This window comes from Staphylococcus sp. GDY8P47P (assembly GCF_016892225.1).
Taxonomy (GTDB): domain Bacteria; phylum Bacillota; class Bacilli; order Staphylococcales; family Staphylococcaceae; genus Staphylococcus; species Staphylococcus borealis.
On record NZ_JAFENV010000016.1, the window covers coordinates 55568 to 170910 of the forward strand.

At 35.2% G+C, this 115343-nt stretch carries 103 protein-coding genes, 1 tRNA gene and 5 pseudogenes (1 of these 109 cut by a window edge); 71 read left to right on the forward strand and 38 right to left on the reverse strand.

Translation table 11 applies throughout. The annotated features are described in order from the left end of the window. Nucleotides 1-139: 139 nt before the first annotated feature. The 3 genes from JVV30_RS06435 to JVV30_RS06445 all read left to right on the forward strand — a co-directional run bounded on the left by JVV30_RS06435 (nt 140) and on the right by JVV30_RS06445 (nt 2476). Entirely contained in the window at nt 140-667 is a 528-nt protein-coding gene (locus tag JVV30_RS06435) for a dihydrofolate reductase family protein (RefSeq protein ID WP_239469329.1), read from the forward strand. Between the two features lie 84 nt (nt 668-751). Then, nucleotides 752-1801 (forward strand): ABC transporter permease, encoded by a 1050-nt coding sequence (locus JVV30_RS06440; protein WP_107629358.1) that lies wholly within the window; start codon nt 752-754, stop codon nt 1799-1801. A 12-nt stretch (nt 1802-1813) separates the two neighbouring features. Further along, entirely contained in the window at nt 1814-2476 is a 663-nt protein-coding gene (locus JVV30_RS06445) for an ABC transporter ATP-binding protein (RefSeq protein WP_075109084.1), read from the forward strand. Between the two features lie 85 nt (nt 2477-2561). Here the strand turns inward: JVV30_RS06445 and JVV30_RS06450 are convergent, their stop codons facing one another. Next, a complete protein-coding gene (locus tag JVV30_RS06450; protein WP_204193742.1) occupies nt 2562-3971 on the reverse strand; it encodes an amino acid permease in 1410 nt (469 codons plus the stop codon). A gap of 363 nt (nt 3972-4334) precedes the next feature. On the opposite strand from JVV30_RS06450, the gene JVV30_RS06455 reads away from it, so the two are divergent. From JVV30_RS06455 to JVV30_RS06470, 4 genes and pseudogenes are all read left to right on the forward strand, one after another. Then, the gene (locus tag JVV30_RS06455) at nt 4335-4958 is read left to right on the forward strand and encodes a nitroreductase family protein (RefSeq protein ID WP_070855389.1); all 624 of its coding nucleotides are present in this window, start codon (nt 4335-4337) and stop codon (nt 4956-4958) included. Nucleotides 4959-5183: 225 nt separating this feature from the next. Further along, nucleotides 5184-5849: an MBL fold metallo-hydrolase gene (locus tag JVV30_RS06460; RefSeq protein WP_204193744.1), complete on the forward strand. Its 666-nt coding sequence runs from the start codon at nt 5184-5186 to the stop codon at nt 5847-5849. Nucleotides 5850-6148: 299 nt separating this feature from the next. Then, nucleotides 6149-6592: pseudogene (locus JVV30_RS06465) on the forward strand (VOC family protein); the annotation flags it as partial. Between the two features lie 262 nt (nt 6593-6854). Beyond that, nucleotides 6855-7145, forward strand: a complete 291-nt coding sequence (locus JVV30_RS06470) for a hypothetical protein (RefSeq protein ID WP_053030156.1) — start codon at nt 6855-6857, stop codon at nt 7143-7145. Between the two features lie 240 nt (nt 7146-7385). Here JVV30_RS06470 and lip read toward each other — a convergent pair whose 3' ends face one another. Next, complete coding sequence (gene lip / locus JVV30_RS06475) at nt 7386-9602, reverse strand: YSIRK-targeted triacylglycerol lipase (protein ID WP_204193746.1); 2217 nt, start codon at nt 9600-9602, stop codon at nt 7386-7388. Between the two features lie 372 nt (nt 9603-9974). Then, a tRNA-Ile gene (locus JVV30_RS06480) sits at nt 9975-10064 on the reverse strand. Between the two features lie 235 nt (nt 10065-10299). Between JVV30_RS06480 and JVV30_RS06485 the strand changes: the two genes are divergently transcribed. Continuing rightward, nucleotides 10300-11163 (forward strand): trypsin-like serine peptidase, encoded by an 864-nt coding sequence (locus tag JVV30_RS06485; RefSeq protein WP_107629353.1) that lies wholly within the window; start codon nt 10300-10302, stop codon nt 11161-11163. A 526-nt stretch (nt 11164-11689) separates the two neighbouring features. Continuing rightward, nucleotides 11690-12565 (forward strand): hypothetical protein, encoded by an 876-nt coding sequence (locus JVV30_RS13550; protein ID WP_481906317.1) that lies wholly within the window; start codon nt 11690-11692, stop codon nt 12563-12565. A gap of 259 nt (nt 12566-12824) precedes the next feature. Here the strand turns inward: JVV30_RS13550 and JVV30_RS06495 are convergent, their stop codons facing one another. Beyond that, nucleotides 12825-13688 carry a helix-turn-helix transcriptional regulator gene (locus tag JVV30_RS06495; RefSeq protein ID WP_204193752.1) on the reverse strand — a complete coding sequence of 288 codons (864 nt, stop codon included), beginning with the start codon at nt 13686-13688 and terminating at the stop codon, nt 12825-12827. Nucleotides 13689-13931: 243 nt separating this feature from the next. Between JVV30_RS06495 and JVV30_RS06500 the strand changes: the two genes are divergently transcribed. From JVV30_RS06500 to JVV30_RS06525, 6 genes are read left to right on the forward strand one after another with little or no spacing between them, the layout of a single operon-like run. Further along, the gene (locus tag JVV30_RS06500) at nt 13932-14903 is read left to right on the forward strand and encodes a substrate-binding domain-containing protein (RefSeq protein ID WP_204193753.1); all 972 of its coding nucleotides are present in this window, start codon (nt 13932-13934) and stop codon (nt 14901-14903) included. Continuing rightward, nucleotides 14900-15781: a ribokinase gene (rbsK, locus tag JVV30_RS06505; protein ID WP_204193754.1), complete on the forward strand. Its 882-nt coding sequence runs from the start codon at nt 14900-14902 to the stop codon at nt 15779-15781. The genes JVV30_RS06500 and rbsK overlap by 4 nt, the downstream gene beginning before the upstream one ends. After that, complete coding sequence (rbsD, locus tag JVV30_RS06510) at nt 15774-16163, forward strand: D-ribose pyranase (protein ID WP_204193755.1); 390 nt, start codon at nt 15774-15776, stop codon at nt 16161-16163. The genes rbsK and rbsD overlap by 8 nt, the downstream gene beginning before the upstream one ends. 12 nt (nt 16164-16175) lie before the next feature. After that, complete coding sequence (locus JVV30_RS06515) at nt 16176-17672, forward strand: sugar ABC transporter ATP-binding protein (RefSeq protein WP_204193757.1); 1497 nt, start codon at nt 16176-16178, stop codon at nt 17670-17672. Beyond that, nucleotides 17653-18591, forward strand: coding sequence for an ABC transporter permease subunit (locus JVV30_RS06520; RefSeq protein ID WP_107629346.1), 939 nt, complete (start codon nt 17653-17655; stop codon nt 18589-18591). Before JVV30_RS06515 ends, JVV30_RS06520 begins: the two co-directional genes overlap by 20 nt. 19 nt (nt 18592-18610) lie before the next feature. Beyond that, complete coding sequence (locus tag JVV30_RS06525) at nt 18611-19528, forward strand: D-ribose ABC transporter substrate-binding protein (RefSeq protein WP_204193759.1); 918 nt, start codon at nt 18611-18613, stop codon at nt 19526-19528. A gap of 326 nt (nt 19529-19854) precedes the next feature. On the opposite strand, the gene JVV30_RS06530 is transcribed toward JVV30_RS06525, so the two are convergent. Further along, on the reverse strand, nt 19855-20703 hold the full coding sequence (locus tag JVV30_RS06530) for an oxidoreductase (RefSeq protein ID WP_204193762.1): 849 nt from the start codon (nt 20701-20703) through the stop codon (nt 19855-19857). Between the two features lie 81 nt (nt 20704-20784). Here JVV30_RS06530 and panB point away from each other — a divergent pair, with 81 nt between their 5' ends. From panB to JVV30_RS06550, 4 genes are all read left to right on the forward strand, one after another. Beyond that, nucleotides 20785-21603, forward strand: coding sequence for a 3-methyl-2-oxobutanoate hydroxymethyltransferase (panB, locus tag JVV30_RS06535; protein WP_053030143.1), 819 nt, complete (start codon nt 20785-20787; stop codon nt 21601-21603). Beyond that, complete coding sequence (gene panC / locus JVV30_RS06540) at nt 21596-22450, forward strand: pantoate--beta-alanine ligase (protein ID WP_119636059.1); 855 nt, start codon at nt 21596-21598, stop codon at nt 22448-22450. The genes panB and panC overlap by 8 nt, the downstream gene beginning before the upstream one ends. Nucleotides 22451-22453: 3 nt before the next feature. Next, nucleotides 22454-22837 carry an aspartate 1-decarboxylase gene (gene panD, locus JVV30_RS06545; protein ID WP_011274512.1) on the forward strand — a complete coding sequence of 128 codons (384 nt, stop codon included), beginning with the start codon at nt 22454-22456 and terminating at the stop codon, nt 22835-22837. 300 nt (nt 22838-23137) lie between these two features. Beyond that, entirely contained in the window at nt 23138-24040 is a 903-nt protein-coding gene (locus JVV30_RS06550) for a hypothetical protein (RefSeq protein ID WP_239469330.1), read from the forward strand. Nucleotides 24041-24067: 27 nt separating this feature from the next. Here the strand turns inward: JVV30_RS06550 and JVV30_RS06555 are convergent. Then, nucleotides 24068-24743: pseudogene (locus JVV30_RS06555) on the reverse strand (M15 family metallopeptidase). A gap of 187 nt (nt 24744-24930) precedes the next feature. On the opposite strand from JVV30_RS06555, the gene JVV30_RS06560 reads away from it, so the two are divergent. The 9 genes from JVV30_RS06560 (at nt 24931) to JVV30_RS06600 (ending at nt 31854) form a co-directional block, all read left to right on the forward strand. Then, entirely contained in the window at nt 24931-25782 is an 852-nt protein-coding gene (locus JVV30_RS06560; protein ID WP_204193765.1) for a MurR/RpiR family transcriptional regulator, read from the forward strand. 13 nt (nt 25783-25795) lie between these two features. Further along, complete coding sequence (locus JVV30_RS06565) at nt 25796-26098, forward strand: PTS sugar transporter subunit IIB (RefSeq protein ID WP_053030139.1); 303 nt, start codon at nt 25796-25798, stop codon at nt 26096-26098. Nucleotides 26099-26122: 24 nt separating this feature from the next. Beyond that, nucleotides 26123-27418, forward strand: a complete 1296-nt coding sequence (locus tag JVV30_RS06570) for a PTS sugar transporter subunit IIC (RefSeq protein ID WP_204193767.1) — start codon at nt 26123-26125, stop codon at nt 27416-27418. 14 nt (nt 27419-27432) lie between these two features. Continuing rightward, nucleotides 27433-27750 (forward strand): PTS lactose/cellobiose transporter subunit IIA, encoded by a 318-nt coding sequence (locus tag JVV30_RS06575; protein ID WP_053030137.1) that lies wholly within the window; start codon nt 27433-27435, stop codon nt 27748-27750. Nucleotides 27751-27867: 117 nt separating this feature from the next. Continuing rightward, nucleotides 27868-28044 (forward strand): hypothetical protein, encoded by a 177-nt coding sequence (locus JVV30_RS13245; protein ID WP_228480647.1) that lies wholly within the window; start codon nt 27868-27870, stop codon nt 28042-28044. Next, complete coding sequence (locus JVV30_RS06585; RefSeq protein WP_204193773.1) at nt 28045-29133, forward strand: DUF871 domain-containing protein; 1089 nt, start codon at nt 28045-28047, stop codon at nt 29131-29133. Between the two features lie 13 nt (nt 29134-29146). Continuing rightward, on the forward strand, nt 29147-30151 hold the full coding sequence (locus JVV30_RS06590) for an N-acetylglucosamine kinase (protein WP_204193775.1): 1005 nt from the start codon (nt 29147-29149) through the stop codon (nt 30149-30151). 144 nt (nt 30152-30295) lie between these two features. Beyond that, complete coding sequence (locus JVV30_RS06595) at nt 30296-31162, forward strand: hypothetical protein (RefSeq protein ID WP_107629340.1); 867 nt, start codon at nt 30296-30298, stop codon at nt 31160-31162. Nucleotides 31163-31302: 140 nt separating this feature from the next. Then, a complete protein-coding gene (locus JVV30_RS06600; RefSeq protein WP_107629339.1) occupies nt 31303-31854 on the forward strand; it encodes a DUF805 domain-containing protein in 552 nt (183 codons plus the stop codon). Nucleotides 31855-31945: 91 nt separating this feature from the next. Here the strand turns inward: JVV30_RS06600 and JVV30_RS06605 are convergent, their stop codons facing one another. Beyond that, on the reverse strand, nt 31946-33127 hold the full coding sequence (locus tag JVV30_RS06605; RefSeq protein WP_204193777.1) for a DUF418 domain-containing protein: 1182 nt from the start codon (nt 33125-33127) through the stop codon (nt 31946-31948). A gap of 165 nt (nt 33128-33292) precedes the next feature. After that, a complete protein-coding gene (locus JVV30_RS06610; RefSeq protein ID WP_204193779.1) occupies nt 33293-34900 on the reverse strand; it encodes a MutS-related protein in 1608 nt (535 codons plus the stop codon). Nucleotides 34901-35166: 266 nt separating this feature from the next. Here JVV30_RS06610 and arsB point away from each other — a divergent pair, with 266 nt between their 5' ends. The 3 genes from arsB (at nt 35167) to JVV30_RS06625 (ending at nt 39257) form a co-directional block, all read left to right on the forward strand. Continuing rightward, nucleotides 35167-36456 (forward strand): arsenite efflux transporter membrane subunit ArsB, encoded by a 1290-nt coding sequence (gene arsB, locus JVV30_RS06615; RefSeq protein ID WP_204193884.1) that lies wholly within the window; start codon nt 35167-35169, stop codon nt 36454-36456. A gap of 470 nt (nt 36457-36926) precedes the next feature. Then, nucleotides 36927-37628: an NAD(P)H-dependent oxidoreductase gene (locus tag JVV30_RS06620; protein ID WP_107629336.1), complete on the forward strand. Its 702-nt coding sequence runs from the start codon at nt 36927-36929 to the stop codon at nt 37626-37628. Nucleotides 37629-37862: 234 nt separating this feature from the next. Further along, on the forward strand, nt 37863-39257 hold the full coding sequence (locus tag JVV30_RS06625; protein ID WP_204193782.1) for a YfcC family protein: 1395 nt from the start codon (nt 37863-37865) through the stop codon (nt 39255-39257). Between the two features lie 159 nt (nt 39258-39416). On the opposite strand, the gene JVV30_RS06630 is transcribed toward JVV30_RS06625, so the two are convergent. After that, a complete protein-coding gene (locus JVV30_RS06630; protein ID WP_204193784.1) occupies nt 39417-40613 on the reverse strand; it encodes an MFS transporter in 1197 nt (398 codons plus the stop codon). Nucleotides 40614-40755: 142 nt separating this feature from the next. Between JVV30_RS06630 and JVV30_RS06635 the strand changes: the two genes are divergently transcribed. The 8 genes from JVV30_RS06635 to JVV30_RS06670 all read left to right on the forward strand — a co-directional run bounded on the left by JVV30_RS06635 (nt 40756) and on the right by JVV30_RS06670 (nt 49642). After that, nucleotides 40756-41658: a LysR family transcriptional regulator gene (locus JVV30_RS06635; RefSeq protein ID WP_204193786.1), complete on the forward strand. Its 903-nt coding sequence runs from the start codon at nt 40756-40758 to the stop codon at nt 41656-41658. Between the two features lie 104 nt (nt 41659-41762). Then, on the forward strand, nt 41763-42002 hold the full coding sequence (locus tag JVV30_RS06640; protein ID WP_107629332.1) for a hypothetical protein: 240 nt from the start codon (nt 41763-41765) through the stop codon (nt 42000-42002). A 151-nt stretch (nt 42003-42153) separates the two neighbouring features. Next, nucleotides 42154-42681, forward strand: coding sequence for a YfiT family bacillithiol transferase (locus JVV30_RS06645; RefSeq protein ID WP_204193788.1), 528 nt, complete (start codon nt 42154-42156; stop codon nt 42679-42681). Nucleotides 42682-42821: 140 nt separating this feature from the next. Next, the gene (locus tag JVV30_RS06650; protein ID WP_107629330.1) at nt 42822-43856 is read left to right on the forward strand and encodes an SDR family NAD(P)-dependent oxidoreductase; all 1035 of its coding nucleotides are present in this window, start codon (nt 42822-42824) and stop codon (nt 43854-43856) included. Between the two features lie 180 nt (nt 43857-44036). After that, on the forward strand, nt 44037-45647 hold the full coding sequence (locus JVV30_RS06655; protein WP_204193790.1) for a xylulokinase: 1611 nt from the start codon (nt 44037-44039) through the stop codon (nt 45645-45647). A 34-nt stretch (nt 45648-45681) separates the two neighbouring features. Next, the gene (locus tag JVV30_RS06660; protein WP_343283851.1) at nt 45682-46962 is read left to right on the forward strand and encodes an MFS transporter; all 1281 of its coding nucleotides are present in this window, start codon (nt 45682-45684) and stop codon (nt 46960-46962) included. 14 nt (nt 46963-46976) lie between these two features. After that, nucleotides 46977-47759, forward strand: coding sequence for a glucose 1-dehydrogenase (locus JVV30_RS06665; protein WP_204193792.1), 783 nt, complete (start codon nt 46977-46979; stop codon nt 47757-47759). Nucleotides 47760-47938: 179 nt separating this feature from the next. Further along, complete coding sequence (locus JVV30_RS06670) at nt 47939-49642, forward strand: ABC-ATPase domain-containing protein (protein ID WP_204193888.1); 1704 nt, start codon at nt 47939-47941, stop codon at nt 49640-49642. 52 nt (nt 49643-49694) lie between these two features. Here JVV30_RS06670 and JVV30_RS06675 read toward each other — a convergent pair whose 3' ends face one another. After that, nucleotides 49695-50093 (reverse strand): hypothetical protein, encoded by a 399-nt coding sequence (locus JVV30_RS06675; RefSeq protein WP_107629326.1) that lies wholly within the window; start codon nt 50091-50093, stop codon nt 49695-49697. A gap of 149 nt (nt 50094-50242) precedes the next feature. After that, entirely contained in the window at nt 50243-51901 is a 1659-nt protein-coding gene (locus JVV30_RS06680) for an FAD-binding dehydrogenase (RefSeq protein ID WP_204193794.1), read from the reverse strand. A gap of 276 nt (nt 51902-52177) precedes the next feature. Between JVV30_RS06680 and JVV30_RS06685 the strand changes: the two genes are divergently transcribed. From JVV30_RS06685 to JVV30_RS06700, 4 genes are all read left to right on the forward strand, one after another. After that, nucleotides 52178-52480 (forward strand): hypothetical protein, encoded by a 303-nt coding sequence (locus JVV30_RS06685; RefSeq protein ID WP_204193796.1) that lies wholly within the window; start codon nt 52178-52180, stop codon nt 52478-52480. A gap of 64 nt (nt 52481-52544) precedes the next feature. After that, the gene (locus JVV30_RS06690; RefSeq protein ID WP_204193798.1) at nt 52545-53927 is read left to right on the forward strand and encodes an NAD-dependent succinate-semialdehyde dehydrogenase; all 1383 of its coding nucleotides are present in this window, start codon (nt 52545-52547) and stop codon (nt 53925-53927) included. A gap of 171 nt (nt 53928-54098) precedes the next feature. Beyond that, a complete protein-coding gene (locus tag JVV30_RS06695; protein ID WP_204193800.1) occupies nt 54099-55172 on the forward strand; it encodes an NAD(P)-dependent alcohol dehydrogenase in 1074 nt (357 codons plus the stop codon). Nucleotides 55173-55233: 61 nt separating this feature from the next. Further along, the gene (locus JVV30_RS06700) at nt 55234-55434 is read left to right on the forward strand and encodes a hypothetical protein (protein ID WP_343283852.1); all 201 of its coding nucleotides are present in this window, start codon (nt 55234-55236) and stop codon (nt 55432-55434) included. Nucleotides 55435-55540: 106 nt separating this feature from the next. Here the strand turns inward: JVV30_RS06700 and JVV30_RS06705 are convergent, their stop codons facing one another. Next, a complete protein-coding gene (locus JVV30_RS06705; RefSeq protein WP_204193802.1) occupies nt 55541-56227 on the reverse strand; it encodes a type 1 glutamine amidotransferase domain-containing protein in 687 nt (228 codons plus the stop codon). Between the two features lie 185 nt (nt 56228-56412). On the opposite strand from JVV30_RS06705, the gene JVV30_RS06710 reads away from it, so the two are divergent. The 8 genes from JVV30_RS06710 (at nt 56413) to JVV30_RS06745 (ending at nt 63689) form a co-directional block, all read left to right on the forward strand. Further along, nucleotides 56413-56925 (forward strand): DUF308 domain-containing protein, encoded by a 513-nt coding sequence (locus JVV30_RS06710; RefSeq protein WP_204193804.1) that lies wholly within the window; start codon nt 56413-56415, stop codon nt 56923-56925. A gap of 388 nt (nt 56926-57313) precedes the next feature. Continuing rightward, the gene (locus JVV30_RS06715; RefSeq protein ID WP_204193806.1) at nt 57314-58510 is read left to right on the forward strand and encodes a MalY/PatB family protein; all 1197 of its coding nucleotides are present in this window, start codon (nt 57314-57316) and stop codon (nt 58508-58510) included. 13 nt (nt 58511-58523) lie between these two features. Further along, nucleotides 58524-58931, forward strand: coding sequence for a carboxymuconolactone decarboxylase family protein (locus JVV30_RS06720; RefSeq protein WP_204193808.1), 408 nt, complete (start codon nt 58524-58526; stop codon nt 58929-58931). 167 nt (nt 58932-59098) lie between these two features. Continuing rightward, complete coding sequence (fmdA, locus tag JVV30_RS06725; RefSeq protein ID WP_204193810.1) at nt 59099-60292, forward strand: formamidase; 1194 nt, start codon at nt 59099-59101, stop codon at nt 60290-60292. Next, nucleotides 60292-60558, forward strand: a complete 267-nt coding sequence (locus JVV30_RS06730; RefSeq protein WP_204193813.1) for an FmdB family zinc ribbon protein — start codon at nt 60292-60294, stop codon at nt 60556-60558. Before fmdA ends, JVV30_RS06730 begins: the two co-directional genes overlap by 1 nt. Nucleotides 60559-60809: 251 nt before the next feature. Beyond that, nucleotides 60810-62171 carry a dihydrolipoyl dehydrogenase gene (gene lpdA / locus JVV30_RS06735; RefSeq protein ID WP_204193815.1) on the forward strand — a complete coding sequence of 454 codons (1362 nt, stop codon included), beginning with the start codon at nt 60810-60812 and terminating at the stop codon, nt 62169-62171. Between the two features lie 410 nt (nt 62172-62581). Beyond that, nucleotides 62582-62920: a PadR family transcriptional regulator gene (locus JVV30_RS06740; protein WP_204193818.1), complete on the forward strand. Its 339-nt coding sequence runs from the start codon at nt 62582-62584 to the stop codon at nt 62918-62920. Next, nucleotides 62910-63689: a hypothetical protein gene (locus tag JVV30_RS06745; RefSeq protein WP_204193819.1), complete on the forward strand. Its 780-nt coding sequence runs from the start codon at nt 62910-62912 to the stop codon at nt 63687-63689. Before JVV30_RS06740 ends, JVV30_RS06745 begins: the two co-directional genes overlap by 11 nt. Before the next feature lie 86 nt (nt 63690-63775). On the opposite strand, the gene JVV30_RS06750 is transcribed toward JVV30_RS06745, so the two are convergent. The 5 genes from JVV30_RS06750 to JVV30_RS06770 all read right to left on the reverse strand — a co-directional run bounded on the left by JVV30_RS06750 (nt 63776) and on the right by JVV30_RS06770 (nt 70223). After that, the gene (locus JVV30_RS06750) at nt 63776-64534 is read right to left on the reverse strand and encodes an SDR family NAD(P)-dependent oxidoreductase (RefSeq protein WP_204193821.1); all 759 of its coding nucleotides are present in this window, start codon (nt 64532-64534) and stop codon (nt 63776-63778) included. 470 nt (nt 64535-65004) lie between these two features. Next, nucleotides 65005-66108, reverse strand: a complete 1104-nt coding sequence (locus JVV30_RS06755; RefSeq protein ID WP_204193823.1) for a mannitol-1-phosphate 5-dehydrogenase — start codon at nt 66106-66108, stop codon at nt 65005-65007. Continuing rightward, nucleotides 66108-66542 carry a PTS mannitol transporter subunit IIA gene (locus JVV30_RS06760; protein WP_033079814.1) on the reverse strand — a complete coding sequence of 145 codons (435 nt, stop codon included), beginning with the start codon at nt 66540-66542 and terminating at the stop codon, nt 66108-66110. The genes JVV30_RS06755 and JVV30_RS06760 overlap by 1 nt, the downstream gene beginning before the upstream one ends. Nucleotides 66543-66553: 11 nt before the next feature. Next, complete coding sequence (locus JVV30_RS06765) at nt 66554-68590, reverse strand: BglG family transcription antiterminator (protein WP_204193825.1); 2037 nt, start codon at nt 68588-68590, stop codon at nt 66554-66556. A gap of 73 nt (nt 68591-68663) precedes the next feature. Next, complete coding sequence (locus JVV30_RS06770; protein ID WP_204193827.1) at nt 68664-70223, reverse strand: PTS mannitol transporter subunit IIBC; 1560 nt, start codon at nt 70221-70223, stop codon at nt 68664-68666. 352 nt (nt 70224-70575) lie between these two features. Between JVV30_RS06770 and JVV30_RS06775 the strand changes: the two genes are divergently transcribed. Further along, nucleotides 70576-70791 carry a zinc ribbon domain-containing protein gene (locus tag JVV30_RS06775; protein WP_204193830.1) on the forward strand — a complete coding sequence of 72 codons (216 nt, stop codon included), beginning with the start codon at nt 70576-70578 and terminating at the stop codon, nt 70789-70791. A gap of 115 nt (nt 70792-70906) precedes the next feature. Here JVV30_RS06775 and JVV30_RS06780 read toward each other — a convergent pair whose 3' ends face one another. Further along, nucleotides 70907-71569 (reverse strand): hypothetical protein, encoded by a 663-nt coding sequence (locus JVV30_RS06780; protein WP_107629311.1) that lies wholly within the window; start codon nt 71567-71569, stop codon nt 70907-70909. 149 nt (nt 71570-71718) lie between these two features. Here JVV30_RS06780 and rarD point away from each other — a divergent pair, with 149 nt between their 5' ends. From rarD to JVV30_RS06795, 3 genes are all read left to right on the forward strand, one after another. After that, nucleotides 71719-72624 (forward strand): EamA family transporter RarD, encoded by a 906-nt coding sequence (gene rarD / locus JVV30_RS06785; RefSeq protein WP_204193832.1) that lies wholly within the window; start codon nt 71719-71721, stop codon nt 72622-72624. 312 nt (nt 72625-72936) lie between these two features. Next, nucleotides 72937-73512, forward strand: a complete 576-nt coding sequence (locus JVV30_RS06790; protein WP_204193835.1) for a TetR/AcrR family transcriptional regulator — start codon at nt 72937-72939, stop codon at nt 73510-73512. Between the two features lie 168 nt (nt 73513-73680). After that, entirely contained in the window at nt 73681-74676 is a 996-nt protein-coding gene (locus JVV30_RS06795) for an NmrA family NAD(P)-binding protein (protein ID WP_204193837.1), read from the forward strand. A 338-nt stretch (nt 74677-75014) separates the two neighbouring features. Here the strand turns inward: JVV30_RS06795 and JVV30_RS13555 are convergent. Further along, nucleotides 75015-75788, reverse strand: a pseudogene (locus JVV30_RS13555) (transposase); the annotation flags it as partial. Nucleotides 75789-75927: 139 nt separating this feature from the next. Here JVV30_RS13555 and JVV30_RS13425 point away from each other — a divergent pair. The 5 genes from JVV30_RS13425 (at nt 75928) to JVV30_RS06820 (ending at nt 80896) form a co-directional block, all read left to right on the forward strand. Then, nucleotides 75928-77352, forward strand: a complete 1425-nt coding sequence (locus JVV30_RS13425; protein ID WP_275430016.1) for a CDP-glycerol glycerophosphotransferase family protein — start codon at nt 75928-75930, stop codon at nt 77350-77352. Further along, nucleotides 77298-77576 (forward strand): CDP-glycerol glycerophosphotransferase family protein, encoded by a 279-nt coding sequence (locus JVV30_RS13430; RefSeq protein ID WP_275430017.1) that lies wholly within the window; start codon nt 77298-77300, stop codon nt 77574-77576. The genes JVV30_RS13425 and JVV30_RS13430 overlap by 55 nt, the downstream gene beginning before the upstream one ends. Nucleotides 77577-77864: 288 nt before the next feature. After that, nucleotides 77865-78470: a stage II sporulation protein M gene (locus JVV30_RS06810; protein ID WP_204193840.1), complete on the forward strand. Its 606-nt coding sequence runs from the start codon at nt 77865-77867 to the stop codon at nt 78468-78470. 72 nt (nt 78471-78542) lie between these two features. Continuing rightward, nucleotides 78543-78797 carry an FtsX-like permease family protein gene (locus tag JVV30_RS06815; protein ID WP_204193842.1) on the forward strand — a complete coding sequence of 85 codons (255 nt, stop codon included), beginning with the start codon at nt 78543-78545 and terminating at the stop codon, nt 78795-78797. 203 nt (nt 78798-79000) lie between these two features. Next, on the forward strand, nt 79001-80896 hold the full coding sequence (locus JVV30_RS06820; protein WP_210126305.1) for a P-loop NTPase fold protein: 1896 nt from the start codon (nt 79001-79003) through the stop codon (nt 80894-80896). A gap of 116 nt (nt 80897-81012) precedes the next feature. Here JVV30_RS06820 and JVV30_RS06825 read toward each other — a convergent pair whose 3' ends face one another. The 3 genes from JVV30_RS06825 to JVV30_RS06835 form a co-directional block, all read right to left on the reverse strand. Next, entirely contained in the window at nt 81013-82164 is a 1152-nt protein-coding gene (locus JVV30_RS06825) for a restriction endonuclease subunit S (protein ID WP_204193845.1), read from the reverse strand. After that, complete coding sequence (locus JVV30_RS06830) at nt 82157-83713, reverse strand: type I restriction-modification system subunit M (RefSeq protein ID WP_204193847.1); 1557 nt, start codon at nt 83711-83713, stop codon at nt 82157-82159. The genes JVV30_RS06825 and JVV30_RS06830 overlap by 8 nt, the downstream gene beginning before the upstream one ends. 120 nt (nt 83714-83833) lie before the next feature. Next, nucleotides 83834-86620 carry a type I restriction endonuclease subunit R gene (locus JVV30_RS06835; protein WP_204193849.1) on the reverse strand — a complete coding sequence of 929 codons (2787 nt, stop codon included), beginning with the start codon at nt 86618-86620 and terminating at the stop codon, nt 83834-83836. A gap of 460 nt (nt 86621-87080) precedes the next feature. Between JVV30_RS06835 and JVV30_RS06840 the strand changes: the two genes are divergently transcribed. After that, nucleotides 87081-89228 carry a hypothetical protein gene (locus JVV30_RS06840; protein ID WP_204193851.1) on the forward strand — a complete coding sequence of 716 codons (2148 nt, stop codon included), beginning with the start codon at nt 87081-87083 and terminating at the stop codon, nt 89226-89228. A gap of 105 nt (nt 89229-89333) precedes the next feature. Then, complete coding sequence (locus JVV30_RS06845; protein WP_204193852.1) at nt 89334-92450, forward strand: choice-of-anchor I family protein; 3117 nt, start codon at nt 89334-89336, stop codon at nt 92448-92450. Nucleotides 92451-92796: 346 nt separating this feature from the next. On the opposite strand, the pseudogene JVV30_RS06850 reads toward JVV30_RS06845, so the two are convergent. Then, a pseudogene (locus JVV30_RS06850) lies at nt 92797-92928 on the reverse strand (IS110 family transposase); the annotation flags it as partial. Between the two features lie 631 nt (nt 92929-93559). On the opposite strand from JVV30_RS06850, the gene JVV30_RS06855 reads away from it, so the two are divergent. The 3 genes from JVV30_RS06855 to arcC all read left to right on the forward strand — a co-directional run bounded on the left by JVV30_RS06855 (nt 93560) and on the right by arcC (nt 96864). Continuing rightward, entirely contained in the window at nt 93560-94591 is a 1032-nt protein-coding gene (locus JVV30_RS06855) for a PTS sugar transporter subunit IIC (protein WP_053030083.1), read from the forward strand. Nucleotides 94592-94917: 326 nt separating this feature from the next. Continuing rightward, nucleotides 94918-95916, forward strand: coding sequence for an ornithine carbamoyltransferase (argF, locus tag JVV30_RS06860; protein WP_204193853.1), 999 nt, complete (start codon nt 94918-94920; stop codon nt 95914-95916). 18 nt (nt 95917-95934) lie between these two features. Next, entirely contained in the window at nt 95935-96864 is a 930-nt protein-coding gene (gene arcC / locus JVV30_RS06865) for a carbamate kinase (RefSeq protein ID WP_053030081.1), read from the forward strand. Between the two features lie 496 nt (nt 96865-97360). Here the strand turns inward: arcC and JVV30_RS06870 are convergent, their stop codons facing one another. The 7 genes from JVV30_RS06870 to JVV30_RS06900 form a co-directional block, all read right to left on the reverse strand. Beyond that, the gene (locus tag JVV30_RS06870) at nt 97361-97549 is read right to left on the reverse strand and encodes a helix-turn-helix transcriptional regulator (protein ID WP_204193854.1); all 189 of its coding nucleotides are present in this window, start codon (nt 97547-97549) and stop codon (nt 97361-97363) included. Nucleotides 97550-97620: 71 nt separating this feature from the next. After that, nucleotides 97621-97911, reverse strand: a complete 291-nt coding sequence (locus tag JVV30_RS06875; protein WP_239469332.1) for a hypothetical protein — start codon at nt 97909-97911, stop codon at nt 97621-97623. 166 nt (nt 97912-98077) lie between these two features. Further along, complete coding sequence (lplA, locus tag JVV30_RS06880; protein ID WP_053030080.1) at nt 98078-99100, reverse strand: lipoate--protein ligase; 1023 nt, start codon at nt 99098-99100, stop codon at nt 98078-98080. Nucleotides 99101-99111: 11 nt separating this feature from the next. After that, the gene (locus JVV30_RS06885; RefSeq protein WP_239469333.1) at nt 99112-100026 is read right to left on the reverse strand and encodes an SIR2 family NAD-dependent protein deacylase; all 915 of its coding nucleotides are present in this window, start codon (nt 100024-100026) and stop codon (nt 99112-99114) included. Beyond that, a complete protein-coding gene (locus tag JVV30_RS06890; protein WP_204193892.1) occupies nt 100010-100762 on the reverse strand; it encodes a protein-ADP-ribose hydrolase in 753 nt (250 codons plus the stop codon). The genes JVV30_RS06885 and JVV30_RS06890 overlap by 17 nt, the downstream gene beginning before the upstream one ends. 44 nt (nt 100763-100806) lie before the next feature. Further along, entirely contained in the window at nt 100807-101148 is a 342-nt protein-coding gene (locus JVV30_RS06895) for a glycine cleavage system H family protein (protein WP_053030078.1), read from the reverse strand. A gap of 21 nt (nt 101149-101169) precedes the next feature. Beyond that, a complete protein-coding gene (locus JVV30_RS06900; protein ID WP_204193855.1) occupies nt 101170-102171 on the reverse strand; it encodes an MsnO8 family LLM class oxidoreductase in 1002 nt (333 codons plus the stop codon). A 239-nt stretch (nt 102172-102410) separates the two neighbouring features. Between JVV30_RS06900 and JVV30_RS06905 the strand changes: the two genes are divergently transcribed. The 3 genes from JVV30_RS06905 to JVV30_RS06915 all read left to right on the forward strand — a co-directional run bounded on the left by JVV30_RS06905 (nt 102411) and on the right by JVV30_RS06915 (nt 105068). After that, nucleotides 102411-103604, forward strand: a complete 1194-nt coding sequence (locus JVV30_RS06905) for an NADH-dependent flavin oxidoreductase (RefSeq protein WP_204193856.1) — start codon at nt 102411-102413, stop codon at nt 103602-103604. 233 nt (nt 103605-103837) lie between these two features. After that, a complete protein-coding gene (bioB, locus tag JVV30_RS06910; protein ID WP_204193857.1) occupies nt 103838-104803 on the forward strand; it encodes a biotin synthase BioB in 966 nt (321 codons plus the stop codon). A gap of 64 nt (nt 104804-104867) precedes the next feature. Then, nucleotides 104868-105068 carry a hypothetical protein gene (locus JVV30_RS06915; RefSeq protein ID WP_204193859.1) on the forward strand — a complete coding sequence of 67 codons (201 nt, stop codon included), beginning with the start codon at nt 104868-104870 and terminating at the stop codon, nt 105066-105068. A gap of 74 nt (nt 105069-105142) precedes the next feature. Here JVV30_RS06915 and JVV30_RS06920 read toward each other — a convergent pair whose 3' ends face one another. From JVV30_RS06920 to JVV30_RS06935, 4 genes are all read right to left on the reverse strand, one after another. Beyond that, complete coding sequence (locus tag JVV30_RS06920; protein WP_204193861.1) at nt 105143-105673, reverse strand: tubby C-terminal domain-like protein; 531 nt, start codon at nt 105671-105673, stop codon at nt 105143-105145. A 135-nt stretch (nt 105674-105808) separates the two neighbouring features. Beyond that, nucleotides 105809-106333, reverse strand: coding sequence for a hypothetical protein (locus JVV30_RS13270; protein WP_239469334.1), 525 nt, complete (start codon nt 106331-106333; stop codon nt 105809-105811). 25 nt (nt 106334-106358) lie between these two features. Continuing rightward, a complete protein-coding gene (locus JVV30_RS06930; RefSeq protein ID WP_174841330.1) occupies nt 106359-106526 on the reverse strand; it encodes a hypothetical protein in 168 nt (55 codons plus the stop codon). 194 nt (nt 106527-106720) lie between these two features. Continuing rightward, nucleotides 106721-108139 carry an anion permease gene (locus JVV30_RS06935; RefSeq protein WP_204193898.1) on the reverse strand — a complete coding sequence of 473 codons (1419 nt, stop codon included), beginning with the start codon at nt 108137-108139 and terminating at the stop codon, nt 106721-106723. Between the two features lie 191 nt (nt 108140-108330). On the opposite strand from JVV30_RS06935, the pseudogene JVV30_RS06940 reads away from it, so the two are divergent. Then, nucleotides 108331-109530 (forward strand): annotated as a pseudogene (locus JVV30_RS06940) (DUF819 family protein). 58 nt (nt 109531-109588) lie between these two features. Here the strand turns inward: JVV30_RS06940 and JVV30_RS06945 are convergent. Beyond that, nucleotides 109589-110374 carry a putative hydro-lyase gene (locus JVV30_RS06945; RefSeq protein ID WP_204193863.1) on the reverse strand — a complete coding sequence of 262 codons (786 nt, stop codon included), beginning with the start codon at nt 110372-110374 and terminating at the stop codon, nt 109589-109591. Between the two features lie 273 nt (nt 110375-110647). After that, nucleotides 110648-112270, reverse strand: coding sequence for a BCCT family transporter (locus JVV30_RS06950; RefSeq protein ID WP_204193865.1), 1623 nt, complete (start codon nt 112268-112270; stop codon nt 110648-110650). 218 nt (nt 112271-112488) lie between these two features. Between JVV30_RS06950 and nagA the strand changes: the two genes are divergently transcribed. Together nagA and JVV30_RS06960 are read left to right on the forward strand one after the other, a co-directional pair. Next, nucleotides 112489-113646 (forward strand): N-acetylglucosamine-6-phosphate deacetylase, encoded by a 1158-nt coding sequence (gene nagA / locus JVV30_RS06955; RefSeq protein WP_053030068.1) that lies wholly within the window; start codon nt 112489-112491, stop codon nt 113644-113646. Between the two features lie 116 nt (nt 113647-113762). After that, on the forward strand, nt 113763-114011 hold the full coding sequence (locus tag JVV30_RS06960) for a hypothetical protein (protein WP_053030067.1): 249 nt from the start codon (nt 113763-113765) through the stop codon (nt 114009-114011). A 70-nt stretch (nt 114012-114081) separates the two neighbouring features. Here the strand turns inward: JVV30_RS06960 and nagB are convergent, their stop codons facing one another. Further along, complete coding sequence (gene nagB / locus JVV30_RS06965) at nt 114082-114810, reverse strand: glucosamine-6-phosphate deaminase (protein WP_053030066.1); 729 nt, start codon at nt 114808-114810, stop codon at nt 114082-114084. Nucleotides 114811-114834: 24 nt separating this feature from the next. Next, nucleotides 114835-115343, reverse strand: the 3' portion of a protein-coding gene (locus tag JVV30_RS06970) for an N-acetylmannosamine-6-phosphate 2-epimerase (protein ID WP_204193867.1). Its footprint extends 163 nt past the window's final position; 509 of the gene's 672 nt are visible here — the last part of the coding sequence; the start codon falls outside the window, past its right edge; it ends in the stop codon at nt 114835-114837.

Sequence of the window (115343 nt, forward strand, 5' to 3'; positions counted from 1 at the left end):
ATTTTACAAGCTAAGCAAGCTGGGGTTACTACGAATTCAAAAGAATTCTGTCCCACTCCTTTCGCCTTTGTCTTTATATTATAAGTCATTATCGGTATAGTTAGGTTCAAACTATATTATAGAGAAAAGTGAGTGGATAATGATGTCAGCAAATATTTGTGCCTATTTAGGCGTATCTGTCGATGGTTATATAGCGGATCAATATGAAAGTGTTCAATTTCTAGAAGAGGTCGAAGGCGAAGGGGATAATGGTTATGCTCAATTTTATGACAGTGTCGATGTTGTGATCATGGGTGGGAATACATTTAGATGGTTACTCAATAATGGCGTTAAGACAAATCCATATGAAGGTAAACGCGTCATCGTAATGAGTACGCAACACGTTACGATAGACTGGGATATTGAATTTTATAGTGGAGACCTAAAGCAATTGTTTACGCAATTTAATAATGACGCACTGGTTTGGATTGTAGGTGGCGGTGCCTTAATTTCTGAGTTAGTGAATTTAAATATGCTAACATCAATGCGCTTAACGCTGGCACCTAACTTATTAGGTCAAGGTATCAGTTTGTTCAATGATATTAAGGATAACGTTCATTTAACGTTGCGAGATGTGACGCAATATAACCAATTTGTAGAACTTAATTATGACATTAATTACAAATAATAAAAAAATTTAAATCAATTTATTGTAATTCTTAATATAAGTATTGCTATACTTGTTAATAATATGCATAAAGGAGGGAAAGACATGTTTCTTGCATGGAACGAAATTAAGCGTAATAAGCTGAAATTTGGATTAATTATAGGCATTCTTGTATTAATTAGTTACTTACTCTTTTTATTATCCGGCCTAGCGAGTGGTTTAATTAATATGAATACAGAAGGCATCAAGAAGTGGAAGGCAGATGCGATTGTCTTAAATAAAGATGCTAACCAAACTGTGCAACAATCAGTCATAAAAACATCAGACGTTGAAGGCAAATTTAAAGAAGAGGCGCCTTTGAAACAAATGGGCGTTATAGCATCAAATGGAGATAGTGAAGAGAATGCGCTACTCTTTGGTGTAACGTCAAATTCATTTTTGATTCCAAAGATTGAGGAAGGTAAAACATTTGATAAAGATAATGATGTCGTCATTGATCAATCATTGAAAGATAAGGGATTCAATATTGGTGATACGATCAAGTTATCTCAATCTGATGAGAAATTACATATCGTAGGGGTATCAGAAAGTGCTAAATATAACGCTTCTCCAGTTATTTTTGCGAATAATAAAACGATGGAAAAAATCAATCCAGCATTATCATCAGATAAAACCAATGCCGTAGTCGTTAAAGATAGTAATTGGAAAGATAAAAAGGTTGATAGTGATTTAGAGGTTATAGGTATCGATGACTTTGTAGAAAACCTACCAGGCTATAAACCACAAAACTTAACAATGAACTTCATGATTACATTCTTATTTGTTATTTCTGCTACAGTCATCGGCGTATTCTTATACGTGATTACATTACAGAAAAAGAATTTATTCGGTGTGTTAAAGGCACAAGGATTTACAAATGGCTTCTTAATGAAGATGGTATTAGCACAAACCTTTATATTAGCCTTAATCGGAACATTAATTGGTTTAATACTCACCTTACTGACAAGTTTAGTCTTGCCTGAAGCGGTACCTGTCCAATTTAATATTGGTACACTCATTATCTTTGGTATCGTCTTAATATTAACGTCACTTGTTGGTAGTTTATTCTCAGTACTATCTATTCGCAAAATCGATCCACTCAAGGCAATCGGATAAGGAGGTGCCACTATGTTAAAATTTGATGAAGTAACAAAAGAATTCCAAGATGGGAATCATATCATTGAAGCAGTTAAACCAACATCGTTATCGTTTGAAAAAGGTGAACTGATAGCCATTGTCGGCCCTTCCGGTTCCGGTAAGAGTACGTTTTTAACAATGGCTGGTGCGTTACAAACACCAACATCTGGTGAAATTTATATCAATGATAAGAAAATTTCGCAAATGAGTCAGAAACAATTAGCTAAAATGAGAATGAAGGAAATTGGTTTTATTCTACAAGCGACCAACTTAGTCCCATTCTTAACAATCAAGCAACAATTCCATTTATTGAAAAGTTATAAAAAAGATGTCTTAAGTACAGAAGAATACGATAAGTTGTTGAATGATTTAGGATTAAAAGAAATTGAAAATAAATTACCTTCTGAGGTGTCAGGAGGACAAAAACAACGTGTCGCCATAGCTAAGGCGATTTATACGCAACCATCAATTATTTTAGCCGATGAGCCAACTGCATCACTTGATACAGAAAATGCAATGGCAGTTATGGAAATCTTAAAAGAACAATCTAAACAACGTCATAAAACGTGTATCATCGTTACTCATGACGAACGTTTAACTAAATTCTGTGATAAAGTCTTTCATATGGAAGACGGACGTCTAAAAGAAAAATAAACAAATGAAAACACCCTCCAAGTAGGCTTTAAGTGGTCCTACTTGGAGGGTGTTTATAATAGGTTGAGATAACTTTAATCAACATCTATTTATCTTGTAATTCTCTCTCTAAATCAGTTTCATCTTCCATCGCGATGGTCGCTTTTTCAGATTCTTTTTTATATTTTTGATACATAATTACCAGTACAATTCCCCAAACTGGTGCAAAGAGTACAGCATAACGTGTACTACTATTGATCAGTAAAACAATAAAGATAAATGCGAAGAAGACTAGAATCGCATACGCCATATATTTGCCACCTGGCATTTTAAATGAACTCTCATTGTGTAATTCTGGGTTTCTTTTCACGAAGCCTAGATAAGCAATCATAATACATGTCCAAATCATAATATTAAGTACTGTTGAGAACGTTGTGATTTGAACGAATACTTTCGTAGCGTCTTTAAATATAGCGTTTAAGATAATCGCAATACTTAATAAACCACATGTTAATAAGATAGCGTAATATGGGACACCATGTTTATTCGTCTTATGTAAGAATGGCGGTCCTTGCTTTCTGCCGGCTAAACCGAATAACGTACGGCTATTAGCGAAAATACCACTATTACATGATGAAGCGGCAGCTGTTAATACAACAAAGTTAATAATTCCCGCTGCAAATGGAATACCAACTAAACCAAATAGTTTTACATATGGACTTTCCGCAGGATCTAATTGATTCCAAGGTACAACTGACATAATTACTGCTAATGAACCGATATAGAATATTAATATACGGAAAGGTACGTTGTTAATTGCTTGTGGGATTGTTTTATATGGGTTCTTAGTTTCCCCTGCAGTGATACCGATTAACTCAATACCAATAAATGAGAAGATTGCCATTTGGAAGGCCATTAAGAAACCAGAGATGCCGTTAGGGAAGAATCCACCATAACGCCAAATATTCGATACACTTGCTGTACCGTAGTCAGTCTTCATTGCGAAGACAACCATCACAATACCTACAACAATTAACGCAATAATTGTTATTACTTTAATTAGTGATAACCAGAATTCTAGTTCACCAAATAGTTTGGCGCTGAATAAGTTCATGCCAACAAGTACAAGAATTGTAAATGCGACAGTTAACCAGTTCGGTATTGCTGGATACCAAAACTCAACATATTTCGCGACAGCTGTTACTTCAGCCATGCCTGAAATAATCCATGTGAGCCAATATGTCCAACCAACCATGAACCCTGCCATTGGACCGATGTGATGATGCGCGATATCCCCAAATGATTTAAATCCTAAATTAGATAATAAGATTTCTCCCATTGCACGCATAAACATAAATAATACGAAACCAACGATAATGTATGTAAGTAAAATCGATGGACCTGCTAAATGAATGGATGCACCGGCACCTAAGAATAAACCAGTACCAATCGCACCACCAATTGCAATCAGTTGTATATGCCTATTGCTTAACTCCCTTTGTAATTTATCTGCCATAATGTTCGTCCTTTCATGAGTATATACATGACTTAAGGTTATGACTGACTATAAATACCCTTAATAATTAGTTAAATAATTGTATTAAATTATGTAATTAATTTTTTTGTTAAGATTAATGATACCCTATTTATTAATTTTTAATCAATTGATAATTAAATGCCGGGCTATTTTAACAAGCACAGGTACATGGATTGAAATCATTGTGATACATCAAATCAGTGGTTTCATTGGCGCTTTCGTTACTAAGGAAGACTGACGTTAGTCTAAAGTGTGATAACATCGGGAAACAAATCATTGTACATAGATGCTATTTGCATTTAAATTATAACTAGAGAAAATGAATAGAAAGTAGGCTAAATCATGCTTAATGACTTTAATGAAATATTAGAAGGTCGTAGATCAGTTAAAGGTTTCGACCCAGACTATAAAATTCCGCATGAGGAAATGAATGAGATGATTGCAAAAGCAACCAAAGCACCTTCATCAGTAAACATGCAACCTTGGCGTTTTGTTGTGGTTGAAAGTGACGAAGCGAAAGCGAAATTGCGTCCATTGATTCAATTCAATACGAATCAAAATGACACATCATCAGCAATGATTATTATCTTCGGCGATTTACATTGCTATGAAGAAGGCGAATATATTTATGAACAAGCGGTGCTTAATGGGCACATGCCACAAGAAGTTAAAGAACAAATGTTGCCAATCGTGTTAGAGAATTATAAAAATCGCACACGCCAATCAATGAATGACATTGTGAAAGTAGATAGTAGTTTAGCCGCTATGCAATTGATGTTAGTAGCAAAACAACACGGTTACGATACAAATCCAATTGGTGGCTTTGAACATGAAGAAATCGGAAAAGCATTTGGCTATGATTTAGAACGTTATGTACCTGTCATGATTGTCGCTATCGGTAAGAAAGCTAAAGAGGCACATACATCATTCAGAATGCCAGTTGATCGTGTCATCGACTATAAATAATACGTTAAACATATCATGCAAGACACAGTAGCGAACGCCATTGACAACTGTCGATAACAAGTTTTGGCTACAGTCATCCACATGGTGGGGCGGAACAGTAAATTCATGATGAATGCTGTTTCGCCCTTTTTAATTAAAATAAAGACCATGAACATGAACGGTCATATTCAATATATAGAAAAAGGGTATAGCTAAAGACGCAGAAATTCACAAAGGGTGATTCACATGGAAAATAAACAATTCGAGACATTAACACACATAGAAAAGGGATTATATGAAACTACAAAGGCAGTCTTACCATTTGATAAACGTTACCGTATCAAATCATTTGTATTAGAGCGACCATCAGGCAATATCATCATATATCATTCTCCAGGGTTAAATGAGGCAGATTCAGATATTCAATTATTAGGTGGTGCGACGCGCGTTTTAATGAATCATGAGCATGAATCTCTAGGTGGACACCCTCGGATTGATGTACCGTTTTGGATTCATCGAGATGATGTAGCCGCTATACGTCATACAGTGGCCATTGATGGGCAGTTCGAACAACGGGAGGCAATTGCAAATGATTTGGAAGTCATTCCTACACCCGGACATACGCCTGGTACAACCATGTTTCTATGGAATAATGGTGAGTATCGCTTCCTGTTTACTGGTGATTTTTTATGTGTAGAAGGTGGCGAATGGCGTACTGTGATATTGAGTTCAAGTGATCGAGACGCATCGATTAGAAGCTTGGAGATGATTCGTGATTTAGCGTTTGATGCGATTGTACCTTGGGTTGCGATTGAGGGTGAAGACGCAATTTATTATGTTGAGAATGAAGAGGATAAACAAAATAGAGTGCAAAAGATAATTGACCGTGTTCGTCGTGGTGAAAATACGTAAACATAATATGAATAGTTTATTAAACGGGGGGATAGCATATGAATATCAATAGAGGCATTAATCATATTGGACTGACTGTACCTGATATCGAAGCGGGAGTGGGACAGAATTATTTTTAAATTCGTCGTCCCTCTCCCAACTCGCTTTGCTTGTAGAATTTCTTAGTGAAATTCTTTTTGTTGGGGCCCCGCCCGCAAGGATGACTAGAACTGAAAAAGCTTGATTTAAGCGCATTTCAGTTCAGTCAGCTACTGCGAATTTGCAAAATAGCACCATCATATTATTTATGTCCCAGGCTCCTTAATGGCAAGATTGCCTATGATAGTCAACGAAAGAACGACGTGCCACGTGGTGGAGAAACGGTTGAACGCATACTTGGCTTAGAAAAAGGGGCCGCCATTATTCATAAACGTATGATGGTCTTTGGCAATGGACCGAATATCGAAATGTTTGAATTTAAAGATGCGTATCAAGGTCAAGTGCAATCATTACAGGATATTGGTTTTACACATATTTCATTTTATATCGAGGCAGAACATTTTGATGAAGCTGTTAAACAGTTAACGCGTGCTGGTGGACAGCCGATATCTGAGCCTCATGCGAATACAAAATATGAAGATACGGAAGGTAACCGTACCGTTTATGTGAAAAGTCCGTGGGGAAGCTTAATCGAATTACAAACCGTACCGAATGGATTTTACTATCCAGATGATAGCGAAGCAGCCGTTTTTGTGCCGAAATAGTTAGACGATTGATTAGTGAAAAATATATCAATATTCATTAATATGACACATTTGTCATATTTAAAAATTTAAGTATTTTCTCCTTTTGAATTAAGGTATAATGCCTTTATCAAGCCTTTCAAGGGGCTTAATGAGCTAGATGTTATAGGGGAATTCGGGCTGTTTGATAGATACTATTTTGAATATCTATGCTTAAAAAGGGTATAAATTTAAAGACATAATTTTTTTGATATGTCAACAAAATTTTAAGGGAGTAATAGTCATGATTGATATTCAAATTCAAAAATCAGAATTAATCGAAGCAATTGAAAGTATTGTAAAAGAAAAAGTATATGTTGAAAGTGACGATGCATGTGAAGTATTAGCGACTGAGATTGTCAATGGCTTGGAAGAGTTGAATAGCGATGAAACGCAAGCGAATAATTTGCTAGGTCTAAATAGTGAATTGCAGCACAAGGTTGATCAATCAAATGGCGCAATCGATAAAGTAACCGTCTCCACTGCAGGTAATGCCTCCAGTAACGTACAATCTATGAATGCGCGTGCGAAATAGTCAGTCGTGGTTAACATAATCATGATGAACAAGAGACCTTTCAAGTACAATGGCAATCAACGACAAATGATAAGCACCACCTATGTTAAGAAGCAAATGCTTTTTAAGATAAGTGGTGCTTATTTGATTTGTCATTTATTTATGAAAATAAGACTTTCAAAATATTAAATAAAGAACCTATTAATTGAAGCACAGTACCAGACATGAGAGGACCTCCCTTCGGTTAGATTGAAATATGTGTTAAGCCTCACGTGTTAGCGACTCACTTTGAACTAAATCATCGGCTAAACTATGCCAAAATTGTTGTAGTTCGTCTCTAGTACGCTTCGTATCAGAACTATCTTGACCTACAAAATCGATATGGTCCCAATCATGTTTCGTTGGAGTGACTTGCCAAATGCCTTTTTGATTCGTATCTGTAGCTTGAGTAAAGGCTTGATTAAATGGATGTTGTGACGAAATAACAGACACTAAGCCATCATTTTCTCGCCATTCTTTTTCAGCTACCTTACCGATCACATTAGCAGTAAGGGTGAACGGGAAATATAAATTTAAATCTGATTTTTGACGTCCGAATAATGATGCATGTGTTGATTCACCAGTGTATGTTTTATATAAAATATTTGGATTTAAAGATGTTTGGCGATTAAGATTTGTCGCGCCTTCACGTGTTAAATCATAAAAGCCATTGTCTTTTGTTTGCCATAATTTAGAATCTTTAACACGTTTGGCGTAGTCGATATAAGATTCATTCGGTTGTTGTTTTAGACCCCATTGAGACAGACCGAAGTCTACACGTGAATCTTTATTGCCAAGTACTTTTCCTGCGTCAAAGACAATTTGACGAATAAGCGCCTCGTTACCTAATAAATCTGATGCATGTGTGCCGTTATGTGGCGTACCAAGCGTTGTTATGGAAGAAATCATATTGTCGTGTTGACCTTGATATAATGGTGAAATTTCGCCACCATGAACACGTTGGTATTCCTGTTCTTCTGGATTACCATTTCTTAATAGTGCCTCTAATTGACGAATGGTCTGACCACCCATACTATGTCCAACTAGATGGACTTTTTGACCTGGTTGCCAATCTTTATAGACACCTTCGTATGTTTTGCCGTAACGCTGATGACCATATTTGGCAGCGTGTGCAGCCCCATAATCAACCGTTCCACCTTTAATATAGTAATAAAGTTCAACGGCACGATCGTAGTTACTACCAAATGCACTAATACTTGCTTCATAAGATTCATAACCGTTTTCTTCTAAATCTTGGCGAATGTTTAATTTATCGCCACCCCAATAATGTGCTAATACAGATGGGCTTATATCATCAGTAAAACCACTAAAGCCGTGAACTAAAATAATAGGATCTTGGTTTTTATACTGAGCTTGTTTCGCAACTTTATTGGTTTGATCTTTTGTGCCACTTGTCGCTTGAGATTTAGATTGCGTATTGGTTGTTGCGACTGCATTATTTTTAAGTGTATTTAACCCTGATTGTGCATCTTTATCTTCCTTAGAAGGGTTGTCGTTATTGAAAGGGTTAGTTTGCGCATCAATAGAAATGTTAACATGATCGCCCTTTTCTGTGTTGAGATTTTGTGATGCTTGAGTTGTCGTTGTCTCTTTTTTAGTTATCATTTGTTGCTGTGACGGTGTGGTTGATTTAAGTGCCTCGTTTTGATGGTTATCTTTTAGTTGTGATGGCGCTTGTTGATTGTCGTCTTTTGATTGAGTGGATTGCGTTGACAGTTGTTGTTCAGTTGCGCCACTCTTGCTCGAATGTACGTCATTTGAAGACACACTTGTATCCTTAGATTTAACAGTATTTGAATGTGGTTGATTTAAGTCCGCTTGTTTAGTTTCAGATGTTTGGTTAACTTGTGGTTCAGTATGTGGTGTCACTTTCTTAGTTGAATCATCCGTCTTCGATGATGGTTCAGATGATTGTAAAGATCGTTCATCTTGTTCTAATGATGCTGCGTGTTCTGTTGATGTGACTTCGTTAGTAGTTGTTTTAGAAGTTGGTGTTTCAGTTGAATGTGTTTGTTGAGAAGTTGATGTCACTTCTGTGTGTTGATTGTCTGTATTTGAATCTGGCTTCTCAGATTCTTCAGTAGAAGGTTGATGCGTCTCGTTGGAAGAAACATGATTCTTAGATGCATCCGTTTGATGAAGTTCATTATGTAAGCTTGTTTGATTGTTATTTTCATTTTTAATTTGAGACACATTGTGCTTTGCTTGTTCAACGGATTGAACTTGTCCCTTTTGAGCCTCTGGTGTGTCATTATCCCCAATAGATTGTGCTGACGCCGTATCAGGAGTTCCCAATTCCTGTTGTTTCTCGGCTGCCTGTGCTGAGCCACCTCCCATGAATAGCAATGTCGCTACTACAATTGATGACGCACCTACGCTTAATTTACGAATACTAAATCGGTTCTCTTTTGTTTTCATAAACAGCACCTCTATTTTATTTAATTTTTGAAAATGTAAATCAGTGAATCCATGTTAGATAAATAAATTAATAATTAGACGTGGTAAGAATTCAAACAATTTGCTAAATATCGCCTTAATTTCTTCCATAATGACCTTCCTTTCTTTTGAAAAGAGAAAACGTTTGCAGAACTAGATAAAAAAATATGTATTGATAAGGACAGTTCAAGTGGAAAAACGTATCTCTTTCAAAGTAATTTAAACAAATAGTAACCTTGCTCACTAGCAATTGTCAATGACTTAGTAGGAATCGTTTTTTATATGGCAACGAGTTGGGACGATCTTTAAATCATAAAAAAGACTGAAACGATCATCGTTCCAGTCTAGAAATAGCGGAGAGGGAAGGATTTGAACCAACGCGAGCAAAAAGCTCCTACCAATCATAAATGATTGGCCTCTTTAGCCAGGCTTGAGTACCCCTCCATAAATATATTTTTTAAATATGTTTTACAGTTTACCTCTATCAATTTATTTTGTAAACGAAAAATACTTTGTTTTTGTTATTAAATTAAAAAATAAGTCTAAAGTTTTATTAATTAATAAGTCTAAAGACGTATATTGTCCGACTAATATCATATAATAATATTGAAAAATTATTATATTAAGCGATGTATGTCGTGACATAGCTATATAAAAGAAAGGTATTGAGGAGAATAATATGTGGAAATCAAAAGTTGGTAAAACATTTATTGCAAGTGTAGTGATTGGAACAACGATGTTTGGTTATGCTAGTCATCATGATGAAGCGCAAGCTGTTGGTAACTATTATTATGATGGCTTACATGCAGGTGAGTACTCAGGATATTTAAAAGCTAAAAAGATCAGTAACAGTTCAATTTCAAACAAATATTATCCAAATGCATCCCAAAGTAATTTGAAATCTATTGGTCGTGTTTCGAATTTAAATGGTTGGAAAGTGGGGATTCCAGAATATAAAGGACAAGACTCAATGGGTACTGGTACGGTTATTGGTGCGCATACTTTTGTCACAAATGGACATGTTATTGATGATAAATATGGTAAAGCCGCAGCACCAAAATATATTAAATTTCAATTGAATCGTAATGGTAAATCAATACCTTATACTTTTCATGCAAATGAAGTCATTAAGGTACCGCAATATGATATTGCGATAGTCCACACTAAAGAAAATATGTCGAAGTATGCTAAACCGATACGTATTGCGACAGATTCAGAAATTAAAAAGTTGAAATTTAATACACCATTATATTCATTAGGTTACTCAAAAATTAATGGTGACAATACGAAACCATATCTTAGTAAATTTCGCGTAACACAATTTTCCCCTAATGGTTCAGAAATTCAAACGAAAGACATTTTTAGATCAGGTGCGTCAGGTTCGCCTATGTTAAATAGCAAATATACTACAATGTACGGTATGAGAACGTATGGACACAATTTAGGTGGTACTGCTACCGATATGTATGCTAAGCAAGAAGCTTCTGGAGGAGAATCTTTCAAAGGATATGCTGGCAAATTTGTTCGTCAACATATTAAGTAATTTGATTAAATAAATTGAATTACAAGCGTTTCGCAATTTATTTTACAAAGGGAGTAAAGGGTGGAGAGAAATGAAGAGAAATTATTTAATGATTGGTGCGCTTACTGGAACAATGTTATTAGCTGGTTGTAGTTTAAGTGACTTTGGTCTTGGAAATGGAGCATCCGACGATAATAACAAATCATCACAAACGGATAAATCGAATAACGATAGTAATTCGAAATCTGATAATAGTACTAATAATAAGAAAAATAATGATGCGAATTCAGTAAACAGTGTTAAAGATTTAAATCAAGCAGAGAAAGTGGCATTAGCGCTAAGTGATGACAGTGTGTCTAATATAGCGATAACTGCCAATGATTTAAAGCGTCATTCATACATTGAAAATAGTAATACTGGGAAAAGGCAACAAAGTATAGATAAATACGAATTACAAGCAACTGGAGAAGCAGTTGAAGACGCACCAGAAGGGATGACATTTTATAGTGCTTCACCTGGCAAAGGATCCTTTGCGACGTTAATCGGTGTGAGTGATGATAAAGTAGCAGTAATAGGTACGCAAAATATAGGCAAATATCAACAATTTATTCAATCCGACTTAGGATATGAACTTGATGTTAAAGATTTATATCATAAATATGGCAAAGATTCGGATTATAAGAAAGTGGCAAAACAAATTTCGATTAGTGGCGGTTCTAATAGTACGCATTCGGCCGACAGTAATGATAAAAATACGAAAGAATACTTTGCTAAAGTGTGGCTGACAGCACGAAATGACGCGGATGAAATATTTAATGGAGAAGACCATACGTATGAACCTATAGATATGTCGGGCAAACCGATTAATTCATATAATGAAGATGCGTCAGAGGTGTACCCTGAGGGAACGATCGTATTAGCACCGTCTGTTAATGCGTTAGGTCACATTACGTTTAAAGATAATAATGATGGAACAGTCACATTTTATGATGTACCAAGTCATTTCCAAGATCATCGTTGGATTGAAGATGGCTACTCTAAACAAGAAACTGCTCGAATTTTAAATAATGGTCAAACGAAGAAGATGAAGAACGCGTCAGATTCAGAAATTGAAAAGGTAGCAAGTCATATTACGTCAGAAACAGCTAGACAACCTGAAGATTTCGATAGTTCAAACTCAGAAGATAACGATAATAGTTCAAGTGATGAAACGGTGACACGCGATAATGTGATTGATAAAGTCGAAGCATACGAAGGGCATACCTTAGATACAGACACATACACTTATAAAGAACCAGAAAAAAATTCTGACGGCGATTGGGGCTTCTCATTTACTGATAAAAATGGTGAATTAGCTGGATCATATATAGTAACCTCAGACGGTAGCGTTACGAAATATGATGAAAACGGAGAAGAAGAATAAGTTAATAATATATAAGGCACCTCGTTAATTTAGTGATGTTCACTAAATTAACGAGGTGCCTAATTTATTGTAATTTGGAGATACATAGTTGAATTACGAAAATCTCTTTGCTGGGGAAAAGAAACGTAAGTGTTCACACACTGACGTAAGTAGTTCTAATGATTAAAATCAAAGAACTGCTTTAGAGCCTTTCCCACAGGAAAGCGAAATAACTTAAGCAAGCGAAATCTATCTATGAACTACTTTACGAACACTTTTATTATTTATAAATACCTTTAATCTCATCTAATCTTTCTACAAAACTATCAATATATGATTGTGGTTTCAGAATCTTAGCATGTGGCGCTAATTGATAAGCGATATAGTACGCATCGAAACGCGTACAATTCACCCATACTGTGATATAATCCTCACTTCGTTCAACAACTTCCTTAATTGAAAATTGCTGTTGGAATTGGTTCCAAAATTGATTATGAATTTGGAATAACACAGGATTACAAGTGCCATCTTTCTTAAATTTTAAATTTAAAATCTTAACAGACAGAATATCTCGAAGAAGAATCGTTTCAATCTCATGGTCTACCTCATATGTAAACCAATAGTCATAATGCATATACAAGATAGATAACGGTTTAACCACTATCTTTTTATCTTGAAGTTCAATGCGAACAATTTCTTTATTCACGATTGCTTTTTGCAGGAGCATGAGATGTTTCCCAGGCAATAATTCTTGTCTGATTTTAAATTGATGTAACGTACTCATTAAAACATGTTTATCTGAAACTTTCATTGAAGTAATTGAACTAAGTAAAAATTTATGAATATCGTGATGCAATATAGGCGTTAAGCTTTGAAGTTTAATGAGCAGACTCAGAATGCCCAAACTGTGTTTACTTTGAGTATCCTGCTTAAGTTCGTATCCTGCCAATTGATGATTATAAACGACTCTAGTATTACTAGGATTCCAAAACTCATTTTCATAAAAGAAAGTGTTAATCGTATTAATATCACGTTGAATTGATTTTTTACTTACATCAGTGAATTGATTTAAGTCTTGTTGCGTAACAACATAACCTTTAAGAAGCAAAGTTAAAATATTTAGTATACGAGTTGATTTATCCAAGAATTGGGTCCCCTTTGCATCAATTCTGTATTTACTTTGAAAATTAACTATATAGTATCATATTATTTTTGTAATGTGTATAATTCCAAATTTAAAAAATAGCGATATATCAATAAACATAAATAATAAGATAGCGTACATTTACAAAAGTAATAATCTATAAATGTTTTATTTAATATTGCATTTAAAAGAAAAAAGTGATAAATTTTTGTGTAAGCGGTTACACATAAAAGGAGTGGGAAAGTGAGAACGATTAAAGAAGTGGCTAAACAAGCAAATGTTTCAGTAGCCACAGTTTCAAGAGTGATTAATAAAAGTGGTTATGTTAAAGAAGCAACACGTAAAAGAATTGAACAAGTCATCAAAGACCTAGATTATTATCCAAATGAAACTGCAAGAACCTTATTCACAAAGAAATCTAAAACGATTGGACTGCTTTTACCAGATATGAGTAATCCATTTTTTACAATTGTTGCTAAAGGTGTTGAGGATACTGCAATTCAAAAAGGGTATCATGTCATGATTGGTAATGGTGAAATGCAAGAACATAAAGAACTTAACTATTTAACCACATTTAAAGTGAATAATTGCAGTGGCGTCATTGCTTCACAATTATCGACGCAATTTGCTTTTGATCAATTCAACTCCTATCAATTACCCTATGTTCTCATTGACCGCGTTACAGATAATCAACAATGTATCGAAGCAGATCATTATAAAGGTGGTCAATTACAAGCTGAGGCAATCATAGAAGGCAATGCGCAACGTGTATTAGTGCTACATCAAGACCTAAATTATCGCTCGTTTGAAGAACGATTCAACGGTGCAAGAACGACGTTAGAAAGTCAGGGCATTCAATTATGGATTGAAGATGAGCGTGATATCACAATGGATAAATTGCAGCGTTACATTAAACACAATGATATCGATAGTGTGATATGTAGCAATGATGTATCAGCACTGAAAATGATGAAATGGTTACATGATTTACATATTACTATTCCAGATGACGTACAAGTCATTGGGTATGATGATATCCCGTTAGCTAAGCTATTTTATCCAAGTCTCACAACCATCAAACAACCTGCTTATGACATTGGTAAGCAAGCAGCATTAGGTTTGATTCAACAATTAGAACATAATGATATCACAACGAAAGTAGTATTAGATGTTGATTTAATTTATAGAGAATCTACAAGGAGGAAGACAAAATGACAAGTATTTATGTAGTTGGAAGTTTATCTATTGATTTAGTCGTTTCTACGAATCGAGTACCAAGTAAAGGTGAAACCGTACTAGGTGAGTCATTCTTTACGACACCTGGAGGCAAAGGTGCAAACCAAGCCGTAGCAGCTGCCAGACTTGGTGATGATGTGTATATGGTAGGACGCATTGGGGATGACGATTTTGGTAATCAAATTTTCACAAATTTAGAAGATAACCATGTTTTAACGACATTTCTGAAACCCGTTACACATTCAGCATCAGGGACAGCACATATTACATTATCAGACAATGACAATAGCATTATTGTGGTGCCTTCAGCCAACAACTATGTGACTTCAGCGTATGCATTGGAAGCATTAAATCAAGCGCAAGCAGGTGACATTGTATTAATTCAACAAGAAATTCCTGCCGAAACAGTTAAAGACGTCATAACTTATTGTGATGATCATGATTTAATCTCAATTCTTAACCCGGCACCATTCCGAGAAGTAGAAGCAGAAGTCATTGATAAAGCGACATATATTACACCTAATGAAACAGAGAGTAACGCGATGTTCCAGACTAACATTGATGAAGCGTTAGCACATTATCCTAACAAACTGATTATTACATTAGGGGATAAAGGTGCTATGTATCATAACGGCACTAAAAAGGTTCATATCGCAGGATTTAAGCGAGAAGTTAAAGATACCACAGGTGCCGGAGATACATTTAATGGTGCTTTCGCAGTAGGATTACAAAAGGGATATTCCATCGCACATGCCCTTACACTTGCGAATTTAGCAGCAAGTCACTCAGTAACAGGTATGGGCGCTCAAGGTGGTATGCCGACCTTTTCAGAAATAGAAGGTGAATTCGATGTATAAAACAGGCATATTAAACAGCGAAATTTCAAAGGTACTTAGCGACTTAGGACATACAGATCAAATTGTAATCGGCGATTGTGGGCTACCAGTACCTAAAGATGTTAAGAAGATTGACCTAGCACTAACGTTAGGGAAGCCTAGTTTCCTAGACGTTTATGACGTCCTTAAGCAACACATGGAAATTGAACATATTACGATAGCCGAGGAAATGGAAGTAAACAATGCACCTATTTATAAGCAAGTGACACATGACTTTTCAGGCATAACACAAGTCGATCATGAAACGTTTAAAGCATTAACGAAGGATGCGAAAGCGATTATACGTACAGGTGAAGCAACACCATATGCAAACATCATACTTCAAAGTGGTGTCATATTTTAAGGGGTGAGATTAATGATTCAAATGACTAATATTCATAAAGCCTATGGTGATAACGAGGTGCTTAAGGGTGTTGATTTTACTTTGAAACCAGGTACCGTCCATGCCTTAATGGGAGAAAATGGGGCTGGAAAATCTACGCTAATGAAAATTTTAGTAGGTATTCATAAGAAAGATCAAGGTGTCATGACGTATTCTGATGTTGAAATAGAATATAGCAATCCTAAAGAAGCGGAAGAAAAAGGATTAACCTTTATACACCAAGAATTGAATTTATATCCAGAATTAACAGTACTCGATAATTTGTTTGTAGGAAAAGAAATCCGCAACAAAATGGGCATACTCAATACAAAAGCAATGAAACAACAGGCGGAACAAGTATTTAAAGAATTAGATTTCTACATTCCGTTAAATAAAGTAGTTAAAGATTGCTCGATTGGTGAGCAACAAATGATAGAAATCGCTAAAGCGATGATGACGAAAGCACAAATCATTATTATGGATGAACCGACAGCTACCTTAACAGACAAAGAAATCCGACGTCTATTCGATATGATTCGTAATTTAAAAGCAAAAGGTGTTGCCTTTGTTTACATTTCGCATAGAATGGCTGAAATATTTGAGATTTCAGATGAAATAACAGTCATGCGTGATGGCGTTTCTGTGATGTACGATGAAACACGTCATCTAACGTACAACCAAATTGTGAAAGCAATGGTAGGACGCGAATTAGATGAACAATTTCCACATAGAACGTATGAACCACAAGATATGATCTTAAATGTAAAACGGCTCAATAATCCGCTACATCATATTGAGAATCAATCATTTTATCTTAGAAAAGGTGAAATACTAGGTGTAAGTGGCTTGATGGGTGCAGGACGTACGGAAATGATGCGCAGTTTATTTGGTGTGGATAAAGCGGACAATGACATTGAAATTAAAGGTCAACTAGTGACGATCACGTCCCCAATTGAAGCGATGAAACATGGACTTGCCTTTATAACCGAGAATCGTAAGGAAGAAGGATTAATTTTAGACTTCTCCATTCAAGACAATATGGTGTTACCTTCGTTATTTAGCTTTTCAAAACGTGGCATCGTAGACGATAAGAGTTCTGAGCAATTTGTTGATACGATGCGCAAAAGACTGAACATTAAATCGCCAGGCAAGCTACCAGCTGGTTCATTATCAGGAGGTAATCAACAGAAAGTCGTATTAGCTAAGTGGATTGGTACGGGTGCGCAAATCATCATATTGGATGAACCTACAAGAGGTATTGATGTTGGCGCTAAGAGAGAGATTTATCAACTTATGAATGAACTTACAGATCGTGGTGTGTCTATTATTATGGTCTCATCTGAATTACCGGAAGTCATTGGCATGAGCGATAGAGTGATGGTCGTGCATGAAGGTAATATCAAAGGAGATCTTACAGGAAATGAAATTACAGAAGAAAATATTATGACGTTAGCTACAGGGGGAACTTTAAATGAAACAGTTAACAGCTAAAACATCGTTCATGGAAAAGATTATTCCATTTATTGGTCTAATTTTATTAATTATTGTAGTGAGTATTTTAAATCCATCATTTTTAGATTTATCTAATTTACTCAATTTATTAAGACAAATTTCTATCAATGGTCTGATTGCCTTTGGGATGACATTTATTATCTTAACTGGTGGCATAGATTTATCAGTAGGTTCAATCCTTGCTTTATCATCTGCGTTTATTGCACTGATGATTACAAGTGGTGTTGATCCAATTATCGCCTTAATTATAGGTGTACTGATAGGCTTTATTTTGGGTGCAGTCAACGGTTTACTAGTGACGAAAGGGAATATGGCGCCATTTATTGCAACACTTGCGACAATGACAATCTTCCGTGGATTAACACTAGTCATTACTGACGGCAATCCAATTACTAATTTAGGTGATAGCTATTTATTCCAATTATTTGGTAAAGGCTACTTTATTGGTATTCCGGTACCAGCAGTAACGATGATTATCGTATTTATTATTTTACTTATCATTCTTCAAAAGACAACGTTCGGTCGTCATACATATGCAATTGGTGGGAATGAGGTAGCAGCTAAAATTTCAGGTATTAAAGTGAATAAAATTAAAATCTTTATTTATGGTATTTCAGGATTAATGTCAGCGTTAGCCGGAGGAATACTAACATCACGTCTAAATTCTGCACAACCAACAGCAGGTATGTCTTATGAGTTAGATGCGATTGCCGCGGTCGTGCTTGGTGGTACGTCATTGACAGGTGGTAAAGGACGAATTGTTGGGACACTTATAGGTGTACTTATCATAGGTGTTTTAAATAATGGATTAAATTTACTCGGTGTGTCTTCATTCTATCAACAAGTCGTTAAAGGTGTAGTCATTTTAATTGCGGTATTAATTGACCGTAAAAAATAAGAGAAAGCAGGATAACAATATGAAGAAATTATTAGCCATTACATTAGCACTCGTCCTATTTTTAGCAGCGTGTTCCTTAGAATCACCTTTGAAAAATGATAAAAATGGTAAAACAAATAAGAAAAAATCAGAGATTACAATTGGTGTAAGTATTTCAACGTTAAACAATCCATTCTTCGTTAAAATTAAAAATGGCATTGAAAAAGATGCAAAAGCACAAGGGATGAAAGTCAAAGTTGTAGATGCACGAGATGATTCAGCAAAACAAACGAATGACATTGAAGATTTAATTCAACAACAAGTGGATTACTTAATTGTTAACCCGACAGATTCAAGTGCAATCTCAAGTGCGGTAGAATCAGCTAATAATGAAGGAATTCCGGTAATTACGTTAGACCGATCTGTAGATAAAGGTGATGTAGCGTCATTTATTGCGTCAGATAACGTTGAAGGTGGTAAAATGGCTGGAAATTACTTGGTAGATAAAGTCGGTAAAAATGCCAAAGTGGGTGAACTTGAAGGTGTACCTGGGGCAAGTGCGACTAGAGAAAGAGGTAAAGGGTTCCACGACGTTGCTGATAAGCAGTTAAAAGTCATCGCCAAACAAAGTGCAAAGTTTGATAGAGCAGAGGGGTTAAATGTAACGCAAAACATGCTTGAAGCACACCCTGATATCCAAGCAATCTTTGCCCAAAATGATGAAATGGCTTTAGGTGCAATAGAAGCAATTGGTGGTAAGGAAATTCAAGTCATTGGATTTGATGGTAATGAAGATGCGATGAAATCCATTAAAAATGGCAAACTAGATGCGACAATTGCGCAACAACCTGAACTTATGGGTAAAGAAGCAATTAAGGTAGTTAATGGTCTAATGAAAGGCGATTCTGTCGATAAACAAATTAAAGTGCCATTAAAGTTAAAACAAAGTAAGAGTTAACTAGAAAAAAGAGTATGAGACATCAATCATATGATGATGCTATTTTGCAAATTCGCAGTAGCTGACTGAACTGAAAATGCGCTTAAATCAAGCTTTTTTCAGTTCTAGTCATCCTTGCGGCCGGGGCCCCAACACAAAAAATCAAGAAAGTGATTTTACAAGCAAAGCAAGTTGGGGTTCGGGGCCCCAACACAAAAAACCACGAAAGTGATTTTACAAGCTAAGCAAGTTGGGCTTCGGGGCCCAACAAAAAGAATTTCTTAAAGAAATTCTACAAGCAAAGAGGGGTTACGACGAATTTCAAAAAATACCGTCGCATCCCCTTTTTACTTTGCAATAGAATGATGTGATAGTAAAAGGGCGTAAACAGTGTCTAGATGTGGTGTATTGAGATTATAGTATCTCGCCTTGCTATAGATAAAGCCTTGAATGGCTTCAACTTCAAGCGGTTGGCTATTGATCACATCATAATACATACTCGTACCCATATGGTCAGGATAACCTGCATAAATCTGCATAATATCATCGACCAATGAATCAGGAAGCGTAATGCCCTCTGATAAAGCTACGTGTTGTCCCTCGTATAATAAGTTTTTACATAATTGTTCCACTTCTTTAATTTTTAAGATTTGAGCGGTATTATGACCAAGCGCAGTAATAGAATTAATACCAAGATTAACTAATAATTTATACCAAATTTTGTCTTCAATATGTTCTTCAAGTACGAGTTCAATTTTTGTGTGATCAAGTAACTGTTTTAAGCGCATTGTTTGAGCATCTTTTTGAACATGTAAGCGATAATCACGAAAATGTATGACTTCGTTTCCCGACTTTTGGCCACTAATATAAACAACAGCTTGGTAAGTGTGTTGAAATGGAAGACGAGATAGTAGGCCGTAGCCATTTTGAGCTAAAATAAATAATGTTTCGTCATGGGCTAAACGATGTAACTTTGGAATTAAATGATTAAGCTGATGTGTTTTGACAGCAATGATTATAACGTCAAAGGTCGACGTCACGTCATCTATATTAAATACTTCTATCATTTGATTTGCGGGTTGAATGGTTATGTGTTTATTAGAACGACCAATTAGTGTGACGTTTGGCAACGATGTTTGTAGTTCATAGGCGATAGTAGTGCCAACCGCACCTGGTCCAATAACAGCAATCTGCATTTAAAACTTTCCTTTCTAGGTATTCTTACATATAATTATACGTATTATTATCGAACTTTTAATATAGGAGTTAATTTAAAAATGAAAAATTTAGCAAAATTAGTTGAAATGAAACAAGAGAAAACAAAAATTTCGATGATTACGGCATATGACTTTCCAAGCGCAAAACAAGCACAAGATGCAAATATAGATATGATTTTAGTGGGTGATTCACTTGGAATGACAGTGCTTGGTTATGAGACGACAACACAAGTGACGCTAGATGACATGATTCACCACGGTAAAGCGGTACGCAGAGGCGCAGATGATACCTTTGTAGTAGTAGATTTACCAATTGGCGCAGTTGGTGTGAGTGACGAACATGATTTGAAAAATGCGCTCACACTTTATCAACAAACAAATGCGAATGCGTTAAAAGCAGAAGGTGCACATTTAGTTAATTTCATTAAGAAATCAACACAAATTGGAATACCAATTGTAGCGCACCTAGGTTTAATGCCACAAAGCGTGGGTGTTATGGGCTATCGTTTACAAGGTAGTACGAAAGATGCAGCTGAACAATTAATTCAAGATGCACATGCGGTACAAGAAGCAGGCGCAGTTGCCTTAGTATTAGAAGCAATCCCTAGTGACTTAGCTGGTTTAATTAGTGACCAATTAGATATACCAGTGATTGGTATCGGCGCAGGAAAAGACACAGACGGTCAAGTATTGGTTTATCACGATATGTTGAATTATGGTGTAGATCGTTATGCTAAATTTGTGAAACAATTTGGTGATTTTTCAGTGGGAATTAAAGGCATCAAACAATATGATGAGGAAGTTAAGGCAGGGACGTTTCCAGCTGAAGCACACACATATAAGAAAAAGATATTGAACGAGGTAAATGGTAATGACTAAAGTAATTCAAACTGTAGCTGAGATGCAACACATTACGCAAGAATTGAAACGTTCGGGGAAGACCATTGGTTTTGTTCCTACAATGGGTGCCTTACATGAAGGGCATTTAAGTATGATGCGTCGCTCAGTTGAAGACAATGATGTTACAGTGATTAGCGTATTCGTTAACCCACTACAATTCGGGCCAAACGAAGATTTCGATGCGTATCCACGTCAAATTGATCAAGATGTCGCTTTAGTTGAAGCTATTCATGTGGATTACGTCTTTCATCCAACAGTAGAAGAAATGTATCCAAACGAATTAAGTGTAACATTGAAGGTGGGACGTCTAGCGGAAGTCTTAGAAGGCGCACAACGTCCAGGTCATTTCGACGGCGTTGTGACTGTCGTGAATAAACTATTTAATATCGTCAGTCCTAATAAAGCTTACTTTGGTAAGAAGGATGCGCAACAACTTGCAATCGTTGAAAAAATGGTTGAAGACTTTAACCATCCAATTGAAATTGTTGGTGTTGATATTGTACGTGAAGCGGATGGACTCGCACGCAGTTCGCGAAATGTATATTTAACTGACGATGAGCGACAAGAGGCTGTTCACCTAAGTAAAAGTTTAGCATTAGCGCAAACGTTATATAACCAAGGGGAACGTCGTAGTCATATTATTGTTGGTGAGATTAAGGCATATTTAACGGAACATACGCGTGGTCATATTGATGAAGTTGCAATTTACAGTTACCCCGGTTTAGAAGTTGCGACGGAAATACAAGGTCAAATCTTTATATCACTCGCTGTTAAATTCTCGAAAGCACGGTTAATAGATAATATTATTTTAGGAAGTGAATCGTAAGTTATGATTAGAACAATGATGAATGGTAAGATTCATAGAGCACGAGTAACAGAATCAAATTTAAATTATGTTGGAAGTATTACGATAGATGCAGATATCTTGGATGCAGTTGATATTTTACCGAATGAAAAGGTAGCCATCGTGAATAACAATAATGGTGCCCGCTTTGAAACCTATGTCATTGCTGGTGAACGAGGTAGTGGCAAAATTTGCCTTAATGGTGCAGCATCTCGATTAGTTGAAGTTGACGATGTGGTGATTATTATGACTTATGTTCAATTAGATGAACGTGAATTAGTTGACCATGCACCGAAAGTTGCTGTGATGAATGAGAAGAATGAAATTATTCAAATGATTCATGAAAAAGAAGGCACTATAATTAAATAAATAAGTATGACGGCAGTCTAAAAATATTGAAATGATTTCGAGGGAGTGGGACAGAATTCTTTTAAATTCGTCGTCCCACCCCCGCAAGGATGACTAGAACTGAGAAAAGCTTGATTTAAGCGCCTTCTCAGTTCAGTCAGCTACTGCGAATTTGCAAAATAGCTTCATTATATTATTTATGTCCCGGACTCTTTCTGTGTATATTAGGTGTGATTTAAATTGCAACTATAACCTCTAATTAAATAATTATTTTATAGTATAATAAAATTATATAAATTGATTAGATTAGAGGGCTCGTTTATGAAAAGATTTATATTACTTAGCATCACATTTATGTTGATTTTAACAGCTTGTAGTACGAATGAATCGTCCAAGGAAGATAAAACTAAGTCACATTCGAAACAAACGGATACTAAAACAACAGAAGACAATAAAAAACAAAATAAGTTTGAAAGCAAAAAGAAGAATGAAGAAAAAACTAAAGATATAGTAGCTAACTTTTCGGAAAAGGAAAAATTAGCTTTAGCATTTTGTGTCGACCATGTCGACCAATATACATTAACTAAAAATGAAATTTTAACTGGATTTTATTTAGCCATAGCACCAGCTGGGGAGTATCATTATAAATTAGTCGATTTTACGTTAGTTAAGCATGATAAACCTGTTGCAAATGCGCCAAAAGATATGCATTTTTACACTGTATATCCTGATAAACGAAATTTTGCTGCAATCATCGGTGTGAATAATGAAAAGATATTCTTAGGCGGAACACAAGCCGCAATCATAGATTATAATGCATTGATGCAATATGGTAGAGAAGTGAATTTAAGCGATGTCTATTTAAAAAATAAACATAACAAAGCTTTGCCAGAATTAGTAAGTAAAATGCATATTGATAATAAGTATCCTGACATTAGTTATGACGAGAATGACATCTCTTACAAACAGTTGGAGAGATTGGGTGGCGTAGGATTACATCTTAGAAATCAAATTTATCAAATTATTGCAGATTTTGAAGGTGTTAGTTTAACAGATTCAGGTTATTTGTGGGAAGATGTGAAGTTACTTAATTCAAATGGTGATTGGTCGGTACGATATCGCAATCAAGATGGAGAAATCGTTGGTTCCTATAGAAATAAAAATGGCACACTTCAAAAACTCGATGCTAATGGTAATGTAGTCAAAGAAAAAAAGGTTGAATAGTATTTAGAACGCTCAGAGAGTCATAAGTTAGCTTTCTGAGCGTTTTTTAGAATGAACATATTCTTCTAAGGCTTTGCCAGATTGGGCTACTTTAGTAGCTGTGTCCTTTCCTAAGTAGCGAAGATGCCATGGTTCATATTGATAGCCCGTTACCTGTTCTTTACCTTTGGGATAACGCACAATAAAACCATAGTTATGGGCATTGCGTGCAATCCATTGCCCCTCTTTAGTATCTCCAAAACATTCACGTAAATTGCAATTTGATCCAATAGCACCTACATCATAACTTAATCCACTTTGATGTTCAGAAGTGCCAGGACGCGCACTATATCGATTCGCAGCTTGTTCGCCATCACGCGCAACATACTGCTGATACAGACTCACTTGTGTTTGATAACTTCTGAAACCACTCATCTGATAAAGATTTACACCCTCTTCGCCCAGCATCAGCAAACATCCGTTGTAATGCACGTTGCGCTTTCGGATTTTCACCAGGATTGTAATCAGGTGGGAGCGTTGTTGTTTTATTAACAATTAAAATATCGTCATAATACGTTCGACCATTTTTGATTTCTTTCTTGTGTACATGATGAGTTGATTTTTGTGATGAATCATGATTATTTTTGCTTTTTGAGTCATGATTATCATGACATGCACATAAGATTAAAGTACTCAAAATTAAAATTGCAATAAGCTTTTTCACAATATAATTCCTTTCCCAAAAAAGTTTGTTAATAGAGTATTCTTACAATGTAAGATTAGCATAAAAAAAGAAATGAAATAAGATGTAAAATAACTAAATTACATACAAATTAGATTTTGACAAATGTAATAATATTTTGTAAATTGTAATTGAAGTGAAATATTATTCCTTTTAGAGGTGATGTTTATTGCATGGTAGTTTAATTTTTATTGAATCATCTTTAAGCGATTTAAACCCCTCGGAACGTAGAGTTGCTGAGTATATTCTTAAACATCCGGAAGAAATTATTAATTACTCAGTACAAAAGCTAGCCGACCTAACAAACGTAAGCGTAGCTACGATTGTTAGGTTATCTAAAAAGATGAAATGTAAGGGCTTTCAAGATTTAAAATTGAAAATCGCATTTGATTTAAATGAACCTGGGAATGTACAACGCGATTATGCAGAAATTGATGAAGATTATTCAATTGAAGAAGTCACACAATCAGTATTTCATAACAATACTAAGACTTTAAAAGACACAGAAAGGATTTTATCCACAGTTAGTATTAAGCAAGCTTTTGAATTAATTATCAATTCAAGAAAAACTTGTATTTATGGAATTGGTGCATCAGCTATTATTGCACAAGATTTTAAACAAAAGTTAACGCGTATAGATTATTGGTGTGATGTAGGAAGTAGTTTTGATGAGCAAGTTACTTTAAGTGCTAACCTATCTTCTGAAGATGTTGTAATTGCAATATCAAATTCAGGTCAAACTAAAGATATAGTCTACGCTACGCAATTAGCTAAAGAAAAGGGTACAAAAATTATTTCTATAACTAAATATGGTGATAATTCAATAGCTAAATTAGCAGATGTACAATTGTTTGTTAGTTCTTCCGAAAAAACGATACGAAGTGGGGCAATGAGTTCAAGAATTGCTATGCTAAGCATCATTGATATTTTGTATATTTGCATCGCTAGTGATGATTATTTAAGTAATCGCCAGAAATTAGAGAATACAAGAAATGCTATAAAAAACAATAAATTAAAATAGAGGAGTGTTTTAAATGAAAGTAATTATGGTTTGTTCAGGTGGAATGTCAAGTGCAATGGTAGTTGATTCAATTAAGAAACAAGCAGATAAAGAAAACTATGATCTTGAAATTAAAGCAGTAGGATCTGAAGAATTTGAAAATCAAATCGAACATTATGATTTAGGGTTAGTTGCCCCACAAGTTAAACACCGTTTAGATAAATTTAAAAAAATGGGAGAAGAAGTTGGTAAACCAGTTGATGTAGTTGATCCAATGGGTTATACACCAATAGGTGCACCTAAAATTTTAAAACAAATTAAAGAATACGATAACTAATATACATGTTTAGGAGATGGTCTTATGCAAAAGATATTACAATGGCTTGAAAAAGTATTAATGACACCAATGGCAAAAGCATCGGAGCAAAGACATTTAGTTGCCATTCGTGACGGTATTATTGCAACATTACCATTGATTATCGTCGGTTCATTCTTCACTTTGTTTGCATCACCACCAATACCCTATCTCGCAGATTTAGTACAACCACATGCTGAGAAGATTATGATTGCAAATAGAATGACGTTGGGGTTAATGGCTTTATACGCAGCATTTTGTATGGGTTATAACTTATCAAAATCATATAAGATGGATGGTCTTTCAGGTGGCTTACTTTCATTAGCAACGTTTCTAATGATGAATATTCCATTGAATTTAGATGATAAATTAGCTAAAAAGGATGCCGTTGGATATGTATTGCCTATGGCAGATTTGGGAGGGTCTGGTTTATTTGTAGCTATCATTTCTATGATATTTGCAGTAGAAATAAGCAGATTAGTTATTAAATCTGGTTTTACTATTAAAATGCCTGAACAAGTCCCTAGTTCAGTTGCCAGATCTTTTGAGTCTTTAATTCCGGCTACTTTAGTTATTGTTATTTCATGGTTTATCCGTGTGATTTTAAATGTAGATTTAAATAAAATCGTTAACATGCTATTTGAACCACTCGGTAAATTTGCAGGAGATTCATTGTTAGGCGCTTTGATACCAGTATTCTTTATCGTTCTTTTATGGGCTGCAGGTATTCATGGTGTTGCTGTCATGGGTGCTGTTTTCCAACCAATTTGGTTCTCGCTCTTAGATCAAAATATTGATGCTAAAGCAGCGGGAGAACAACTACCTAATATCGTTGTAGAACCATTTTTCCAATGGTTTGTCTGGATTGGAGGCGCAGGTGCGACGTTAAGTCTGTGTATATTAATGGTTTTCTCTAAATCAGAATATCTCAAAAAAGTAGGTAGATTCTCAATTATTCCAAGTACATTTAACATAAATGAACCTCTCATTTTTGGGACACCATTAGTAATGAATCCAATTCTAGCTTTACCATTCATATGTATTCCTTTAGTTTTAACTACTATTACGTACTTCGTTTTTAAATTGGGATTAATTGCAAAAATTACCATATTAGCACCGTGGACATTACCTGGACCTATTGGTGCATTGTTTGCGACTAATGGAGATTGGAAAGCACTTATATTAGTATTAATCAATATCATTATTGCAATTGTACTTTATTATCCTTTCTTTAAAAAATATGAGCGTGAAATGTTAGCTCAAGAGCAAAGTCTTAATGAAGACGCTACTGAAAAAGATTAGGAGAGGTAATTGTTATGGATAATAAAAATGAAACAGAGATATTTGAAATTATTGCACATGGAGGAAATGCAAAAAGTTTAGCTTATGAGGCATTAAATAGTGCTACTGAAGGCAACTTTGAAGAAGCAAAAAAATTTCTTGATGAATCAGAGAGAGAAATGGCAGAGGCTCATAAAACACAAACACGTTTAATACAAGATGAAATTAATGGTGAAAAAGTTGATACGTCGTTATTAATGATTCATGCACAAGATCATCTTATGACAGCATTAAGTGAAAAAAGTTTAATTGAAAAAATGATTGAGCTATACAAAAAGTTAGAAGAGAAGTGATTTTCCATGAGACTTTTATATATCCTAGGATTATTAATTTTAATATTTTTTTGCTTCAAGTTATCACAGTTGATTATTAAGAAGGTTGTAATTAACAGATGGTTACTTTTGATTATTATGCCATTTATTATTGGTATTCCAGTTTTAATCTTTGATGAGATTAATTCATTCGGATGGACCGTTATTTACGTGTTGATTATATTCAATAGTATTTTATTTTTTGAACAGTCAAGACAATTACTTGAAAATAAAAAAATTAAAGGCGTTATTTATAAATCTGAGGAGGGCAAGTAAATGCATCGATTAGGTATTTCAATTTACCCTACACAATCTGATCTAGAGAGAATGAAGAATTACATTGATACCAGTGTGAAATATGGCTTCAAACGTATATTCACTAATCTGCTATCAGTAAAACAGGAAGATCGTGAAGTTTTTGAGAAGTTTAAGGAAATAGTGAAATATGCTAATGAGAACGGTATGGAGGTCATAGCTGATATAAATCGAGAAGTATTTAAAGATCTTCAAATAGATAATTTAGACTTATCATTTTTTAAAGATTTAGGTGTATCTGGGATTCGAATTGATTCTGGATTTTCTGCTCAAGAAACAGCGAAAATGACGCATAATAAGCAAAACATGTCTATTGAATTAAATATAAGTACAAGTGCAACATTTATCAATGATGTATTAAATTTTAAACCTGATAGAGATAAGTTAATAGGATGTCATAATTTCTATCCACAAAAATATACAGGTATATCATTTAAGCATTTTAAAAAAACCTCAGAATCATATAAACAACATCAATTGACGACTGCGGCATTCGTAACATCTCAACACGGTAAAATAGGGCCTTGGAAAGTAATGGAGGGGTTACCTACATTAGAAAGTCATAGAAATTTACCTATTGAAGTTCAAGCAAAGCACTTATTAATGACTGGATTAATCGATGATATTATTATAAGTAATGCATTTGCTTCTGAGGAAGAGTTATACGCATTATCTAAGATTAATTTATCAATGCCTACGCTTGATATAGAATTAAATCCTGAAATTTCTAGTTTAGAAAAAAAGATTGTGTTAGAAGAAGATCATTTTAATCGTGGCGATGTCTCAGAGTATGTTATTCGCTCAACAATGAGCAGAGTACATTTCAAAGATAAAGATTTCCCGCCTCATAATACTTCTGAGATTAAAAGAGGAGATATTTTGATTTGCAACGAAACTTATGGTCACTATAAGGGAGAAATGCAGATAGCACTTCAAAATATGGAAAATGATGGTGTAAAAAATGTTATAGGTAAAATAACTGAAAATGAACAATTTCTATTAGATATGATAGAGCCTTGGGAATCTTTCGTATTAAATGTGAAAGAATAGGATTGATATAACAATGAGTATTAATAAAAAATACTATATTGGTATTGATGGTGGAGGAACCAAAACAGAAGGTGTCATTGGTAATAATTACGGAGAAATTATTGGACATACCCTAGCAGAATCTACAAATATACAAGTTAAAGGTTTGGACACTGTTAAAGAGATATTAATGAATATGATATCTAATTTGAGAAAACAAGCAAAGATAGACTTAAATGAAATTGATACGATTTATTTATCATTAAGTGGTGCTGGGAGAAAAGAAGAAAAACATTTGATTATAAAATCATTGGAAGCGTACAAATTACATAAGATAAAAATTGTCGTTGAAAATGATGCTATATGTGCTTTGGCATCGGGGACATTTGGAGATTCTGGTATTGTACTCATAGCAGGAACTGGATCTATATCATATTACTTTAATAAAGAAACAAATGAAATGAATAGAGTCGGTGGATGGGGGTATTTACTAGGCGATGAAGGCAGTGGGTATGATATAGGCAAAAAAGCACTTACTGCAGTAATGAAAAATTATGATGGTAGAGGTCAATCAACTCAATTAACTGAAGCGGTTAAGCAACAATTAAACTTGATACAAGAAACAGAAATAATTCCGTTTGTTTATCAAAATATGGAAATGAGATCAGAAATTGCTTCATTAACTAAAGTAGTGTTTGAGGTTGCCAGCAGTGGTGATATGGTTGCTAAAGATATCATTAGTAACAGTATGGACGCATTGATTGAATTAATTAATGGCTCGTTCCTTTCGATTAATAAGGCACAATATCATCCACCTATTGTATTATGTGGAGGTCTATTCTCTAATATTCAGTTTAAAGAGACATTTATGAATAAATTAAAAAAAGTTTATCCGAGTAATGAAATTATAATACCTAAATTTCCACCGGTGATTGGAGCCTATACACTATCTTTAAGAGAAAATAGCGAAAATAGTTTTACTCATACAATTCAACAAACAATTAAACGTAGCTGGAAAGAGATTGATACATTAAGTTAAAAAAGAGTGTTCCTGAGATGATAAAGGAACACTTCTTTTTTTCAAGAAATACTTGCAATTAAGTGTTTACAAAGTACACTTTTATAAATAAAATATAGTATAATTAATTGATTTTAAAAATGCAAATGATATGAGGAGACATAGATGAAAAAACTAGTATTTATATGTGGGGTGTTTTTACTTTTACTTGCAGCTTGTGGTTCTAATGACGGTTCTAAAGAAGATAATAGTAAAACGAAATCTAATGCAGAACAAACAAAATCTAAGAAGTCTAAAAAAGACCAAGAGTTGGAAAAAGAAGTAGCAAAACTTACTGAAAAACAAAAATTGGCTCTTGCCTTCTGTGTGGAAGATGTCGATCGCTATACATTGACTAAGAATGAAATTTTAACAGGTATTTATGAATACAGACTTGCGTCTGGTAATAAAAACTTTAAGCTAGTTGATTTCAAACTTGTGAAATATGAAAAACATATTGATAATGCACCTAAAGGTATGAATTTCTACAATGTATCACCTAATAAAGGGAACTTTGAAGCATTGATTGGTGTGAGTAACGACAAAATCTTTGTTGGACGTATGCAATCGGGTTCATTAGATTATAAAGACTTATTAGGCAAAGGCAAAGAGGTCAAACTCATTGATGTTTATAAAGCTAATAAAGATAACAAAGCTTTACCAGAATTAACTGACAAAATAAATATTGTAGATCAATTATCTAAAAAAGATAAAGAAGACAATAATCCATTATCTGCAGCATACTTAGAAAAATCAGGAACAGTTAATACATATTTCCGTAACCAAGTGTATCAAATGATTTCAGATTTCGAAGGTATTGCGGTAGGTAAGACAAACTATTTATGGGATGATGTTAAAATGGTTGGTCATAGTGGCGATTGGATTGTCAATTATCGAAATAAAGATGGCGAAATTTTAGGGACGTATAAAACTAAAAATAATAAAATTCTTAAATTAGACCCTAATGGTAAAGTCATTAAACAAGAAAATTAATAAACCAATATTATAGAGTTCTCATGTTAATTGTTTTGGCCTGAGAACTTTTTATATAGGGTTTTATAATTATGTCAGTATGGTACGATGAAACTGAAGGGAAAGACGGCAATTAAAATCACGCAAAGGAGTTTATGCTTATGAATCCAAAGGTAGGTTTTGGCGAAGCATTTAAGTTATTTTGGAAGAATTATTTTAATTTTAAAGGACGCTCAAGACGTAGTGAATTCTGGTTTATGCAATTATGGCATGTCATTTTTTACGGACCAGTACTCATTCTTTATATTGCTTCTTTAATCATGGTTATGTTCTCAGCAGCATTAGAATCTGGAGCGTTATCAATAGTAAGTATAGTCATGTTAGTTGGCACAATCATTTATATGATTTTATATGCAATTATAACTTTCATTCCGAATTTAGCATTGACAGTCAGACGCTTCCATGACACCGATCGTACGATGCTTATTCCAATTTTATCGGTTATATTAGGTGTGATATCTTTTATTAGTCAATTGATTTGGGATATTAATGACCCTAACGGTGACAATGGCTGGGCATTATTGTTTATTCTTCTACTTGCACTCGTTCAATTTGCTATTTCAATTTATCAATTAGTGATTACATGTTTAAATAGTAAATTTAATAAAAATAAATATGGAGAAAGCCCTAAATTTAAAGGACATTATGAATAATTCATTGTTTAAAAAAATGCTTTTAGCGATATAAATTAAGGTTCAACGTGTAGTTTATCATTATAACCACGTTGAACCTTTTTTAGTATGTCTATTTTCGCTTACCTACATGCCATTTCCAATAAGTGAACATACGTAGAAGATATTCTAATGGACCGTATCGGAAGTGTCTTTGATGTAATGTTGCTAATACAACTAAAAGAATATAAATCACAATAAATAAAATGCTGGTATAGATGAGTATATCTTTGCCAAATAATCCTAAACCGTAACTATAGAAAATAAGTGTACCGATAATACTTTGAGTAATATAAACGGTGAGCGAGATTTTGCCGGCATTTTCTAAACCTTTAAAGATAGGATGTTTCTCATGACGTTGATATAAATATTTAAATAAACTCATATAACCAAATGATAAAACAGGTCCAAACATAGCAAGGAGTACACCGGAAATTGCATCGTTATTTAACCAAAGTATGGTTGATTTGGCAATAATCGCTATTGGTATCAGGTATATGAATAATTTCGACGACCAAAAGTGTCTTGCATCTTTTTCGAACCAACCAGATCTAGAAAGAAAGATACCTAAAGTAAATAACGGTACCTCAAAAAGGATGGCTACCAAGAAGATGGCGCCCTTATTATCACCTAATTGATCTTTTAATTCTGCAAATTTAGGAGATGGCGCAATGTCATCTACATGATGAATGTCGTCATAACTACCTTGTGTGTAAATCTGCTGTACTTTATGAATATAAGCAGCAGCATCATGATTGTCGGATGTTGTAGACGGTTGTGAATCATCAAACATAGACCAAATGCCCATGATGAAGACGAGAGAAATGATGATAATATTAAACCATTTAAAGGCTTTCGTACTAAGTGAAATGAAAGGGATGACACATAACATCGCTAAACTATAAGCGGTTAAGATATCGCCTTCCCATATGTAAGATGCATGTATAAAGCCTAAAATCAGTAAGAAAATGGCACGACGTAATAATTTTAATCTAGGTCGTGGTAATCCTTTTAATTTCATAGACTGATACAACTTATCCATCGAAAAGCCAAATAATATGGCAAAAATAGGTAAAAAGCTCTCTTCAACAAGTACAATGATAAGATTGAATATGCCTTGGTTGATGGGACTTAAATGGAAATGTTCGATGTAGTCTTTGCCGGATAAACTAAATTGAAATATAAGTAAATTAGCAAGAAATATACCTAATAAGCTGAAACCTCTTAAACTGTCAGCAAATGTAATACGTTTCATAATGTCACCTCAATACATACAGTAAACAATAATGATAAAATCTAGCATAAATGTACCTTAAATCCATCTTAAATAATTAACATCACAACAAAGTAGTGGAGTGATGAAAGTAGAATTTAAGCTCAACACCCCACATATGCCGATAATGTTTTACATGAAACAATGTTAATCCAAATCTTTAACTTGGTCTTTGGCACGTTTGTAAATGCTGTTAGGGAAGTGGGTAATACGCAATAATTCAATAGCGTTTCGCGTATTGGCTTTACCTGTTTTAATCTTATAATCGAAATGAATTTCATTGTTTTCAATCGTTTCATTAAAGTGATAGTTATGATAATTGTCTTTTAACAATTCGGAAAGTTCGATATCATGTGTTGCTGCTACAATTCTGTAATTGTGCAATTGATTCAAATACGATAATACGGATTCTGAAGCCGCAATACGCTCAGTTGTATTTGTACCTTTGAAGATTTCATCAATGAAACAATAAACGGGCAATGTCGTTTCTATGTCAAATAAGCGACGAATCGATTTGAGTTCAGCCATAAAGTAACTATCGCCTGATAACACATCATCGGCATTTGCCATAGAAGTATAAACTAAGCCAGGTCGATAGCTAAATGTATCGGCTGTCGCAGTTTCAATCGTTTGTGCAAGGATAATGTTAATAGCTACAGCTTTCATAAATGTTGACTTCCCTGATGCATTTGAACCGGTTAGTAGAATATTGTGTTTAATGTCGAGGTCGTTTGGGACGGCATTGTCCAGTAAAGGATGAACTAAGTTTGCGAATGATACGTGCGTGGTTTCTGACCAGACAGTCGGCTCACAATATGTCTCCAACGTGCGTCGATACATGGCTAATGAATAGTGATTATCTAAGGTACTCACATAGTCATAGCAGGCGAGTACTTCGTCTTGATACCGATAATACGTATGCTGGATGATATGGAAGAGGAAGTAGTCAACCATAAATGCCATCTTGATTAACATGATGAATGCGCCGCCAATATCTTGATCGCCCACTTCGCCAAGTAGACCGCTAAATAGACGCGCACCTTTAAAGTGATTAAAGTTCGTCTTAACTTTAGGTGTGCCTTCAATTTGGTCAAGATGATAGCCTTCTTTAAGTACTTTCGCTGTGTAGAATAGTGACTTCAAATCTTGATCATATGTGCGTTTAAGACTACCAGATAAAATAATATTCAATAGCACTGCGAAAAGAGTTATAAGTACACCAGTTGATGGCGAAAATAGAATGATAATAATGCCAATCAATGGTAAGAATGGACATATCATAAATAAATTATTACGTTTAATCGGTTTAAGTTGATCTGGAAAGATAGGATAAACCACTTTTCCGATAGAAGCGAGATGATAAGATACATTAACTCTAAATGTTTCATTGTTATTAAAGTAGTCTAAGAGTTGATGGTCATTAACTTTAAACATATTGCGCAATGTAGCGAACCAACGCATTTCTCCAATTGCTGTGAAGTTAAAGTTACTGCGATGGAAGATTTCCTCCATATTTAAATCTGACCATGTTTTATCGTCAATAAGATTATCGTGTTGATCACGCTTGAGCTCAAATTGATAATCTAAACGAGCATTTGGACGTATAAAGTTCTCAATTGGCTTCTTATTACGCCAAAGTGTATGTATATGATGAATTAACTTTCGCTTATCTGAAACGTTCAGAGCAATATTCACAATTAACCCCAGAATGATGATGCCAATCACCAATAACGCATAAGTCTGATAAATATTCATAACTAAACTCCTTAAAAATTTAAATCGCTTACACAATTATTTCATAATATGATGTAATTAACAAAGATAGATCAATCACGCTATATCAGTATAAAAATAATATAGGATTACTCAGATAACCTTTGCCACATAGGTTTCACGTTGTAGCTCGTGATATGCTTAATAATGGTATAGGAGGCTTTAGTTGTTATGATAGAGAAACAAATAGCATCTACATATAATTTAATGAACTATAACATGTGCGTGTGCCATGGTGAATGTATATGATGACAGCGCTAGCAATTACTATTTTCGTTATCACGCTCGTATTTGTCATTTGGCAACCCAAAGGACTTGATATAGGAATAACGGCCGTTATAGGCGCAGTTTTAGCACTCATTACTGGGGTTGTGGGTTGGTCAGATATTGTAGAAGTAATGCATATTGTTTGGAATGCGACGTTAACATTTGTGGCGGTCATTTTAATCTCATTGATTCTTGATGAAATAGGTTTCTTTGAGTGGGCTGCTTTACATATGGTTCGAGCATCTAAAGGTGACGGTTTCAGAATGTTTGTGTACATCATGATTCTCGGTGCGATTGTTGCAGCTTTCTTTGCGAATGATGGTGCTGCGCTGATTCTAACGCCAATTGTGTTAGCTATGGTACGTCATCTTGGCTTCAATAAGAAAGTCATCTTTCCTTTTGTTATCGCAAGTGGTTTTATCGCGGATACAACGTCATTACCATTTACAGTAAGTAACTTAGTGAACATCGTTTCAGCGGATTATTTTAATATTGGTTTTGTAGAATATTTGAGTCGTATGTTTATGCCCAATATATTTTCATTAATTGCAAGCATCATTGTACTTTGGCTGTATTTCCGAACGTCTATTCCGAAGACAGTCGATATTCAAAAGGTTCAAAGTCCTAATACTGCAATCAAAGATCAGAAATTATTCCGTATGTCTTGGCTTGTTTTAGCAATACTCCTAATAGGTTATCTTGTCAGCGAGTTCATACACGTACCAGTGTCTCTAATAGCCGGCTTTGTCGCCATTATTTTCTTACTCTTGGCACGTCAATCAGACGTTGTTTCTACTGGAAAAGTCATCAAAGGTGCGCCATGGAATATCGTGATTTTCTCACTAGGTATGTATCTAGTCGTCTTCGGACTTAAAAATGTGGGCATCACAACTGTCTTAGGGCATATATTCGCATCGATATCTACGCATGGCTTATTTACCAGTATTATGGGGGTAGGCTTCATATCTGCAATATTATCATCCATTATGAATAACTTACCGACTGTTTTAATTGATGCGATTGCCATACATCAATCACAAGTAACAGGTATGCTTAAAGAAGGTATGATTTACGCTAACGTCATAGGTTCTGACTTAGGTCCGAAGATAACACCTATAGGTTCATTAGCCACTTTGTTATGGCTTCACGTTTTAGCTCAAAAAGACGTTAAAATATCATGGGGGGTCTACTTTAAAACGGGCATCGTTATTACAATTCCTGTACTCTTTATGACGTTGTTAGGTCTGTTTCTGACATTACTCATTTTTTAACACATCAATCATATTTCAAGATGAATATGACAGTTAGGCATTGATACGTAGCTTTTAAGAATAGATGGACATCAAGTTTAAATCATCTGATAACATGTTAAAAGTATATTCAAGAGAAGTTAGATTGCTCGCCATCCCAAAATGTTAAAGTATAATTCGACCATTCAAACAGTTAATGACTAACTTTTATACACCTTGCAGTCTAACCTCCTTGTAATATAAGGCTTAGATATATACATAGTTGAATATACATAAATCGTCATTAGAAGAGCTTTGAGCGTCTAGTACTAGTGACTTAAGTGAGATAACGGATGTGTCGTCTATGATCCGTCTATCTCATTTTTTTATGCATTTTAAAAACTTAGTTAAAAAACATGTTAATGACATTAAAACGAGCATAATTTTTGGTGAAATGATGGTGTCATAGTATCTTAAAGCTATAACTATACCAATTCTATAGAGGTGAGAGTGTGAAAGCATTAATTGTATACGCCCATCCTGAACCAAAGTCGTTCAATGGCGCATTAAAAGATAAAGCTGTAGAAACATTAGAGGCACAAGGTCATGAAGTTAAAGTTTCCGATTTATATGCAATGAACTTTGATCCAGTAGCTCGAAAAGAGGATTTTGAAAATCTGACAGATCCTGACTTCTTCAAATATGCAGTGGAGCAAAAACATGCCTATGATAACGATGAACTGACATCAGTGATTAAGGGAGAATTTGAAAAATTATTATGGGCTGACTTAGTCATTTTCCAATTTCCATTATGGTGGTTTAGTGTTCCAGCGATTCTTAAAGGTTGGTTTGATAAAGTCTTTATTTTTGGTGGCATTTACGGTGGAGAATATGACCGTTACGATAAAGCACGCTTGACTGATAAAATCGCAATGATTTCAACGACAACGGGTTCACCCGAAGGCAGTTATGCTGCCAACGGTTTCTCAGGAGATATACACGAACAAGTACTATTCCATATTAATCACGGCATGATTTATTTCTCTGGAATGACACCGTTAGAACCATTTATCGCTTATCAAGTAAGTCATAGTGAAGCAGTAAGACACGACTATCTTGAACAATTAGCTGAAAAATTAAAACATATTGATGCAATTCCTAGAATTAAATATCCTAAATTAGCAGATTTCGATGATAATGGCCAATTAAAGTAAAAGGTTGGTAGTTAGAGGTATCGGGTGTGGCGCAGTGAATTCAAATAGAATGCTGTGTCACGCCCGATACTTTTTTAGTTCACCAATTTTCAACGCCCGTTAGTATACGTATGAAATAACAACAATAACAAATGTAATTTAAATTGTAATAGTATATCTGATTGTAAATAGGGTATGATGTAAATAATCATTGAGTGAATGATAGTCATATTCTATATAAGGTGTTGATGAGTCATGGAAGAGAAGAAACGGAAGATATTTAAGTTTAAGACGCCACATACATATGCATTATTAATGTTTGTCATTTTTCTAGCTTGGTTGCTAACATATATCATTCCTGCTGGTGAGTATGCACGTGAAAAGAAGGGTGACCAAACGCTTGTCGTTTCAGGAACATACCATACGGTAGAATCGGCAAATGTAAATTTTCTCGAAATATTCAGAGCCATTCCTGAAGGTTTGATTAGTGGTGGAGAGATCGTATTCTACATATTCCTTGTAGGTGGCGCCTTTGGCATTATTCATAAGACAGGTGCTTTTGAAAATGGTGTTAACAAAGCAATGAGAACGCTAGGAAAGGCCAACTTTCTTATGATTCCATTAACGATGACGGTATTTTCTATATTAGGGTTTACAATTGGTTTAGCAGAGGAAACGATTATCTTTGTACCAATTGGAATCATCATCGCACGTACATTAGGATACGATGCTTTAACAGGTGCAGCTATGGTGATTTTAGGCGCTGCGAGTGGTTTCAGTGGAGGGATGTTAAATCCATTCACAGTTGGGGTAGCTCAAACTGTCGCTGAATTACCCATGTTCTCAGGCTGGGGCTTGCGTACGATGATCTATTTATTTATCTTAACCGCTGCCATTTCAACAGTGATGTTATACGCTCATAAAGTGAAGAAAGATAAATCTAAGAGTATTGTGTATGAGCTCGAAAAAGAAGAAGGCCATACAGTACAAGAAGTTACTTACCAACATTTTAGTAAACGACAAGCAGCAAGCTTATTGATTATCGTTGCTACAATTTTATTTAATGTATTTGGAATATTTGTATTTGATTGGACATTTAATGACATGAGTGCCAATTTCTTACTCGCAGGTATTATTGCTGGTTTAGTAAGTGGACTCGGTTTAAATGGCACATTTGATGCTTTAATCGAAGGGATGGAAAATATTTTATTTGGTGCAATGATTGTTGGATTCGCCAAAGGTATTGTTGTTATTTTGGAAAATGGCAAAATCATCGATACGATTGTTCATGGTATGACAATGCTATTGTCAGATATACCAGCTTCATTTGTTATTATTGCGATGTTTATATTACAATTTTTACTTAATTTCTTTATACCATCTGGATCAGGACAAGCATTAACAACCATGCCCTTAATGGTACCAATATCTGATTTGCTTCATATTAATCGTCAGTTAACTGTCCTTGCTTTCCAATATGGAGATTCAATAAGCAATATTTTATTCCCAACGTCAGCAATCTTAATGGGAGCGTTAGCTGTTGGACGCATTACCTATACACAATGGATAAAATTTGTATGGAAATTGATACTGCTTTGGGTGGTTATTTGTGCAGTAGCCATGTCGGTGGCACTTATAATTGGATATTAAAATGTGTCTTTAAATCTACATATAAACAGTGTGAAAATAAAATGAGGTAAGACTGACGTTTGTCTGAAGTTAGATTTCGGTGCGTCTAATAAACATTGATATATCAATAGATAAGCGCGTTCCTGACATTAAAGAAACGCGCTTGTTTCATATGATCAATTAGTTGTCTACTGTTGTATTGAATGGATGTTTATGATGTTTACCATGAACGATATAATACACAATAATTGCGACGGCTAATAGTAAAGCCATGGCTAAATATAAGTTGCGATATCCCATAAATGGAATGATTAGTCCAAGTATAAATGGTCCCATACCGGCACCGAAATCTACGAAAATAAAATAGGTTGATGTTGCTAACCCCATTTTGTGCTTAGGAGATTGTTGAATTGCAATGGCTTGTGCAGTGGGAATAATGGTGCCATAACCAAAGCCGATAAATGCTGCTGATATCAGTAAAAATAATGATGAGGTTGTCATACTCAATATAACTAAACCAACTACAAAACTAATCATAACTGGATACATTACTTTATTTTCACCATAATGATCATAAATTTTGCCAGTGAAAGGTCGGGTTACAAATGTAGCTAAGGCATATACAACAAAGAAATAACTTGCTGCAGTAACTAAATTTAGTAACTCGGCATAAATGGATAAGAAAGATAACACACTTGAATAAGCTATGCCAACCAACATTGTAACCATTGAAATCGGTAAGGCTTCTCGTTGTAAATAAGCGTGAATGCCTTTAGGTTGAGCATTCGCTTCATCTTCGTTTGAGGCGATATTGATTGGAAGCCTTTTAACAAAAGTAGTGAAAACTAAAGCAATTACGATACTGATTAAACTAATCGTAAAGATAGAAGAAAAACCTAGACGATGATTTAAAATTAATCCGAAAAATGGTCCTAAAGCTGACGCTAATGTCACACTTAATCCATAATAACCGATACCTTCACCTTTACGTGCTTCAGGAATAATTCTTGAGGATATGGTGCCAGTTGCTGTTGATGCGAATCCAAAAGCAATACCATGTATGAAACGAACTAACATGAGAATCCATATATTCGTAATAGTGAAGTATAAAGCAATTGCGGCCACTGAAGCGATGACACTATAAAATAATATCGATTTCGGTTGGAGGTAATCAATGATACGACCCGAACCTAAGCGTCCACCTAACATACCAATAATAAATACACCTGCAGCTAAGCCTCCAATGCTTTCAGATGCGTGATATTCGTCAATAGTAAACGCTGTGATCGTTACGATAAGCATGTAATGTATTAAATACATAAAGAAGTTCACTAATGTAACGAAGATAAAATCTTTTGTCCATAAGCGATGTTCCATTATGTCCCTCCTAAAATAGTTAGAGTGACTTAGACTCTATATTGTTTTTTAAGCGCATGGTTTATTATATAAATAATAAAAACTAATGTATAATTAGAATAAATGAATTTAATATAAGTAGAACTGATATAAAGGGGGATATATGAATTTCGAACAATTGAGTTATGTTAAAACAGTGTATGAACAGGAATCTATGATTCATGCCAGTGAACGTATGCACATTAGTCAATCAGCGATGAGCCAATCTATAGCGCATTTAGAAGAAGAATTAGGTTATAAATTATTTTATCGTTCTAGAAAAGGGACAGTACCTACAGAAATCGGTAAACGTCTCATTCCTAAGATATTAGATATTATTGAAGCCAAACATGCGCTGCTTTCAGAAGTTGATAGTATTGAAACACATTTTGAAGGTAGAATTAAAATTGCTACGAACCCAACCTTGTTCCATAAATTACTTCCTAAAGTACTCTCTCAATTTAAAAACGATCATCCCAATGTAGACATCGAAGTCATTGAATCTGACAAAGAAGATATATTAAGAATGATTGAAGACCATGATATTGATTTAGGGCTGATAGGTAAGACCAATCATTCTGAAATATCAAATCATATTATTGAATTTCCACTTTATTTTGGTTCGAATTTTAAATTGATTGTGCCAGCTAAATCGAAACTTTCGTTTAAAGAAACCGTGGATCTTGAGGATATTAAAGCGTACCCATTTGTCTTATATGATCGTAGCTTTTATCATCATCATTTAAAGAAATTTCAAGAAGCGAATGGAGATTTGAAGATTGTCTTCCGTACAAATAATCCAATTGTCTTAATGAGAACCGTTGCTGAAGGGCTAGGTGTCGGTATTGTATCAAGCTTTATGGTTGAGAATGAGCCTTTTTTAAACAATGAATGGATTAAAGCGTTACCTTTAGGACGATCTTTCGATTATACAGTTGACTTTGTAGCCATCACACATCAAGAACATCAAAATGATCCAACCGTGCTTGAATTTATTAACTATTTAAAAGACTATAAGACGTTGTAAACAACATATGACAAAGATGTGTCGATTTTGTTATAAAAATTTTGCTCAATTCAAATAAATTTTAGTATATAATACTGTGTAACACCGATTGAAAGGAGCAACTTATGAATTTACATAACATTAACTTAGTTTCAGGTATTTTATGCTTATTATCATTTCTATTAGTAGTTTCAATTATGTTTACTAGCATGTTCTGGTTTCTTCCAGGATTGTTCGTCATGTTATTAGCTATTATTGCGAGTGTTTTAGGCATCTTAAAAGGCAACAAAGCCATTAATATTACAATGTTGATTTTAAATATTGTATTTTTAGTTATTTTCTCAAGCCCGTTATTACTAGCATAAGCGTGTGAGAAAATCATATATTTTGAATTGATATAAGATAGCGGCTACAGAAATTAATCGATAACATTAATTTCTGTGGTCGCTTCTTTTTATTACGTCTTAATAAGGGTAAGTAGAAGGTATAACTAAAGATAACTAAGGGGGATTTATCATGGACGTAAGATTTCCAATAGGAGAATTTGAAGCACCTAGTAACCCGACATTAGTCGATGTGAAGGAATGGATGAGTGACATAGAAGTGTATATTGACCATCTTAGTGCAACGGTCAATTCGCTAACTGATACGCAATTAGCACGTCGTTATCGAGAAGGCAGTTGGACAGTCAGACAATTAGTACATCATATCGCAGACTCTCAAATTAATTTATATGAAAGATTAAAAATGGCGCTTACTGAGACACAGATAACAGCATATATGTTTGATCAAGAACGTTGGGCCGAACTACCAGATTCAAATTTACCTATCCAAGTATCAATGAATATTTTAGATGGGCTCAATCAACGCATTGTTAAAATGGGGAATCATGTTACAGAAGATGATTTAAAACGTTCAATTAAGCTTTCAGATGGTAGCCAAGTACCAGTTTCAGAATTATTGGCAAAATTATCATGGCATGAGCGTCATCATCTAGAACATATCAAGATTGCTTTATCAGACCAAGGTGTGTCACAAGCATAACGTGTTCAAAAATAATTATATGAAGAAGTCTCTACAACCTAAGAATGAACTTTATCAAAAGTAAGTGTTAATAAGCATACTACAAGGATAAAACTGTTATAATCTGAACTTACTAAGAGATAGATAGGGGAGGAAGTTTCATGAAGGAACAAGTTTTAGTAACTGGAGGTACAGGCTTCTTAGGTTTGCGTATAGTCGCGGCGTTGTTAAAACAAGATTATGGCGTACGTGCAACAATTCGTTCATTGTCTAAGAAAGAAACGGTACTTGAAGCATTGAAAGCACAACAAATTGACACGCAAAACCTAGCGTTTGTTGAAGCGGATTTATCTAAAGATGATAACTGGGAAGAAGCTATGGAAGATTGTACATATGTCATGAGTGTCGCTTCGCCTGTAATAATGGGGAGTGTAAGTGTGACCGATGAACACGCCATTAATAAACAAGCAGTTGAAGGGATTCAACGTATTTTAAGAGCTGCTGAGAAGACAGATGTCAAACGTGTCATTATGACAGCAAACTTTGGGGCAGTTGGATTTAGTAATAAAGATAAGTCGAGTGTGACAACAGAAGCATATTGGACTGACCCTAATGAAAAAGGACTTTCTGTGTATGAAAAATCTAAATTGATTGCAGAACGCGCAGCATGGGACTTTGTTAAAGCGACTGAAAATCATATTGAATTTGCGACAATCAATCCCGTTGCAATACTTGGTCCTTCGTTGAATCAACATATGTCATTGAGCTTCCAATTTGTAGAGAATATCGCCAGTGGCAAAATGAAACGTATCCCTAATATCCCAATGAATATTGTCGATGTCAGAGATGTGGCATTAATGCATGTTTTAGCAATGAAGACACCTGAAGCCAATGGCAAACGTTTTATTGCTACTGCAGATGGACAAATTACTATGCCCGAAATTGCACAATTAATTAAACAAGAACGCCCTAAACTAGCAGACAAAATTTCAACTAAGACAATTCCGGATTTTGCGATTAAGTTAGGCGCTAGATTTAACAGTGAAGCACAAGAAGGTAAGTTATTACTTGAAATGAATAGAAATGTCAGTAACCAACAAGCGCGAACAATCCTAGGATGGACACCAAACTACACACAAGAAGAAGCCATCTTAGCATCTGTTGACTGTATGATAGAACACCACATCTTAAAATAAATATAAGTGAATACGCCATTTAAGGTAGCACCTTTATCTATAATATTGTAATTAGAAGATAAAGGTGTTTTTTTACTTACAAAATTTAGAAAGCGCTTACTTTTCTCTTGTTTCATGAAAAATACATATGCTAGTATAAATCTATGATAACGTTTTCATAACAAAAAGTAAGGTGAAACGATGAATAATACAGAGATTAAACAATTTATTGAAGCAGGACATTTAACGGTTGGTATTGAATTCGGATCAACACGAATTAAAGCGATAGCGATTGATGATCAATGCCAAACACTCGCAACAGGTTCATTTGAATGGGAGAACAGTTACCGTAACGGTTATTGGACATATTCGATGAATGACGCATGGGTAGGTATTCAACGTGCATATGGTGTAATGACGCAAGAACTTAAAGACAAATATGATGTGACAGTGCGTCAACTCGCTTCATTAGGTATTAGTGGTATGATGCATGGCTACTTACCATTTGATGACAATGATGATTTACTCGTGCCATTTAGAACTTGGCGTAATAACAATGCTAATAAAGCAGCTGAACAATTGCGTGAAGATTTCCAAGTCAATATTCCAGAACGTTGGAGTATTGCGCAACTTTATCAATCAGCATTAGATCAAGAAGCACATGTTGAGAAAGTACGTTATATGACGACGCTTGCGGGATACATACACTGGTATTTAACTGATGAGAAAGTATTGGGTATCGGAGATGCATCAGGCATGTTCCCAATTGATAGTGAAACACAAGACTATCGTGAAGATATTATTCAGCGTTTTAATAAGAAATTTTCTGAAAAGGGTTACACACAAGACATAAGAGATCTCTTACCTAAAGTGGTTGTAGCAGGAGCGTATGCCGGACGTCTTACGGAAACGGGTGCGAAATTAGTAGACCCGAACGGTGAGTTACAAGCTGGATGTCCATTATGTGCACCTGAAGCAGATGCGGCCACAGGAATGGTAGCGACGAATAGTGTAGCACCAAGAACAGGGAATATTTCGGCAGGTACAAGTATCTTCTCAATGATTGTTCTTGAAAAGCCAATTAAAGATGTTTATCCAGAGGTAGATATTGTTACAACACCAGATGGTTATGAAGTAGCAATGATTCATGCGAATAACTGTACATCAGATATTAACGCGTGGGTTGATCTATTTGGCGAAGTCTTTGAAGCGATGGGCGTTCAATATGATAAAGGTGAACTATTTACCAAATTGTTTGAACGTGCTTTAAAAGGCGATGATGATTTAGGTAAGTTATTGTCATTTGGTTATATTTCAGGTGAATTTATTACAGATGTACAACATGGCTATCCAATGCTTGTACGATCAGTAGATAGCAATTTTAATTTAGCTAACTTAATGAAGACGCATATTTATAGCGCATTTAGTACGTTGAAAATTGGTATTGATTTACTAAAAGAAAAAGAAAATATTCATATTGATTCAATGTTTGGTCATGGTGGCATCTTTAAGACTGAAAAAGTTGCGCAATCCTTCTTAGCGGCCGCTTTAGACAGCCCAGTGCGTGTCATGCAAACTGCGAGTGAAGGTGGCGCTTGGGGTATCGCTGTCTTAGCAAGATACATGATTGAAACAGAGACATCTAATTTAGCAACTTATTTAAATGATTTCGCATTTAAAGGAACAGAATCTATGACTATTACGCCAACTGAAGAAGAAGTTGCACAATTTGAACAGTATACAGAACGTTTTAAACAAGGCATTCCACTTGAACGTCTTGCGCATGAACAATTTCATTCAGAATATAAATAACAACTAATAAACAAAGGTAGAAAGTGGGATTAAAGTGACGAACGAGATAGAAAAACGAGAACGTCAATTTTTAGGATTGCCTATGGTATTAATATGGGGTTACATTGCCGTAGCAATCTTCATGACCGGAGATGGTATGGAACAGGCGTTTTTATCTAAATATATTATGAGCCTGGGCTTTGATAATTCAGAAGCTGGTAATGTCTTAACCGTTTATGGCTTAGTGGTAGCAATTGCTTCGTGGTTATCAGGTGTGATGGCTGAGATTTTTAGCCCAAGACGTGTGATGACATTCGCATTTATCATTTGGATGGTCTTCCATGTTGGATTCTTAGTCCTTGGTTTAGAACAACAGAACTATGCCATGATGATGATCATGTATGGTATTCGTGGTTTAGCATATCCAATGTTTATTTATAGCTTTGTCGTATGGATTACATATTCTTCACCAAGTTACAAGCTTGCGTCAGCCATGGGTTGGTTCTGGGCAATGTATTCAATTGGTATAGGTGTATTAGGTTCATATTTACCAAGCTTTTCAATTCCAGTGATTGGTGAGATGGGCACTTTATGGTCAGCATTAGTCTTCATCTTAATTGGTGGATTAATCGCGATGTTCTTAGTTAAAGATAAAAAAGGTAAAGACGTAGAAGCGCAACATATGACTAAGAAAGAAATGTTAAGAGAATTTGGTCGAGGGATTACTATTCTTAAAAATAAGAATGTAGCAGTTGCCTTTGTCGTACGTATTATTAACCAATTGTCATTATTCGGCTTGGTTGTATTCTTACCTCATGTTTACACTGCAGATTTTGGTTTCACTACGTCAGAATGGTTACGTGTATGGGGCTTAATGTACATTATTACCATATTCACAAACTTATTCTGGGGTATTATGGGTGATAAAATTGGTTGGGTACGCCAAGTCCGTTGGTTCGGTTGTATTGGTATGGCCGTATCCACATTAGCGTTTTATTACTTCCCATCATGGAGTGGGCCTAATATCATTGTGACAACGTTAATTGCGATTATGTTTGGTTTCGCAGTTGCTGCGTTCGTCCCAATGTCAGCTATATTCCCAACGTTAGTCCCAGAACATAAAGGTGCAGCAGTATCTGTACATAACCTAGCCGCAGGATTAAGTAATTTCCTGGGTTATGGACTTGCAAGTGTGATGCTCATCTTCGCTTCAGCAGAAGTGACTATTTGGGCTTATGCAGTGATTTATGTATTAGGCTTTGTTCTTACATTCTTTATGAAAGTACAACAGCCTGGAAGACAAGTCAAAACAACAATTAGTTCACAATCAAATTAAAAAGGATGATAAAAATGACAAACATTATTGATCAATTTAAAGTAAACGGTAAAGTAGCAATCGTAACAGGTGGTGCCATGGGTCTAGGTAAAGCGATGGCAGAAGCATTGGCACAAGCAGGCGCAGATATTGTAATTGCAGACATTAAATTAGAATTAGCACAAGAAACAGCGAAAGCAATTGCTGATAATGAAGGCGTTAAAACGACAGCATTAAAAGTAGACGTAACTAATCCAGAAGACGTTAATAAAATGGTGGATGACGTCGTAAATGAGTATGGCAAAGTAGATATCTTAGTCAACAATGCGGGTATGACAATTAATGAAAAAGCAGAAGATGTGTCTTACGAAAATTGGTTAAAAGTAATTAACTTAAACTTAAATGGTGTCTTCTTAGTAGCCCAAGCAGTAGGACGTCAAATGATCAAACAAGGCTATGGTTCAATCATTAATACCTCATCTATGTCAGGCTTAATTGCCAATAAACCTCAAGAACAAGCATCTTATAATGCATCTAAAGCAGGCGTTATCATGTTAACGAAAAGTTTAGCAATGGAATGGTCTAAATATGGCATCAAAGTAAACACAATTGCGCCAGGATACATGAAAACGGCATTAACTGAACCAATGTTTAATACTGGTGGCGAAATGATTGACTATTGGATGGGAGCAACACCAATGGGTCGTCCAGGTGAACCAGAAGAGCTAGGAGGAATTGTTGTATACCTTGCATCAGATGCGTCATCATTCGCACAAGGTAGCGTATTTACAATTGACGGTGGTTACACAGCATTATAATCATATTTAATGATTGACAAAGATAAATAGTTACAATATACATCTCAACAGTAGGTGAAAATCTATCTGTATGAGGTGTATTTTTTTATAAGCAGATCAGGAATTTCTAGAATGACGTTATGCTTGCCGGTTAGGTCGGGTAAACAGTACATATAGACTTATTGAACGGAGGAATAATGATGAAACGCTCGACAGATCTCGATAAGACATTGAAATCTTTAGATGGACAAAAATACGGCGCGTATAAAAGAATTAAAGGAACATATGTCTTTAATCAATTTCGTTTAGCTATTGATCATGTACAGGTAGACCCTTTTGCGCCACCTTCAAAAATGCGACTTATGATCCAACGAGATGTTGCTCAAATTCCGGATCATTTACTAGATACGAAAGACAAACGGCTTGCAGTATCGGACTTCTTAACCCGAGCGTTTGCCTATCAAGTCGCAACGTTTAATCGCACTGTAAAAGGTTCTGGGAAAAATGGAAAAATCTTTATCGATCATTGTGGCCAAGAAATGCTAGAACGCACGTCGGTTGTAATCAATGACAAAACCATTGAAGTGCGCATTGAAGTTGGTATGCCAGCTGCAGGACGTAAGATTCTTGGAAAAGCTGCAGCGCATACACTGATAAACGGTTTACCAAAGATTGTAAATCAAGCCATGATGTATCAAAATATTGATCAGCAAGCACTTCAACATCAAGTGACAGTAAAACTCGACCAAACGTATATTAGAGAACAACTTGAACAACAACATCTAGTTGCTTTCGTTGCGAATAATGCTATTTTACCAAGAAAAAGTGGTGTGTCTGATGAACCAATGAAAGGTGCGATTCGATTTACGAGTCCAACAACGCTTGAAACGACGTTTAACTTACCAAGTGGTCGGGCAGTCACAGGGATGGCTATTCCTGAAGGCATCACATTGATTGTTGGTGGCGGTTATCATGGTAAATCGACCTTATTAGAAGCACTTGAACGTAGTGTTTATGATCATATTCCTAATGATGGACGTGAATTTGTAATTACACGTCATGATGCTATGAAGATACGTGCTGAGGATGGACGTGGTATTCACAACGTTAACATTAGTCCGTTTATAGATAATTTGCCTGGTAAGAAGGACACGACGCATTTTTCAACTGAGAATGCGAGTGGCAGTACCTCTCAAGCGGCAAATGTGATGGAAGCATTGGAAACGCAAACGTCAACGTTACTTATAGATGAAGACACATCAGCAACGAACTTTATGATACGTGATGGGCGCATGCAGAAATTGATTGCGCCTGATAAAGAGCCCATTACACCATTTTCAAATAAAGTGAGACCACTCTTTGAAACACATCACGTTTCAACCATTTTGATTGTCGGTGGCTCTGGTGATTACTTTGACGTAGCTGATCAAGTATTAATGATGGATGAGTATCATTTGAAGGATGTGACGGATGAAGCGAAAGCCATTGCACAATCAGACGGCTATCAACGCGACACACAAGTAGAAACGTCATTTGGTGAGATTCCATCTCGGGTGCCGTTAGCCACTTCTTTCTCTAAAAAGGGAAAAGATGATCGATTGAAAGCGAAAGGACTACACACAGTCATGTACGGCAAGGAAGCAATTGATTTAACTGGTTTAGAACAACTGCTCGACGATAGTCAAACCAATGCATTGCCGGTTATGATTAATTACTTTAGACATCAACTGATAGATCATCATTTAAGTCTTATTGAGGCGACGAACCAAATGTATGAGGTGATTGAAAAGCATGGCATCGAAGCGGTATCTAACTTCGATGGTCATCCGGGTAATCTAGCGCTACCACGTAAACAAGAATTTATTGGAACGTTAAACCGTTACCGCGGATTAAAAGTGAAATAACATAACAAAAGCACATTGCACTTGATAGTTAATCAAGCTTTGCAATGTGCTTTTAATTCGTTAAGAAAAAGTCTACAGTAATATCATCATCATAATATCTTTCGTCATATTCTTCAATTGACGTATTAGGCAGTATGCTTAAGCTTTTGACATAATCAATACCATAGTCTTCGACATAGCCGTGTTGGCCATGTTTAACATAAGGCGTTACTTTCGATTTAAATTTAACAACTTGATGTAAAAATGGATCTTGGTCGTGATAATATCGCTTCGCTGCATAAACCCAAACATGATCGAAATATTGACCGCCGATGTTCACATCAGTTAATAAAATTTTCGAGAAAATAGGCTTGTTTGGAATTTTTACTTTAGGTGTTATAGTAATATGTTCAATTCGACCTATGACGGTTACAGTTTTATTTTTCAAAGATTTCAAGCTATCGCGAGGCATACCATCACCTTCTTTTGCAAAAATTGTAAAATTGATAACTATTACTTGAAAAAAATAATATTTGATATAATTTTACAACAAAATGCATAAAAAGTGGTGGGATATACATTTTGAAAATACTTTATTTCGGAAGTGTATATTTATGAAATTTACTGTATATGATGGTGGATGCCTTCAGCTGCACGAATACCACTAAAGATACAACCACCTAGGAAAGTACCTTCTAATGCACGATATCCATGAACACCGCCACCACCAAAACCAGATGCTTCTCCAGCGGCGTATAGTCCTTGAATCGGTTGCATCTTTGAATTAAGTGCTTGGCCTTCTAAATTTGTTTGAATGCCACCAAGTGTTTTACGACTAATGATATTTAATTTGACGGCAATCAAACGTCCATTCTGCCCACTTAACATTTTATGAGGTTTGGCCGTACGTATTAATTTATCGCCTAAGAACTGGCGTGCATTATTGATGAAGGCGACTTGTGGATCTTTCGTAAACGGATTATCAATTTGTAAGTCGCGTGCTTTGATTTCTTGCTTAATCGCTTCATAATCAAGTAACGTACTACCAACTAAGTCGTTCATTTTTCGAACAAGCGTACCCAAATCATCAGCAATAACAAAGTCCGGGCCATTATTCATAAAGGCTTCTACTGGAGAGGTTGCTTTACGACCTAAGCGTTCTTGAAGTAGCAACTTGATATCTTTGTCCGTTAAATCAGGGTTCTGTTCAGAGCCTGAAAGGACGAATTCTTTCTTAATAATGTCTTCTGTTAAGATGAACCACGAATAGTCATAACCTGTGTTCATGATAGTTTCTAATGTATGTAAGGTGTCGAAACCAGGATAATCAGGCGCAGGCATACGTTTGCCAGTAGCGTCAAACCACATAGAAGATGGACCTGGAATAATACGAATGCCGTGGTTCGACCAAATTGGGCTATGATTCTGAATACCTTCAGTGTAGTGCCACATACGATCTTTATTCACGATGTTTGCACCTGCATCTTCAGTAATTTGAATTAACCGTCCATCCGTTGAATCAGGTACCCCTTGAATCATAGTTTTTGGTGGATTACCTAAACGTTTAGGCCAGTATTTACGAATAAGTGGCATGTTGGCACCAATACCACCTGAAGTAATTAACAGCGCATCCACTTCGAAATGGAATGTATCTATCACGGTACGGGATGATTTCTCACCGCGTGCCACATCACTTGGTTCTAAAATATTTCCAGCAATGTGTGTCACTTGATTATGTTTGATACCAATATCTGTTACTTGATGACGTGCGAGAAATTCAAATTGACCTTCTTGTTCTTTTTCAAGGACGTAACGACTAAACGGCTCAACTAATCCAGGACCTGTCCCCCATGTGATATGGAAACGTGGCACAGAATTACCATGACCTGAAGCAGACGTACCGCCACGTTCAGCCCAACCTAAGATAGGTGTTAGGCGTACGCCCATCGATTTTAAATAATTTTCCTTTTCAAAAGTCGCAAAGCGCACGTAAGCTTCAGCCCATTGTTTCGCCCAATAATCTTCATCCTCCGGGCGGTCAAATTGAGCAGAGCCAAACCAATCATTCAGGGCAAGTTCATACGAATCTTTAACCCCTAGACGTTGTTGAATCTTAGAATTTACAAGAAACAACCCGCCAAATGACCAGTAAGCTTGTCCACCTATCGCTTGACGTGGTTCCTGGTCTAACATTGTGACATGATAGCCTTTCTTTAATAATTCTGTCGCAGCAACTAACCCACTTAACCCTGAACCAATGACAAATACCTTTTTATTCATAACAAACTCCTTACGATTCTTTTTAGTTACAAATGCATTTACCATATTTTATCAAGTAATGAAGATAAGCGAAAAGGATTATCAAAATTATTTTGATTTAATATATGCGTTTAAAAGATAATTTAGAGCGAATACCACTTTAAATTTAAGCGTTTATTTCAGTTTTTACTTTAAAAAAGTATTAAAAAAATCCAACCCTGATTATTTGATTTCGCTTAAAGAAAAATGGTTGGTTTCAATTCAAACTATAGCAATTAGAGCTTATAAATATTTATATTGACTAGTAGCCAATATAAATATTTATGGGCTAATATTAATAAAAAAGGTTACAAATACGAAGAACCACTAGATAGTAAACTCATTATTGCTAAACCTATAAAAATGAATAGCCTCATTGATTTTTTATTTAAAAAAGAGATGATAGCGCCTAATGAGTTATTGGATAGGCTTAAGGTGAAACCTTTATTTTTAAATGAAATTGCTGGTTTTGATCCTAGAATATTTGATAAGTATATGGATAATGAGAAAGAAAAGCAAAATGGACAGATTTTAAAAATATTTGAAAATAACAATTCTTAAAATGAGTTATTAAAAATTTAAGGGTATATACTTATATCAAATCTTCTTAAAGGGGTGGATGTAAATGGCAACATTAGAAGTGCTTAATCCAGCGACAAACGAAGTGATTCAAACATTAGACTACACTGACGAAGCAACAGCGAAACAACAAATTGAGAAAGCACATGAAGCGTTTAAATCTTGGAGAGAGGTAGACGCACATGAACGTGCAGACAAATTATATAAATGGTTCGCTTTGATTAACGAACATAAAGAAGAATTGGCAGAACTCATTACTAAAGAGGGCGGTAAACCTTTAAAAGAAGCACAAGGTGAAGTAGACTACGCGAATTCATACGTTTCTTGGTATGCCGAAGAAGCCAAACGTATTTACGGACGTACCATTCCTGCGAATACACCGAATAAAAACATTATCATTAAGAAATTCCCAGTAGGTGTAGTTGGTGCGATAACACCGTGGAATTTCCCAGCGGCAATGATTACACGTAAGATTGCACCAGCATTGGCTGCGGGTTGTACTATTGTTTGTAAACCAGCCACGCAAACACCACTGACAACGATACGCTTAATTGAATTAGCGCATGAAGCAGGTATCCCAGAAGATGCCGTTCAATACGTTATTATGTCAGGTAAAGATGCAGGTGAATTGTTCACGAAACATCCAGTGATGCAGAAAGTGACGTTTACTGGCTCAACTAATGTAGGTAAGAAACTTATTGCGCAAGCGGCTGAATCCGTTGAAAATGTCACAATGGAACTGGGTGGCCTGGCACCACTCATTGTTCATGAAGACGCCGATATTGACTATGCGGTAGACCAAACAATTGCTTCAAAATTCCGAAATGCAGGTCAAACATGTATCTGTGCAAACCGTGTATACGTACATGAAGCGGTTGAAGATGCGTTTGTTAAGCAATTAACGCAAAAAGTTCATGAACTGAAAGTCGGAAATGGTATGGATAAAGACGTTACGATTGGGCCATTGATTAACGAAGATGGCGTGAAGAAAGTGGTTAATCAATTGAAAGATGCAGAATCTAAGGGCGCTAAATTATCACGCTCATTAGACGAAGCACAAGAAATGGGCGGCAATTTCTTAAAACCTGTCGTCGTTTCAAATGCGAACCAAGAGATGTTAGCCATGCAAGAGGAAACATTTGGTCCTATCGTACCGATTGCAACATACTCAGATCTAGAAGATGCCATTCAAATGGCGAATGATACACAATTTGGCTTAGCTGCTTATTTCTTTACAAATGATTATCGCACAGGCTTCCACTTATATCATTCACTTGATTATGGCGTGATCGGTTGGAATGACGGTGGACCATCAGCAGCCCATGCACCGTTCGGAGGTATGAAAGAAAGTGGTTATGGCCGAGAAGGTGGCACAGAAGGTATTGAACCTTACTTAGAAACAAAATATTTATCAATCGGTAATTTGTAGTAAAGATTGCTCGCTTCTCATTTATGGGAAGCGATTTTTTTATCGAAAAAATTATTGTGAATTCATCATTTTAGTTTAAAATTACTTTACAAATATTTATGAAATCGTTTACATACACCATTTTCAGTGAAAGAATAGTATAAGATACATAAACTTAGGAGGATGTTATTTATGAGTGAGACGATTCCGGAGAAAATGAATGTTGCATTAATGCATGAACCTTATGATATTGAAATTGTTGAAAGAGACATGCCTGAAGTAGGTCCTAAAGATGTCCTAATTAAGATGATGGCGGTAGGCGTATGTGGTTCTGACGTCCATTATTATGCACACGGTCGTGTAGGCGAATTCGTTGTTGAGAAACCAATCGTATTAGGGCACGAATGTGCAGGTATGGTCGCACAAGTTGGGGAAGATGTCACAGACTTTAAAGTTGGTGATCGAGTTGCTATCGAACCAGGTGAACCTTGTCGTGAATGTGAATATTGTAAATCTGGACGCTATAACTTATGCCCACATATGGAATTTATGGCAACACCACCGTACGATGGTGCATTCTGTGAATACGTAAGCCATCCGGCAGACTTCCTTTATCATCTACCAGACTCAGTGACTTATGAACAAGCGACATTGGTTGAACCATTTTCAGTTGGGTTACAAGCATGTAAACGTGCGGATATTAAACCAGGTTCAACAGTTGTCATCATGGGTATGGGTCCCGTTGGTTTAATGGCAGTTGTCGCTGCTAAAGCTTATGGCGCAACAAATATTATTGTTTCAGATTTAGAAGATAATCGTTTAGAAGCGGCTAAACGTTTAGGTGCAACAACGACAATTAATATTAAAAATGAAGATGTTGTTGAACGTATTAAAGCCTTAACAGACGGGCAAGGCGTGAACTATGCCATTGAAACTGCAGGTAATCCGATTGCCTTAAGAAGTGCGTTAAATTCATTAAAAGATGGTGGCACTTTAGCAATTGTTGGCTTACCTCAAGAAGATATGAACGAAATTAACGTGCCATTTATCGCGAACCATGAAATCAATATTGTAGGTGTGTTTAGATATGCGAATACGTACCCACAAGGTATCCGAATCTTAAGTACAACAGACGCTGACATCGATTCACTATTCACACATCAATTTGAACTTGCCGATACAAAAGAAGCGATGGAATTAACACGTACAAGTAAAGGCGATGCCTTGAAAGTGATGGTTTATCCAAATGGCTTTTTAGATAAATAATGAATCACCACCATTAAGCTAAATTGAATATACATTAACATACAGCCTCCCACCTCGCATGGTGTGGAGGCTATTTGTGTTAGATGAAAATAAACGATTGGTCGGCGCAGAAATTTATGGTATTGACACAGCTGATTTAGTAAACTTACTCGTATTTATCAATAATCAACGTATGACAGCACAAGATTTAAATCAATTGATCTTTGCCTTCCCTGATGCCTCTAGTGGTGTCGTTGATATGTTGAAAGCGACTATGTTGTAAATTAATATAAATCAATAAACAAGCCTACATATTGGAACTAATGCGTTATTGTTCCGAATCATGTAGGCTTGTTTTTATATTTTAACTATACGCGCAGTCTAAAATATTACTTTTGAGATTCTAAGAATTTTTCAGCTACGGCTTTACCAGATTGTGGATTTTGACCAGTAATGATGCGACCATCAGCGACTGCAAATTCAGTCCAATTATCGCCTTGCTCATAGTTAGCACCACGACGTTTCAGTTCATCTTCAGTAAGATAAGGCACGACGTCTGCCAAACCAACCGCTTGTTCTTCACTATTTGAGAAACCAGTAACTGTTTTGCCATCGATGATATAGTTACCTTCAGCATCTTTAACATTTAATAGGCCGATTGCGCCATGACAAACAGATGAAACGACATCGTTATTGTCATAGATTTCTTGTGTTAATTTCTGTAAAACTTCATTGTCTTTGAAATCCCAAATCGTACCGTGACCGCCAGCGAAGTAGATAATATCGTAATTCTCAGCTTTGACAGCATCAGGTGTAACGGTATGGCCAAGACGTGTCATAAAGTCTTTGTTTTGATAGTATTTCCAATCCAAATCAGTCATCATATCCTCTTGTAGACTTTGTGGATCAATGGCAGTATAACCACCTTCTGGGCTAATGTAATGCACTTTATAACCATTTTTATATAAGACATCCGCGAAATGAACAACCTCGCTAAACCATAGACCAGTTGGACGGTTCATATCTGGATATTTCGTTACACTTGTCACAACCACTAATGCTCTTTTTGTATTCATTGATACGCCTCCTCATTTTATACTACCTTCAGTCTACCCTTTTCAGAAAAGTAGGAAACCGAAGTAGTCGTGTATTAAAGATATCATGTTTCAAGTAAAAAGACGTAAGATGTATTCGTTGTGCGTCAAATGCAACTTCAATATACTTAATATAATGATGATTATTAGCGAAAGGAGGAATTAGAATGGCACAAGATAATAACAAATTGAAATGGTCAAGCTTAATAATGGGGACATTACTGTTAATTGTGGCAGTTATCATCTTTAGTTATCCTGTTAAAAACTTCTACACGCTGACTTGGCTTATTGGTTTATTTATTCTTATTAACGGTGTGATTCAGTTGTTATTCCGTCGTGCTGCAAGAGCGCTCGCTGGTAGTGGTACTGGACTTATTATGGTTATAGGGATTATAGATATTATATTTGGACTGCTCGTCATGTTTAATGTTGGAGCAAGTTCAACATTCTTTATTTTCATGTTTGCCGCATGGTTTATAGTAAGTTCAATTATTGGTCTACTTACGATTTCTAAGCAAAGCCGTTTAAAAGGACTATCTATCGTAGTTAATATTTTAGGCTTGCTATTAGGAATGATTTTATTATTTAATCCTATGATGGGAATGATACTTGTTTCAACAATGATTGCGATCACATTTGCAATTTTAGGTGTAACTTATGTCATTGACGGCCTTGCATAAATTTTCAGGATAGGGAGAGAGACATAAATAATATGATGATGCTATTTTGCAAATTCGCAGTAGCTGACTGAACTGCAAATGCGCGTAAATCAAGCTTTTTTAGTTCTAGCCATCCTTGCGGGTGGGGCCCCAGCAAAGAGAATTTCATCAAGAAATTCTACAAACAAAGCAAGTTGGGAGTCGGGGCCCCAACAAAGAGAATTTCACTAAGAAATTCTACAAGCAAAGCAAGTTGGGAGTAGACAACGAATTTAAAAAGAATTCTGTCCCACTCCCGTTGACTTTCTCCCGATTTTTATATTTAGAAGAGAAAATGTTAAAAAGTGAATTTATGATTTGGAAGTATTACAATAAAATATATTAAACAATGATTATAGGAGGCATTCATGTGACGTACAATTTTGATGAAATCATTGATCGCCGTGAAACCAATGCGATGAATGTTGAAGGTTATAAAGGTTACTTATTTGGAGATGCAGATACTTCAGACTTAGAAGACCATGATGAACTCATCCGTATGTGGGTCGCTGATATGGATTTCGCGACACCCGACGTTGTGTTAGATGCGATTAAAGATAGACTAGATAAAAAGATTCTAGGTTATACCAACATATTTGGTACAGATTATTATGATGCCTTTGTCTCATGGACAGAGCGACGATTTGGTTATACATTCCCACAAGACCACCTTGTATTCTCTCATGGTATAGTTGCTGGGTTAATTGAACTTGTAAGTTATATTTGTGACGAAGATGACAAAGCACTTATTTTAACACCAAGTTATGGACCATTTAAAATGGCATGCGATAAAAATCACATTGAAACGGTTTATTCTCCAATGATTAATCATAACGGTTATTATGAAATTGATTTCGAAGATGTACGCAAAAAAGTGGAATCAGAAAATATAAAACTGTGTATTTTTGCGAACCCACATAATCCGACAGGCCGCGTATGGTCAGAAGATGAATTGAAACAATTTGGTCAAATCATGGCAGATAATGATGTATGGATCATTTCAGATGAAATTCATTGTGACATTAAACGGGCTGGTCAAACCCATATCCCATTTGCTAAAGCAGTGCCAGATTACGATAAGATTGTGACCGCAATGTCGCAAAGTAAGGCATTTAATATAGCAGGCTTAATGTTCTCAAACATCATTATTCCGAATAGAAGATTATTAAAGACATGGAAGTTACATCACTTTAGTTCTGAGAATCCATTAAGTATCGTTGCGACACAGGCCGCTTATGAAAAGGGCGAAGACTGGTTAGCCGCTATGAATGATTATTTAGACGACAACTTCAAATATTTGGCAAACTTCTTAGAACAAGAACTTCCTCATGCAGAATTTAAAATACCAGAAGCCACGTACCTCGCATGGGTAGATTTAAGCTATTACATCAAAGAAAAAGAAATCAACGAACCCATCGCGAAATACTTTATCAAACACGCAGGCGTGATCATTGAAGGACAAGAACAATTCGTGCATAACGCGGAAGGTCACATTAGAATCAATATTGCCATTCCACGTGAAGTTATGAAAAAAGGATTACAAAAAATAAAAGATGCATTGATTTAAAAGGAGATTATGCATGTCAATTATACCTCTATCGAACAACGGTCAGACACCATTTCAAAAGTTGTTAGGCCATCAAGACAAAATAATGCAGTCATGGTCACAGTTAAGTGATGTGTTAGAAAGTGACGGCACACTTAGCAAGGCATTGAAAGAAGAAATACGAAGAATGTTAGCCCAGAAGAATGGGTGCCAATACTGTAAGGCAAAAGGTCAACCTACCGGCAGTCTACAAGATGAAAAATCATCCATTTGCATAGGATTTACCGAGGTGTTTATCAAAATGGGCGACCACATTCCAGACAACATTATTAAAGTACTTCAAGACAATCTAACAACAGAAGAAATCGTTGAACTCATTGCATTTATTACATTCACCAACGCACAACAGAACTTTGGTGCAATAATGAAATTACAACCATAACTCAAACCTCTAGTCTATTTGGCTAGAGGCATTTTTATTTCAAATGTTCAAATTACCAAAAAGTATATTATTACTCTCTATTTATAATTTTATATGATATGATACAAGAAACAGAATATTCAGTCATAATCAATTTTTATAACTTTATAAATAAGGGGGTTAGGCTCATGCCTAAAAAGTTATTTAGTATTGATTTAAACAAGACAATGGACCAACAAGATCATCCAGGTCACAATCGCTGGCATCCAGATATTCCAGCGGCTTTTTCAGTGGATCCTGGAGAATCGTTCAGAATAGAATGTTTAGACTGGACAGACGGTCAAATTAGTAATAATGATGATCCGAGTGATATTAAACACGTCAATTTAAATCGAGTTCATGTATTAAGTGGACCAGTACATGTTAACGGTGTGGAACCTGGAGATTTACTTGTTGTGGATATTCTAGATATTGGTGTATTTGATGAACATCAATGGGGATTCAACGGTATCTTTGATAAAACGAATGGTGGAAGTTTCCTTGTAGATCATTATCCTAATGCGCAAAAATCAATTTGGGATTTCAATGGTATTTATGCGACGAGTCGACATGTACCTGGAGTAGAGTTTGTAGGTTTAATTCATCCTGGCTTAATTGGTGTGGCACCATCTCAAGAAATGCTAGATGAATGGAATCGCCGTGAAAAAGAACTTGTTGATACTGACCCAAATCGAGAACCCGTATTAGCTAATTTACCTGACACAGACGCTGTAGTTGCTGGTACGTTAACTGGGAAAGATTTCGACAGAGTGGCTAAAGAAGGTGCACGTACGGTTCCACCACGTGAAAATGGTGGTAACTGTGATATCAAAAACTTATCTAAAGGTTCACGTATTTACTTCCCAGTCTTTGTTGATGGCGCAAAATTATCAGTAGGAGATTTACATTTCTCTCAAGGTGATGGCGAAATCACATTCTGCGGTGGTATTGAAATGCCTGGTTGGATTGAACTTAGAGTTAATGTTATTAAAAATGGCATGGAAAAATATCATATTAAGAAGAATCCAGCATTTAAACCAGGTCCAGTAATGCCTAATTATACGGATTACATCGTCTTTGAAGGTATTTCTGTTAACGAATTTAGTGGTAAACAAACGTATTTAGATGCTAATACGGCATATAGAAATGCTGTATTAAACGCAATTGAATTCTTAAAAACACGTGGCTTTACTGGCGAACAAGCATACATGTTACTAGGTACAGCTCCTGTACAAGGCACTGTAGTTGGCATTGTAGATGTTCCCAATGCATGTTGTACAATCGCAATTCCTCGAGAAATTTTTAAAGAGGATATTATTCCAAACTTGGAGCCGGATAAGTAATGCCTAATTATACTTATAATTGCGCAAAATGCGGAGAATTTACACTTCGACAATCAATGAACGTTCAACATGATACAGCTACTTGTCCTTCGTGTGAGAATGAAGGAACACGTGTTTTTAATAGTTTTCAAACGTATAAAATGGATGGAAAGTTAAAAAAACGTATTGAAAGAGGTCAAGAACCCAGATTAGTAAGTAAAGATAAACTTCCACCAATGACTCCAAAACCAAGTAAAGCAGCTCGTCCTTGGATGGCTGGTCATTAATTAAATCTGGCATATTTACCCTCAGCACATTTAAAATGCTGGGGGTATTTTCATGCCTTGTTCTAAATACGTCCCTTATTTAAAAAAGTAAAAATTCTGTCACTTACGTTTATTTGAAATTATAAAAATATAACTCTAATATATAATTGAAAGGGTGTAAAGCGCTTACACCAAATTAGGGTGATTATGTTCTAAGCAAACATTATTAAGGGATGGAAAGACAACTTCAAAGGTGAAAGGGGTAGCAAATGATGTCTAAATCATATGATTTAATCGTTATTGGAGCAGGGCCTGGAGGTTATGCAGCAGCAATTCGAGCAGCGCAATTAGGAAAGCATGTAGCGATTGTTGAGAAACAACACGTGGGTGGTGTATGTCTGAACGTAGGTTGTATACCGTCAAAGATATTTTTAGAATATGGTGCGAAAGTGAGAGACATACAATCTGCAAACAATTGGGGAATTAAGACGAATCACATAGATATCGATTTAAATGGTCTTGTGCAACGTAAAGACCAAGTGGTTAAGACCGTAACGGATGACGTTCGAGATGCATTACAGCAACACAATGTTGACATGATTGAAGGCGAAGCAGAAGTACTTGAAGGATTGAAAGTCCAAGTGAATCAGACCATTTACACGGCGGAAGATATTATTTTAGCAACAGGGACAAAGCCGTTTGTACCACCAATCGAAGGTCTAGATCAAGCACACTTTGAAACAGCTGACACATTTTTCAACATGGATGCATTGCCGAAACAACTCGTGATAATTGGTGGCGGTGTGATTGCCTCGGAAATCGCCTCTTCAATGGCTGATTTAGGCGTAGATGTTACGATTTTGGAAAAGGGCGATAACATTTTATCTAGTGAAATTGAGGAGATACATACGCATCTATCCTCATATTTGAAACAACAAGGTGTACAAATTATTACCAATTCAGAAACAACGAAAGTGAATGCTACAACCTTAGAAATAGATGGTAAAGATGGGCCTAAAGAAATACCATATGAAACGTTACTCTTTGCGACAGGACGACAACCTAATGTTCATGTGGCTAAGGCATTAAAGCTAGAACAAGATGGGAAGTGCCTCCAAGTCAATGAACATTATGAAACAAGCTATGCGCATGTTTATGCAATTGGTGATTTGGTGCCAGGTTATCAACTAGCACATACCGCAAGTGCGCATGGTAAGTATGTAGCAGAACATATTGCAGGCAAACATCCAGAGGCGATTAATCAAGAAGATATACCGCGATGTATCTATACAAGATTGGAATCTGCGTCTGTTGGTTTATCAGCATTACAAGCACAAGAAGCGGGCTATGAGGTTGAAGTGACAACTGCGTCTTTTCAGAAGAATCCTAAAGCAATCTTGAAAGGTGAAACACAAGGACTTGTTAAAATAGTGGCGAATAAGCAAGATGGCAAGATCTTAGGTGGATTTATCGTTGGGCCACATGCGACAGATTTAATTAGTGAAATTTTAGGCATTAAAATGGCAGGAGGTACGTTGAACGATATTGCGCACATTATTCAACCACATCCTTCACTATCAGAAGTGATTGGTGAAAGTGCAGAGGCATCTTTTGGAAAAGCAATATACCATTAAGTATGAACGATCATTATCTTTCAAAATCCAAGTCAAATACATTGAAAATCTATTCTTTTTAATACATTAGCGATTTATTTATAAATTACACAAAATGAATTTTAATATTTACGTAACTAGTTTGAACGATCCCCCAGGTGCGCCAAAGCTACTTGGGGTTTTAATGTGTCATTTATGTAACTCGTTAATTAACGTAGCGATTAAAATGTTAAAGTAAATTAAATTGTTTAAGTAATAAACCTCATTCGTTAAAAATACGCAGTATTGTGTAAACTACACACATTAAAGTAACTTAATAAACTGCAATTTAACAATCATTGAACAGTCACTATCGTTTATCGTAAGATAGTTGACTTCTTTTTTAAAATACACTATCTTATATTATAAGATAGTTAGTAAAAGGTGATGACATGTCAGTATCTAATCAAATGATGAAGGGGCTTTTAGATGGTGCAATTCTGGGACTTATAGCTAAGGGAGAGACGTATGGGTATGAAATTTTAGAGAAATTAAAAGCAAACCAATTTCCTGAAATTAGCGATGGTAGTATTTATCCAGTGTTACTTAGATTAAGTAAGAAAGGCTACGTTCACACAACCACGCGTAAATCAGATAACGGTGGCCCTAAACGTAAGTATTATACGATTTCTGAAAGCGGCCAAGAAGAATTGGAACGATTTAAGGAGAAATGGCGTTATCTCAACTCAGGAATGAATAATTTATTCGGGAGTGATGAATATGATGACTAAAGCACAGAAAGACTATATATTAAAGCTAAAGGCAGAATTAATGTTTAGAGGTAAGGATGAGGATGAAGTCCATGCCATTGGTGATGAATTACAAGATCACTTTGAAATGGCAGAAGCGAATGGTGGCGATGTGAGCGATATTCTGAATACGCCTGTGAAAGACTATGCGGATAACTTCTCTAAAGAAATGAGTTTCACTAAAGGGTTACCTAAATATTTAACGTACTTCGTATGCTTTATGATTGCGGTATTTACGATACCAGATTTCTTTGAAACGACCTTCACACTCACAGTGGGCTATATTTTAAATATAATCTTTATCTTCGTATTAGCGATCATTGTGCCGTGGTTCTTAATAAGAAAAGCAATTGTAAAATATGGCGATGCTAAACGTGTCTATGTCTATGCGTTTATAGGCGGTATGGTTCTTTTTACACTAATGATTGTAAGTACGTATATTGCTGAAAAATATCCAATCTATACACTTGTGAGCCTTAATCAAACGCAAAGTATCGTTACTGGACTCATATTATTAGCAATTGTCATGTTGCTATGTTTCATTGTGAAACAAAAGCTATTTGCACTTGTCATCTTTATCGTGTGCTTACCTAATTTAATCGGCCAGATTTTTAAAGCACATCATCATTCTAATGAGCAATTTCTAACGATATCACTTGTACTGTATATCGTATTACTTATTGGAATCAATATCGCATTCTTTGGTCATGCTTATTATACGAACCGAAAAGAGCGAAAACATCATTCTTAAATGATTGATAAAAAGCGTTGAATCACTTCATTAATAGTGACTCAACGCTTTTATTAGTGACGCATCATTGAAATATGAATGCATCATTAATCGACTAACCAACCACCATCGATTGGAATAATTGAACCGTGGATGAAATCAGAATCATCACTTGCTAGGAAGAGTGACAATTGTGCAATTTCCTCTGGTTGACCATAACGACCAGCAGGTACAGAATTTGTTTTTTCCATAACATCTGCAGAACCTTCTTCAAACATCGCATGTGTCATGCCAGTATCAACGGCACCAGGTGCAATGGCATTTGCTTTAATACCTTTAATACCGTAATCAAATGATAATTGTTTCGTATAACCTGCAATACCATGTTTCGCTGAAGTATAAGCTGCACCGCCACCGCCAGCTACAAATGCACCGATAGAAGCAATATTAATAACCGTACCTTTGCCATTGTCAATCATATGTGGCAACACTGCATTCGTTACAAGATACGTACCTTTTAAATTAATATTAATAATTCTATCCCATAATTCCTCTGACGTTTCTAGCGTTGGTTTATAATCATCTAGGATACCAGCTGTATTACTTAAGATATTAATCGTACCAAATGCTTCAACACCTTGTTTAACAGCGTGGTCAACACTTTCTTTATTAGATACATCGATCGTAACTGGCAGTGCTTCGCCACCATGCACTTTAATGTCACTAGCTGTTTGGTTCACAGTCTCTTCATTGATATCAGCGATTATAACTTTAGCACCTTCTGATGCATAAAGAATGGCCTGTGCTTTACCCATACCAGAACCTGCACCTGTAATAAATGCGACTTTACCATCTAATTTACCCATTAATAATCCCTCCAAGATATATTCATGAACACCCTTTATTTAACTATTCCTTTAAAATGTGAAAGTATTCATATCACTTATTTATGTATTCATAACTTTAAGTTATGAGACTTTGAATGATTATTAATTAAGAATATAGGTTCAACTAAATTATTGTAGATTGCTAGGATAATAAATTTTACTTACTAAAATACGAAGTATAGGCTGCGAGACGCTACTAGGAATAGCATTAGCACTGAGACAAAACCTAAGTAAAAAAAAGAGTTAAATCACAACCTACAAGACTTTGAAAAAGGCTTATAAAGTGATTTAACTCTTTTCAATTCTAATCAACTTTGTGGGGGCGAAAAAACGAATTCTTAAACACTAGAATTCTGTTTCGCTCCTAGCAATGCCTAGAGCAAGCGAGCAGCAACAATACGTAGTATTGTGTAACCTGCACGCATTCAATTGTTAGAGTATTTAACGCATTATAGTTCTTCGTACATAGCTACAATTTCATCTGCTAATCGGTCATTGATTTTCGCATATTCTAATAAGAATGCTTTTACACCATGTGCATCAATGTATTCACGCATTTCAACTGTTTCTTTATCGTTCATATCATCATATTTCAATAATAACGCTGCTGCTTTTAATAAGCCTTTGCGACGTAAGTTATTTTCATATAGATAAGATAAAGGTTTGATAATACGATCTTTAGGACCGATTTTACGGATTGTGCCACGACCTACACGTGTTACTTCGTCAGAAAGGTATGGATTTTCGAAACGACCAATAATTTTTTCAACATAAGCCGCTTGTTCATCTTTAGTGAAGCTGAAGTTATCTACGATATACTCGCTTGTTTCACCTAATACTTGACGTAAATCTGCAACGATAGCATCATCTTTAACCGCATCTAAGACAGTATCTCTACCATAGAAACGACCAGCATATGCTAATAAGGCATGACCTGTATTAACAGTTAATAATTTACGTTCGATATAAGGTGTTAAATCATCAACATATTTAATATGTTCTAATTCTTCACCGTACCAAGCGTCTTTTTCGACAACCCATTCAAAGAAAGGCTCAACCATAACGTCTAAAATATTGTCATTCTTTTGAAGAGGGACAATACGGTCAACCGCAGAGTTTGCGAAGTGAATGTTATCGCCTAATGGACCAGTGATATCTAAGATTGCTTCTTTAAGCGTATCAGTCGCCATAATTGCATTTTCACATGCCACGATGTTGACGTGATTTTCTTTTTCTTTTAACACTGGTGCGAATGATTTCGCAATAATAGGAAGAATGTTTACACCAACCGCAGTTGTAATGATATCTGCTTCAAGAATCGCTTGTTTCAACTCGTCTGAAGGTTGACCACTGTTAATTGCACTAACACCAGTCACGCGTGTTGTTGTTTTCTCTTCATTAGCAAGAATAACGTTATATGCGCCTTCTTTATCTAATGCAGTGATAATGTCTTCGTTAACGTCTGCAAATGTGACATCAATATTGTTATCTGAAAGAATATAGCCGATGAATCCACGACCAATATTACCAGCTCCGAAATGTACAGCTTTCATTATGCATCAGCCTCCTCGAAGACTTGTTTAATTTCTTCCGCAGATTTAGCATTGACGATACGGTCAACATTTTCTTCTTCACTGAATGTAATTGCGATTTTAGATAATAAGTCTAAGTGTTCGCCATCTTTACCAGCGATACCAACGACAACTTTCACTGTTTCGCCGTTCCAATCTACACCTTCAGGAATTTGAAGTAATGTTAAACCAGATGCTAATACATCACCTTTAGCTTCATCAGTACCGTGAGGAATTGCTAATCCGTTACCCATGAATGTAGAAACAAGTTGTTCACGTTCTTTCATTGCTTGGATATACGCTTCGTTTACAGAACCGCTATCTACTAACGCACGACCTGCTTTTTCGATGGCTTCATCTTGGCTTCCTACAGATACGTTTAAAAAGATATTGTCATTACTAAATAATTCAGTCATTTTATACACTCCTAAGTTAATTGGTTTTGAATTCGTTTTAAAAAGCTATCTCTCAATATGTGTTTCATAGCGTCAGGGTCTTGCATGAAGTCATCAATTTGCTCGAGATGATGCCCCAATTCAGCAGATAGTTCCCCGACAAGTTGTGCCATTTCATCATTATTTGGGATGAATAGGCTAACCATATATTTAATTTTGAAAAGGTCATTTTGAGTACTTTGCATGTCCATCTCTTGATTCAATATCGTGATAAGAATCAATGGACGTAAAATCAAATCATCCTTCATATGTGGAATAGCAACAGGGTAGGGTTGCAATATCCAACCAGGATTCTGATTCAATTTATCCTGCAACAGCTCAGCGAATGACGTCTGACTATTCGGCGCAATCACGCCATTGTCCTCAAGATAGTCAGCTAAATAGTGATTCCAAATAGTTACATCTTTATATTCAAATTGCATAGAGTTCAACAATGCTAAGCCTTGTTCGATGTTCCTGACCACTTGATCAGGATCTTGAATCGAATGTTTTACTTCGCGTATTTCATGTTGTTTTGCTTTATGCTCAGTCGTCTTTAAGAATGATGCCACATAGGTCACGTCAGCTTCTGGTAGTAGCGGGTTAACCGTAATAAATGGTGCTGAAATATCCAATTTAACAGTTGAAATAATACCATCGTAATCTTCAAGATTTAATCGTTTCAAATCACTGACGGACGCTTGTGTAATCTTCTCTATTTCATTAAACGATTGTTGTAGTCGTGTTGCTAATAATCGACTTGTTCCAATACCACTACTGCAGACAACTAAAACATGTAGCAGTTGGCTCGACTGACTTTTTAAGGAGCCACCAAAATGTAAGACAATAAAGGCAATCTCGCTATCCGGGAAGACTAACTCCGGCCACGTCTGATCAATCGCTTTATGCACGATGTCGAAGAGACGAGGGTACTTGTACTTAATCATCTCAGTGAGTGGATTGTATGTCTCAATATTGGCTTCCAAACGATTAATCGCTGGATTGATGTGCAATGATAAGCCATGAACAAGTGTCGCATAGTCTTCAAATGTTTGGCCTGATAGACGTTCAACACGGTTTACAAATGCTTGTATTTTACGGTCGTCAAATTCATTATTCTCAAACATCTTGGAGGTTGTTCGGCGGTTTGCACCGCGTAAATGAATGGTTATAAATGTAACTTCCGCTTGATTAAAGTCGATATCGTATAGTGTCTCTATACGTTTCGCAATTTCTGTAGCAATTTGATGTTCAAATGTGTCTTTAACAGAATGATGAATATCTTCATTTATGGATACATATTCTCCATTTTGAATGCGCGCAATACTCAATACAATATGGACGGTTAAGGTAAGGTAGCTCGACTCCGTTAAGGTGTACGGCAATTGGCCTAAGTAATCCATTAAGATACGTTCAATCTTAAAGATGCTATCCAAATCGACTAACGCTTGTTGTGACTGATTAATCGATTGATAGACAAAGTGATTCTCGATAACGGAGTAAACACTTGTACTATTTAAGTTATTTACCATCAATTGACTTAAGAACTCACGTTTCTTCGATTCAGGACCATCAAGATATACCCCTTCACCACGTTTGCGATAAAGGTTAAGTTGATAGCTTGCGAGATCTTTCTCTAAGTCATCAAGTAATTTGGTTAATGATTGAACAGATACGCCAATTTCTTGCGCCAAGCTATATTGCTTCACCGCATGCTTGGATTGAATCAGTGCGTATAAGATAATCGCTTTTTGTTCTTCAACAGACAAGTCAATCGTATCGTGTTGGGCCATTTCTTGTTTTAAAAGTTGAATTTGGTCATCGTTACAAGACAACTTAATGCCTTTTTTATTCGCACGTTCAAGTGTCATATTGAATCCTTGAAGGTAGGTTTCAATGCCTTTTAACTCACGATGAATTGTACGAGAGGACACGCCAAGTTGTTGAGCAATTTCATAAATCGTGACGTATTGACCGTAATACTTAATTAGCAGTTCAATGATTTCCTTTTCACGTGTACTCATTAACATGGTGTGTCCCCCCTTTGAAGGAAGTCTGAACATAGGAAGCAATCGCGCTATGTTTGACTCCTAAACTATTTAATTATGCTTTGTCTTGATCTTTCTTCAAGTTGTTTAATAATTCTTCATAACGTGGTGAATTTAAGAAGTTATCCACTGAGATATGAATTGCGTTTGGAACTTGTTTGATTGCACGGTCTGTTAATGTTTTTTGTGTAATAACAAGTTGTGCATTATTTGGTAATTGGTTAATTGCAGTATTTGTAACGTTAACGTCTGAAATGCCTGCTTTTTTAAATTTATTACGTAACATACTTGCACCCATTGCACTAGAACCCATACCCGCATCACATGCGAAAATAACATGGTCAACATTGCTATAGTCATGCGCGTCTACGTCTTCAGTGTTGTAGTTATCAAGTAAGTCTTCTTCGTCATCTTCTGATGAAGCTTCTGTATGATTGTCACCTTCAGCTTTGTTTGCTGCTACGCCAGCTGCGCCAGTACCAGTAGTGGCACCAGTTAATTTAGATGACACGCTAGATTTTTTACCTTTAGTAGATTCCATTTTTGCTGTTGCTGCTTCTAAATCTTGTTTAGGTTCTTTAGTAAATTTCATAATTAATGCGGCAACTACGAATGAAACAAGTGCTGCTAAGAATACGCCTAATACCATGTGTAAGAACTCGCCTTTAGGTGCATTTAAGCAATACACGATGAATGAACCTGGTGAAGCTGGACTCTTGAATCCGAAACCAGTTGCTTGGTAAGTTGCTACGCCAGTCATACCACCTAAAATAACAGCGATGAATAATAATGGACGCATTAATACATATGGGAAGTAAATTTCATGAATACCACCGAAGAAGTGGATGATTCCTGCACCATATGAAGTTGCTTTAGCTGTCCCTTTACCAAAGATCATGTACGCTAATAAGATACCGATACCTGGTCCAGGGTTTGATTCGATTGCGAATAGAATAGATTGACCTGCACTTGCGGCTTGGTCAGTACCAAGTGGTGTGAATACACCGTGGTTAATCGCGTTGTTAAGGAATAAAATTTTAGCTGGTTCTACGATGATACTTACAATTGGTAATAAGTGTAAGTGTACTAAGAATTCAACTGCTACTGATAAGATGTGCATGATGAATTGCATAATTGGCGCCAATAGTTTGAAGCCAAGGATTGTCATAATGAATGCTAGAATACCTGCTGAGAAGTTATTGAATAACATTTCAAAGCCTTGTGGTGTTCTAGGTTGTAAGAATTGGTCAACTTTCTTCATTAACCAACCAACAAGTGGTCCCATAATCATTGCACCAAGTAACATTGGTGTATCTGGTAATGCAACAATAACCCCCATAGTTGCTGTCGCTGCAACGATACCACCACGTAAGTCGTGAATTAAACGACCACCACTAAATGCGATAAGTAATGGAATTAAGTACGTGATCATTGGTCCTGCTAATTGAGATAATTCTTTGTTAGGATACCAACCATTATCAATGAAAATCGCAGCAATAAAGCCCCATGCGATAAACGCACCGATGTTTGGCATAATCATACTACTAAGGAATGAACCAAACGCTTGAACTTTACGGCCGAGACCTTTTTTCTCTTGTGTCTCTGTTTGAGCCATAACTACACCTCTTTTTTTATTCTGATTTGATACTTCAATTGTAAGGGCTTAAGAAAGCGTCTTCAACACAAAGAAAATGCCACTTTGTCACAGTAATTGTGACAACAGTGTGGCAAGGTCGTGGCTATAGTTGCCAACTATATCAAAGACTAATTTAAGAATTCCGCTATTAATGTTAGTGATTCGAGAAATTTATAATTATTTCATTGGAAAATACTTATAAATGTTAATGATTAATAAAGAATCTTATTACTTACATTTCAAATGCTCAATTAGTTATTACTCATTTAAAGATTAAAGAATAGGAAACGGGTTATAGAAAAAGAAAGAAACAATATAAGGAGTGTTGTTAATGACTGGAAACACAGGAGACGGTTGTGTGAAATGTGGACATACTGAAGTGGAAGAAGGTACTTTATCAGCAACAGGATCAGGCATATCTAAGATGTTTGATGTGCAACATAACAACTTTAAAACAATAACTTGTGAAAATTGTGGGTATACGGAATTTTATAAAACAAATAATAATAGAACAAGTGATATTGTTGATTTATTCTTTGGAGGATAATTTTATAATGATATTTAAAGTAAGAGTCAATGTATATGAATACATTGGCTCTCTTAAAAGGCAAAAGGTAGACTTCGGGTTGTGTGATGTCAGAGGTAAGGTTGCCTAAAAAATACTATTCACCCATTTGTTGTGCATAGTTTGTCATAGCTTCAATAGTGTCTGTGAATGTAAAAATAGCAATTCTATAATTATCAACATCATCTAAAGAAATAAAATCATTTATATCATCAACATCATTACTTAAAAAATAAAATCTTTTTATAGCTCTATCCGCATCAATATTTATTGAATTATTTTCTTCTAATATTGCTCCTCTGAAATTACCATTATAATGTTGATTTCTATTAAGTTCATACCAATTGTATAATTCATTGACTACGTGTAGCTTACCCTCTTTTTTAACCTCGTGAATAAGAAAATCTTTGTTTACAACTAATTCACCTTTGTATAAATAATCATTTTTATCCGGATAGTTTAAAGCACTACCTCTATGTCCTTCATCTATTAAGTTTTTACCGTCTTCATTAATTTTTAGTTTAACTAAATTATTAAGGCTATTTATTGTTTCATTCTTCTCTCTTTCTAATACGAAACTCGTCTCTTTCCAATTAAAAGTAAATTTCTTTAAATCCATTAGAAAATTTTTAATTTGAGGATAAAAAATTAAAATAACTAAAAAGATTAATAATGGGAAACTAAAGTGAACATACAAAAATTTAAATAGATTAATTGTTGACATCCATATGGTAATTAAAAAACTAAATAATTTATCCATTTTTCACCTCTTTCCTAAATACTACCATATTTAATTAGTAAAGTTTTAAGTATTTTGAGCAATTTATATACGCAATTAACTAATCTATTGATAACATGTGTATATTACTAAATACATATTTCCAGGGTTATACCGATAGGAGGGTTTGTATGAATTCCAATACTGAATTTAAAAAAGGGATTCTATATGCGTTAGGGGCATATGTACTATGGGGTATCTTGCCAATTTATTGGAAATTAATTGGTGGCGTTAGTGCATTTGAAATCCTAGCTTATCGCATTGTATTATCCATGATCTTTATGATTCTAATGATCGTCGTTTTAAAGAAATCACAAACATTCAAGCGTGATTTACAACATTTATTCTCACATCCAATTGAACTTATCGTCATCATTATTGCCGGTTATGTGATTACGGTGAACTGGGGAACGTTCATTTGGGCTGTATCTAATGGCCACGTACTTCAATCTAGTTTAGGTTATTACATTAATCCATTAGTCAGTATATTATTGGCGTTTATTTTCCTAAAAGAAAGATTTAATAAATTTGAATCTTTAGCCATCGTATTTGCGGCAATCGGAGTACTCTATATGACGATACGCGTTGGAGAATTTCCAGTTATCTCATTAATGCTTGCTTTCTCATTCGGCATTTATGGCTTGTTGAAGAAGATTGTTAAAATCGAAGCCATCAGCAGTATTGCGATCGAATGTATCGTCACAGCGCCAGCGGGATTAATTTATATGATTTATTTATGGAAGACAGGAACGTCATCAGTCGGTATGAACATGGATACTTTCTGGTTACTATTCTCAGGGGCAGTAACAGCCATTCCATTAATTTTATTCTCAGCAGGTGCCAAACGAATTCCATTATCTCTAACAGGATTTATTCAATACGTTGGACCAACGATCATGTTCTTCTTAGGTATCTTCGCATTTAAAGAGCATTTTGATGCACAGCAACTTGTTACGTTCGCGCTCATTTGGATCGGTATTGTATTGTACAGCATTTCTCAGTACGTGAAAATGAAACGTAACCCTAGACCTGAATAATGATTTAAACGAGCCTAGAACATAAATAATATAATAATGTTATTTTGCAAATTCGCAGTAGCTGACTGAACTGAGAAGTCGCTTAAATCAAGCATTTCTCAGTTTAGTCATCCTTGCGGGCGGGGGCCCCAACAAAGAGAATTTCACTAAGAANNGGGAGTGGACGACGAATTTAACAAGAATTCTGTCCCACTCCCTTTCCAACTTTTCTTAAATAAGTTAAAAATAATAAAGATTTTATTATTTGACCGATCGTTCTAAAAAAGTTATGATACTTTTATCAATAAATGTATGGATTAGGAGTAAAAGCAGATGACTAGAAATAAAGATTTTGATGTTGAATCAACATTGTTAAAAGCAATGAATGTATTTTGGAAATATGGTTATGAAAAAACTTCAATACAAACACTATTAGATGAGCTAGGCATTCATCGAAAAAGTATGTATGATACATTCGGTGGCAAACATCAACTACTTGTAGCCTCCGTTCAGCGATATCAACAAAAGATGAATGATTATTTAAGTTATGAAATACATCGGTCAGATTCAGCGCAGGCACAACTTAAAAATATATTTTTATTGGTGATTAAAAAGGAAGAATTTAAAAAGGGGTGCTTATTTATAAAAGTTGCGACTGAACTTTCAAACCATGATTCAGAATTAAGAACAATGTCTGAACGTAATATCCAAAAAATAGAAGACATATTTTTTGATATTATAATAAGGGGGCAAAAGTCTGGTGAACTTTCTGAAGAAAAAGATGCTCGTATTCTAGCACAGTACCTAATGAATGCTTGGACAGGACTAAGAGTGTTAGTTCAAACAACAAGCGATATGCATCGCCTCGAAAATATTGTCGATGAAACATTGCGAAGTTTAGCACGCTAATAATATACATTTTGAAAATACGTTTGTTAAAAAAATAAAAATATGATAATAAAACTAGAAATCTTTTGTAATGAAAGGTTGAAATTTACTTCGTTTTTTTGACCAATCGTTCTAAAAAGCACTTTTATTTCAAACGTTTATTGATATAAAAAATAAGGAGAGATTAAAATGAATAAAGAAGAACTTATTTTAGTTACAGGTGCTGGTGGAGAAGTTGGAGCATTAAGCAATAACGTGATTGAAAAACTATTAAATAAAGGATTTCGTGTACGTGCATTCATGCATAGTGGTAATGCGCGTATCGATGATATTAAAAAATTAGGTGCAGAGGTTTTTGAAGGAGATCTGCTGAATTTATCTGATGTAGTGCATGCACTTAAAGGGGTGTCAAGAGTATATTTTAGTATGAGTTTATCCCCTTATTATTCAGATGCTGCAATAATTATGTCATCAGCATGCAAGCAAAATGGGAATATAAAAGCATTTGTAAACATTTCTCAATACGAAATGACATATATGAATTTTAATAAAATGGCACTTCCTGAAAAAGAACGTCAAGCATGGTTAGGTGGCTTTGTGAAAGATTGGTCACCGCAAGAAAGAGCACATTGGGTTACAGAACAGGCTTTAAATTGGTCAGATCTCCCAGTGATTAATGTACATGCAGCTATTTTTATAGAAAATCCTATTCTGACATGGTTACCACTTAAAGAAGTATTGGAAACTGGAAAACTTAGATTACCTTTTAATAATCAAAAATTCGCACCAATTGCAGGCTATGATGTTGCGGAGGTTATTGCGAATATATTAGAAGCACCTGAAGAGCATGTGAATCAATCTTATACTATAAACGGTCCGAAATTAATCGGTGGAGACGATATAGCAGAGGCATACAGTACTGTACTTAACCACGATGTAACTTATGAGTCAATCGATTTAGAATCATGGTCCAAACATTATATTAGTGAGGTACATCAAAGCAGAAATGCACATACTGCAGTTCATTTAGAAACATTAGGTAGATTAGTTGCTAGCGGAAGAAATAATAATGAAGGAACCGAGCAATTGACGCAGCTACTACAACGTGAACCTGTTGACCTTGAATATGCGTTAGCGCACAGTCCAAAAATTAAAGAAGTACTAACACGAATGTCTAATTCTTAAGAAATATAAGTGTTTAGAAGATGTTATAAATAAAGAACACGTTTCATCAAAGTCACATTTGACTTCTGATAGAAACGCATTTTTTGAAGTTTAAAATTGTGATATTGCACCGAAAAGTGAGACATGATTTTGGGTTTATGTGGTGTGAATATGCGCATGACGTTCTGTTGCAAAGTCAGAAAATAATTTACTAATAAAATAAATAAACTGTGTATACCTCACACAAAAAATTTAGAAATGATTATTTCTATGAATCTTTAGCATTGGAAAAATATGGTGATGATGTTTTATCAATTAAATTAACATAAAACCATGATTATCAGAAGTTTGATTCACATTTAAAGAGTCCGGGACATAAAGTTCTTGGATAAGTGAATAAAAGACAATTTCTATTGAAATAATATAGAAATTGTTTTTTTATAAATTTTTTGATTATTTTCAGCTCGTTGAGCTACTACTTTTCTTATATTAAGAGTCTGGGACATAAATAATATAATAATGCTATTTAGCAAATTCGCAGTAGTTGACTGAACTGAGAAGGCGCTTAAATCAAGCTTTTCTCAGTTCTAGTCACCTTTGCAGGGGTGGGACGACGAATTTAAAAGAATTCTGTCCCACTCCCAAATCCTAGTTCTCTTTTAGCTTTATCTATCCCTCGAACAAACATCCGAGTGAAACCCAAAATAGCCTTCATAAATCCAAAAACAGGTTCCACATCAATTTTTCTTTGACTGTAGATATTTTTTTGTTTCTGGTTCTGAAAGCTTTTTGTTAATTTGGGATTTAAAATATTCCCAGTTATAATTCTTCATTATTTTTTTGTTTGTTTTTGAATTGAAATTCATACATTGATTTTTCAGAGGACATTCTGAACAATCATCACATTCATATAATTTGAAGTCTCGCTTATAACCATACTTATCATGACGATAGGCATATCTTTTAAAACCTAGCCATTTATTATTCGGACAAATGAATTCGTCATAGTCCCAATTTTGAGTATTAAAGATGTTACTTTTATATTTTTTAGTTTTATCTTTTATAAACATTCCATATGTTATGAGTGGCTTTCGATTAAAGTCATCTATAATTGCCATATAATTTGATTCACTCACTTTAGAAAGTGCTAATGAAGATTTACATTTTGAAATAGATTTAAATGAAGTTGCTGAGAAGTTTATTCAATATGAAAATAAAAAAGTATACATCATCGTAGAAGAATCAACGCCGATTTTAACAACGCAACGTAACTTGAAAGTTACGAATAACCAGTCTGAAGTTTTAGGCTTGAATGAAGTGTTAGTTGATGCTAATGAGGACATTAAAATACAACCTTATATCACTCGAAATGGTTATTTACATTTATCATTGGAAACGTTGGATTTAAATAAAACATATTTTTCAAGAAGACACATTGATAATATGAAAATAAACAATAGTGAAGCGTTCATAAAAGGCCAGTTTGCAATACTTAATTCGACACTTGAAAATGTGCAACTATTAATAAAAACAAGATTGACTGATAGAGAAAAATTCGCAAACATTCATCTTGAAAAAATTAATCAAACGAATAATACATCTACTTATAATTTTTCGGTAGATATCTACAAAGATTTGATAGACTTCATGAAGTATGAATATAAAAGTGAGGATATCATAGATATTTACTTAAGTATAAAAGTAAAAGAATCATCGGAGCATCTAAGAATAAAAATTGGAAATCCTAGAATATTGGCGGAAAAGCTATTAAAAGGGGAAATCATCACTGAGTTCAACGGTAACATAGTGTCACTTACGCCTTATTTCACTATGAAAGGCCGTAATTTATCTTTTAGAATTAATACATATGATATCAATAGTTATTTAACCTATGTGGATGAGTTAAAAAGACCAAAGCGTCCTAACTTTTTGAAAAAAGAAAAACAAAAAGTGTGGGTCATTGGTGAAAAATCTTATAAAGCACAGGACAATGGATATCACTTCTTTAAATATATGAGAACGCACCATCCAGATAAACCTGTGTATTATATTATCGAGAAAGACTCTAATGAAGCTAAAAATGTTTTGCCTTTTGGAAATGTCATATTCTATAATTCAGCAGAACATTTTAAAATTATGCTTAAAGCAGATTACATCTGTACTACGCATCATCCAGAATTAATATATCCTACAACGAGTGACATTTATACACGTAAAATAAAAGCCATTAAAGTATTTTTACAGCATGGGGTTCTAGGTACAAAGAATTTAAGCAACATTAACGGAAACCAATTAAAAGATTTTAATGTTGATTTATTTATCACGAGTTCTAATAGAGAAAAGGAAATCGTTGTAAGAGATTTGAATTTCTTCAGTAATCAAGTTGCTGTTACAGGACTAGCAAGATTTGATGAATTGTTTAATCCTAATATAGAAGTTAAAAATCAAATCTTAATTATTCCAACATGGAGAGACTGGTTAACAAGTATTGATCGATTACAAACATCGGAATATTTAAAACGAATGAACGATTTACTTCACAGTCAGAAATTAAAAGAATTAGCTAACAAAGGGACTAACATTATTTTTTGTTTACATCCTAATATGCAACCTTTATATGCATCACAGACTATTCTTCAGTCATGTTTGATTTTGCAAATACGAAAAAACCATTATTATTCTTTACCTATGATTTAGATTTTTATAAGAATCATTTACGAGGCTTTTATTTCGATTTTGAAAATGAAGCACCAGGGCCATTAATTAAAACAAATGATGGCTTAATCGAGGCAATACAAAATATTGATAACGTACAAGAAACATATAGTGACAAATATCAAGCCTTTTACAATCGTTTCTGTACCTTTGAAAAAGGCACAGCTTCTAAAACAATAGTAGAAAAATTCTTTAAACAAGACTAATCAATATATCTTGACTCCTTTGCTAGAAATAGTTAAAGGGGGAGAGGGACAGAATTCTTTTTAAATTCGTCGTCCCTCTCCCAACTCGCTTTGCTTGTAGAATTTCTTAGTGAAATTCTTTTTGTTGGGGCCCCGCCCGCAAGGATGATTAGAACTGGAAAAAGCTTGATTTAAGCGCCTTTTCAGTTCAGTCAGCTACTGCGAATTTGCAAAATAGCATCATCATATTATTTATGTACCAGGCTCATGTTATGTTTGTTAGTATAAGAGATGAAAGAGAGGTTGCTTATGCTAAAATCAATTGATTTGGACATAATTAAACGTGCTGTAAAAATCTTTGTAGTTGCTACCATTTGTTTAATCATTACCACGATATTCTGTTACTTTGTACATCCGTCATTGAATGAACTAAAAAATATGGGAAATGCGAGTGAAAAAATTGGCAACACGAAAGGACTCGAAAAAGTTTGGAAGTATATCGTTAATAACGGCTTTCAAGTGCCACTACAAATGTTTATCTTAGCCTTACTACCTATACCTTATCTTTATTTGGTTAATTTAGTGGTTACCATTCTTATGCCTGGCATAATGTTTGGTTTTGTTCTGAGTTTTGATTTACATAAAGGCTTGATAGGATGTATTGCATTTATTCCGCATTATACATTTGAAGTCATGGGCTTTTGCATTTTAGCAAGTGCATTGTATATGTTGAATAAAGCCATCACACGCCGCTTTACCAATCTCTTCAGGAAAAATAAAAAAGAAAACTACGCGATAAAAGTTAACTTAATCAACGTAATCAAATCCTATGTATTGATCGCATTACCCTTAATCATCATCGCAGCATTTTTAGAAACATACGTAGCTAATTTTATATTTGAATTGATGACGTAAAAGGTATACATATAATAGCCCAATGAACTACATTACGAGATCATTGGGCTTTTTCTATAAAAGGAGACCACCATGTACATTTACCGCGAGACAATCTTATTAACTATTGTAGGTATTTTAGTCGGCTTCATAGGTGGTTATTACCTACACCAATTCATCATGAGCACATTGCCACCAAACAACGCCATGGCAGACATGACACTCTACTGGACCAACTTTGGCCTATCAACCGTGTTAACACTCGTCTTCGCTTTCATCGTCATGCTCATCATGGCACGTAAAATAAGCAAAACAGACATGCTAAGTGCGTTGAATTCGGTGGAATAGAATAAATTATCAAATTAAATGAAAAGGATGTTTCTATATAATTAGTTATAGAAATATTCTTTTTTTAATGGTTAAATAAAAATTAAATAATAAAGTTTTTAAGAAAGGACGAGTTTATAATTCTAGAAGATTTCGAAATAAAAAATAAAAATGATGATGAATTAAAACTAGATAACGATGTAAAAAACTTTGTAGATAAATATATAAATAGCAATTATAAAGGAACAGTACTGTTAAATGGTAGATGGGGAATAGGAAAAAGTAGTTTTATTAATTTAGTTGAAAATAACTTACTGGAAAATGAAAGCAATAAATTATCTAAAAGAAAGTTTATAAGATTAAATTTTTGGGACAATGTAAATATGGAAAGTTTTTATTCCTATGTATATTTACAAGCATGCCCAATAAAATTTTGGGTGATTAAATTTTTACCACTAGCTTTGGTGGTTGTTCTTGCAACCTTTCAATATATAGTATCTCTTTGGAAAAATATTAGCCCATTTAATACTGTAAATATCTTAATGTGGTTAATTGCCTTTTTAATTAGTAGTATTCTTACGTTTGTAAAAGATAAACTTTCGATAGAAAAAATATTTCAATATTTATGTCGGGGATTTATAAAAAAACGTGTACCTATATTTATTATTGATGATTTTGATAGAATAGATAATCAAAATAGGCAGATTTTATATAGTTATATTTCAAGCATAAATATATTTGAAAATTCTTTGATTATTGTACTTGGAGATTATGAAAGAATAATTGCTGATATCGATGATTTATTTGTTCAAAAAATATTGAATAACATTCAATATATGCCAGATAAAACAGATTCTTTTAATGTTTGGAATTTTGTAAATAATGAGATAGAGAAAATAGTTCCAATTGAAAAGTATAATTCAGACAATACTTTAATTATGAATATAGTTAGAGATATATTCATAAATGAAAAGAGGACATTTCGAGAAGCTAAACAATTACTTAATTTATTTAAATATCATTATGAAGAGAGAAGTAATACTAATATAAATTATAGCGAATTATTGGCTATTAGTTATATATATCAATTCCATCAAGTAGAATATAATTTTATAAAAGAAAATTTAGATATAATATATAGTAATGATTTAGAATTAGAAGAAACATACGTAAAAAGAGACAATAAAATTTTAATTCAAAATGTATTTGAAAAGAATCGACTGAAAAGTGATTATAAATTCACGTCCTTTGTGTATAATCTTTTTCATAATGAGAATTATACAGAGCTCAATTATCCATCAATATCTAAACAAATAAATTTTGTTATTTATAAAATAGAAAGCAATCAAACCTCAATAATAACAAATGAATTTGTTCATAATTTTATAATTTCTGATATTGATGAATCAATACAAATTGTAAATGAGAATAATGATGAATTAGAAAGGTTTTATTATTTTTTAAGTGATAGTTTTTTAGACCAAAATGTGGTTAAAGATAGAAATTTATATACTAATTTAATGGGAAAAATGGCCTATCTCTCTGAAAATGATTATAATAAAAAATTTAGATATGCTGATTCGTTAATTTACAAATTAATTACTAATCTAAGAGTGAAGTTTGAAATGGAACCAGATAAACAATATTCAGATATCATAAAAGTTAATAATAATATAGATGTTTCACAAAAGTTAGACTTACTACCTAAATTTGTGCCTGCTAGATCGGACGAACTGCAAGAGAAACAAATAAAGTTAGTAGTTGAAACACTTGAATTTAATTCTATAGATATTAAAAACTGTTCAAAACCTAACATAGTTTTTTATTTATATACTTATTATTATGAATATATATCAAAGCATATAAATATTGATACAGATTTATTTGAAATTTTTGAATTTAATAATGAAGAATTAGCTGGTTATATTAATAAAAATTTTGTGAGAATAAGTTTAAGAAGTGACGGCAAGAAAAGAGAAATTAGATTATATGAAATATGCTTTAATGACGAATTTAAGAAAATGTTTATAAGTAAAATAGATGAATTAAAAAACAAGAATAAACTAGATGAAGATATAATACTGAGCACTAAAAAATTATCTTTATCTGAATATATGTAATCATCACGGTGAAAAATTATTTTACCAAGTTGAATATAAAAAGTTAGCTTTTAAATATGTGGCTAACTTTTTATATTTTTGGGAATTTTAGTTAACATAATAGGACTTTATCAGAATTACACAAACATCTTCTGTAAGAGTCCTTGTTTGCGTTGTTTTAATAATTCGACTTTTGAAGACTGTTTTTCAATTAGATAATCTAATCTCTCTAAAAAATTTCCTATTTTCACTTGTTCTTTAATTGATGGCACACTGATTATAAAATTTGAAAGCACTGTTTTAGTAATTGTTTTAATAGTACCTCCAGGAGCTTTTTCTTTTTCCTTTAAAAATAGTAAATAAAGAGCATATTTAAAATAGTTCTTGTTGATATCTATTTTAAAAGAGTTAATTAGTAACAACGTCCTATCAATATATGCGTCATATTGTAAAATAGCTACACGCCCTATACTTCCTTGTAAAGTGACTACAACATCACCTTTATATCCTTTAACACTCTTCGGTTTTGCTAAGTCACTAATTCTTTGTTTCGTTTGTTCATGTAATTTCATATTTTTATCCACATCAACAACTTGAACAAATGGTTCGCCATTTAATTCATCATACCACTCTTTATTTCCATAAGGTTGTGGGAATGAACCTCTTCTATAATATGCTATCTTATCTAATTTCTTCATTTCCCAATTAGAATAATAACATCCATTATCATCTTTAAATCTTAATTCCTGTGAGAATATTTTTTGTATATATCCTTTTTTCTGTTCTTCAAGCAACTCAAGTTTCTCTTCTTCTAACTCAATCTGGCGATCGAGTTTGCTAAAAAATTTGCCGATTTTAATTTGTTCTAAAGTGGGAGGTATTTTACATTTAACTTTATTTATAGTTACTTTACTCAAACTAGGAACACCAGTGGATTCATCATATTTTTTCCAATTTATTTTTTTAAATAAGCTTAATATAAAATATAAATTATTTTTATTTAAGGGAGTGCAATAAAATAACGTGTCTACAGTCCAAAATGGACCTTTTAATAAGAATGGTTTATTGATAGTACCTTTTCGTCCAATTCCTATAGCATCATTTTCATATAAATAATTAGAAACACTTAGCATGTAACCTCCTGTTCCATAAACTGGATATGTACCTGAGTTTAGATGTTTGTAGTCTTTTCCTGAATTAACTTTGATTACATCTTGAAGTTGATAGTCTTTCCACTCATCATCAAACTCTGGAAATCTGAGTTCTGGAGTATTTTGTGGTTCAGTCATGTTTTAACACTCCTAGTTCTTTGAGGTATTCGTTGATTTCTGATTCTATCTCAGCGATTTCTTTATCGATGTCTGCGAGTTGTTGTTGGACTTGGTCTAGATCGATTGGTTCTTCTTCTTCAAATGTGTCAACGTATCTTGGAATATTGAGATTATAGTCGTTTTCTTTAATTTCTTCTAAAGTTGCTATGTAGCTGTATTTATCAATGGTTTCTCTATTGCGGTAGGTTTCAACGATTTTGTTGACGTCTTCATCGGTAAGATGGTTTTGGTTTTTACCTTTTTCAAAAGATTGAGAAGCATCAATAAACACAACGTCGTCATTTGCTTCACGACATTTCTTAAATACAAGAATGCTTGTTGGAATACTTGTACCGAAGAATAGGTTAGCTGGCAAACCAATAACGGCATCTAAGTAATTCTTCTCTTCAATTAAATATTTACGAATGGTACCTTCTGCTGCACCACGGAATAATACACCATGCGGTAAGACTACGGCCATAGTGCCATTGTCATCTAAGTGGTAAATCATATGTTGAATGAAAGCGAAATCGGCTTTAGATTTAGGCGCAAGTTTACCATAGTTACTGAAACGTTCATCATCTAAGAATGATGGATCAGCACTCCATTTCGCGCTGTATGGTGGGTTAGCCACAACGGCATCAAAGCGTTCTTCATGAACGGCAGGACTTTCAAGCGTATCGTCATTCTCAATTTGGAAACGTTTGTAGTTTACGTCATGTAATAACATGTTCATTCGAGCTAGGTTGTATGTCGTACTATTGTATTCTTGACCATAGTATTGACGCACTTTAGCTTCTGCACCAACACGAAGGAGTAAGGAACCAGATACACACGTAGGGTCGTAAACGCTTTTTAAGTCTTGCTTTCCTGTTGTAACAATTTTAGCTAAGATTGTAGATACTTGTTGAGGTGTATAGAACTCACCAGCTTTTTTACCTGCACTCGCTGCGAATTGGCCGATTAAGTATTCATAGGCATCACCAAGCATGTCGATTTCAAGGTCACTATGTACGAATGGTAGTGTTGAAATTTGAACCATTACTTTTGAGATGAGTTGTGTACGTTTTGCGTTTGTATTACCTAGACGGCTTGATGTTAAATCCATGTCATCGAAGAGGTGGATAAAGTCATCTTCACTTTCGTGACCACGTGTAGAGTTTTCAACGTTTTTCACGGCATTGCTTAAATCTTCAATTTGAAATGTTTGTTTTTCAATTTCTTTAATTAAATTACTAAATAAGTATTGAGGTTCAATGACAAAACCAATACGTGCGATTAATTCTTTCTCAACGATAGGTTTATAGGTATCATTATTCATTGCTTCTTCATATGAGATACCATCTTCTTTAAGCAAGTCTGAAGCGATTTCTTCATTCTTCTCACTTAAGAAACGATAGAAGATTAAGCCTAAGATATAGTTTTTGAATTCATTTGCGTCCATGTTTCCGCGTAAGTCATTGGCGATGGACCATAACTTTCTCTGCAGATCAGCTTGTTGTTGACGTTGTTTTTCTGTCGTTGACACTGATGTTTCCCCCTTAATAAAAATAGTTATATTGTTTGATATATTGTTTTCTTTTTTATATGTTATTTCTTATTTTAAATCACAAATTAAAATAAGTTAAGCGGGAAACCGCCTAACTTATCAGTTAGCTGCGCCATATTTTTCACTTGTCTCTTGAACGAAGGATTTGACGTTTTCAATCTTCCGGGTACGTACCAGTAAGCCACCTGTAATACCTTGTTCAACAACTGTATTATCCAATTGTCCGCTGAATTCATATTCATTAATGACTTCTTTAAGTAGTTCGACTGGATATTCTTTAGAGTCTGCGAAGTCTTGAATTTCTTTTTCTTTGACCTTTTCTTCGAAATTAAAGTAAGCATCTTCAACAACGGCATCTTCATCTAATTGAGGAATGACTTTATCTAAGAACTCTCTAATTAATTCGGCTTTGAGTCGAAGTTTATCGTCGTCAGCTTTATCTAATAATTGTTTAATTTGATTACGCACGCGCTCAGTTTGTTTTTTATCAGTTAAGTCGATATTGTTAAGAAGGTCTAAGATGTATTGAACATTGATTAAATCATTTCTAAGGACTTCAATTTTAAAGTCAATATCTTCTAAAACAGATGTCTTTTCAGTAGTATTGGTTGCTTTGACTTGATCATAAATATTGAGATATTTACTCTTATAATCTTCGTACGTTTGTTCATCAATACCTACCACATCTGTTGTGAAATAGAATTCGTCGAATGTTTTAAGTCGTTGCATAATACTCGCTAGGGCACGATAAATCATCACAAATTGATACTTGTCTTCTTCACGCTCTAAGTCATCTACACTATCTGGCGTTGGGGCAAGTTTGAATAATTGTTCTAACTCTGACTTGAATTGTGACAATATGACATCAAATGATGGACTTAATACGGTATCTGTATCGTTTGTTTGTGAAAAGAGCTCAATGGCTCTATCTGTACTGTCTTTCAAATTTCGATAACAAACGATATTACCATAAGGCTTTGTTTCTTTCTCAACACGATTTGTACGTGAGTAGGCCTGGATTAAACCATGATATTTCAAGTTGCGATCCACATATAGCGTATTTAACTTCTTACTATCGAAACCAGTTAGGAACATATCGACGACAATAAGGATATCAAGACGTTCGGCTGGGTTACCTTGTTTCACACGTTTAGAAATGTCATTAAAGAACCCATCGAATGAATCGAGTGAATAATTCTTGTCGAAGGTTGCGTTATAGTCTTTCATTATTTCGGCAAGTTCATCTTTAGTATGCTTATTATCCGTCTGTTGTTTACTATCTTCATTCGCTCCGTAAGTAAAGATGGTAGAAACATTTAAATCATGTTTGCCTTCTTCTTTGAGTTGTTTGAAGATTTTGTAGTATTTAATTGCCATCGGTATACTTTGTACAGTGAAGATGGAAGTATACATTTGATTACGCGTCTTCTTATGATGATTATCAATCATATGTTGAGCTACTAATTTAAGACGGTCGTCAGCCATCCACAATTCATTTTCATCGATATTAGCGACATAAGTATCGTCCATCTCGTGTAATTCCCGCGCAAATGTACTGATATATTCCACTGAGAAACCAAGTACGTTGCCATCACGAATCGCATCTTTGATGAGGTAGGTGTGTAAACACTTTTCAAAAATATCTGCAGTCGCACGCCCATCTTGACTTGAATTCTCTTCAAAGCGAGGCGTACCAGTGAAACCGAAATATTGAGCGTTAAGGAAATGTTGTCTAATAAGACGATGCATTTCGCCAAATTGCGTGCGATGACATTCGTCTATGATGAAGACGACTTTATCTTCCTTATATTTATCCATCACTTTAGCACCAGTCTTAACCGCATTGGACATCTTCTGAATCGTAGTAACAATAAGTTTCTGATAAGGATCATCAAGCTGCTTCAAAAGTTTATGTGTATTAACTGTTAAATCAACTGAATCCATTTGGAATTTATTGAATTCGGCGAGTGTTTGACTGTCTAAGTCTTTACGGTCTACAAGGAAGATGACCTTCTTAATGCCAGGATCTCTAGATAGAATTTGACTCGTTTTAAATGATGTCAGTGTCTTACCACTACCAGTTGTATGCCAAATGTAGCCATTATTATTTGTTTCGGTAGCACGATTAATGAGTGCTTCCACTGCGTATACCTGATAGGGACGAAGCGCCATTAAAAGTTTATCAGTTTCGTTTGTAATCATATAGCGACTAATTATTTTGGCCACGCGACAACGGTCGAGGAAGTCTTGGATAAATTCTTTTAAATTGTTAATTCGACGATTGTCTTTATCGCTCCAATAGAACATAAAGCTTTTGAATATTTCTTTGTCACTATTTGCGTAATAACGTGTTTCCTTCTTATTACTTACAACAAATAATTGAATGAAGCGGAACAAGCCTCTGTAATTGTGTTTACGGTAACGTTCAATTTGATTAAACGCTTGTGTAATCGCAATACCGCTACGTTTAAGTTCAATTTGAACAAGTGGTAGACCATTAATGAGAATCGTCACGTCATAGCGACCTTTATATTTATCATCGACTGATACTTGATTCGTAACTTGGAATTTGTTTTGACACCAATGTTCCGTATCTAAGAAATATAAGTACACCTTTGACTCGTCATCTCTTTCAAGTGTGTAACTATCACGTAATTGCATTGCACTTTCAAAGACACTCTTGTCACTAATGTCAGTCATCAAACGTGCAAATTCTGTATCAGTGAGTGGTTTATTATTAAGTTTGTCCATATTTCGTTCATTTAAAATTTGACGGAAATTATTAACCAATTGGTCATGATCTCTTAAGATTACTCTTTCATAACCTTGAGATTCTAGTTGCTTAATCACTTCATTCTCTAACGCCAATTCACCTTGATAACTCATAACATCACCCAGAAAATAGTATTTGGTTTAAATATAGCACAAGAGAATGAAGTGTTGTATAAAACATGTAGAAGTAGAGACTTAAAATTTTAATATTGGTGTGAGTTGAGTGGGAATTTAAGCAATTATAAATCACATTTAGATTGATGGTGTAGATATTCTTGATATAAATAGTCTTAGCTTGCAAGTGAATAGGGTTTGGCTAAAAAAGATATTAAAGACAGATAGTTTATTGAGAAATAATATTATTATCAAATCTGAATTAATGAAAATGATTTTTTGCAACTTATTATAGAAATTAAAATAACGTTAAAATATAATAATGAAGTAATTATTAAAAAATATTAAAGGGAGATAAATTATGGGGTTCTTTGGGTTTTTACTTGTTATTGCATTAAGCGTATTGTTATACAAGAAAATGAAATTACCGCTAGCATACTCGATAGTGTGTGGACTAGGAATGATGTTTGCATTATATATCATGTTAATTATTCTATATGCAATAAGCTTTAAAGTTTTGGTCATTCTTCTATTAATCGCTGCTGGAGTAATCTTTTATGTTTATAGAAAGAATATTTCTGATTGGAAGCAAATTAAACCAGTTATTAATGATGTCATTGAATTTTCAAATCAAATTGAAAATCAAGCACTTAATGGAGATATGATTGGCGAAGATATTCCAGTTAATAGAACGGAATATTTTAATATGGGAACGGAAAATAATATTTCTGAAGATGTATTTCCAGTTATATATAATGCAAAACCTGCTAAAAATGAAATGAAATTTATGGAGTATGGATATTTAATTACAACAAATGAAATAGTACTGAATAGACAAATTAGAAACAAAAATTCTGATGATAAAACAGATAAATATACAAATGAAAAAATTAATATACCGTTTCAAAATTTATTTAAGCAGTATCGCATTGGTAAGACATCTTTCTTACTCTACTATAAAGGGCCTAATTTAATTATCAAAGATTTACCAGACACAATTGCGATTAAAATAAACTTTATTATTGAATCTGGTTGGTCAAAGGTAGTAAATGAAGTTTTAAGTAAAAAATTATACACTGAGACAGAAGTTAATGAAGATGAACAAGTAGAGAAATTAGAAAATGTTTTTGAGAAAAATAAGAGAAATGTAAATATTGATAGTTTTTCAACTTCGGCAAGCAATGCTCAATTTTCAAATATTAGCATACAAATGAATGAAGATTTAAATCGTTCTCAAATAAATGCGAGATTTAGTGAGAGTGGGGATGGAGTAAAAGCAAAAGGTTATGGTGTAGTAGGGGAACACGCTGGAACGGCATTTGATAGAATGAAATTTAAAAATGCTGAAGGATTAGGATATGATAATTCTAAGAATGGTGCAGATAGAATAGTTAATGGAAAATTGATTCAAACAAAATATTATAAAAAAGCTTCAAATAGTGTTAATAGTGCCTTTCATAACGTGGATAAACATCAAACGGCTAAGTATACATATGAAATTAATGGTGAAAAAAGAATGATGATTTTAGAAGTCCCTAAAGATCAATATTCTAAAGCGCTTGACGAGATGAAACGAAAAATCAAAGGTGGAGCAGTTCCTAATGAAAACAATCCTGAAAATGCGTATAAATATCTTAAAAAAGGAGCTCTAACTTATAATCAAGCTCATATTGCTCAAACAAGTATATTTGATAGTAAAAAGCATTCCGTTTACTTAGATGCAAATGGTCAAAAACAAACTGCAACTTTAGCTCAAAAACTTAAATATTCGGCAGGGATAGATTTTATACATGGTGCTAGTACAGCAGTGCCAGGTGCAATTGTATCGAGTGTTTGGATTTATTGGACATGTAGAACTAGCGGACTAGATACTAAAGAATCTTTTAAAAAGGCCAGTATTTCATTTGTTAAGCCGATTGCTTATAGTGGGTTTACGTTTATGATTGCTTCACAATTTGCTGGAAGCCAAGCAGGTAAGAAACTTGGAACAACATTAATCAATACTAAAATAGCAAGTAAATTTGCTCAAAACACTTCTAAGAATGCAACTAAGGCGGTTACAGGTGGAACGTTAGTTGCGATAAATGTAGCTGTGATGTTTGGACCTGATGTATATAACGTATTGAGAGGTAGAATTTCGCAAAAACAACTTATTAAAAATACTGTAGCCACAGGAATTGGCTTGTCAGGTGGTATAGCAGGAGGAGCAGCGTTTGGTAGTATGTTTTTCCCAGGCATTGGTACAGTTATAGGAGCAACTATTGGTGGGACTATTTCTACATTTGCGGCGAAAAAAGTAATGGATTCTTTTGTAGAAGATGATGCAGTACAAATGTTAAGAATAGCTAAAGAAGAATTTATTGAAAATGTAATTATGTGTGGTGTTTCCAAAGAAGAATTTGAATATATACTCAATGGAACGTTCTTACATAAGAATTTTAATAAAATGCTCAAATTAATGTTTGCAGCTGAATCACCAAGAGAATTCATAAGAGAAATATATAATACTTTGTTAATTGAAGTATTTGAGAAAAGACAGGGACCAGACGACTCAGAAATTATAGCACTTATTGAAAGCATATATGATGACAGTCAAGGTGTAGCATAGAGAGTGAATATTTTACCATTTCTTTACTCACTCCCAATAATCCATAAATATTCCTCTTGTAAGATGGTGGTGTATACACTTTTATCTTACAGGGGGATTTTTTTAATGGATAAGAAGCAGTTTGGGAATAAGCGTGAGGCGTATTCGATCCGTAAATATTCAATCGGGGCGGCGTCTATTCTAGTTGGGAGTTTATTATTTATAGGTGGGGGTCAAGCGTATGCTGCGGAAAGTCATGAGGTGAACACTTCTGAAAAGGTTTCAACGGAACAAACGCAATCAACCGAGGAACAACCGAGTCATGAAGCCTCAACGCAACGTGTGGAACAACCACAAAACAAAGCGATAGCAACACAAGAAATTCAAACTAAGGAAGAAGCATCTACTGAACAAGTACCGTCTCAAGAAGCGGATACAGAGGAAGATAAAGCGATACATAATGAGAATCAAAGTAGTAATCAAACAGAACAAGTAACTAAAGAAACGACACAACTAAGTAAATCATCTAATGATGTAACAACATCTCAAACACCAACTACACAAGAACAACCTAAAACAGAACAATCACAAGTTCAAGAACAACCTCAACATGAAACCAAAAAAGCATCATCACAAAACAATACGCAAGAAGCACCTACACAAGAAACTAAAAAATCAACGCAACCAGCGACTAACTTCAGACAAACAAAAAAACGTCATACGACACAACAATCTAACCAAAATGCACATTCTGATGTATCTCAAAATGCCGTAACATCAACTGAAAAAGTACGAAACTCAAATGTAGCACGTACGAACGCACACCCTTTTTCAAAAGAAACGCAAATGAATAAAGTAACGGCTACAGAAGAGCGTGATGTCACAGTTGCGGATGTGCCTAAATCACAACTGACGCATATGTCTTCGCAACAAAAGCAAGTGCTCTTCAATGCGTTACAACGTGATGCGAACGCGCAAGATCAACAACCGAAAGCAATCCTTTCTATAACACCTGAATGGACATCGGCACAACGTACAAAGAATGCGTCTCGCACTGGTCAAGATCAATTGAACATCACGCATACAGGACGTTATACAAGTGGTGCGGATTTCGATAAGGGTGGAACCGAAATTGTGAAATACAATCCAAAGAATGGCTATGCGTATTCTGTAAATGGCGATAAAGAAGCATTGGATATTATTGATGTAAAACATCCTGGAAAGGATGGCACTATTAATTTAGTGAAGCGCATTTATCTACAAGACAATGGAATTGAAGCGGGTGATTTAACAAGCGTGACGGTACATCCGAGTGGAGCGTATGTTGCTGTGTCGGCGCCAGCAGTGGATAAGACGAAGCCTGGGCATGTTGTATTTTATGGTTCAAATGGTGAATATATCAATAACGTGACGGTCGGCAGTCTACCGGACATGGTCACTTTCTCTAAAGACGGTAAGTATTTATTAGTAGCCAATGAAGGGGAACCAAGCGACGATTACACCGTCAACCCACCAGGTTCTGTGTCAGTGATTGATGTAACGAATGGTCCTGAAAATGTAACTGCGAAAAATGTGCGTACGGCGATGTTTACGGAAGAACATCAGAAAGGTATTCGAGCTTTAGGACCTAATGCGGAAGATGCCTATTTGAATATTGAACCAGAATATATTGCGGTTGATAGCCAAAGTAAATATGCCTATGTCACGTTACAAGAAGTCAGTGCCATTGCGAAGGTTGATATCGCAAAAGGGCAAATCGTCCAAGTGAAAGGGTTACCGTATAAAGACCATTCACTTGCCCAAAATGCGATGGATACGTCTGATGAAGATGGTAAATCAGAATTGCGACGTGTGCCTGTATTAGGGTTATTGCAGCCAGATGGTATCGATACGTATGACTATAATGGTGAAACCTATTTATTGATCGCAAATGAAGGCGATTCGCAAGATTATGAGGGTTATTCTGAGGAAAAACGTGTGAAGAAATTGAAAGATGATATTCAATTGGATGCACGTTATTATCAAGGCTACACGCAAGCAGAACTAGATGATATGGTGGAGAATGGCTTGTTTGATGACGAACAATTGGGTCGTTTGAAAGTCACGACGTCACATGCGTTCAAAGATGCCAATGGGAAATACAATGCGTTGGTATCATATGGTGGTCGTTCATTCTCTATCTTAAGAGCCTCTGATTTGGAAATGATTTATGACAGTGGTAATGATATTGAGCAACGCGTTTTAGACTTATTGCCTGAACGCTTTAATGCTAATTATGAAGCTGCTGATGACATTAAAGTAGATGACCGTAGTGATGATAAAGGTCCTGAAGCTGAAAATGTGGTAGTTGGTAAGGTAGGTAGTCATTCATATGCCTTTGTCGGTTTAGAACGTGTGGGTGGTATTATGATTTATGATATTACAAACCCAAATGAACCGTATTTTGTGAAATATTTATACGACCCAGATAATAAAGATATTTCACCTGAGGGCATCACGTTTGAAAGTGCTGAAGACAGTCCGAATGGTAAACCAATGTTGATTGCGTCATTTGAGTTATCTGGCACAACATCCGCTTGGGAATTAGAAGATTTAACAGGTGATCAAGAAAGTGATGATGGAGAAGATAGTGATAACCCGGGAAATACTAACGGGGCGTCTAAAGATGATTCAGTTAACCCTGCTCCTGAAAATGAAGCACCAAATACAAACCATGACGTAGATAATGGCGAACATCCTAATAACGGAAACGATACTTCAAGTATCGAAGAAGGCAATCATGCTTCTGATGATAATAATGGAAATGATGAGGGCTTAGAACCACCTTATGAAGTCGGTGGTGACATTGATGAAGATGATAGTGACGCGATTATCTCAAATCAAGAAGATAACAATGCACAGTCACATAAAGAAGTAGAGAATAAAGGTACCTCTCACAATATGAATCATAGTGTCCATAACAATTATCAAGAAGAAAGCAGTGATCAACAAACAACAAAATCTAAAAATCATAACTTGAGTGTGATAAGTACTCAATCTCCAAGTCATCATGAAGTGATAACTAACCATGCAAGTGAAGTATCTGATAAGGTGAACCATTCAAATACTTTGAGTGACAACGTAACAAAGGCACTACCAAAGTCAGGTCAAACTGATACAAACACAACGTTATGGTCAGTACTTTTAGGAGGCCTAGGCCTTGCATTAATTAAAAAACGCAAAACGTCAAAATCTGAGAAATAATGCTTCAGAGAGCGAGGCTGGGACATAAATAATATAATGAAGCTATTTTGCAAGTTCGCAGTAGCTGACTGAACTGAGAAGGCGCTTAAATCAAGCTTTTCTCAGTTCTAGTCATCCTTGCGGGCGGGGCCCCAGCAAAGAGAATTTCATCAAGAAATTCTACAAGCAAAGCAAGTTGGGAGTCGGGGCCNNAAGTTGGGGTTACGACGAATTCAAAAGAATTCTGTCCCTCTCCCTTTCCTACGATTAGTCAAGTACTCATCATTAAAATAAGCATTACTTAACTAAACCGTTCAATTTGAATTTTTTGAATAAGGTGTTAAACTATATTTGATTATATATTTGGCTAATGAGGGGCCATTTGATAATCGTACATTTTCTGGTTCGTTACTAGAAAATGAATTGTTTTTAATAATCGATTTATACATGCGATGACGGCAGTCTTATGAGGTTTCTCATTAGGCTGCTTTCTTAGTTTTTTCACACAACAAAAGCACTTATAGCATTGGGAGAACTATAAGTGCTTCAACGGCCATATTGGCGTTTTGGGAAAATATAAAAATTGGGTTTTTAATAAAATGTACGTAAGGATACATTTTATTGGCATGGGATTACTAGTAATTCATAAATGTACTCAATAATTTAAGGAAGTTTGAGTAATTCAAACTAAATTGAAAAGAAAAGAGCATGTAATTGATCACGTAAAGAATATTACGAATGCAATTAGTCTCCCAAAACAAATACATAAATAATGCATCTACTTTTGATAAATACCCATTCAATTTAAAATAAAACTCTTTTTACAATCAAAAAGGATAAAAATATTAATTTTAGTGAAGATGAAGATATTATCTTTTAGCATACCATGCTATCCTACGATTTCTAAGTTTTTCCATTACAAACCGATACAATTAAATGCGATTTACGTATATATGATTTTGCATAGTATTTATTTTGCTTTTTACATAAAAAATAATAAATTCCGTGGAATATAATTTGTTTTTTTAGTAAAATAGTCACTAAATGAGGATAAAAGATAACTTTAGGGGTTTAAAATAGTTAACTTATATTCTCTTTTTTTATTATCTATAAGGGGATGGAAAAATATTATGGATTTACTTATTGGTACGTTATTCTTAATTTTAGTTCTTATTATTTTTACATTATTTACGTATAAAGCGCCCAATGGTATGCGTGCGATGGGAGCACTAGCAAATGCGGCGATTGCAACGTTCTTAGTCGAAGCATTCAACAAATATGTAGGCGGAGAAGTCTTTGGTATCAAGTTTCTCGAAGAGTTAGGAGATGCTGCGGGAGGCCTTGGTGGCGTTGCTGCAGCAGGATTAACTGCACTTGCGATTGGTGTGTCTCCAGTCTATGCACTAGTGATTGGTGCTGCCTGTGGTGGTATGGATCTCTTACCAGGTTTCTTCGCAGGTTATCTGATTGGTTACGTAATGAAATACACAGAGAAATATGTTCCAGACGGTGTCGATTTAATTGGTTCGGTTGTGATACTTGCGCCACTTGCAAGATTAATTGCAGCTGGCTTAACACCAGTCGTTAATAATACACTCTTGAAAATTGGTGACATTATTCAAAGCAGTACAGACACGAATCCAATCTTTATGGGGATTGTTCTCGGAGGCATCATTACAGTTGTTGGTACAGCGCCATTAAGTTCAATGGCATTAACCGCATTACTTGGATTGACAGGTATACCGATGGCAATCGGGGCAATGGCTGCATTTAGTTCAGCATTTATGAACGGAACATTATTCCACCGTTTAAAACTAGGTGACCGTAAATCAACAATCTCAGTAAGTATTGAACCGTTATCTCAAGCAGATATTGTATCAGCTAACCCAATTCCAATTTACATAACCAACTTCTTCGGTGGTGCTGCAGCAGGTCTAATTATCGCATTATCTGGTATGGTTAATGATGCGACAGGTACAGCGACACCGATTGCAGGTTTCCTTGTCATGTTTGGCTTTAATAATCCAATGACAGTCGTTATATACGGTGTAGTGATGGCTATCGTTGGTGGACTTGCAGGTTGGATTGGTTCACTCGTATTTAAGAAATACCCAATTGTTACTAAACAGGACATGATTAATCGAGGCGCTAAAGACGCATAATATCAAAATAAACCTTCTTTGTACCATTGTGACAAAGAAGGTTTATTTGTATATAAATTTAAAAAATGGAACAAGCTTCGCTAATGAGAAACGAATTACTAAATAAGTTTAGTAATACTATTTTATGTGTAATAATAAAAATATAAAAATTGGAGTAATCTCTTTCATTATAACGCTATAAAATGTAAAAATATCTAAAATCATGTTATTGTAAACATTTTGTCAATTATACATAAATAATTTATAAACTTATTTAAAAAGTGTTGTATTATATTTTGTTATCGCTTACAATACATGTGAAAGATATCACAAAGGAGTTGTACAAGATGCAAAATTTAAGAAATAGAAGTTTTTTAACACTATTAGACTTTTCACAAAAAGAGGTTGAGTTTTTACTAAATCTATCTGAGGATTTAAAACGAGCGAAATACGCTGGTATAGAACAACAAAAGCTTAAAGGTAAAAACATCGCTTTAATCTTTGAAAAAGACTCTACGCGTACACGTTGTGCGTTTGAAACTGCAGCATATGATCAAGGCGCTCACGTGACATATCTTGGACCAACTGGAAGCCAAATGGGTAAAAAAGAATCTGCTAAAGATACTGCTCGTGTATTAGGTGGTATGTATGATGGAATCGAATACCGTGGCTTCTCACAACGTACTGTTGAAGAATTAGCGAAATATTCAGGTGTGCCTGTGTGGAACGGCTTAACAGATGAAGATCATCCTACTCAAGTACTTGCTGACTTCTTAACAGCAAAAGAAGTATTGAAAAAAACATACCACGAAATTAACTTCACATATGTTGGAGACGGACGTAACAACGTTGCAAATGCATTAATGCAAGGTGCAGCAATTATGGGAATGACTTTCCACTTAGTTTGCCCTAAAGAATTAAATCCAACAGATGAATTATTAAATCGTTGTAAAGAAATCGCAGCTAAAAATGGTGGCGAAATCTTAGTAACTGATAACATCGATGAAGGTGTTAAAGGTTCAGACGTTATCTACACAGACGTTTGGGTATCAATGGGTGAACCTGATGAAGTTTGGGAAAAACGTATTAAATTATTAGAACCATATCGTGTAACTAAAGAAATGATGGAAAAAACTGGTAACCCACGTGCAATCTTCGAACACTGCTTACCATCATTCCACGATACTGAAACTAAAATTGGTAAAGAAATTCAAGAAAAATATGGCTTAACTGAAATGGAAGTTGCTGACGAAGTCTTTGAAAGTGAACAATCTGTTGTCTTCCAAGAAGCAGAAAACAGAGCACACACTATTAAAGCTGTGATGGTTGCAACTTTAGGAGAATAATCGAAGGGAGACCTACCTATGTCTAAAATCGTAGTGGCTTTAGGTGGTAACGCTTTAGGACAATCACCTGAAGAGCAATTAGAATTAGTTAAAGGAACAGCTAAATCATTAGTTAGCTTAATCCAAAAAGGTTATGAAGTTGTAATCAGTCATGGTAATGGCCCACAAGTCGGCAGTATTAATTTAGGATTAAATTATGCAGCTGAAAATGGCCAAGGACCAGCGTTCCCATTCCCTGAATGTGGCGCAATGAGTCAAGCTTACATTGGCTATCAACTACAAGAAAGTTTATTAAATGAACTTCATGAATTAGGTATCGATAAACAAGTTGTTACATTAGTAACACAAGTAGAAGTTGCTGGTGATGACCAGGCATTCGATAATCCAACAAAACCAATTGGTCTATTCTATACTAAAGAACAAGCAGATCAAACAATGCAAGAAAAAGGTTATCAATTTGTAGAAGACTCAGGACGTGGTTATCGTCGAGTTGTACCTTCTCCAATGCCAATCAACATTGTAGAATTAGATAGCATTGAAACATTGATTAAACACGGCACACTCGTTATTGCAGCTGGTGGTGGCGGTATCCCAGTTGTTAAAGAAGAAGGTAACTACAAAGGCGTCGATGCTGTTATCGATAAAGATAAAACAAGTGCTTTATTAGCAGCACACTTAAAATCAGATCAATTAATTATCTTAACAGCAGTAGACTATGTTTACATTAACTATGGTAAAGATAATCAAGAAGCTTTAGGTGAAGTAACAGTAGATGAAATGAATAAACACATTGCTGACGGTCAATTTGCAAAAGGCAGTATGTTACCTAAAGTAGAAGCAGCATTACAATTCATCGAGAAAAATCCAGAAGGTAGTGTATTAATCACATCTCTTGAAGACTTAGGAGATGCCTTAGATGGTAAGATTGGTACATTAATTAAAAAGTAATGTTATGTGAATGACTTTTGACATGGTTATAAAATAACACTCAATACATTTTAATAAATAAGTTAAACCTGGGCTTAATGTATGTGATTTACATACTAAGCTCAGGTTTTTTAGTGGTCATGTAAATATTAAAAATCCCCTCACTAAATAACGTAGTGAAGGGAATGAGGTTTACCAAATGTGTTACAGTTATTAGTAACATTCAGAAATGCAAAAATGTGACTTTTAGTAATGGTTGAACTATTTAAATTTCTGACATGCTAATCTTTAATTCGCGTCTTAAATTTTAAATACGTGGCAATGCCCCAGTATATAACTAAACCGATGAGCAAAATTAACCAGACTACATTAAATTCTCCTTCATTAAACTTAATATAGAAATTATAAATAGCTAATACGATAAAAAAGTAAACGGTGGTCCATTTACTCGCTATACTAAAGTGTTATTGTTCCATTTCATCTTGTCTTTTAAACATTATTATCACCCTTTTCATTTTTAAGGATTAAATAAGTCGTCCACAGTTGTATTGAATTGCTTTGCTAATTTAAATGCAAGTTGTAAGGTTGGATCATATTTATTGTTTTCGATTGCATTAACTGTCTGACGGGAAACATTTACATTTTTGCTTAGTGTGTCTTGAGACATACCAATTTGTTTCCGATATTCTTTAATTTTATTTTTCATTATTAATCAGTCCTATGGCGTATACTTCTTTTTCACTATAAAGTAATTTATTACTAATAGTAAAGCTACTATTAATATATAGGCCAATTCTGGAATTGATTAAATGGATAAACTGTATGACGTCCTTGGTAAAAGGCAAATATCTTTAAAATCATACCGATGAAAAAGGTATAAACTAAGCCTACAAATGTTTTAGAAAATATTTCTAAAAACATTGTACGTTGTCTCTCATCGTAACCAGTTGTATCAATGCCTTTAGTATCAATTGTTTCGCTAGGAAGAAATTTGTTTGTTATGATACTCCAAATTATTCCGAAAATTAGAACACTAATGAATAGTAAAATATAAATAATTGATCTCACCTCAAAATGTCAAAAGTATTTTACATTTATAGATTATCATATTTGTTGTTAATGTCAAATGCTTTTGACATTTGAACTTTAAAAAAAGCCTAGGATTAAGTTTTAAAGCTTAATCCTAGGCTTTATGTAAGCTATATTGCTATTAAAGATACTGTGTGCGCTGTAATTAACTCAATATAAATGCCACAAATTCTTCTACGCTAAGATTGCCAAAGTAGAAGGTTAAATCAATGTCATTCAAACGTTCAATTAAATCTGCTTTGACCATGCGTGTCCCAATTAAATGTGCTTCAACATCGTGAATGTTGCCTTGACCAAAGAAATCGCCATAAATACGACAAGCTGCAATACGGTTATGTTCAATTGATAGGGAAATATCAATTGTGCCGCAACTAAAGCGCTCATTTCGGTTGTATTCATATCGTGGTGAACGGCCATAGTTCCATTCCCAATTATCATACTTTTCAGCGACTAATTGATCGATGCCAGCCCAATCTTCATCAGTTAATTCATAGCGTTTAGCATCTTTAATGTCATCAATGCCCATGATTTGCGTAATCATAAGATCTTTAAATTCGTGAATCGTGATGTCTTGATATTTAGGATCTAATGCATCACGAATTTGACCGACACGGGCACGTACGGATTTAATACCTTTAGATTCAATCTTCTTACGGTTTGGTTTCAACACGTTGACCATGGCGTCATAATCAACATCTAATAATAATGAATAACCACCATAAATACGATCATTTAATAATGTCATCGCAGCGCCTGAAATTTTCTTGTCATTTAAAGCAAGGTCATTTCGACCACTTTGAATGACGTCAGTGGCACCTAAATTGTGTAGTGCTTGAATGGCCGGACGGTAGAAGCGTTGGAAATCTCCGTATATGGATGTATCTTGTTCTAAAATACAACATACGTTGACGGCACCATCATCCACGTAAACTGCGCCACCGCCTGTATCACGGCGGACCACTTTAATATGATGCGCATCGACATAATCTTGATTAATCTCTACTGCAGTATTCTGGAAGCGACCGATTTCTACTTTCGGTTGGCAATAATATGGAAGTAATATATCTTCATCTAAAAAGATGTGGTTATTAACATATACTTGCATCGCCAAGTTAACGGCGCCATCATCGATATATTTACCATTACGAATAGGTTCTATTAAATACATGTTCTCGTCTCCTAAGTTGTTAATTGTCTTTGTGCATGAATGAGTAACGACGCAATATCTTCAGTAAGATGAATCGTTCTATCTTGGATTGATTTAGGGATGCGATACGCTTTCTTGTTTAATGTCATAAACACAGCATTTGGGTTTTGGCGTGTCATACGTTGGAACGGATGTTTCACAAATTGTGGTGTCGTATAACCAATACCGATTTCAAGATATAACACTTTGCCATCTTTATGCGTGTCTAGAAAATGGTTGTAGCGATCTAGTTGTGCATGGAAGTCCGCATCTTCAACCATCCCAACTTGTGCTTTACGTTTATTAATTTCCATAGGTGCATCACATTTTGGGCAATGTGGAATCAGCTCATATGGAATTTTCATGTCTTCTTGTTGGGCTACCATTTCGCGAATTGCATCATCGTCACGATACGTTTGTGCATGACAGTGTTGGCTACATTGCCAGAGAATGTATTCTCCTTGAATATGGAACACTTTGTCTAAATCATAATCTGCGACGAGAAAGGCATTATCTGCATTTGTCGTAATGATATGATAATCCTTTTGCTGAAGCATCTGTTTAAGTGCCACGTAAGAAGGACCTACGGGTTGATCTAAGTAGTTTAATTTCACGAAACGACTTTCAAATGCCCAATACTCCTGCCAACTTTCAAATGGATGCAGACTCGCTTGTAGCATATCGAAGAAGTTATATTTCTCGATAAAATCAGGGAAATTCTGCGTAAAGCGTTCACCAATATAAGTGAAGCCGTCTGATGCAGACATCCCCGCACCTATACCTACAACAATGGCATCTGCTTCATCAATCGCTTGTGCTAAAATATCGGTTTGATTAGCGTCTGCTTGTTGCGCCTTATCAAGTGCAATCCAGTTCTGTTTCTGTGTCGTGTTATCTGTTGTCGTCATTGAAAGCCTCCTTATAAAGTGCTAAATCTTTATCTGTAAATACATTAAAGAGTACTTTCATCTTTGAGCCAGTTTCATGCAAATAGTCGCGTGTGGTTTGAATTGCTATGCGACTCGCTTCATCTTGAGGGAATCCAAAGACACCTGTTGAAATACAACAGAATGCTAAGTGTCTTAACCCCTTTTCATCGGCAAGTGCCAGACAACTTCGATAACAACGTGCGAGCAAATCTTTATTCATCTGTGACACAGGTTGTTTATGAATTTGAGGCCCGACTGTATGAATAACATATGTCGCTGGTAGGTTATAAGCAGAGGTAATCTTTGCTTTCCCCACACCTTCTTTACGGCCTTGTTGCGCAATAATATTAGCGCAATCAAGACGTAATTGTACACCAGCTTTAGTGTGAATGATATTATCGATGCAATCATGATTCGCTTGCATACATCCTAAAAATCGGCTGTTCGCTGCGTTGACGATACCGTCAATAGCAAGTGTTGTGATGTCGCCTTGCCATACATATAGTGACGCATCTGAAATAGGTGTTAAATCATTGATATGTGTGATGTCTTGTTGGTTGTTCAATGTAGATAAAAAGGCATCTTGTATCTCTAAGTACTCAGAACTTACAGGCTCAGGTGGACGAACATTGGCCAAACCTCGATACAATTCCCACTGTTCTGTGTCAGTCTCAGGGAAGTCTAAAGGTTTGTCACCATATTGTTCTTTCCACATGGCTTCAATTAGATAAGCTAAACGTTCTTGTTGATTCACTGCATTTAGTCCTCATCTGGATCTGGTAATGCGTCGTATGCTGCTTCATCTACATTTTCTAATTTAACTAACCAATTTTCTTCTGGTTTTTCTGAATTTAAAATAGCTGGTTCATCTTCTGCTTTCGTATTACGTTCAACGATTTTACCTGCAAGTGGAGATTGCACATCTAATACAGTTTTAGATGCTTCGATGCTGACGATTTCATCATTAACATTAACATCGTCTGCGCCCATAAATTCGACATAACCTACAGTACCTACATCATCTTGTAATTCAGGTGTCATACGATAAATATATTGGTTACCTACTTTTTCTACATATAAATAATTAGCTAATTTAGCCATTACATATCATCCTTTCTTTATTTATAAATACGCTTGTGCTATGCGTTCGATTGTACGACATCGTTGGTCGATGCCTGGTAATAGTGGTACAACTAAGACTTCATCCGCCTTAAATTCTTGGATCATTGTATCCAAGCGGGGTTTCACTTGTGCTATTGTTCCGGCTAGAATTCGTGAACGGTGTTGAGCGATAACGCGTTTATCACGGTCACTTAATTTATATTGTCTAGCTGTTTCAATAGAAGGGAAGCGATCAAACTCAGCAAATTGTTGTTTGCCTAATAACCACACGTCAAGTGCATGTAATAAGTCTTGTGCCTCTTCTTCAGTATCCGTAACGATGACAAATGTGGTTAACATGACTGTGGGTGACATGTTTAACGCAGTCGTTTGAAAATGTTCGCGATACGTTTCGACAGACGCTTTAGCTGCATCAATCTTATCCTGGTTTGGTAATAAGAATGTCCCTAATGTGTAGCCCATGCCCTGTGTAGCAGCTAATTTAGCTGAACGTTGACTTGCGCTTAAGAGCCACATATCAGGATGACGAGATAGCTGAGGCTGACTAATGACCTGTCCTACGCGTTGGGCTTCTGGTGCTTGCGTCAAGTAATGGCGAATATCTTCAATACTTTGTGCATAATCAAGATAATCACGTTTGTCCTCGTCCATTGCGCGTTTAACCACCGCTGTACCTGGATTATTGCCGATACCCAAGTCAACCCGACCAGGGTGGAGTGCCTCTAACATTTTGAAATTTTCGGCCACTTTAAACGGGCTATAGTGCGGTAACATGACCCCGCCAGACCCCAATTTAATGCGTTTCGTTTCCCCTAACAAATGCATCATTAAGAGTTCAGGACTACCACTCGCAAACGCTGGTACATCATGATGTTCCGTTAACCAGAAACGTTTATAACCTAGTTCATCAGCGCGTTTAGCAAGTCTTGTTGTATCTTGTAATGCTTGTGTCGCATCCTTACCTTCATCAATCATGGCATAATCTAATATATTGAAATCCACTTGGTGCTCATCTCCAAAGCTTAATTGTTTAGTCCCTTATTATAATACCCACCACCATTTTAACGTGTTTAAAGAATTTTTGTAGTAATTTAGTTTATACGTCACACAAATGTTCTACTGCTATTTTCTTTTCCCGAAAAGGGGCCAAAAAATCGTTCACAAACAAGTCGATTGTGTATTGTCATAAAGCATGATACTTTGAAAATAATACAAAAATGAACGAAAGAGGATGTCATAAAATGTCGAAGTACGCACCATTGCTAGAACCCATTACATTATCTAATGGCATTACATTAGCCAATCGATTTGTCCTTTCGCCAATGACGACGAACTCATCTACGAAAGAAGGACATATCACAGAAGAAGATTTACGTTATGCGAAACGACGCGCAAGTTCAGCAGGATTGCAAGTAACTGGCGCAGCATATATTGAGCCATATGGACAATTGTTTGAATACGGCTTTAATATCTCTGATGATGCTTGTATTCCTGGACTTAGAAAAGTTGCGCAAGCGATGAAACAAGGTGGCAATAAAGCGATTATTCAACTTGCACATGCTGGAAGATTCTCAAATACTGCAATTATGAATTATGGGGAAGTGTATGGTCCCAGTCCAATGACCTTGCATTCACCAATTAAACACAACGTGTTAGAGATGTCAGTTGATAAAATTCATGAAGTTACACAACAATATGCAGATGCGACATCTCGTGCGATCCAAGCAGGATTTGATGGTGTTGAGATTTCAGTCGCACAACGTTTATTATTACAAACATTCTTCTCAACATTCTCTAATCAGCGTCATGACCAGTATGGTGTTGATTCATTAGAGAATCGAACACGCTTTGGCTTAGAGGTCATGCAAGCAGTACAGAAAGTGATTGATGATGAAGCACCAAGTGATTTCATCTTCGGCTATAGAGCAACACCTGAAGAAACAAGAGGTAGTGACTTAGGCTATACCGTCGATGAATTTAATCAACATATCGATTGGGTTATGGACGTCGCCAATATTCATTACCTGGCTATCGCAAGTTGGGGGCGTAATATTTATCAGAATAAGACACGTACACCTGGCGCACATTATGGACGACGCGTTAATCAAGTCGTATATGAACATTTAAATGGTCGTATACCACTCATTGCAAGCGGCGGTATTAATTCGCCTGAGACGGCACTAGATGCTTTAAGTAACGCTGATATGGTTGGCATGTCTTCACCATTTGTCACAGAACCAGATTTCGTGCGCAAATTGGCAGAAGGACGTGAAGACGCCATTGACTTACATATACATCCAGATGAGTTAGATGAACTAGCCATTCCACATGCTGCCTTTAAAGATATTGTACAAATGATGGATTACGGTGAAGGTTTGCAGAAGAAAACACGCGATGAACTGCGTAAATTAGAGAAAAATTATGATGAAGAATAGGGCGCAAGGCAGAAATCTAATGTGTTAAAAGATTTTGTTGCATTGCCCTACAATGATGAATAGAACAAGAATATGTTGATATAGGTTGGGATGTTTTAATACGTTCCAGCCTTTTGTTTTGGTTAATTTCCAGCTAAATATTTAATTTTTCACGTTGTTAATGTAAACTTATCATTATATAAAGTTTACATTTAGAGTTTAGCGGGATTTTTTAAAGTAAGGGGTTTAACAACATGAGATTAAATTTGGCAGAACGTATTTTAAATCAAGATGTTTTAAGTAAGGATGAGGCGTTAGCATTATTTGAAGATCAAACGATTGATACATTTGAATTATTAAATGAAGCATATATCATTCGGAAACACTTTTTCGGGAAAAAAGTGAAACTCAATATGATACTTAATGCGAAAAGTGGAATTTGTTCAGAAGACTGTGGTTATTGCGGTCAATCTGTGAAAATGAAAGACAAACAACGATACGCCTTAGTGGAACCAGAAAAAATTAAAGCAGGTGCACAAGTAGCGACAGATAACCATATTGGTACATACTGTATCGTGATGAGTGGGCGTGGTCCTACAAATAGAGAGGTTGATCATATCTGTGAGACGGTTCATGATATTAAAGCGTTGCATCCACAACTTAAAATTTGTGCCTGCTTAGGACTAACAAATGAAGCGCAAGCGGAGAAGTTAAAAGAAGCGGGCGTGGATCGCTATAATCATAATTTAAATACAAGTGAACGTTATCATAGCGAGGTTGTAACGACACATACATATGAAGATCGTGTACGTACGGTTGAAATCATGAAAGCGAATCACATCTCGCCGTGTTCAGGTGTGATTTGTGGCATGGGTGAGACGAACGAGGATATTATCGATATGGCATTTGCGTTGAGAGAAATTGATGCTGATAGTATTCCAATTAATTTTCTACACCCAATTAAAGGAACAAAATTCGGCGGACTCGATTTATTATCGCCAATGAAATGTTTAAGAATTATCGCGATGTTTCGGCTTATTAATCCCTCTAAAGAAATTCGTATTGCCGGTGGTCGAGAAGTGAATTTACGATCACTCCAAGCCATCGCATTAAAAGCAGCCAATTCCATCTTTGTAGGTGATTATTTGATTACAGGCGGACAACCAAACGAACTCGACTATCAAATGATTGAAGATTTAGGATTTGAGATTGATGGGTAGTTTAGAATACGTTTGAAATTTGCTACGATAGAAGAGAAGAACATTTAGAAAAGGATGAAATAACATGTCATCTAAACAATCATCATTTGGAGATAAACGTTGGCATAACATTTTACTTATTGTAGTAGGCATATTGGCATTCTGTATATTCCATTTTCTAATGGGTGTTAATGTGGCATATGCATTAATGTTTTTATATGCACCACTTACTATAGGCATAGTTAATTTAGGCAAGCTTAGAGAAAAAGAAAATAATAATGACTGAATCATAGACATAAACCACACGTTTTGAATTTTAAGGTAAAAACGTGTGGTTTTTAACATTAAAACATAAAATCATTAATATTCAAAAATAGTATTGAAGATACCTAAAAATAATAATTGATGTTGCGCCATAGTGGGATCTAATAACTCAAAATATACTTGCTTATTTGGTTCTCTTATTAACTTCCAACTTGCTATTGTACTACCAGTATCTTCGTTTACAATTGTACTCCATTCAAAGAAATCATAACGTAACGTATAACATTCATCATTAAAATAAAAATAAGGACAATCTGTTTTCTCGGGAAATAATTTTTGGTGGATGGTTATATCATGCGTTACTTGCGGTTCCGTTTCAAAATAATTAACGATATAATTTTTAGTGATAAATGGAAATTTGCGACGCCCTTTGAATACTAAGCGTTGTTTATTGTCAAAAATACACCATCTTGCTTTGAAAAAAAGACGCATATCCTCAATAAATAGATATTCATAGCCATATACTTCAAAACGTTTAATGCTTCCTAACTGTTTGTTAGGATCGTCTACATCAACAATGTTTTTTAATTTTGGTGATAAGACATGCCCAATTTTATGTGTATACATACTGCTCACCTACTTTTAAAGAATTACAAGAAGCATCATTTATTTTAAACATAAACAAGTTGTATATTTCATGCAAGAGGAGAAAGAAAAAGATATAGCTTATTGGTGGAGATCATATGAAATGAATTTTTTCGATTACTCAAATTTATAGAAGGCCGAAACAAGTTTACCTTTATCAGTAACTTTATATTGAAATATTTTAAAGCGACAATCTTCACAATAAAATTTATCTAGTTTGAAATGATCGTACCAGTCAACGCAAACATGTTTCAATGCAGTTTTTTTATAAATATCATAAGCTATTGAGAATGCATATTTTAAAATTGTTTTCCCTGAAACTAAACCTTTATATTGGTCGTTTCTAGCGAGTTTCGTAATTAATAAAGATGGAAATTCATTGTTTTTCATAGCATCAGAAGAAATTTTCTTTTTAATATTTTTACTTACATTAATTTCAAATTTTATGATGACTATTTTTAAACAAAAATATCCGATGAGTTCTGAAGTATCGGAATCAATTATTAAATACGTGCGGATTGAATTTTGTTTATTTAAAGAAAGAGCTTTGTCTTGCAAGTAAGATGCAATAGAAGGGTTTGAAGAAGTTTTAAATTTACTTATATTTCGTCGGATAAGTTTGAGAAGAAATTCATCTTCCATCTCATAGTTAGTAAGTTCAAAGATATTACAAAGTTGATGGTTTATCTTTTTCATTTTCTACTAGTTTTTTAAATGGATTTGGTTGTGGTGTATCTTCTTCAAGTCGGTTATGAAAAGGCTTAAACTTTGCAGTTGCAAATATGATAGCTTCTTCTTCAGTTAAAGTATATGAACTTCTTTCTTCAGGAATCATAGTATCATCTCCTTTTATTATAATATAATATTTTTATAAATTATAATACGCATTGAAATATTTGGCAACAGAAAAGATATGTAAGTAAAAGTCTTTATTTGTTCAATAGTATTGACTAAGGAAGAGATAAATATAAAGGAATAAAGAACAAAAAAGGAGGGAAACAGAATGCACTGTTTCTCTCCTTAATACAGTTACATCAATCCTATCAATTTCATCCATAGTGAACCTAAACCGAGCCAGATGACAAAGTACACAACGCCTAATGCTAGGTTCATCAACCACCAACGTTTCTGAGTGACGTAACCAGAGGCATAAAGGATAGGTGCTGGACCGCTACTGTAGTGTGTTGTAGAGGCCATTAAATTTCCAAAGAAGCCAAGCATTAATGCACTGAATAATGGTGGTGCACCTGCGGCAACGGCTACGCCAAGCAATGCAGCGTACATCGCACTGACGTGAGCGGTTGAACTGGCAAATAGGTAATGTGAATAGAAGTAAAAGATAATGAGTATTACAAGAACGACTGGCCAACTGAGTCCACCTAAGCTTGTTGCGATGGTATGACTTAACCATGGAATAAAGCCTAATTGATTGAGTTGATCTGCCATCATAACTAGCACTGAGAACCAAACTAATGTATTCCAAGCACCCGTTTCATTTAAGATATCTTTCCAATCTAATACACCTGTGATAAGCAATAAAGATAATGCAATAAATGCAGTTAATGTTGCGTCTACACCAATAAAGCTACCTACTACCCAAAGTAGTAAGGCGATAATAAATACACCAATCATGAATTTTTCAGCTTTATCAATTGACCCCATATCAGCTAATTCATTTTCAGCCCAATGTTTCGCATCCGGTGTCTCTTTCACTGTTGGTGGATATAGTTTATAAATAATGTAAGGTATGACAATCAGTGACACAATTCCAGGTACAACTCCTGCTAAGAACCAGTTCATCCAAGTTACGTGAACATGTGCAGTTTTCTCTGCTAAATTTTGAGCGAGTGGGTTACCGGCCATTGCTGTTAAGAACATGGCTGCAGTAATAAGGTTGCCGTGAAATTCGGTAAAGATTAAAAATGAGCCCACCTTACGTTCGGTGCCTTGTTTCGGGTCAGAACCAAATGATTTTGATAGTGACTGAATGATTGGGAACATAATACCACCAGCACGGGCAGTATTACTAGGTGTTGCTGGCGCTAATATTAAATCTACACCGACCAGTGAGTATGCCAGACCAAGTGTCTTTTTACCAAATAGTCTGACAAACTGAAGTGCGATACGTCGACCTAGTCCAGTCTTAACAAACCCTCTAGAGATAAAGAATGCCATTGCAATCAACCAAATACTAGGATTACCGAAACCTTGAACAGCAGTCTTTGTATCGATAACGCCAACTAACACGGTTAGCGTGAACCCTATGATCGATACGGCACCAATCGGCATAGGTTGTGTGATACAACCGATGATGGTACCTACAAATATAGCAAACATTAACCATGCATCCAGACTGAGTGATTCGGGTCTGAAGGGGGCAAGCACAGCGATAAGTATGCCGATGACAAGGGGTAATATAAATTTCTTATATTTAACAGAGTGATTCATCTCGAAACCTTCTTTCCAACTTTCGAACATTTTCATACATAGAATAGACTTATTTTTAAGTAATGTACAGAGTGTTTTTGTATTTAATTGATAATAATTATCAATTAAATATTAAGTTAAAAAAACGTATAGGCTATCGAATTTTAGATGTGTATGGGATAAAATGTTATTCAAAGAAAGGGGATGACATCATGTTAACTATAGGGACGTTGATCGCGAAAGATGATACATGGATATTGTGGGCAATTATTATTGTTTGGGCGACAGTCAGTATTGTCTTAGAACAAAAATATCAATGGGCGAGCACGATTTCAGGAGCCATTATAGCCTTGGTAGGTGCGATGGTATTATCTAATTTTAAAGTGATTCCAACTGAATCACTGGTGTATGATACGGTGTGGGATTATGCCGTACCTATTTCAATTCCTTTATTATTGTTCAGTTCGAACATTTTAAAGATTTGGAAAGAAAGTCGTCGATTATTATATATTTTCTTAATTGCGTCTGTTGGGACATTAATGGGAACCACAGTAGGATTTATTGTACTGCATCAATGGATTCCATACTTAGCTAAGATTGGCGCGATGATGACAGGTAGCTATATCGGTGGTGGTGTAAACTTTGCGGCTTTAAGTACCAAATTTAAAACACCGAGTGATATGATTTCATCTACAGTTGTAGCGGATAATAGTGTGATGGCGCTGTACTTTATGTTATTAATTGCCATACCGTCATTGCCTATTATAAAGAAATGGTTCAAGACGGATTACCAAACGGCGTCAACACCAGAAACGCAACAATCTTATTGGAAACCGAAGCAAATTCAACTGTTAGATATTGCACTTTCGATAGCGATTGCTGTGGCATTAGTGGCAATCAGTTTTAAATTATCTGAGGTCATTCAACATGTGATACCGCAGTCTAATGTCATACTAACGATACTAGTTTCTTTCTTTGGCGATCAGTATTTGTTATTGACGACACTGACGTTATTAGCGGTGGCTATTTGGGGAGATTTCTTTGATAAATTAGCCGGTTCTTCAGAAATTGGGACGTTCATTATTTATATATTCTTTGTCGTTATCGGAACGCCGGCTTCATTTATGACGATTATATAGACGGCGCCATTGTTATTTGTCTTTGTGATGATTATTTTAATTTTCAATTTAGGTTTAAGTTTAATTGTAGGGAAATTATTTAATTTCAAGATTGAAGAAATATTGTTAGCGAGTAATGCGACAGCAGGTGGTCCAACGACGGCAGCAGCATTAGCAATTAGTAAAGGATGGCAAGGGCTTGTTGGTCCAATATTAATTATAGGCACATTAGGTTATGTCATTGGGAACTATGCCGGGACACTTATGTATCAACTGTTAATACACATTGGATAAGCATACATAAAAGGAGATATCTCAGCAAAACGTTTAGCTGAATATCTCCTTTTTAAATTTAATCATTTAATTCGCTATCTTTAATATCTGTAATAAACATGTGTCCGGGTGAGTGTGTAATCATTAACTCTGGTTTGGCATCAAGCGCAACGGACTGTGGTGTCACGCCACACCCCCAGAAGACAGGGACTTCATTTGGTTTGATCGTGACAGCCTCTCCATAATCAGGCTTATTAATATCCGTGATACCCAGTTCTTCTGGTGTGCCAATATGGATTGGCGTGCCATGGACATTCTTAAAATGTGAAGTAATTTCTGTTGCCTTAATCGCTTGAGTCATAGTCATCGGACGCATACTAACTGTAATGTTACCTTTAAAATAGCCACTTGATTCGGCAGGGATGTTAGTACGATACATTGGGACGTTATGACCTTCTTCAATGTGTCGAACAGGTAAGCCAGCTTCCAACATGGCATGTTCGAAGGTGAAACTACACCCAATTAGAAAGCTAACCATATCTTCGGTATAAAGGTCAGTGATATCATCGACTTCTTTAATCAACTGGCCATGTTCATAAATACGATACTTCGGAACTTCAGAGCGTATATCTGCATTACGTCCATAATATGGAAACGAATGTGCACCAACTTCCGAGACATCTAATAGTGGACACGTCTTAGGATTTCGAAAACAAAATTTTAAAAAATCATAAGCGTATTTCGATGGCAATATGACTACATTTGCTTGAATGTAGCCCTCAGCCATACCACTTGTGTGACCGACAAGTTCTCCATCTCGAATTAATTGGCGCAAGACGTCAGGTGATGCTTGTTTGTAATTCATTATAAATCCCCCTTGTTTCCCCTTAATGATAAAAGTCCTTATTACTACAATATTTTAAAATTACACATATGACAAGAGTGGTATATGCGCTATTTATTAAAAAGCTTGTATGCTAAAGTGATCGAACTATTCACAAATAGTGGTAATAAACAATATAAACTTACAATAACCCAATTATCATCTACATGATAAATAACAAAATATAGTATGAATAAAAATATACTTATGATTAGTCCAATTAAAGGCAGTAAATTAAAGTACAGATTCATATTGTTATTCTTCTTCATTGTTCTGTTCCTTATCTTGTTCCTTTTCATTAGACTGATTAAGCTGTTCACGTTGTTCCAATGGGATAGAATAGTCTTTGTCATCATTGATATAAGACATTTGGAAGTGCTTCGTATGTTCTCTGCGGAGTGCGCGCATAATTGAGAGCGTCATTAATAATAGAATGATAGAGAACGGTAATCCTGTTACAACAGAGGCAGTTTGTAAGCTTGTTAACCCACCTGCAATCGTCATTGCTACCGAGATTGCACCAATGAGTAATCCCAAAACCACTTTGTGCTTAACCTTAGGATTCTCACTACCTCCCGTTGCCATGCCAGCAACAATATGTGTCGTTGAGTCGGCGCTTGTCACTATGAGTAAAAATATTAAGACGACGGCAAGAATGCTCGTTATATCAGCCAATGGGAATTTCGATAATAATTCAAATAATGCAACTGTATAATCTTTATCAACTAATTGCGCAATATTATCGCCACCCATAGCAACTTTCACTGCCATACCACCAAAGCCAGCAATCCATACAAATGAAATGAGTGGCGGTACGATTAAGACACACATAATAAACTCACGAATGGTACGTCCACGAGATACACGAGCAACGAAACCACCGATAAATGGTGACCATGAGATGACCCATGCCCAGTAAAAGACGGTCCATTGTTGAATCCATGCATTATTACCAGAATAGGGATTGATACGCAAACTATATTCAACAAAATGTCTGATATAATCGCCAATGGCTAGCGTGTAGGATTCAAAGATGAATTTTAAATCCCCAACAATCAGCATAAATAATAATAAGATTGCACCTAAAATAATATTGATGTTGCTTAGCCATTTCACGCCACGATTTAATCCAGTTACCGCAGAACCTAAGAATATACACACCATGAGTACTGTGATAGCTATTTTTGTAACGTTATTGTTGGGTACATGAAAGACATGGTTAAGACCACCACTAATTTGCATAATTCCAAGACCGATAGAAGTGGCGATACCCATGACTGTAGCTATAATTGCTAAGATATCAATGATATTTCGAAATGGACGTTTATAAGCTTGTCCGAAGACAGGTTCCATTGCTGTAGAAATTAACCCGTCTCGCTTTTTACGAAATTGAAAATACGCCACGATCAGTCCCGCCATGGCGAATATAGACCATTGTGAAATGCCCCAATGGAAGAAAGTATAACCCATAGCTACACGAGCAGATTCTGCCGATGCATTCGGCACGTCTTTTGGAAAAGGTGAATGGAGATAATGTGTGAGTGGTTCAGCAACACCCCAGAATACGATACCAACACCAAGTCCAGCCGAAAATAACATACCTAACCATGATAAGAATGAAAATTCTGGTTCTTCATCATCACGCCCTAATTTGAAGCGGCCATAACGAGAGATTGCTAAAGAGATTAAAAAGATGTCTAAAATGAATATGATAAGTAAAAATAACCAACCAAATGAATTAGAAATAAAGTCATAAATATGTTGTGCATGATTTCCAAAAGCTTTAGGAAAGAAGCCAGCCATTGCAGTTATAAGTATAATGATGGCCACGGATACCGTGTATACTAAATAATTGTTTTTCTGTCGCTTGTCATTCATTGTTCAATTAAGTCATCCTTTATATTTTATTTATTTTGAGTATACCGATAATAGTAAATATTTTCAAAATTCATTTTTTTTGAAATATAACGATTCATATGTCATACTTCGCTGTTTTGAAAACTTTTTCCAAAAGAGAAAATTGGCTAAATACTATCTAATGAAATGCTATAATTGAGATGAAAATTTGAAGAATTCAATAGAAAAGAAGGTATATCATGTCGACAAACTATGTCATTACGAACGGTAAAATTTACACAGAACAACAAGTTATTGAAAATGGATATCTTGTAGTAGAAGATGGCAAAATCAGTGATATTCAGCAAGGAACGTATACTGGCGAATTAGAACAAATAGATGTGAAAGGTCAAAATGTATTGCCTGGGTTCATTGATATTCATATTCATGGCGGCTATGGTGAGGATGCCATGGATGCGTCTTACGATGGATTGAAACATTTGGCGGAACAATTGTTATCAGAGGGCACAACTACATTCTTAGCAACAACGATGACACAATCGGATGCCAACATTGAAAAGGCATTGAAAAATATCGTGGCATATCAAGCAGATCAACAACAAGGAGAAGCAGCGGAAGTAGGCGGCATTCATTTAGAAGGACCATTTATTTCAGAACATAAAGTTGGGGCACAAAATCCTAAATATGTGCAACGTCCATCAGCGTCGAAAATTCAGCATTTTCAAGATGTGGCTAATCATCAAATCAAAATTATTACATTTGCACCAGAAGTTGAAGGTGCCCATGATACGCTTAATCAATTACATGATGATATTATCTTCTCAATGGGGCATACGGTAGCCACATTTGATGAAGCGAATGAAGCGGTGGAACATGGTGCTAAGCACGTCACACATCTATATAATGCAGCTACACCATTTGAACATCGCAATCCTGGTGTCTTTGGTGCAGCGTGGACGAATGATCAATTAAATACTGAAATTATCGTGGATGGTATTCATTCACATCCGGCTGCTGTGCATATTGCATATAAGCAAAAAGGAAATGAACATATGTATCTCATTACTGATGCTATGCGTGCGAAAGGCATGGAAGATGGGGAATATGATTTGGGTGGACAGAATGTTATCGTTAAAGGTAAAGAAGCCCGCCTAGCAAGTGGTGCCTTAGCAGGTAGTATTCTTAAAATGAATGACGGTTTGCATAATTTAATTCATTATACACACGATTCATTAGAAAACTTATGGCGTGTGACAAGCTTGAATCAAGCCATTGCATTGAACATCGATGCGCATAAAGGTAGCTTAGCAATCGGCAAAGATGCGGATATCGTAGTGGTAGATGATACGATTCGTATTGACAAAACAATCAAATCGGGCGTTGTACATCAATATTAAAAAATGTATTCAATTGTGATTATTTCTTTTCCGCGTTTAAAAATATGCACACAAGTGTATATATGTAGTAAATGTTTTGATACGAAACACAGGCGACGGAAAAGAGGTGTCCATACATGAATAATGATTTTAGATTCCCAAATGCTAAACATTTCTTTAGTTGGTTAACATGGCTATCAATTATTGCATTACTTGCAGTAATCGTACTTAATTTTATTGTATATAGCACATTCAAAAGTTTTAATCATTTTACTTTAGCGTTTGAATTCCATCAAACAGAGTTAATATTCTTAATTACTTTCTCAATTATTGCGATTATCAGCATTATTATGTATTTAATTTTAAAATTATTTAAGCACTCATAAAAATAAAGAGACAGAAAGTGGATTGATAGCCAATTCACTTTCTGTCTCTTGTCTTATTTGTGTTAAGCATTTATAACTGTTTGAAAATCGTGTCATCAACAATGATTTCTACATTAGGATGTTGATGTAGGATCGATGCAGGTAATGACTCAGTTGGTTCACTGTTTAATAATTGATGAATCGCATCACGTTTACGTTCACCAAATGCTAAGAGTATGATTCGTTTCGCACGCATGATGGAATTTAATCCCATTGATACAGCTTGTTTAGGTACATCATCAATATGATCAAAATGCACACTGTTGGCATTAATTGTTGATTCGGTTAAATCAACGACACGTGTTTCACTTTCAAAGGATGTGCCTGGCTCATTAAAACCGATATGGCCATTTTCACCAATACCTAATAATTGGATGTCTGGTTGACCTATTTGCTTTAAGCGCGCTTCGTAACGTCGTGCTTCCTCCTCTAAATGATCAACATGCCCTTGAGGGATATGAATGTGATCTTCATTCCAACTATCATTGTGATCAAATAATAATTGATGCATATACGTATGATAACTTTGAGCATGCGAAGGTTCTAAACCTACATATTCATCTAAATTGAACGTTTGAACATTTGCTAAATCAACATGATTGGCTGATAGCAATTCTGAAAAGCGGGGATAGACATCCGTCATCGTGCCACCAGTAGCAAGGCCCAATATCGCATCAGGTTTGTCTTTAGTCAGTTTCAATAGTTCAATGGCAACATAATCACTCGCCAGTTTTTTGTCTACTAAGTTTGTTATTTTCATGATTTATGCCTCCAAATTAAGATGTTATTTCTGTTGGACAGCTTCTATAAAACGTTCAGTGATTTGTTTAGGACGTGTAATTGCACCGCCAACAACCGTGCAATGTACGCCTAAATCGCTTACCTTTTTATACATTTCAGGGGTAATGACATTTCCTTCAGCAATCACTTTGGCATTAACCTTTTGCAATACTTCTTTCAAGAATTCAAAATCATTTTCAAAGAGAATGTGTCCCTTTGTATAAGACGTATACCCACGTAATGTTGTGCCAATGTAATCAAAGTTTAACTGATCTGCATTAATGGCTTCTTCGACAGTTGAAATATCAGCCATAATTTCAACATGGGGTGCTTTCTCTCGAATGTAATGAACTAATGCCTCAAGTGACTCCTTAGGACGCGATTGGGTAGTGGCATCTAAAGCGATTACCTCGCAACCACTTTCGATTAATTCGTCAACCTCTTTAGAAGTTGCGGTAATAAATACATTTGAACCTTCATAATCTCGTTTTACAATTCCGATAACCGGTAGTG

Bases quoted from the DNA above. Each gene is read 5' to 3' on its own strand.
- JVV30_RS06565 (WP_053030139.1), top strand. From the start codon at position 25,796: ATGAAAGTAATTATGGTTTGTTCAGGTGGAATGTCAAGTGCAATGGTA.
- JVV30_RS06710 (WP_204193804.1), top strand. From the start codon at position 56,413: ATGGCACAAGATAATAACAAATTGAAATGGTCAAGCTTAATAATGGGG.
- JVV30_RS06610 (WP_204193779.1), bottom strand. From the start codon at position 34,900: ATGAATATTTATCAGACTTATGCGTTATTGGTGATTGGCATCATCATT.
- JVV30_RS06670 (WP_204193888.1), top strand. From the start codon at position 47,939: ATGAAACGCTCGACAGATCTCGATAAGACATTGAAATCTTTAGATGGA.
- JVV30_RS06825 (WP_204193845.1), bottom strand. From the start codon at position 82,164: ATGACTGAACCACAAAATACTCCAGAACTCAGATTTCCAGAGTTTGAT.
- JVV30_RS06590 (WP_204193775.1), top strand. From the start codon at position 29,147: ATGAGTATTAATAAAAAATACTATATTGGTATTGATGGTGGAGGAACC.
- JVV30_RS13270 (WP_239469334.1), bottom strand. From the start codon at position 106,333: ATGGAAGATGAATTTCTTCTCAAACTTATCCGACGAAATATAAGTAAA.
- JVV30_RS06855 (WP_053030083.1), top strand. From the start codon at position 93,560: ATGGATTTACTTATTGGTACGTTATTCTTAATTTTAGTTCTTATTATT.
- JVV30_RS06530 (WP_204193762.1), bottom strand. From the start codon at position 20,703: ATGCAGATTGCTGTTATTGGACCAGGTGCGGTTGGCACTACTATCGCC.
- JVV30_RS06790 (WP_204193835.1), top strand. From the start codon at position 72,937: ATGACTAGAAATAAAGATTTTGATGTTGAATCAACATTGTTAAAAGCA.
- rarD (WP_204193832.1), top strand. From the start codon at position 71,719: ATGAATTCCAATACTGAATTTAAAAAAGGGATTCTATATGCGTTAGGG.
- JVV30_RS06690 (WP_204193798.1), top strand. From the start codon at position 52,545: ATGGCAACATTAGAAGTGCTTAATCCAGCGACAAACGAAGTGATTCAA.
- JVV30_RS06640 (WP_107629332.1), top strand. From the start codon at position 41,763: ATGAATTTACATAACATTAACTTAGTTTCAGGTATTTTATGCTTATTA.
- JVV30_RS06895 (WP_053030078.1), bottom strand. From the start codon at position 101,148: ATGGCTAAATTAGCTAATTATTTATATGTAGAAAAAGTAGGTAACCAA.
- JVV30_RS06755 (WP_204193823.1), bottom strand. From the start codon at position 66,108: ATGAAAGCTGTACATTTCGGAGCTGGTAATATTGGTCGTGGATTCATC.
- JVV30_RS06460 (WP_204193744.1), top strand. From the start codon at position 5,184: ATGGAAAATAAACAATTCGAGACATTAACACACATAGAAAAGGGATTA.
- JVV30_RS06745 (WP_204193819.1), top strand. From the start codon at position 62,910: ATGATGACTAAAGCACAGAAAGACTATATATTAAAGCTAAAGGCAGAA.
- JVV30_RS06915 (WP_204193859.1), top strand. From the start codon at position 104,868: ATGTCATCTAAACAATCATCATTTGGAGATAAACGTTGGCATAACATT.
- JVV30_RS06695 (WP_204193800.1), top strand. From the start codon at position 54,099: ATGAGTGAGACGATTCCGGAGAAAATGAATGTTGCATTAATGCATGAA.
- JVV30_RS06570 (WP_204193767.1), top strand. From the start codon at position 26,123: ATGCAAAAGATATTACAATGGCTTGAAAAAGTATTAATGACACCAATG.
- JVV30_RS06845 (WP_204193852.1), top strand. From the start codon at position 89,334: ATGGATAAGAAGCAGTTTGGGAATAAGCGTGAGGCGTATTCGATCCGT.
- JVV30_RS06760 (WP_033079814.1), bottom strand. From the start codon at position 66,542: ATGACTGAATTATTTAGTAATGACAATATCTTTTTAAACGTATCTGTA.
- JVV30_RS06945 (WP_204193863.1), bottom strand. From the start codon at position 110,374: ATGAATTACAAACAAGCATCACCTGACGTCTTGCGCCAATTAATTCGA.
- JVV30_RS06960 (WP_053030067.1), top strand. From the start codon at position 113,763: ATGAATAATGATTTTAGATTCCCAAATGCTAAACATTTCTTTAGTTGG.
- arsB (WP_204193884.1), top strand. From the start codon at position 35,167: ATGACAGCGCTAGCAATTACTATTTTCGTTATCACGCTCGTATTTGTC.
- argF (WP_204193853.1), top strand. From the start codon at position 94,918: ATGCAAAATTTAAGAAATAGAAGTTTTTTAACACTATTAGACTTTTCA.
- JVV30_RS06720 (WP_204193808.1), top strand. From the start codon at position 58,524: ATGTCAATTATACCTCTATCGAACAACGGTCAGACACCATTTCAAAAG.
- JVV30_RS06515 (WP_204193757.1), top strand. From the start codon at position 16,176: ATGATTCAAATGACTAATATTCATAAAGCCTATGGTGATAACGAGGTG.
- JVV30_RS06445 (WP_075109084.1), top strand. From the start codon at position 1,814: ATGTTAAAATTTGATGAAGTAACAAAAGAATTCCAAGATGGGAATCAT.
- panB (WP_053030143.1), top strand. From the start codon at position 20,785: ATGAAAAATTTAGCAAAATTAGTTGAAATGAAACAAGAGAAAACAAAA.
- JVV30_RS06835 (WP_204193849.1), bottom strand. From the start codon at position 86,620: ATGAGTTATCAAGGTGAATTGGCGTTAGAGAATGAAGTGATTAAGCAA.
- JVV30_RS06635 (WP_204193786.1), top strand. From the start codon at position 40,756: ATGAATTTCGAACAATTGAGTTATGTTAAAACAGTGTATGAACAGGAA.
- JVV30_RS13245 (WP_228480647.1), top strand. From the start codon at position 27,868: ATGCCATTTATTATTGGTATTCCAGTTTTAATCTTTGATGAGATTAAT.
- JVV30_RS06470 (WP_053030156.1), top strand. From the start codon at position 6,855: ATGATTGATATTCAAATTCAAAAATCAGAATTAATCGAAGCAATTGAA.
- rbsD (WP_204193755.1), top strand. From the start codon at position 15,774: ATGTATAAAACAGGCATATTAAACAGCGAAATTTCAAAGGTACTTAGC.
- JVV30_RS06435 (WP_239469329.1), top strand. From the start codon at position 140: ATGATGTCAGCAAATATTTGTGCCTATTTAGGCGTATCTGTCGATGGT.
- JVV30_RS06870 (WP_204193854.1), bottom strand. From the start codon at position 97,549: ATGAAAAATAAAATTAAAGAATATCGGAAACAAATTGGTATGTCTCAA.
- JVV30_RS06455 (WP_070855389.1), top strand. From the start codon at position 4,335: ATGCTTAATGACTTTAATGAAATATTAGAAGGTCGTAGATCAGTTAAA.
- JVV30_RS06885 (WP_239469333.1), bottom strand. From the start codon at position 100,026: ATGACGACAACAGATAACACGACACAGAAACAGAACTGGATTGCACTT.
- JVV30_RS06795 (WP_204193837.1), top strand. From the start codon at position 73,681: ATGAATAAAGAAGAACTTATTTTAGTTACAGGTGCTGGTGGAGAAGTT.
- nagA (WP_053030068.1), top strand. From the start codon at position 112,489: ATGTCGACAAACTATGTCATTACGAACGGTAAAATTTACACAGAACAA.
- JVV30_RS06815 (WP_204193842.1), top strand. From the start codon at position 78,543: ATGTACATTTACCGCGAGACAATCTTATTAACTATTGTAGGTATTTTA.
- JVV30_RS06650 (WP_107629330.1), top strand. From the start codon at position 42,822: ATGAAGGAACAAGTTTTAGTAACTGGAGGTACAGGCTTCTTAGGTTTG.
- fmdA (WP_204193810.1), top strand. From the start codon at position 59,099: ATGCCTAAAAAGTTATTTAGTATTGATTTAAACAAGACAATGGACCAA.
- bioB (WP_204193857.1), top strand. From the start codon at position 103,838: ATGAGATTAAATTTGGCAGAACGTATTTTAAATCAAGATGTTTTAAGT.
- JVV30_RS06655 (WP_204193790.1), top strand. From the start codon at position 44,037: ATGAATAATACAGAGATTAAACAATTTATTGAAGCAGGACATTTAACG.
- arcC (WP_053030081.1), top strand. From the start codon at position 95,935: ATGTCTAAAATCGTAGTGGCTTTAGGTGGTAACGCTTTAGGACAATCA.
- JVV30_RS06920 (WP_204193861.1), bottom strand. From the start codon at position 105,673: ATGTATACACATAAAATTGGGCATGTCTTATCACCAAAATTAAAAAAC.
- JVV30_RS06625 (WP_204193782.1), top strand. From the start codon at position 37,863: ATGGAAGAGAAGAAACGGAAGATATTTAAGTTTAAGACGCCACATACA.
- lip (WP_204193746.1), bottom strand. From the start codon at position 9,602: ATGAAAACAAAAGAGAACCGATTTAGTATTCGTAAATTAAGCGTAGGT.
- JVV30_RS06600 (WP_107629339.1), top strand. From the start codon at position 31,303: ATGAATCCAAAGGTAGGTTTTGGCGAAGCATTTAAGTTATTTTGGAAG.
- JVV30_RS06630 (WP_204193784.1), bottom strand. From the start codon at position 40,613: ATGGAACATCGCTTATGGACAAAAGATTTTATCTTCGTTACATTAGTG.
- JVV30_RS06440 (WP_107629358.1), top strand. From the start codon at position 752: ATGTTTCTTGCATGGAACGAAATTAAGCGTAATAAGCTGAAATTTGGA.
- JVV30_RS06680 (WP_204193794.1), bottom strand. From the start codon at position 51,901: ATGAATAAAAAGGTATTTGTCATTGGTTCAGGGTTAAGTGGGTTAGTT.
- panC (WP_119636059.1), top strand. From the start codon at position 21,596: ATGACTAAAGTAATTCAAACTGTAGCTGAGATGCAACACATTACGCAA.
- JVV30_RS06575 (WP_053030137.1), top strand. From the start codon at position 27,433: ATGGATAATAAAAATGAAACAGAGATATTTGAAATTATTGCACATGGA.
- JVV30_RS06950 (WP_204193865.1), bottom strand. From the start codon at position 112,270: ATGAATGACAAGCGACAGAAAAACAATTATTTAGTATACACGGTATCC.
- JVV30_RS06730 (WP_204193813.1), top strand. From the start codon at position 60,292: ATGCCTAATTATACTTATAATTGCGCAAAATGCGGAGAATTTACACTT.
- JVV30_RS06810 (WP_204193840.1), top strand. From the start codon at position 77,865: ATGCTAAAATCAATTGATTTGGACATAATTAAACGTGCTGTAAAAATC.
- JVV30_RS06840 (WP_204193851.1), top strand. From the start codon at position 87,081: ATGATGTTTGCATTATATATCATGTTAATTATTCTATATGCAATAAGC.
- JVV30_RS13430 (WP_275430017.1), top strand. From the start codon at position 77,298: ATGTTTGATTTTGCAAATACGAAAAAACCATTATTATTCTTTACCTAT.
- lpdA (WP_204193815.1), top strand. From the start codon at position 60,810: ATGTCTAAATCATATGATTTAATCGTTATTGGAGCAGGGCCTGGAGGT.
- JVV30_RS06750 (WP_204193821.1), bottom strand. From the start codon at position 64,534: ATGGGTAAATTAGATGGTAAAGTCGCATTTATTACAGGTGCAGGTTCT.
- JVV30_RS06665 (WP_204193792.1), top strand. From the start codon at position 46,977: ATGACAAACATTATTGATCAATTTAAAGTAAACGGTAAAGTAGCAATC.
- JVV30_RS06520 (WP_107629346.1), top strand. From the start codon at position 17,653: ATGAAACAGTTAACAGCTAAAACATCGTTCATGGAAAAGATTATTCCA.
- JVV30_RS06485 (WP_107629353.1), top strand. From the start codon at position 10,300: ATGTGGAAATCAAAAGTTGGTAAAACATTTATTGCAAGTGTAGTGATT.
- lplA (WP_053030080.1), bottom strand. From the start codon at position 99,100: ATGTATTTAATAGAACCTATTCGTAATGGTAAATATATCGATGATGGC.
- panD (WP_011274512.1), top strand. From the start codon at position 22,454: ATGATTAGAACAATGATGAATGGTAAGATTCATAGAGCACGAGTAACA.
- JVV30_RS06450 (WP_204193742.1), bottom strand. From the start codon at position 3,971: ATGGCAGATAAATTACAAAGGGAGTTAAGCAATAGGCATATACAACTG.
- JVV30_RS06770 (WP_204193827.1), bottom strand. From the start codon at position 70,223: ATGGCTCAAACAGAGACACAAGAGAAAAAAGGTCTCGGCCGTAAAGTT.
- JVV30_RS06765 (WP_204193825.1), bottom strand. From the start codon at position 68,590: ATGTTAATGAGTACACGTGAAAAGGAAATCATTGAACTGCTAATTAAG.
- JVV30_RS06780 (WP_107629311.1), bottom strand. From the start codon at position 71,569: ATGGATAAATTATTTAGTTTTTTAATTACCATATGGATGTCAACAATT.
- JVV30_RS06550 (WP_239469330.1), top strand. From the start codon at position 23,138: ATGAAAAGATTTATATTACTTAGCATCACATTTATGTTGATTTTAACA.
- JVV30_RS06705 (WP_204193802.1), bottom strand. From the start codon at position 56,227: ATGAATACAAAAAGAGCATTAGTGGTTGTGACAAGTGTAACGAAATAT.
- JVV30_RS06740 (WP_204193818.1), top strand. From the start codon at position 62,582: ATGTCAGTATCTAATCAAATGATGAAGGGGCTTTTAGATGGTGCAATT.
- JVV30_RS06595 (WP_107629340.1), top strand. From the start codon at position 30,296: ATGAAAAAACTAGTATTTATATGTGGGGTGTTTTTACTTTTACTTGCA.
- JVV30_RS06585 (WP_204193773.1), top strand. From the start codon at position 28,045: ATGCATCGATTAGGTATTTCAATTTACCCTACACAATCTGATCTAGAG.
- rbsK (WP_204193754.1), top strand. From the start codon at position 14,900: ATGACAAGTATTTATGTAGTTGGAAGTTTATCTATTGATTTAGTCGTT.
- JVV30_RS06930 (WP_174841330.1), bottom strand. From the start codon at position 106,526: ATGATTCCTGAAGAAAGAAGTTCATATACTTTAACTGAAGAAGAAGCT.
- JVV30_RS06525 (WP_204193759.1), top strand. From the start codon at position 18,611: ATGAAGAAATTATTAGCCATTACATTAGCACTCGTCCTATTTTTAGCA.
- JVV30_RS06645 (WP_204193788.1), top strand. From the start codon at position 42,154: ATGGACGTAAGATTTCCAATAGGAGAATTTGAAGCACCTAGTAACCCG.
- JVV30_RS06605 (WP_204193777.1), bottom strand. From the start codon at position 33,127: ATGAAACGTATTACATTTGCTGACAGTTTAAGAGGTTTCAGCTTATTA.
- JVV30_RS06935 (WP_204193898.1), bottom strand. From the start codon at position 108,139: ATGAATCACTCTGTTAAATATAAGAAATTTATATTACCCCTTGTCATC.
- JVV30_RS06905 (WP_204193856.1), top strand. From the start codon at position 102,411: ATGTCGAAGTACGCACCATTGCTAGAACCCATTACATTATCTAATGGC.
- nagB (WP_053030066.1), bottom strand. From the start codon at position 114,810: ATGAAAATAACAAACTTAGTAGACAAAAAACTGGCGAGTGATTATGTT.
- JVV30_RS06675 (WP_107629326.1), bottom strand. From the start codon at position 50,093: ATGCCTCGCGATAGCTTGAAATCTTTGAAAAATAAAACTGTAACCGTC.
- JVV30_RS06775 (WP_204193830.1), top strand. From the start codon at position 70,576: ATGACTGGAAACACAGGAGACGGTTGTGTGAAATGTGGACATACTGAA.
- JVV30_RS06890 (WP_204193892.1), bottom strand. From the start codon at position 100,762: ATGTGGAAAGAACAATATGGTGACAAACCTTTAGACTTCCCTGAGACT.